The following is a 111,928-nucleotide window of genomic DNA, read 5'->3' on the forward strand; positions in this document are numbered from 1 at the left end:
TACGGGCCCGGGTGCAGCCCCGCCGCACCAAGGAGCGGCGGATGCGGGAGGCGCTGCGGATGCGGACCTTCCGGATCTGATTCCACCCCGGGGCGGTGCCGAACCGGATCTGACAGGGTCCTTCACCACGATCTGACGACTTCCCGGCCGGATCGTCCGCTGTCCACCGGCCATTCCGACACGACCTGCGAAGACGCGGTGCCGAACACCCCCCGCAGCGGCGAGCTTTCTGTCACGATGCCGGTGGGACGGCCCGCAGGGGGGCCGCCTCTGGCGCGGGGGCGGCCAGCCGCGTTCGCCCGAGATCGCCGACTGCCGAGACCAAGCTTGGGAGAGTCCCCGGTGTACTTCGCTGCTGTGCTTGCTCGCACCGACGACGGGTGGGAAGCGAGCGAGACCGAACTCGACGACGTGGAGACCGTATCCGACCTGGCCGATCTGGCCCGGGAGCACGCCCAGGACGACGGCACCGTGCTGGTGCTGATCGAGCAGGAGGACAGCTGGTTCGGCGTGGTCCGGGTGGACGGTGAGGACGACCCGCGGATCTTCGTCTCCGACGCCGCGGCCGCCGCGCGCAGCTCCTACGGCTCGATGCTGGCCGACGAGCTACTGGGCCGGGACGACGAGGACTTCGACGACCTGGACGATCTGGAGGCCGAGCTCGAGGGGAGCGAGGACGAGGACGCCGAGGAGGAGGACGCGGAGGACGCCCGCGCCGCGCAGGGCGACGCGGTCGGCCCGCTGGGCGACGCCGACCTGCTGGCCGACCTCGGGGTCGACTCCGGCGAGCTGCGCGCCCTGGACGGCGACGCGATCGGCGGCATCGCCGACGCGCTGGGCTGCACCGAGGTGCTGGAGGCCGTGCGCTGACCCGGGCCCGGTGGCGGACCACCGGAGCGCCGCAGGCCCGTCGTCGCGGGCCTGCGGCCCGGTGACCGACACTGGTGCCATGCAGATCGCTCCTCTCCCGGCTCCCGTGCGCCCCGACCCGGTCCGTGACCGCTGGCACGAGCTGATGCGCCTCGCCATCGACGAGGCCGCACTGGCCACCGCCACCGGTGACGTCCCGGTCGGGGCGCTGGTGCTCGGGCCCGACGGCACGGTCGTCGGCCGCGGCCACAACGAGCGCGAGGCCCTCGGCGACCCGACGGCGCACGCCGAGGTGGTGGCCATCCGGCAGGCAGCCGAACACTTGAACGCGGCCGCGCGAAGCGCGTCGGGCGAGGGTGGCGGCGGGCGGCGGGCGGGAGAATGGCGGCTCAGCGGCTGCACGCTGGTGGTCACCCTGGAGCCCTGCACCATGTGCGCCGGCGCGATCGTGCTCTCCCGGCTGGACCGGGTGGTCTACGGCGCCTTCGACGACAAGGCGGGCGCGGCGGGCTCGCTCTTCGACGTGGTCCGCGACCGCCGCCTCAACCACCGCCCCGAGGTGGTCTCCGGCGTCCTGGCCGAGGACTGCTCCGCCCAGCTGCTGGCCTTCTTCGACACCCAGCGCTGAACCCGCGCCGGACCCGGCGCCGCCTACGCCCGGGGAACGGATTTCGTGCCAGCCCGACCCGTCCGGTAGAGTCTCCCTCGGTAGCGTGTCCGAGCGGCCAAAGGAGCACGCCTCGAAAGCGTGTGTGGGGGCAACTTCACCGTGGGTTCGAATCCCACCGCTACCGCCACTTCGGAAGGGCCCCGACCATCAGGTCGGGGCCCTTCCGCGTTGCCCGGGGGCGGTACCGGAGCGCGCTGGTGGGGGCCGTGGGCCCGCGAACTGACACTCTCCGGGCGCTGGGCACCCCGGGGTCGTCGGGGGTTCAGCGGGGGTGCCTATGCTGACCCGGCACGGTCGGCATCGGGTTGGCCTGCCAGGTGGGCTCGGGTGAGACCGCCTGCTAGGAAGAGGGAGGGCCCAGCGCCATGGAGAACCAGATCATCCACAAGGCCGCGTTCCTGCTGCACGAGTGCCACGAGCCGGAGGCCACCGTGGTGGAGCGGCTGAAGGACTACTTCCCCCAGCTGTCGCTGACCGAGCGCGAGCGCTACGTCTCGGAGGCCTGGGACCAGGTGCACACCAAGAACGGCGCCGTCTGACCGCGCGAGCCCGATCGCATGAGCACGCCCCGGAGAAGAGAAGGGGCTCCGCACTCGGGCCACTGACCACCAATGCCCAGTGAGTGCGGAGCCACTGCTCGGAGGGGGGAGCAGCCTCGGGGGGACAGACTGCTCCCCCGGGCGGAACTCCCACAACCGGTGCCGCGTCGGGGGGAAGCCGCGGCGCCCGGTCCCACAGCGGGGAGTTCCGGTTCCATGTACCGGGGATTCCTGCCAGATCCTCGCTACGTGTTCCATCCTGCCGCCGGGGCGAGCCGGGAGCACCCGGACAAAGACCCCACTCGCCGGGACCTTCGTCCTGCCGGGTGAACGCGTCTCTCACCCCTTCGGCCATCCGGTGGATAAGCTGCCAGGCAGTGGACGGCCCCTACGGACCGTCAGTCGCCAGGGGATGGCAGGGAGGCGGGCCGGAGCGATGGCACAGGCGCGGAAGATCGGCATGTACCTCCTGCTCATCTTCGTCATCTACACGATCATCACGTCTCCCGCCAGGGCGGCCGAACTGGTCCAGTCGGGGTTCGTGGGCATCTCGGACGCCGCCAAGGCGGTGGGCACCTTCATGACGGGCCTGGTCAAATGACCGGCCTGGTCAGATGACCTGCTTGGTCACATAGCGGACCGGGTGTCCCGCCGGGCGGGGCCGCCGGTTACGGTGGGCCGGTCCACGCGACCCTCAATCCGCTAGGAGCGGCATCGTGATCCGGCACCTGGTCCTGTTCAAGCTCAACGACGGCGTCGCCAAGGACGACGAGCGCGCCGTCGCCGGCGCCAAGGCCTTCGACGAGCTCGGCCCGCAGATCCCCGAGCTGCGCGAGTGGGAGTGCGGCTGGAACACCAGCGAGCGCGACATCGCGTACGACTACGCGGTCAACAGCCTGGTCGAGGACGGCGCGGCGCTGCAGGCCTACATCAACCACCCGGCCCACCAGGCCGCCGCCGGGCAGTGGCGCGAGTTCGCCACCTGGGTGATCGCCGACATCGAGGTCTGACCCCCGCCGGCCCACCGGGCCGTACACGCACGAACCGGCCGAGCCCCCGGGATCCCCGTGATCCCGGGGGCTCCGTCGTGCCCCGGCCCGACCCCCGGCCGGGTGCGGCCGAATGCCTGTCAAGCCACCAACACACCTATTTGTGGTGCTTGCCCGTACCTGGCACGACTTGTGATGCTATGACCGATTTCTGCCGACTTCGGGAGGGGTGGAGTGCTCGTGCGGACACCAGGGACGCAGGGGGCCCAGGAGGGCACGCCGGTCGACGTGCGCACCCTGACCCGGGTGCTCTTCGAACGGCTGGCGGAGCTGCCGCCCGGTGCCCCGGAGCGGGACCGGGTGCGGGCCGCGCTGATCGAGGTGAACATCCCCCTGGTCCGGTACGCCGCGACGCGCTTCCGCAGCCGGAACGAGCCGATGGAGGACATCGTCCAGGTCGGCACCATCGGGCTGATCAACGCGATCGACCGGTTCGACCCCGGGCGCGGGGTGCAGTTCCCGACCTACGCGCTGCCGACCATCCTCGGCGAGATCAAGCGGTACTTCCGGGACAACGTCCGCACCATGCACGTGCCCCGCCGGCTCCAGGAGCTCTGGGTACAGGTCAGCGGCGCGATGGAGGAGCTGACGGTGACCCACGGGCGGACCCCGAAGGTGCCCGAGATCGCCGCCAGCCTGCGCATCCCGGAGGAGGACGTGCGGGCCTGCCTGGACGCCGGGCGGGCCTACAGCGCGGCCTCCCTGGAGGCCGCCCAGGAGCACGAGGGCGGCCTGGCCCTGCTCGACCGGCTCGGCTACGAGGACTCGGCGCTGGCCGACGTGGAGCACCGCGACATGGTGCGCCACCTGCTGGTCCAGCTGCCCGAGCGGGAGCGGCAGATCATCATGCTGCGCTTCTTCGCCAATCTGACGCAGTCCCAGATCAGTACCGAGCTCGGCATGTCCCAGATGCACGTCTCGCGACTACTGTCGAGAATCCTGACCAGGCTCCGGACCGGGAATTCCTGGGAGGAGTGAGCAGAACAGGACGTGTCCGGGGATTGCTGGGCGTCATCACGGTGTGACAAGTTGCGACGTTCGGGTTTGCCGGGGCACGTGATCCGGTATTGAGCTGGAGAAGTCACCCGGCCGGCGTCCGGCCGGGAACTGCCGCTGGGTAGTGGACGTTCAACTGTCAGTCACGAGGGGGTGGGGTACATGTCCGCGGAGCTGATCCCGGTGCAGGTCGGTGAGCTGAGCCCGGCGCAGGTGGCCGAGCTGATCCCGGCGCAGGCCGGTGAGCTGCCGGAGATCGACCGCACGCTGGACACCCGCACCCTCTCCCGCTCGCTCTTCCAGCGCCTGGCCGGCCTGGAGCCGGAGAGCGCCGAGCACACCTACGTGCGCGACACCCTGATCGAGCTCAACCTGCCGCTGGTCCGGTACGCCTCCGCCCGCTTCCGCAGCCGGAACGAGCCGATGGAGGACATCGTCCAGGTCGGCACGATCGGCCTGATCAAGGCGATCGACCGGTTCGACCCGGAGCGCGGGGTGGAGTTCCCCACCTTCGCGATGCCCACCGTGGTCGGCGAGATCAAGCGCTTCTTCCGCGACACCAGCTGGTCGGTCCGGGTGCCGCGCCGGCTCCAGGAGCTGCGGCTGGCCCTCACCAAGGCGGGCGACGAGCTCTCCCAGCGGCTCGACCGCTCCCCCACCGTGGCCGAGCTGGCCGGCTTCCTCGGCGTCTCCGAGGAGGACGTGGTCGAGGGCCTCGCGGTGGGCAACGCCTACACCGCCAGCTCCCTCGACTCCAGCCCCGGCGAGGAGGACGGCGACGGCCCGCTGGCCGACCGCCTCGGGTACGACGACCTCGCCCTGGAGGGCGTGGAGTACCGCGAGTCGCTCAAGCCCCTGCTCGCCAAGCTGCCCCCGCGCGAGCGCCGCATCATCATGCTGCGCTTCTTCGGCAACCTGACGCAGTCGCAGATCGGCGAGGAGATCGGCATCTCCCAGATGCACGTCTCCCGCCTGCTGACCAAGACCCTGACCCAGCTGCGGGCGGGCCTGGTCAACGAGTAGTCGTCAGGGTCTCTCTTACGGGTCACGTCGGATCAGCGGGCGTCGTTGGAGGGCCCCTCCTGCCCGTTGGCGGGCAAGGAGGGCGCGTGCCTCGGCGGCGACCACCCGGCGCGACCCGTAAGAGAGACCCTACTCCAGCAGGTTGGCCCGCAGGCCCTCGAGGACGGTGTCGTCGAGGCCCAGGCCGTCCTGCCAGAACTTCTCGAACGTGCCCCAGCCGCGCTCGACCTCCTCGAAGGCGGCCTCCAGGTACCGGCGCTCGGCGTGGAAGATGGGCAGCATCAGCGAGGGGTCCTTCATCAGGCCCTGGCTGCCGAAGGACTCCACGATGGCGGCGATGATCTTGCCGGAGCGCTCGTTGGTGAGCAGGTAGTCCTCGAAGACCGTCTCGCGGTCGACGCCCAGCGCGGTGAGCATGACGGCGGCCGCCCAGCCGGTGCGGTCCTTGCCCGCCGAGCAGTGGAAGAGCGCCGGCGGCCCGTCCGGCATCGCCAGCAGCCGGACCACCTCGGCGAACCGCTGCCGCCCGACCTCGGCCGTGACGAACCACCGGTAGAGGCCCTCCATCATCCCGGCGGCCTTGCCGTCCCCCAGCACCTCGCGCTGCCGCTCGGCGTCCCGCCCGGCCAAGGCGTCCCGCAGGGCCACGTAGATGTCGAAGTCCGTCGCGTAGACCGGCACGTGGTGCAGCGTCATGCCACCGGGCTCGGTGGGCTCCACGGTGACGGTCTCGGCGGAGTCCTCGGCCGCGTCCACGGCGGCCACCGGCAGCCCGGGGATCCGGTCCGGCCCGGCCTCGCGGACCTCCTCGCGGCTGCGCAGGTCGATCACCCGGCGCAGCCCGCTGCCGGCCAGGACGGCCAGGTCCTCCTCGGAGAGGCGGTTGAGCGCGTCGGCGCGCAGCGCCACCCCGTGCCGGACGGTCCGGCCGTCCCGGGTGCGGTAACCACCCAGGTCACGGGCGTTGACCGCGCCCCGGAGGCCGAGGGTGCGGGCGATGGGCGGCTGCTCGGGCACTGCGTCCTCCTGGGGTCCGGGCCCCGGCGTACGGACGTACGAGTGCGCCGGTTCCGGTCAGTCTAGGACCGCCGGGGCCGGAAGGGCCGGGCCCGGGGCCCGGTGGGCCCCGTACCGGTTACTTGACGGCGAGCCAGACCACGCCGGCCAGCACGATCAGCGCGACCACGGCGATGCCGACGATCTTGCCGGTGCGACCGGAGTTGGAGCTACCGTAGGTGGAGACGGAGCCGGGAGCCTGCGGGGCGGGAGTCTCGTCGACGAACGCCCGGAACATCTGGGTGCTGCCGGCGGGGTCGTAGTCGTTGTCAGCCATGGCAGGGACTCTAGCCAATTCGGCCGGTCGGTCGACACCCCGGACCCCCGGGTGGGTGACCCACCGGCGCGGGACTTGAGACATCCGGGGCCCGATTCGCTCCGCGCACGCCCCGTCGACGGGCCGATCGGGTTGACTGCCGGTATGACCGACACCCACAGCGACACCCCTGCCAAGGGCAGCGACAAGGTCAGCCTCGGCGGTTCGGAGCTTCGGGTCTCCCGGCTCTGCCTGGGCGGCAACGTCTTCGGCTGGACGGCCGACGAGGCGCAGTCCTTCGCCGTCCTGGACGCCTTCGCGGCCGGCGGCGGCAACTTCGTCGACACCGCCGACGTCTACTCCGCCTGGGTCCCCGGCCACCGGGGCGGCGAGTCCGAGACCGTGTTGGGCCGCTGGATCCACAGCCGGGGCAACCGGGACGAGATCGTGATCGGTACCAAGGTCGGCGGCCACCCCGCGATGCCCGGCATCTCGGCCGCCAACATCCAGGCCGCCACCGAGGGCTGCCTGCGGCGGCTCGGGGTCGACCGGATCGACCTCCTCTACACCCACTGGGACTTCCCCGAGACCCCGGTCGAGGAGTTCGTCCCCGCCCTGGACGCCCTGGTCCGGGCCGGCAAGGTGCGGGCCGTGGCCGCCTCCAACATCAGCGCGGCCCGGCTCACCGCCTCCCTCGACTTCTCGGCCCGCGAGGGCCTGGCCGCCTACGTGGCCGTGCAGCCGCACTACAACCTGGTCTCCCGCCGCTCCTACGAGGGCCCGCTGGCCGCCGTGGTCGCCGCCCGCGGCCTCTCCTGCCTCCCCTACTACGCCCTCGCCTCCGGCTTCCTCACCGGCAAGTACCGCCCCGGCGGCGGCCGGGCCGACAGCGGCCGGGGCCACGGCGCAGCCGACTTCCTGAACGACCCGAAGGCCCTCCGCATCCTCGCCGCCCTCGACAAGGTCGCCGACATCCACGACTCCGCCCCCGCGACGGTCGCCCTGGCCTGGCTCAACGCCCAGCCGACCGTCGCCGCCCCGATCGCCTCCGCGCGGCGGGTGGAGCAGCTGCCGGCCCTGCTCGACGGAGCGCGGCTGCGCCTGACGGCGGAAGATCTGGAACTCCTCGATTCAGCCAGCCACTGACCCTCCAGGGGCGCGGGGAACTGCGCGAGGCCGGAAGAGGCGGAGCCGTCATCCACAGCGAAGAGCCGGTTGCACCGTCAACGGACAGTGCAACCGGCTCGCTGTGTAAGACAACCTCAGAGTGCCTGGTGGGCCGCGCCGTTCCCCGCGCCCCCGGGGGTTACGGCCGTCCGAAGAAGTCCGGGGAGTAGCTCGACGAGAGGGTGGAGACCCGGACGTTCCTGCCCGGGCGTGGGGCCTCGACGTAGCGGTTGCCGCCGAGGTAGATCGCCACGTGGTGGATGCCGGAGGAGCGGCCGTTGCTCGACCAGAAGAGCAGGTCACCCGAGCGGAGGTCGTCCGCCGAGATCGGGGTGGTGGCCGCGTACTGGTCGTCGGCGACCCGCGGCAGGCTGACCCCGGCGCGGCGGAAGGCCTGCTGGACCAGCCCCGAGCAGTCGTAGCCGGAGGGGCCGTTGCCGCCCCAGACGTACGGCTTGCCGAGCTGGGCCAGGGCGAAGTCGACCGCGGAGCCGTGGTCGCCGTCGTCCGTGGTGGCGGGCGGCGGCTGCGGGACGGAGCGGTCGCGCTCGCCGGACTGGCCGGTGCGGTCGAGGTAGATGTCGCGGTGGCTGGTGTAGCGCCACTGCCCGGCGGAGTTGCGGAACCAGTAGACCGAGCCGTCCCAGCCCTGCCGGATCCCGCTGGAGGCCGCAGGGGTGCTCCCGCCGCCTCCGGAACCGCCGGAGCTGCCGGAACCGCCGGCGCCGGCGCCGGTGCGGTCGAGGTAGACGCTCTGGTGACTGGTGTAGCGCCACTCGCCGGCGGTGTTCTTGAACCAGTACCGGGTGCCGTCCCAGCCCTGTCCGCTCGGGGCGGGCATCGCGTTGGCGGTGGTGGCCTCGGCGGTGAGGCCGATGACCCCGGCGCCCGCCAGCACGGTGGTGGCGATGCAGGTCCTGCGGACGGCTCGGTGTATTCGCCCCTCGGCGGCCGACGGGCGCGGGGCCCGGGCGGGGGTGGTGCAGGCGGTGCAGACGCAGGGCCCGCCGGGGGCCTCGGTGAAGCCGAGCAGGCCCTGGTCGGTGGTGGTGTTCACGTGGGCGTCCTTCCTCAACGTCCGGCCCTGGCGGCCGAAGTGCCCCCCGCCCGGTGGGTGGGGGAGGGTACGGGGGCGGCGCTGACCCCGGCGGCGGTCACGCCGGCCGGGGTGACGAAGGCGACCAGGAGCTGTTCCATCAGCGCGCTGCGGGCGGCCTCGTCCAGTTCGTGCGCGGTGGCCCGCTCCAGCCGCCGGACGGCGAGCGCGGCGGCCTCCACGGCGTCGTCCACCAGGACGGTCCGCAGGCCCGCGTCCAGCTCGGCCAGCCGGCGCCGCCGCATGCTCTCGGCCACCTCGGGCGCGTAGTCCAGCGCGAGCGGTTGCACCGAGTAGACCTCCAGCCCGGCGGGCGCGGTCTCGGCGGCCAGCGCCCGGGTCAGCTCGTCGGCGAACCAGTGGCCGTCCCGCAGCGCCGGGCCCGGGGCCGCGTTGCTGTCGCAGGGCAGCGTGCTGGCGGTGCGGGTGAGCACCGCGTGGGTCTGCTCACGCAGGTAGTCCTCGTGCGCGGCCAGGCCCAGCACCGCGCGGGCGGTGTCCCGCACCCGCCAGACGATCAGCAGCCGGACCACGATCGGGGTGCCGGTGCGGTCGGTCACGGTGACGGGCTCGCTGCGCCAGTGCCGCAGCCGGACGTCCACCCGCCGACGGCGGGTCGCCGGGTTGACCCAGACCAGGCCGTGCCGGCGGACGGTGCCCCGGTAGCGGCCCCACCGGGTGAGCACCCGGGTCTCGCCGTCCGCGTTCACCAGCAGCCCGGCCAGCACGTAGACCGCGACCAGCGCGGCGCCGGCTGCGGCGGCCACCGCCTGCGGGGTCACCTCGGGACGGCCGGTCTCCTTCGCGCCGGCGGTGCGCACGTCCGGCAGGTCGGCCAGGTGCGGGAGCACTCCGGTGCGGGCCAGCACCACGGCGATCGCGGCCAGCGCGCAGACCAGCAGCACCAGCGCGAGCCAGCCCGGTACGGCGCGGGCGGCGTGCTCGCGCAGCGCGGCATCCGTCCGGGGCGGCCGGCGGGCGGCCTGCGAGCGCTCGACGAGCGGCTGCGGCGGCCGGCCTGCCTCGGCCACCTTGGGTGTGGGGGCGGTGGGTAGCTCGACCTCGAGCTCGGCCTCCAGCTCGTCCTCCGCCGGGACGGCGGTGGTCTTGATCAGCGGCTTGGCCACGGCCTCGGCCAGGGCCCGGCTGAGCTGCGTCGAGCCGTTCGGGCTGTTCGGGCCGGCACTCGGGTTCGGTAGCTGACCGGGGGGCCAGGATTCGGGTCGCGGGTCGCGGGTGACGTCCATGCACGGTCCTCGGGGTTGGTGTTTCGCGCAACGGGCGGCCCGGATCTGACGGGCAGTGCCAGAGCCAGGCTAGGCTGATAAGTCATCAAATGCGACATTTGCGGATATGGCGTGTCGTCATTTGCCCAGGCCCGGGCGGGTTGCGACGCGGACGGGGTGGATTCGGATGACTGCGGCTCAGGGGCGGCGACGGCGGCCGGAGCCACGCCCCAACACCCGTCGGGTGGCCAGCGTGACGGCCGCCAGCAACAGGAACACCCCGAGCGCGCCGGCTCGCCAGCCGGTCACGGAGGAGTGGTGCGCCGCCACCTCCGCCGTGTCCTCGGGCGGTGCGGCGAGACCGTGCTCCGCCACCTCACCCGCCTCGGCCGCCTCGGCCGGCGGCTGTCCGTCCTGGCCCCCCTCTTCCGCGGCGGGGTTACGGCGCGGCCCGTGCGAGGACGGCCCGTCGGCCGGGACCGCCCCGGCCGAAGCGGCCACGGTGACCGCCGGGGAACCCGACGGGGATGCGGCCACGGTGACGGACGGGGAGACCGACGGCGCGACGGACGGGGGCCGCGATGCGGACGGGGATGGCGAAGCGGCGGACGCGGACGGAGCCGGCGACAGGGACGGGCTGGGGGCTGCGGGCGGGGTGGGTACGGCGATGGAGGGCGCCGGGACCCCGGCGGCCGGGGACGAGGGCTGGGCGGACGGGCTCGGCGTGGTCGGGACCGTCGGGACCGGGGTCGGCGTCGGGACCGGGGTCGGCGTCGGGGCGGCCGGGACCGAGGGCTGGGCGGGGGTTGTCGGCTGGGCAGGCGGTTGGCCCGGCACCGCGGGCACGACGACGGGGAGCACCACGGGCAGTCCCGGCAGCGGTGTGGCGGGGGTGGCCGCACCCGGGGTGGGCGGCGGCGGCACGCTCGTGGTCGAACTCGGCGACGGCACCGCACTCGCACTCGGGCTCACGCTCGGGCTCGGGCTCGGGCTCGGGGACGGGGTGGCGGGCCGGTCCGGCAGTTGGACCGGGGGCACCACGATCGGGAGCGTTACGGGCAGTCCCGGCAGCGGGGTGGCAGTGGTGGCCGCACCCGGGGTGGGCGGCGGCGGCACGCTGGTGGTCGAACTCGGCGACGGCACCGCACTCGCACTCACACTCGGGCTCGCACTCGGGCTCACGCTGGGCGACGGGTTCGGGCTCGGGCTCGTCGTCGCGTTCCCCGGGCTCGGAGTCGTACCCACGGACGGGCTGGCGCTGGAGGACGGCGACACACTTCCACTCGGCGACGGCGACGGCGACGCACTCGCGCTCGGCGACGGAGTCGCGGACGGACTCGCGGACGGACTCGCGGACGGACTCGCGGACGGAGTCGGGGTGGTTGCCGTACCGGCCTTCGGGGCGTGGACGGTGACCGGGTCGGCCTGGGTGGAGTTGCCGGCCGGGTCGGTGGCGGTGAGCAGGAGTTGGGTGTCGCCCTCGGGGAGGTCCTGGGTGGGGGCGCAGGACCAGGTGCCGTCGGCGGCGGTGGTGGCGGTGCAGAGCACGGCCGCGCGGGTGGCGACGGTGACGGTGCTGCCGGGCTCGGCGGTGCCGGTGAAGCGGGGGCGGGCCGTGGTGAGAGTGGTGGGGGTGGCCAGGGCCGGGCGGTCGGGGGCGGTGGTGTCGACGGTCAGCGGGACGGGCTTGCCGGCGGTGCGGTTGCCCGCCGCGTCCACGGCGGTGGCGACCAGCAGGTGGCGGCCGTCGGCGAGGTTCTCCACCGGGAGGCAGTGCCAGCTGCGGTCCGCGGCCACGGCGGTGCTGCAGAGTTCGCCGCCGACCCGGGAGGCGCCCGGGGTGGAGTCGGTGACCGAGACGGTGGTGCCGGGGTCGGCGGTGCCGGTGAGCAGCAGGCCGGGGTCGTTGGTGAAGGCGGGCAGGGTGAGCACCGGCGCGGCGGGCGGATCGGTCTTGACGGTGATCCGGATCGGCTCGCCGCGCAGCACCACGCCGCCCCGGGTGGTCTCCACCGGCGCCAGGGTGTGCGGGCCGGGGGTGAGGGCCTGGTCGGGGCGGCAGCTCCAGGTGCCGTCCGGGCCGACCTTGGTGCGGCAGAGCGAGGTGTCGCTCTCGAGGATCTCCACGGTGGCGCCCGCCACCGCGCCCTCGCCCCGGAGTTCGGGCCGGGCGTCGCCGACCACCGCGCCGCTGACCGGCCCGGTGAGCTCGGGCTTGGCCGCGCCGACGCCGAGCTGCACCCGCTGGTCGAGCACCTCGCCGGAGTCGGCGTAGCCGGAGGGGTTGACCAGTTGGGAGGCGTCCCGGCCGAGCCGGAGCCGGGCCCAGGTCTCCCCCGCCGCCGCGTTGTCGGGGACGGTCCACTCCAGGACGGCGCTGGACGCCCCGGCCGGGACCTCGGCCTGCACCCGCTCGGTGGCGTCGAACTTGCCGTTGTGGTCGAAGTCGATCCAGCCGGCCAGCGTGGCGGGCCCGCTGCCGGGGCTGACCGGCACGCTCAGGTCGTAGTACCGCCCGATCGCCGCCTCGCCGGGGAACTTCACGGTGGGGTCGGCCCCCTGGTACTCCCCGCGCCCGGGCTGGAGCGCGGGCGGCGCCGGGTTGGCCCACGGGTTGGGGTGGAAGGAGCGGTGGTCCACCTCGACGGCCGGGCGGCCGAGCGCCTCGATCGCGTCCGGCTCGTGGAAGCCGGGCACGGCCGGCGGCACCAGCCCGCGCTCGCTGTGGCCCTGGGCGGTGGCCAGCTTGCCGGCGCCCGCGCCGGCCGCGTCCTGGCCGAGGAATAGGTCGGAGAGCAGGTGCGAGGCGTTGCCGTAGCCCTGGGGCGCGGTGCCGAGGCCCTCGTCCAGGGTCACCGTGTACGCCTGCCGCAGCGGTGCGGGGGCGGTGGTCGAGCCGGCCCGGGCCACCGAGCGCTGTTCGACCCGGAGCGTCACGGAGCTTACGGTGCCCGCGAGTTCGAGGCTGCCCAGGCCGTCGGTGGTGTCATCGGCGGGGGTCAGCGCGTTGCCGCTGAGCTGCCAGCCGGTCCAGTCGGTCCGCCCGACCAGGGTGGGCGCGCTGGGCGAGCCGCCCGTGACGGTGAGTCGGGCGGCGGTGGCCGTGGACCCGTCCCGGCCGGTGGCCAGCGCGGCCAGCCCGCTCACGTGCAGCCGGGGGTTGCGCACCGCCCGGGAGAAGCTGACCTGGAGGGTGCCCAGGGTCTGCCAGGCCCCGTCCACCGAGGGGCGGTCCGCCGCCACGGTGAAGGTCTCCGCCGGGTCGCCGCTCTTCAGCCCGTCGGCGTACGCGGCACCGGCGGCAGCCGCCGCGGTGGCGGTCGGGGTGGCGAGCCGGCCGGGGGCGGCGGCGGCGCTGACCCCGGGCTGCGGGGTGAAGTCGAGCGAGACGGTGAGGCCGGAGGGGAGCACGGCGCGGTGGTCGCCGGTCCAGGTGTCCGGGGTCTGCTGGGCGTCCACCAGGGCGGGGTACCAGCCCAGCAGCAAGGCGACGGCGGCGGTCAGTGCGACGCCCCGGGCGATCCGGCGGCCCGCGGGGGCGCCGGGCGGGGTGGTCGGGGGCCCGGGCCGGACGGTGGGCGTGGCCGGGGGGAACTGTCGGGGCATCCGGCTCTCCTTCTCACTCGTCCGGCCCGAGGCGGCACCGGTCGCCAACTGCCCGGGAACTGCGGCGGGCTGATGGCTCATTTGCGCTGTTGCAGCCATAACATCCGACAAAAGGGAATCACGATGTCGAGCCAGTCATACCGCGACACCTGGGGTGGCGAACGCGTATCACCCGATTGGCCGCCAAAGGGACCGACTGCATCGGAACTACCCAGCAACGACGCCTTTCAGCCATCCGCGACCGGCCGCAACAGGGCGCCACCCAAACGTGCTTGAGCATTCATCAGGGCGCTCTGTTCGAATTGCCCACCCGCTCAGTAGAGTCAGCCCCTGTGACGATTAACCCGGTTCTCATCAAGAGCAGCTATGGCGTGGTCGAGCCGCACGGCACCGAGGTGACGGCCTGGTTCTACCGCCATCTGTTCGAGCACAACCCGGGCGTGCGGAGCCTGTTCGCCGCGCACCTGGACGAGCAGCAGGACCGGCTCTGGGCCGCCATCGGCGCCCTCGTCACCCATCTGGAGGACCCCGACGCCCTGCTGCCGCTGCTCCGCGGACTCGGCGAGCGGCACGCCGCATACGGCGCGCTCCCGGCGCACCTCCCCGCCGTCGGTGCGAGCCTGCTCGCGACCCTGGCCCACTTCGCCGGCCCGGCCTGGACGCCGGAGACCGAGCGGGCCTGGACGGCCGTCTACGGCGTGGCCGCCGAGACCATTGGCGCCGCGATGACCCCGGCCCCGAGCCCCGACGCGGCCGCACCCACCGACCCGGCCGACCCGACCGCACCCACCGACCCGGCCGAGCCGACCGCGACCGGCCGGGGCAACGCTGCCTCGCGGGGCGGCGACCGAGGCGGAGCCAGCGGCTGAGGACGACCCGGTGTCCTTCGACCCAGCGGTCATCCGCGCCAGCTTCGCCATCGTCGAGCTGCGCGCCGACCACGCGGCCAAGTACTTCTACACCCACCTCTTCGCGCACAACCCCGAGCTGCGGCAGCTCTTCCCCGCCGACCTCGCCGAGCAGCGCGACCGGCTGTTCGCCTCGCTCACCGAGCTGGTGCTGCGCACCGACGACCTCGACGGGCTGACCGGCTACCTGCGCGCGCTCGGCCGCGACCACCGCAAGTTCCAGGCCCAGCCCGAGCACTACCCCGCGATCGGAGCCAGCCTGATCGCCGCACTGCGGCAGTTCTCCGGCCACTCCTGGACGCCCGAGATCGAGAAGGCCTGGACGGAGGCGTACACCGTCATCTCCCAGGTGATGATCGAGGGCGCCACCGAGCCGGCCGCCGCCCCCGCCTGGTGGGAGGCCGAGGTGGTGCACCGGCGCCGGGCCGCCCCGGACGTGGTGGTGCTCACCCTCGCGCCCGACCACCCGTACCCGCACCGGGCCGGCCAGTACCTCTCGCTCTGCTCGCCCCGCCGGCCGCAGGTCTGGCGCCCGTACTCGATCGCCAACAGCCCCCGGCTGGACGGCACCCTGGAGCTGCACGTCCGCCGGGTGACCGGCGGGCTGCTCTCCACCGCGCTGGTCAACGACGTGGCCCCGGGCGAGCGGCTGCGGCTCGGCCCCGCCGTCGGCCACGCCCAGCTGGTGCCGTACTCCACCCGCCCGTTGCTCGCCGTGGCCGGCGGCACCGGCTGGGCGCAGATCAAGGCCCTGGTCGAGGAGAGCGCCCGGACGGGCTGCCGGCCCACCACCCTCTTCCTGGCCGCCCGGAGCGAACGCGACCTCTACGACCTGGCGGAGGTCGAACGGCTGGCCGGCTGCCACCGGCTGCTGGAGGTGGTGCTCGCCGCCCCCGCCGAGGGCACCGACCGGGCCACCGCCGCCCAGCTGCTCCGGATCGGCCTGGCCCGGCGCGGCAGCTGGGCCGGCCACGACATCCACCTGAGCGGCCCGCCCGACCTCGCCCCGGCCCTGACCGACCTGCTGCTCGCCCTGGGCGCCGAGCCCGAACTGATCCGGCACGACCCGGTGCCGGTCACCCTCAACCGGGCCCGGCCGACCAGCTGCTCCGAGTGGTTCCTCGACAAGCGGGACATCGCCTGGATCAACCGGACGGACCACGGCCAGTACTGAGACCGGGCACGCGAAAGGCCCCGGGCGACTGCCCGGGGCCTTTCAGCTGGTGCGCTCAGCAGGATTCGAACCTGCAACCTCTTGATCCGTAGTCAAGTGCTCTATCCGTTGAGCTATGAACGCGGGTCGTACTGGTACTGCACGCTGGTACTACGCGCAGCCGGCCCGGAGACCGGCAGTGCGCTCAGCAGGATTCGAACCTGCAACCTCTTGATCCGTAGTCAAGTGCTCTATCCGTTGAGCTATGAGCGCTCGCCCTGCGGGCCAGAGCCAGCGGGGCGGTGCAGGGACAACATTACATGACCTGCGACGCGGGGTGAAATCCATTGCCCCGGGCATGCGGAAGGGCCCCGTCGACCACTGTCGACGGGGCCCTTCCAGGGGCGGAGGCTGAGGGATTTGAACCCTCGATGGGCTTTAAGACCCAAACCGCATTAGCAGTGCGGCGCCATAGACCGGACTAGGCGAAGCCTCCCCGCACGGACCGCCCCGGCGAACCGGTGCACCCTGTGCGCATGTGATGATGCCACAGCCCAGGGCCTTCGCACCAACCACCGACAACGTTACTAGGCGGGTCATCCGCAGCGCAAAGAAGAATGGGATACTCCAGTCTCCCGAGGAGAGCACGGCCACCCGTCCCTACGCCGTGCCAGCCAGCCGTAAGGAGACCTGTCGACGTGAGCAGCAGGCCGATCCGAGGTGCTGCCCGCCTCGCCGCGATACTCGACGCCCTGCCCGACGCGCTGCTGCTGGTCAACAGCAACGGCACGGTGGTCGACGCGAACCAGGCCGCCGTCCAGGCGATGCAGGCTCCGGGGACCTCGCTGGTCGGCCGGGGTGTGCTGGACCTGCTGCCCGAGTTCGACCCGAGCCGGATCCCCGGCTCGATGCGGCCCGCCCCCCGCGAGCCGGAGGGCCCGGACCACCCGGTCCGGATGACCGCCCGCCGCACCGACGGCTCCTCCTTTCCGGTCGAGGTCTCCGGCAACGACTTCACCGACGACGGCGCCGCCGCCTTCGGCGACCGCCGCTACGGCTTCGACCCGGGCGGCTCCACCGGCTCCGACCTGCTCCTGCTGCTGGTCCGCGACCTCACCGGCCGGCTCGGCGTCGAGGCGGAGCTGCGCCGCCAGCACAAGCAGACCGAGATGATCCTGCGGGCCGCTGCCGAGGGCGTGCTCGGCGTGGACCTGGACGGCCGGGTGGTGCTGGTCAACCCCGCCGCCGCGCACATCCTCGACTACCGGGCCAGCGAGCTCGGCGGGCGCGAGCTGCACCCGCTGGTGCAGCACTCGCACCCGGACGGCAGCCCCGCCGCCGTGGAGACCTCCGCGCTGATGGACACCCTGCACTCGGGCCGCAAGCACCGGGTGCGCGGCGCGGTGCTCTGGCGCAAGGACGGCCACCCGGTGACGGTGGACCTCACCACCGCGCCGGTCCGGGACGGCGAGCAGCTGGTCGGCGCCGTGATGACCTTCACCGACCGCACCCGCGAGCTGGCCCTGATCGCCCGCAACGAGCACCTCACCGCCGTGCTGGAGAGCGAGCTCGGCGGCGCCCTGACCGCCCTGCACCGCCGGATCGACGCCCTCGCGGGCGACCCGGCCGGCCAGCTCTGGCCCGAGGCCAACTGGACGCTGCGGCGGCTCGCCGACGAGTGCCGCCGGTTCTCCACCCTGATAGAGGGCGTGCTCGACCACCAGCGCTCCGAGGACGCCCTGGAGACCGGCCGCAAGCCGGCCCGGCGCAGCCCGGTCGGCCTGGACAAGATCGTGCAGACCGCCGTCGAGCAGGCCGGCGAGCTGGTCGGGGCCGGCCGGGTCCGGTACTCGGTGCACGCCGCCGCCCTGGAGGTCACCGCCGACCGCGACCGGCTGTCCCAGGCGCTGGCCCACCTGGTGGCCGACGTCAGCGGCGTCGCCCTCTCGCTGGACGGCCCGGCCGCGCCGGTGGGCGAGCAGCTCGGCGTGCCCGCCCTGCCGCCGGTCGGCGGGGACGCCCCGATGGTGGTGCTCGCCGCCGCGCAGCGCGGCGAGGCCGCCCGGATCGAGATCCGCGGCCCCGGTCGGGTGAGCAGCCCCGTGCACCTGCCGATCGCCCGCGCCATCGTGGAGCGGCACGGCGGGGTGCTCCAGCGGCACGAACTGCCCCGGCAGGCCGGCACCACGTACGTGGTGGAGCTCCCGCTCGACCCGGCCGCCGTGGCCAAGGCCGCGGCGGAGGGGCAGCGCACCGTGCCCAAGGAGACCGACACCGCGATGCTCCCGGACCTCCCCGAGGTCCCGCCCCGCCCCGAGCAGTCGCCCGTGGCCGGCCCCGACGCCCCCGACGAGGACACCCCGCCCGCCGACCCCGACCCCGGCTCCGGTGGCGGTGGTGGCGGCGGCAACGGTGGCGGCGGCTCCGGCCCGGGCCGCCCCGACCGGGGCGGACCGGACGCGGGTGCGGCCGACACCCGGCGCCCCACCGGCCCGATCGCCCTCGGCAGCGGCGCCCCGGCCCGCCCCGAGGGCCCGGCCGCCCCCCGCGAGGGCGCCGCCTACGCCAACGGCGACGGCTCCTGGGCCGAGACCGGCACCCCGCCCCACGGCACCCCGGCCGGCCCCGGAGCGGCCGCCCGGGACCCCTGGGCCGCCAATGGCGCCCACGGCGCCACCGGTGACAGCACCCCCGCCCACGGGGTCCCCGCCGGAGTGGCCGCCGGTGCCCCCGGCGCCGAGCTGCGGGCCGGGGAGGGCGAGGCACGGGCCGGGCGGCGCCGCCGGGTGGCCGAACCGGTGGCGGCCCTGTCGCTGCCGGGGGTGCCCGATCCCGGGACGCCGATCTACCCCGGCCTGGAGCACGCGCTGCCCGCCACCCCGCCCGAACCGGTGGCCGCACCCGCCGTACCGCCCACCGGCCGCCGCCGCCGGCTGGCCCTCCCCGCCGAGGCCTCCACGGGCGCCCAGGCTGCCCCGGACTCCCCCGAGCAGCCGGACTTCCCCAAGCAGCCGGACTCCCCCGCCGATCAGCCCCAGCCCGTGGGCAGCGGCCTCGCCGAGCTGGCCCCGGCCCGCCCGCGCGGCGGCTTCGCCGGGGCGTTCCCGCACGCCTTCCCGGAGGCCCAGGGCGCCAACCAGACCCCGGCCCTCCCGGTCCCTTCAGCCCCCGCCGGTCCAGCCCCCGCCGGTCCGGCCCCCGGCGCCAGCAGCGACCCGGCCACCGCGCCCGAGCCGGCCCGCCCGGCCGCCCGGCCGCTGCCCCCCGCGCACCCGCCGACCCTCCCGGCCGCCGGTGCCGCCCCGCAGTCGCCGGTCGACCGGCCCGAGGCGTTCCCCGGTCAGCCGTACCCGCCGCAGCCCACCACCCAGCCGTTCGCCGGTGACCCGCAGGCCGCCGCCGCCCGCCCCGGGGCCCTCCCGGTGCCCGCCGGCCAGCCCGGTCCGGCTGCCGCCGGCGTGCGGACGCCGCCGCGGCCGATGGCCGAGCTGGCGCGGTCGAGCGCGGAGGTGCCGGAGAACGAGGCGACCATGGTGGTGCCCGCCGTGGACGGCGAGGCGCGGCGGCTGCTGGTCTGGCCGGAGCCGGATCCGTCCACCAAGCTCGCGCTGCAGGCCCGGGGGTACCGGCCGGTCATCGTCCGCTCCCGCGAGGAGGTGGACGCGCAGGTCGCGGCCTACCCGGCGGCGCTCTTCGTCGACCCGCTGACCGGGCCGATCACCCGCACCGCGCTCCAGTCGCTGCGCACGGCCGCGCTCAACAGCCGGGTGCCGGTGCTGGTCACGGCCGGGCTCGGGCAGGCCAACCGGGACGCCGCGTACGGCGCCGACCCCGCCGTGCTGCTGCGGGCACTCGCGCCGCGCGACAGCGAGCAGCACGCCCCCCGGGTGCTGCTGGTGGAGGCCGACCCGGACATCGCGGCGGCGCTGATCTCCAGCCTGGAGCGGCGCGGCATGCACGTGGAGCACGCGACCAGCGAGAACGACGCCGTCTCCCGGGCCAGCAGCGTGCAGCCGAACCTGGTGGTGATGGACCTGATGCAGATCCGCCGCCGCCGGCTCGGGCTGCTCGACTGGCTGCGCACCAACGACCGGCTGCACCGCACCCCGCTGGTCGTCTACACCTCGGTGGACCTCGACCCGGCGGAGCTGCCCCGGCTGCGCACCGGCGAGACGGTGCTCTTCCTCGCCGAGCGCTCGACCACCGAGGACGTGCAGGGCCGGATCGTCGACCTGCTCGGCCGGATCGGCGCCCTGGGCGAGGTCTCGGCCGCCGGTCTGTAACCGCTGCGGGGCGGTAGCTGCGCCGCCGCTCTGTAGCCGCACCCCCGCCGGGCCGCGCAGGGCGGCCCGGCGGCGAGCGGGCCTCAGCCCTTGCCCAGCAGGGTGACGTCCAGGGCGGATTCGGCGTAGCGGGCCCGGATCACCTTCTTGTCGAACTTGCCCACCGAGGTCTTCGGGACGGCCTCCACGATCGACCAGCGCTCGGGCAGCTGCCAGGAGGCGACCCGCTCGGCCAGGAAGGCCCGCAGGCCGACCAGGTCGACGGTGGCGCCGGGGCGCAGCACCACGGTGGCCAGCGGGCGCTCGCCCCACTTCTCGTCCGGGACGGCGACCACGGCGGCCTCGGCCACCTCGGGGTGGGCCATCAGGTGGTTCTCCAGCTCCACCGAGGAGATCCACTCGCCGCCGGACTTGATCACGTCCTTGGCCCGGTCGGTGAGGGTCAGGTAGCCGTCGGCGGTGATGGTGCCCACGTCTCCGGTGCGCAGCCAGCCGTCCGGGCTGAACTTGTCCTCGGGCCGCTCGGGCTCGGCGCCCGCGCCGGCGAAGTAGGCGCCGGCGATCCACGGGCCGCGCACCTCCAGCTCGCCGGCGCTCTCGCCGTCGTGCGGCATCCGCTCGCCGCCGGGGCCGATCAGCCGGGCCTCGACCGAGGCGGGGAAGATGCCCTGGGTGACCCGGTACGGCCACTCCTCCTCCGGCGTCAGGCCGACCGGCGGCAGGGCGAAGGTGCCGAGCGGGGAGGTCTCGGTCATGCCCCAGGCGTGCACCACGTTGAGGCCGTGCCGCTCCTCGAAGGCCTTCATCAGCGCGGGCGGGCAGGCCGAGCCGCCGATCACGACCATCCGCAGCGAGGAGACGTCGTGGCCGCCGGCGTCCAGCTCGTCGAGCAGGCCGTTCCAGATGGTCGGCACGGCGGCGCTCAGCGTGGGGCGGACGCGGTCGATCATCGCGGCCAGCGGCGCGGGCTGGAGGAAGCGGTCGGGCATCAGCAGGTCGGCGCCGACCATGAAGGAGGCGTGCGGCAATCCCCAGGCGTTCACGTGGAACATCGGCACCACCGGCAGCGCGGTGTCCCGGCCGGAGAGCGCGAAACTGTCGGCCGAGGTGAGCTGCATGGCGTGCAGGTAGATCGAGCGGTGGCTGTAGACCACGCCCTTGGGGTCGCCGGTGGTGCCGGAGGTGTAGCAGATCGCGGCGGCCTCGCGCTCGTCGAGGTCGGTGCGCCACGGGTACTCGGTGGGCCGGTCGGCGATCAGCTCCTCGTACCCGTGCACCCCGCCGGCGAAGCCGGCGAGCAGCGCCGGGTCGTACGGGCCGTTCACCACGACGTGGCGCAGCGTCGGGGCGAGCTCCGGCAACACCCCGGCGAGCAGCGGCAGCACGCTGCCGTCCACGATGATCACCTGGTCGGCGGCGTGGTTGACGATGTAGGCCAGCTGGTGGGCGGGCAGCCGCAGGTTGAGGGTGTGCAGCACCGAGCCCATCGAGGGGATGGCGAGGTACGCCTCGAGGTGCTCGGCGTTGTTCCACATCAACGTCGCTATGACACTCCCGTCCGGCACGCCGAGCTCGTCCCGGAGGGCGTGGGCGAGCTGGGCGGCGCGGGCGCCGACCTCGGCGTAGCTGCGGACCTGCGGGCCGGTCCCGTCCCAGGTGGTGACCGTGGACCGGCCGTGGATGGTGCTGCCGTGCTGCAGAATCCGGGCGACGGTGAGCGGGACGTCCTGCATCGTGCTGAACACGGGTCCTCCTTGACCGGGCGGGCTGGGGCAGCCCGACTACTGGCCGGTAGCCTCGGCTGCTCAGCCCGATTCTGTCGGCCCGGGCGCCCGCTGTCAGCCACCTCGGCCGGAGTGAGACCTTGCCGACCCGACCGGACACCGGATCGGTTCAGGTCGCCACCAGACCGTCGAGCTGGTTGCGGTCGATCGCCAGGGTGGCTCCACCGTACGTCTCCTGCACGTCGCCGCGGTGCTGGTGGATCCGCTGGTGGTAGACCCACTGGTCGGCCCCGAGCGCGCCGTTGCCGTCGGTGGCGGCCCGGTCGTCCCAGCGGGCGTACCAGACCACGTCCGGCATCGGGGAGTTGCCCGCGCGGGCGGCGGCGGCCAGGTCGCGGACGCCGGAGTCGGCGCTGGAGTAGAAGCCGGAGTGGTAGCCGGCCGCGTGCAGGGCCTGGGTCCAGCCGAGGGTGAAGTCGACCACGGCCTTGGCGCAGGCCGCGTCCCCGCGCGGGTAGCTCTCGATGTCCAGGTAGACCGGGCTGCCCTGGCCCAGGCCCAGGGCGCGCACCGCCCGGGCCGCCTCGGCGGCCTCGGCCCGGCCCTGGTCCACGGCGGTGGCCGGGTCGATCCGGTGCGGCTTCTGCTTGGCGGTGCTGCACGGGGCCTGCAGGCCGACGTGGGTGGGCACCAGCAGCCAGCCCATCGCCCGCACCTGGCGGACCCAGTCGGCGGTGAGCCGGTGCTGGTCGCACGCTCGCTGGCCGCCGCTCACGTAGACGCCCACGGCCCGGTACGGGGAGGCCTCCCGCCAGGCCCGCATGGTGGCCAGCTCGGGGGCGTTGCAGGCGTCGAAGCCGGCGCCGGTGAAGACCTTGACGGGCAGCGCCTCGCGCTTCTTGCGCGGGTCGGAGAGCACGGTGGGCGGCGGGACGGGGGCGGCCCGGGCCGCCCCGGCGAGCTCGACCCGGCGACCCGGCTCGGCCGGTCCGGGGTCGAGCGGCGCCATCGGGGCGAGGGCGAGCAGCAGGACGAGGGTGGCCGTCGCCAGGGACGCCGGGGCCAAGTAGCGCATCCTTCGGTGGTAACCAGGGCCTCGGCGCGGCGCGCACCAGGCGCGCCGTCGGTGCGGGCACGATTCACCCGCCCGGCGGCGGGATCCGACGCACCGTCGCACCGACCGCACCGGCCACACCGGCCGACTTCGGCGGCCCGCCCGGGCGGCCCTGGTCACCCGGGGCCACCGCCCGTTCCATCCGGTCCTGGAACGTTCTGTCCACATCGTGGTAACGGGTTTGCCAGGGCTGCGGTCCTTACTGCACACTCGGTGGATGCCTACCACCAGCGAGCCCACCGTCGGCGTTCCCGCCGACGCCCTGGCCATGCCGCCCGCCCCCAAGGGCGAGCCCGCCGGCGAGCGCGGCAGCTGGCGACGACGTGGTGCGGGGACGGAACCGGGCGCAGCACCGCCGGGGCAGCCGACACTGCTCCGGAAGAACCCGCTGCGGCGCCTGGGAGTCATCCCGGCGCCGCTTCTCTGTGTCGGGGCGATGTTCACCGTGCAGCTGGGCATCGCGCTCTCCCGGCCGCTGTTCGGGCCGCTCGGGGTGGGCGGGGCGACCTTCCTGCGGATCACGGTGGCCGCCGCGATCCTGCTGGCCGTGACCCGGCCCCGACTGCGCGGGCGCAGCCCGCGCCAGCTGGCGGCGGCGGCGCTGCTCGGGCTGACCTCGGGCGGGATGACCCTGCTCTTCGCCGGGGCGGTGGACCGGCTGCCGATGGGCACCGCCGCCACCATCGAGTTCCTCGGCCCGCTGAGCGTGGCGCTGGCCTTCTCCCGACGGCTGAGCCACCTGCTCTGGGCGCTGCTCGCGGCCGGCGGGGTGGCCCTGCTCACCCTGCTGGGAGAAGGGGGTCACGCGGGCGGCGGGCTCGACCCGGTCGGGCTGCTCTGCGCCTTCGGGGCGGCCGCCTGCTACGCCGGGTACATCCTCTTCACCGACAAGGTGGGGGCGGTCTTCGAGGGCTTCGAGGGCCTGGCCGTCTCCTTCGGGGTGGCCGCCGTGGCGCTGGCCCCGTTCGGCCTCGGGCCGGCCTGGCACGGCCTGGCCGCCTCGCCGCACCCCTGGCTGCTGCTGCTCGCGGTGGCCGGGGTGGCGCTGCTGCTGCCGGTGATCCCGTACGCGCTGGAGATGACGGCGGTGCGGCGGCTGGGCCAGCGGGTGTTCAGCGTGCTGGTCAGCCTGGAGCCGGCGGTGAGCGCGCTGGTCGGCCTGGTGGTGCTCGGGCAGCTGCTCGGCGGGCCGCAGCTGGCCGGGATCGCCTGCGTGGTGGCCGCCAGCGTGGGCGCGACCCTCACCGGCCGACGGTAGGGCTCGTCTCACGGCGCACCCGGACGCGCGGGAAGGGGCGGTGCCTGACGGCACCGCCCCTTCCCGTAGCCGTACCCGGAGCAGGTGACCCTTCCCGCCCCCGGGGCTCCCGGCTGCTCCCCCGCGCCACGAGGGGATACCCATGGGTGGTCCGGGTGCTCAGCTCACCCGGACCGGCCCTCGTGGCGCACCGGCGACGCCCCCGCCGCCGGTGGGGAGACCGGGCCCCGCGCCGGGCCCGTCAGTGGAAGACGGGCGCGAAGACGAAGTGGAAGTCGCGGTTGGACTGGTCGTTGAAGACGAAGCCGGTGTTGTGGTCGACCTGGAAGTTGTTGTTCTGGTTGGACGCACCGGAGCCGGTGGCGGTCTGCTGGGTGGTGTTGTAGTTGCCGCTCACCGAGCCGAAGATGTTCCCACTGTCGTGGTTGGAGACCACGCTGCTGTTGGAACCGTTGCCGGCGAGAGCGCCGTTGTCGGCCGAGGCGGCGCCTGCCCCGGCGAGCAGCAGACCGGCGGCGAGCGGGGCGGCGACCAGCAGGCCGGCCAGACGAAGGGTGCGAGTGCGAGCCATGAGTACCTCCAGGCGGCTGACGGACCATCGGATCCGTCGGCCGGTTGTTACGTAACTGCGGTGCATTGAGCGGGAGTTCACGGCCAGATGAACCCCGTGGCTGCGACGCCGAGAGCAAGACTTCCGCAGGGCCGGGCCGGTCGCCAGCAGTTGATCTCCTTTTCGCCCGTTCGCGTGACTTTGCGAGACGGTGCGCATACTCCGCAGATCCCGGGTTCGTGGGCAGACACACCGGCGGCCACCTGCGGGTTCCGCCGAACGGCGGGCCCGCGGCGGCCGCCGGGGAGGGCGCGCGCACTCGAACGGCGCGCCCGGGGAGCTCACGGAGTGTCAGAGGGTCTTGCCCGGGTTGAGGATGCCGAGCGGGTCGAAGGCGGCCTTCACCCGGCGCTGGAGCGCCAGCCCGGCCGGGCCCAACTCCCGGGCCAGCCAGTCCCGTTTGAGCAGGCCGACGCCGTGCTCGCCGGTGATGGTGCCGCCCAGCTCCAGCCCGAGCGCCATGATCTCCTCGAAGGAGGTCTTGGCCCGCTCGGTCTCGGCCGGATCGGCCGCGTCGAAGACCACCACCGGGTGGGTGTTGCCGTCCCCCGCGTGGCTGACCACCCCGATGGTGAGCGCGTGGCGCTCGGCGATCTCCGCCACCCCGGCCAGCATCTCGGCCAGCCGGGAGCGCGGCACCGCCACGTCGTCGATCATCGTGGTGCCCAGGGCATCCAGCGCTGGCAGCGCCAACCGCCTTGCCTGGAGCAGCAGTTCCGACTCGGCCTGGTCTTCGGCCGGCACCACCTCGGTGGCTCCGGCGGCCCGGCAGAGCTCGGCCACGGCGGTCAGGCCCACCGTCGGGTCGGCCTCGTCGAAGGCGACCAGCAGCAGTGCCTGGGTGGACTCCGGCAGGCCCATCCGGGCCATCGCGTTGACCGCCCGGACGGTGGTGGCGTCCATCAGCTCCATCAGCGAGGGGGTGAGCCCGGCGGCCGAGACGGCGCAGATCGCCGCGCAGGCCGCCGCCGCGCTCGGGAACTCCGCCGCCAGCGCCAACTGCGGCGCGGGGGCCGGGCGCAGGCCGAGCACCGCCTCCACCACCACGCCCAGGGTGCCCTCCGAGCCGACCAGCAGCCGGGTCAGGTCGTACCCGGCCACCCCCTTCGCGGTGCGCCGCCCGGTGCTGATCAACTCACCGTCAGCCAGTACCACTTGGAGCCCGAGCACGTACTCGCTGGTGGTGCCGTACTTGACGCAGCAGAGCCCGCCCGCGCCGGTGCCGATGTTGCCGCCGATCGTGCAGGACTCCCAGCTGGACGGATCGGGCGGGTAGGCCATCCCGTGCTCGGCCACCGCCCGGGACAACTCGGCGTTCAGCACGCCGGGTTGGACCACAGCCAGCCGGTTCACCGGGTCGATCTCCAGGATCCGGTCGAGCTTGAGCAGCGAGAGCAGGATGCAGCCGTCCACCGCGTTGGCCGCCCCGGAGAGCCCGGTGCGGGCGCCCTGCGGCACCACCGGGCTCCTCAGCTCGGTGGCGGTGCGCAGCACGTGCCGCACCTGCTCGACCGTCTCGGGCAGCACGAGCACGGCGGGCTCCCCGGCCTCGCAGAAGCCCGCCATGTCGTGCCGGTAACTGGCCAGTACGTCCGGGTCGTTGACGACGGCGGAGGCGGGGAGGGCCTGCCGCAGCCGGTCGATGAGATCGGTCACGGGCCCATTCTGCACCCGCACCCGGGCACCGGACGGTCGGCTCAGAGCTTCTCGCGCCCGTGCGGGGTGAGCAGCTCGGCCGGGTCGGGGCCGCGGGCGATGATCCGGCCGGGGTTCACCATCTCGTGGGTGTAGTAGTAGTGCCGCTTGATGTGCTCGAAGTCCACCGTCTCGGTGAAGCCGGGGGTCTGGTAGAGGTCGCGGGTGTAGCCCCAGAGCGCGGGGTAGTCGCTGATCCGGCGGATGTTGCACTTGAAGTGGCCGTGGTAGACCGGGTCGAAGCGGATCAGGGTCGGCCAGAGCCGCAGGTCGGCCTCGGTGATCTGCTCGCCGACCAGGTAGCGGCTGGTGCTCAGCCGCTCCTCCAGCGCGTCGAGGCGGGTGAACAGGGCGTCCACCGCGCGGTCGTAGGTGGCCTGGCTCTTGGCGAAGCCCGCCCGGTAGACGCCCACGTTGACGTCCTGGTAGATCTCCTGGGCCACCGCGTCGATGTCGGCCCGCAGCGCCTCGGGGTAGATGTCCGGGGCGTCCGGGCGGGCCAGTTGGCGCCACTCGGAGTTCAGGTCCCGGGTGAGCTGCTCGAAGTCGTTGCTGACCAGGTGGCCGGAGGCCACGTCGACCAGGGCGGGCACCGAGATGCCGCCGGTGTAGTCGGGGCGGGCCGCCCAGTAGACCTCGCGCAGCGCGTGCACGCCGAGCACCGGGTCCTTACCGCCCGGGCCGCCGTGCTCCTCGCTGAACACCCACTGGTAGTCGCCGTCCAGGAACTCCTGGACGGGGTCGACGATGGCCAGCGGGATGGCCTCCTGGAGGCCGAGCAGGCTGCGGGTGAGGATCACCCGGTGCGCCCAGGGGCAGGCCCAGCTGGCGATCAGCCGGTACCGGCCGGCCTCCACCCGCCGGCCGGAGGAGCCGTCGGCGGTGATCCGGTCGGTGAAGGCCTGCGGCGCCCGCTCGTGCTCGGCGGTCTTGGAGGCGGCGGCGGACACCGTCTCGCCGGGCTTGGTCTGGTCCTCGCTCATGGCCCTCTTCCCTGCCGTTCTTCGCTGCCGTCGGAGATGCTCAGCGCTGCGGGGCGCGCAGTGCGGCGAGCTGCTGTTCGAAGGGGATCAACTCCTCGACCGGGGCCGATCGTTCCGGCCGGCTGCCGAGCAGCTCGGCCAGCTCCCCGGCGGCCCGGGTGATCCGGCTCGCCAGGCCGCCGTTGCCGCCGCCGGCGCCCCAGTCCTCGGAGGCGGCGAAGACGGCGGTGGGCACCACCCGGGCGCGCAGGTAGGCGAAGAGCGGGCGCAGCGCGTACTCCAGGGCCAGCGAGTGCCGGGCCGAGCCGCCGGTGGCGCCCATCAGCACCGGCTTGTCGGTCAGCACGCCCACGTCCAGCACGTCGAAGAAGGACTTGAACAGGCCGCTGTAGGAGGCCGAGAAGACGGGGGTGACGGCGATCAGTGCGTCGGCCGCCGTCACCGCCTCGATCTCGGCCCGGAGCTTGGGGCTCGGATAGCCGGTGAGCAGGTTGTTGGTGATGTCGCCGGCGACGTCACGCAGCTCCACGGTGTGGATCTCGCTGGGGAGCAGGCGGTCGGTCTCGGCGGCCAACTGGTCCGCCAGCAGTCGGGTGGACGAGGGCTGGCTGAGCCCCGCACTGATCACGACGAGCTTGGGCATCTCCGGGCCTCCTGGACGTGGGGTGGGGTCAGTGGGCGGCCGCGGCCGCCGGGTGCACCGGTCCGGCCGGCACGTTGTCGGCGCGGCGAGCCGCGAACTCCTTGCGCAGCACCGGCAGGACCTCCTCACCGAGGATGTCCAGCTGCTCCAGCACGGTCTTGACCGGAAGGCCGCCGCTGTCCATCAGGAAGAGCTGGCGCTGGTAGTCGCCGAAGGTCTCGCGGAAGCTCAGCGTCTTCTCGATGATCTCCTGCGGGCTGCCCACCGAGATCGGCGTCTGCTCCATGGTCTCCTCCAGCGACGGGCCGCCGCGGTAGACCGGGGAGTTGTCGAAGTAGGGGCGGAACTCGCGGATGGCGTCCTGGGACCTGGGGCGCATGAAGATCTGGCCGCCGAGCCCGACCACGGCCTGCTCGGGGGTGCCGTGGCCGTAGTGCGCGTACCGGGTGCGGTAGAGCTCGATGAGCTTCTGGAAGTGCTCCTTCGGCCAGAAGATGTGGTTGGCGAAGAAGCCGTCGCCGTAGTACGCGGCCTGCTCGGCGATCTCGGGGCTGCGGATCGAGCCGTGCCAGACGAACGGCGGCACGCCGTCCAGCGGGCGGGGCACGGCGGTGAAGCCCTGCAGCGGGGTGCGGAAGCGGCCCTGCCAGTTGACGTTGGTCTCGCGCCAGAGCTGGTGCAGCAGCGCGTAGTTCTCGATCGCCAGCGGGATGCCCTGGCGGATGTCCTGGCCGAACCAGGGGTACACCGGGCCGGTGTTGCCGCGGCCCAGCATCAGGTCGACGCGGCCGTCGGCCAGCTGCTGCAGGGTGGCGAAGTCCTCGGCGATCTTCACCGGGTCGTTGGTGGTGATCAGCGTGGTCGAGGTGGAGAGGATGATCCGCTCCGTCTGCGCGGCGATGTAGCCGAGCAGCGTGGTCGGCGAGGACGGCACGAACGGCGGGTTGTGGTGCTCGCCGGTGGCGAAGACGTCGAGGCCGATCTCCTCCGCCTTGAGGGCGATCGCCACGGTGCCCTTGATCCGCTCGCGCTCGGTCTGCGGGCGCCCGGTCAGCGGGTCCGCGGTGAGGTCGCCGACGGTGAAGATCCCGAACTGCATCTGCCTACTCATCTCCGTTTGCTGGGAGCGGCCGCCCCCACACCCGCGGTGTGGGGGCGGCCGCCATGCCGGTCCTGCGGGTCAGGCCATGGCCGGGGAGTCGGAGGTCTGCTCCGACTTGGCGAAGACCTTGGCGCCGTGCAGCCACTCGACCTTGTCGTGGAGCTGCTCGGCGGTGAAGCCGGCCAGCATCTCGTTGCGGGCCTTGGCGGCGTCGCCGACGGGGTGGTACAGCTGCTTGCCCATCTCGCGGGCGACCAGCTGGATCGCGCCGGTGCGCTCGCGGCGCTCGGCGTTGAAGGTCTGGAAGCGCTCGGCGAAGTCCAGCTCGCACTGGCCGATCAGCTGGCCGAGCACCACCGCGTCCTCGATCGCCTGGCAGGCGCCCTGGGCGGCGTACTGGAGCATCGGGTGGGCGGCGTCGCCGACCAGCACGACCCGGCCGTCCGTCCAGGTGTCGATCGGGTCGCGGTCGCAGAGCACCCAGGCCTTCCAGTCCTCGCCGAGCTCCAGCAGCTGGCGCGGGATCTCGCCCAGCATCGGGAACTCCTCGAGCACGAAGTCCTTCTCCACGGACTTGCCGATGACGGCCTCGGTGGCGCCGTCGTCGCGGGTGGCGGCCAGGTTGAAGTACTTGCCGCTGCCGATCGGGTAGTGGACGAAGTGCCACTTCGGGCCGGCCCAGAGGGTCACGGTGTTCCAGCGCAGCTCCTCGGGCACCTTCTCCATCGGGATCACCGAACGGTAGATGGTGTGGCCGGAGACCTGCGGGAAGCCGTCGCCCACCAGCTGCTTGCGGACGAAGGAGTTGATGCCGTCGGCACCGATCAGCGCGGAGCCCTCGACCTCCTCACCGGAGGCGAGCACCGCGGTGACGCCGGTGGCGTCCTGGCGGTAGCTGAGCAGCTGGCAGCCGGTGCGCAGCTCGATCGCGTCCGACTCGCGGCAGGCGTCGAGCAGCGGGGCGTAGACGTCGATCCGGTGCACCACGGCGTACGGGTTGCCGAAGCGCTCGCGGTAGGCGCCGGTGAGCGGCATGGAGGCCACGTGCTCGGAGGTGGTGCCGTCCATGAAGCGCAGCTCGTCGATGTGGACGGCCCGCTCGCGGACCTCCTCGCCGACCCCGAGCTGGTCGAGCGCGTTGAACGCGTTCGGGCCGAGCTGGATGCCGGCGCCGAGCTCGGTGAAGGAGTCGCGGGCCTCCAGCACGACGACCTCGTGGCCCTGGCGGGAGACGCTGAGCGCCGTCGCGAGCCCACCGATACCGCCACCGGCAATGAGTATCTTGGCCATTGTTGGCTCTACTTCCTCGTGTTGTAAGGGTGTTGGCAGAGAGCGGGAGTCAGTGAGCCTGTTCGCCGAAGAGGCGGCGCAGCTCCTCGTGGAAGCCGGGGAAGGTCTTCCCCACGCACTTCGGGTCGTCCAGGGTGATGCCGGGCACCTTGAGCCCGAGCACCGAGAAGGCCATGGCGATCCGGTGGTCACGGTGGCAGGCGATGACCGCCCCCGTGGGGGTGCCGGGGTGGACGGTGATCCGGTCCGGCCCCTCCTCGACCCGGATGCCGAGCGCCCGGAGGTTCCCGGCGACGGCGGCGATCCGGTCGGATTCCTTGAGCCGGGCGTGGCCCACGCCCGTGATGGTGATCGGCCCGTCGGCCAGCGGCGCGATCGCGGCCATCGTCATGAAGGTGTCGGAGATGTCGCCCATGTCGACCTCGAAGCCGCCGCGCAGTGCGCCGGTGCCGGTCACCGTGGTGGCGTCCGGGCCGATCTCGACCTTGGCGCCGGCCAGTTCGAGCACCTTGACGAAGCCGAGGTCGCCCTGCAGGCTGTCGGCGCCCAGGTGCGGCACGGTGACGGCGGTGCCGGTGATCGCGGCGGCGGCGAAGACGTAGCTCGCGGTGGAGGCGTCGGGCTCGATCCGGAGCCGGGTGCCGGTGTAGCCGCCGGTGGACACCCGCAGGGTGCCGTCCTGACCCTCCGTCACCTCGGCGCCGAAGCGGCGCATCAGGGCGATGGTCATGTCGATGTAGGGGCGGCTGACCAGGTTGGCGGCCGAGACGGTGAGCGGCTCGCGCATCAGCGGGGCGGAGAGCAGCAGACCGGTCAGGTACTGGCTGCTGGTGCCGGAGTCGAGGGCGAGCTCGCCGCCGCGCAGGCCCTCGGCCCTGACGGTGAGCGGCAGCCCGCCGCCGGCGCCGGGCTCGACCTCGGCGCCGAGTGCGGCGAGCGCCTGGGTCAGCGGCCGCAGCGGGCGCACGGTGAGCTGCTCGGTGCCCTCGAAGCGGAACTCGCCGCGCCCGGTAGCCGCGTAGACCGGCAGGAAGCGGGCGGCGGTGCCGGCGTCGGCACACCAGATCCGGGCGGAGGCGCCACCAGGGGCGGCAGGTGGTCCGCCCAGGCCGTGCACCTCCCAGGCTTCGGAACCGAACTCCTCGGGGTCACCGGGGAGTTGGTCGACCGGGATGCCCAGGTCGGTGAGGGCGGTGCGGAAGGCGACGGTGTCCTCGCTCTCCAGCGGGGCGTCGAGCCGGGTGGTGCCGGCGGCCGCGGCCGCGAGCAGCAGGACCCGGTTGGTGATGCTCTTCGAGCCGGGGATGCGGGCCGAAGCCGCTCGGGGCTCGGTCATGACGGTGCCTCTGTTCGGGTTGCCGGGCGGGCCGGGGGCGCGGAGCGCGGGGCGTGGACAGGGCGGTGCGGGGAGCGTGCGGAGCTCATCGAGCCCGGGGTGCCTGGCACTCCGGGGCGCGAGGTGCCGTGCGGCGGCGGCCGTACGGCACCTCGCGCCCCGGGGCGGAGCCGCGTGTCAGACAGGGTGACCACTACTCAGGTGGAGCTCAGGCGGTGGCGCCGCCGTCGAGCACCAGGTCGTGGCCGACCACGAAGCTCGACTCCTCGCTGGCGAGCCAGAGCACGGTGTCGGCGATCTCCTCGGTCTTGGCGACCCGGCCGATCGGCGTCTCGGCCTTGACCCGGGCGTCCCGCTCCTCGGTGGTCTCACCGGGGCGCAGCGACTGGTCGGTGTCCACCGAGCCGGGGCTGATCGCGTTGATCCGGATGCCCTCGCGGATGTACTCGCGGGCGGCGGTGCGGGTCAGCGTGGAGAGCGCGGCCTTGGAGGCGGCGAAGGCGCCGAAGCCGGGGACGCGGCCGTGGATGCCGATGTTGGCGGCGGTGTTGATGATGACGCCGCCCCCGTTCTCCTTCATCGCGGCGATCTCGTGCTTCATCAGCAGCCAGACGCCGGTCAGGTTGGTGGAGAGCACATCGCCCCAGACGGCCTCGCAGATCTCGGCCAGCGGGGTGGGCTCGCCGGTGATGCCGGCGTTGTTGAAGGCGACGTCGATCCGGCCGTGGCGCTCGACCGTGGTCTTGATCAGGCGGATCACGTCCATGCCGTGGGTGACGTCGGCGGGCACCGCGTCGGCGACCCCGCCCTCCTTCTCGATCAATGCGACGGTGTCCCGCAGGTCACTGGGCTCGCGGCCGGCCACCATCACGATTGCGCCCTCGCGGGCGAAGGCGAGTGCCGTGGCCCGGCCGATCCCGGAGCCACCTCCGGTCACCAGGGCGACCTTGCCGTCGAAGCGTGCGGTCATCAGGTTCCTCCTGTGGTGGGGGATGTGCTCTGCGGACTCAGGCAGCCGCGATGAGAGAGTCGATGTCGCCCGTCGCGGCCCGGATCTCCTCGACCACGGACCGGAGCGTGTCGGTGAAGTAGGCGTCCGTCGCCTCCAGGAACCTGCTCTCCCGGAGCGCGCGCTCGGTCGCCTCGGGGGCGAGGCTCACGGCGATCGTCATGGCGAGCCCGCCGTCCGCGTCCCGGTCGATCTGGTTCATGATGAACTCCAGCTCCGGGTCGCCGGGTTGGCGGTAGACGATGCTGAGCTCCCGAGGGCTGACCTCGATCCGCTGGAAGATCGTCCGGCCGTCCTTGACGATCTCCCGGGTGAATCCGCCGGGGAAGCGGTCGAGCACCCGGCATCGCGTGATGGCGGGTACGTAGGCCACCGGGTTCTCCGCCTTGTGGAGGAGCTGCGCCCACAGCTGGTGGGCGTCGATCTGCGTCGCACCGGAGCTACCGTCGGAATTGACCGGAATGCTCCAGGACATGGTGACCCCGGACATTGCCTCTCCCTGATATCGGCCGATCCACTCTCTCTCGTTAAAGACTCTGAGCCAGCCCTCACAGAGGGTCAACGCCCGATTTCCGACTTCGTCAGCTGACGACTACAACGTCAAGTGGCAAACAACTCCTGGTCACAGCGCTGGGGATTCCGGAATCTGCCCGGAATCCCCAGCTCTGGTGGTGCGTTCTCCGGTCAGGCGCTTGATGCGCCCTTGACAGTCGCCCGGATCAGGCGCTTTCGAAACCGCGCTTCAGCGCGGCCGCGATCTGCACCGAGCGGCGCGCCTGGAAGCCGACGGCGGCCAGGTTCTCCTCGGTCGGGCCACCGTGGCCGTGGTCGGAGACGGAGCTGGTGCCGTACGGGTTGCCGTTGGTCTTGCCGAACTGCACCTCGTCCGCGTAGCCGGGGGCGACGATGATCGAACCCCAGTGGTAGAAGGTGTTGTTCAGCGCCAGCAGGGTGCTCTCCTGGCCACCGTGCTGGGTCGAGGTCGAGGTGAAGGAGGACACGACCTTGTTCTCCAGCTTGTGCTGGAACCAGAGGCCACCGGCGGTGTCGATGAACTGCTTGAGCTGGGCGGCCGGCAGGCCGAAGCGGGTCGGCGTGCCGAAGAGGATCACGTCGGCCCAGTCGAGGTCGTCCAGCACGGCCTCCTGGATGTGCGAGGTGGCCGCGACGTGGTCGGCCCACTCCTTCTTGCCTGCGATGACCGCGGCCGGGGCGAGCTCCGCGACCTTGCGCAGGCGGACCTCGGCGCCGGCCTTCTCGGCCGCCTGGGCGGCCGCGTCGGCCAGCTGGTAGACGTTCCCGGTGGACGAGTAGTAGATGACGGCGACGTTCGTCACTGTGCGCAACTCCTGTTCGAACGAGATCAGTTGTGCGGTGGGTGCTGGTGCACCCACCATCGTGAGTCTCATCGGGGAGCTGTCGACCCGGCAAACCGCGGTCGGGCACTTCATCACATCGGGCCGTACCCGGACCGGACGTACACCCTTCGGCGGTGGTCAGGAGATCTGCATGGTGCCCATCATGCCCATGGCACCGTGGTCGAACAGGTGGCAGTGGTAGAGGTAGACGCCCCGGTAGCTGTCGAAGGTGAGCTGGATCTTCACCGTCTCGCCGGCCAGCAGCGCCACGGTGTCCTTCAGCCCGCTCTCGCTGGGGTCCGGAGCCTTGCCGTTCCGCTCCAGGATGCGGAACTGGACCAGGTGGACGTGGAAGTTGTGCGGGGCCCGGACGTTGGCGTTGGTGATCGTCCAGACCTCGGTGGTGCCCCAGGTGATCTGGGTGTCTATTCGGTTCGGGTCATAGGTGAGGTCGTTGATGTAGGCCATCGGGTTGGCCCGGCCGTCCTCGTCCATCCGCAGCACGAAGGTGCGGTTGACGGTGGCGATCGGGGGCGTGGGCAGGGTGCGCAGGGTGTCCGGCACGTAGGAGAGGTCCAGCGCGTCGCGGACCACGTCGAAGCGCATCACCTTGCCGATCAGGTCGGCCGGGCCGGGGCCGGTGTTGTTCAGCAGCACCAGCTGGGTGCCGACGGGGTAGCGGGAGAAGTCGATGACGATGTCGGCCCGCTCGCCGGGCGAGAGCTTGAGCTGGTTGGTGGTGCAGGGCGTCGCCAGCAGGCCGCCGTCGGAGCCGATCTGGGTGAAGCTGCCGCCGTCGGAGAGGGCCAGCACGAAGAACCGCAGGTTGCTCGAGTTGAGGATCCGGAAGCGGTACTGCCGGGCGGCCACCTGGAAGTACGGCCAGGGGCGGCCGTTGACCAGGATGGTGGTCCGGTTGGTGAAGTCGCCCATCGTGTAGACGAGCTTGCCGGTGGAGTCGATGTTGACGTCGCGCAGCAGCAGCGGCACGTCGTACTGGCCGCTGGGCAGCGGCTGGCAGCGGTCGTTGTCGTCCGACAGCTGGTACATGCCGGACAGGCCCCGGTAGACGTGCTCCGACTCCAGGTGGTGCGCGTGGTCGTGGAACCAGAGCGGCGCGCCCAGCTGGTTGTTCGGGTAGGTGTAGGTCTTGCTGCCGCCCGGCGGGATGGTGACCATCGGGTTGCCGTCGCTGTCCACCGGCACCTCGGCGCCGTGCAGGTGCACGGAGGTCGGCAGGTCCAGCGCGTTGGTCTGGTTGATCACCACGCGGCGGCCCGAGCGGGCCTTGATGGTGGGGCCGGGGTACTGGCCGTTGTAGGTCTCCACCTCGGTCTGCAGGCCCGGGATGATCTCCTTGACGGCCTTCTGCATCGTCACCGAGTAGTAGTCGGTGGTCGAGGAGGTGCTGGTCGGCTGGAGCACCTGCGGCACGGTCAGCGGCACCGCGAACATCGGGGTGACGGCGGGCCCCACCACGCCCGTGACGTCGGCCTCGGCCGTCGGGCCGAGCAGCGGCGCGGCCAGGCCGACCCCGCCGATCAGGCCGGTGGTCACGGCGCCGGCCTTCAGGGCGCCTCTTCGGGACAGCTTGCGGTTCAACATCTGGTATTCCCCGTTCCGTTTCCACACTGGGCGGCCCCCAGTGGGTGGGCCTTGCACGGGGAACAATGCAGAGCCTTCACAGAATCGATCAAACGTACGCGGGAGTCCCTGTCAGCTCGTTCCGACTTCGTCACTTTCGGGATTGACAGGGGCATTCAACTTTGCTACAGAAATAAACAAGTTGGCGGCCCGGGAGTACACCCCCGGGCCGCCCGATTCCGATGACGAAGTAGCGGTGATTGCGGGTCAGCTCCCCGGCCGAGCTGACTCTGTGCCACCGCCTTGCACGCCCTGTGGTGGACAAGTTGCCTAAGCTGGCAAATCCCCGGGGAAATCCGGAGAGCACAGGAAGTGGGCGACTCCGAGGATTCCGGCGTCGGCCTCCAACCGCGGAAGGAGCACCACCCAATGCGAGTAGACACGAGGGCAGGCGTGGACCGCCCCAGGCCGCGTCGCCAGCACGCGCACCGCGCGGCGGTGCTCGGCTACCCGGTCGACCAGTCGCTCTACCCGGTGATGCACCGCGCGGCCTACACCGCGATGGGCCTCGAGTGGACGTACACCGCGGTCGAGTGCGAGGAGCCGGGCCTGGAGCAGCTCATCGGCTCACTGGACGGCTCCTGGGCGGGCCTCTCGCTCGGCATGCCGCTCAAGCGGGCCGCGCTGCCGCTGATCGACGAGGTCAGCGACCTGGCCATGGACGTCGGGGGCGTCAACACCGTCGTCTTCCGGGACGGCCGGTCCTACGGCGAGAACACGGACGTGCACGGCTTCCTCGCCGCACTGCACGAGGCCGACGTGCACGCGCTCGGCTCGGCCGTGATCCTCGGTGGCGGCACCGCCGCCTGTTCGGCGCTGGCCGCCGTCCGCGAACTCGGGGTCAAGGAGCCGGCGGTGGTGGTCCGCGAGCCCAGCCGGGCGGCCGAGGCGCACGCCGCGGCGGGCCGGCTGGGGATGGCGGTGGACGTCTACTCCTTCGGCCAGCTGGACAGCCTGCTGCACGGCGCGGGTCTGGTCATCTCCACCCTGCCCGCCGGCGCGGCCGACTCCTACGCGGCGGCCATCGTGCACTCCCGCGCGGCCATCTTCGACGTGGTCTACTCGGCCTTCCCCACCCGGCTGGCCAAGGCGGCCGGCTTCGCGGGCAGCACGGTGGTCGACGGACTCACCCTGCTCACCTACCAGGCGGCCCGCCAGGTGCAGTTGATGACCGGCCGGGAGGACGTGCCGGTGCGGGCGATGCGCGAGGCCGCCCAGGCCGAGCTGGCCCGACGGGCGGGCTGAACCCGCTCTCCCGCTCTCCTCACGCACCGGACGTCCTCTCCCGTTCGCTCTGCCATCCCCGCTCCCCCGCACCCTCGCCGACCGATCGTCAGGCCGACAGCTCCTGCGACTTGTCGAAGCCCTGGCGGCGGGCCGAGGAGAGCACCGAGATGGCGTGCGCCACCGAGCAGAGCGTGGCGTGCCGGTGCCAGCCGGCGTAGGACCGACCCTCGAAATCGCGCATCCCGACCCGGGTGGAGACCTCCGAGAAGTCCTTGGAGACCCGGCGGGTCAGCCGGCCCAGCCGCAGCAGGGCGACCGGCGGCACCTCGATCAGGTTCGACAGCCAGAGCTCGGCGGGCTTGCCCTTCGGGCCCGACCAGCCACCGACGAGCGTCAGTGCGCGCTCCGGCGGCAGCGCCGCTCCCGGACGGCGGACCGCCGGCAGCGTCACCCGGGTCCCGCTCACCAGGATCGACCGGGTGATCGAGTAGTCCGGGTCGACCCAGCCCACCGGGCGGGAGAACCGCTTGGCCCACTCGACCAACTGCTGTGCCTGGAAGAGGCGTTCGCCCCGCCCGGGCAGGCTGAGGTCGTAGCCCACCAGCCGGGTCGAACCGCTCACCCGCATCACGAACGGCACCCCGCGCCGGGTGAACTCCTCCACCAGCACGGCGGAGTCGAGCTCGCGCGCGTCCAGCACCGCCGGGCGGCGGCGCAACCCCCATTCGGGACGCGAGAGTTCGGCGACGGTGTTCACGGCGCACAGCTCGGGAGAGGCGGCCGAGACGTCATCGGGGATCTTGGCCCGCTTGCGGCGCTCGGTGTCCTCCAGCCACTCGGGCGGCAGGATCAGGTCCCAGTTGACCGGGGCGCTGGTCTCCTCGTTCGCGAGCCAGACTCCGTACGCCTGCTGGCTGTTGACGACCCGTCCGAGCTCGGTGCGGAAGGACTCCTCGACGCCGACCGAGTGCTCCCCCGCCTTCGGGATGGCCATCGAGTTCAGCACCCAGGCCTGCGGCAGCATCACCCGGTCCAAGTGGCGGGCCAGGGCCTGCCGGACGGGCTTCCACCCCCAGGAGGAGTCGCTGATGAAGTGGTGCAGGCTCTGTTCCGCCGCACCGTGGCCGGCCACCGAGGCCAGCGCGCGCATGGACTTGCGACCGGGCACCGAGAGCAGCCCGGCGATGTACCACTGACCACGGGCGCGCTGGTCACGGCGCTTGAGCGAGGCGAGCATGCGGCGGGAGAACTCGGTGACGAAGTCGTCCGCAACGTCGCCCCACACGTGCTCAGGAACGTCTTTCTCTATGGCACCTTCCATGGCCCCCGACTCCTCTTCTGCGCTCGCGGACATGGGGCCTCCGGGCGCAAGCGGGCACTCGGAGATCAGACGCGAGATGCTGATACCCAGCACCTTACAGAACCGACCAGTTGGTTTGCTAGCTCTTTCGCGATCCGACCGGCGTGGGATGCCCGGCCTGTAGCGAGTATAGATACCGCGCGGTTGGTTTGTTAAGCTGTCGGTACACCCAACCAGCGCCAGCCCTCCGGCCGCGCTCCACAGGAGGGAGAGAGATGTCCCGCCAGGAACGTGCGTCCCGCACGAGGCAGCTCATCATCGAGTCCGCGGCGGGAGCTTTCGACCAGGAGGGCTTCGCGCTCACCGGGTTGAGTGAGATAGCCCAGCTCTGCGGGGTCTCCAAGGGCGCGCTGTACTTCCACTTCGGCTCCAAGGAGCAGCTGGCCGAGGCCGTGATGGCCGAATCCCGCGAGACGCTCCGCGAGACCGTCCGGGAGGCCCGCCGGCTGGGCGGTTCCGGGCTCCAGTACCTGATCGACCTCTGCCACGGCCTGGCCCGGCGGCTCGACCAGGACGTGGTCTTCCGGGCCGGCCTGCGGCTGACCGAGGAGCCGGGCCTGGAGAAGAAGGGCTGCCCCAGCCCGTACCCGGCCTGGGAGCGGCTGATCGGCCGCCAACTGGCCCGCGCGGTACGGGACGAGGACATCCACCCCGAGGTGCTGCTGGCCGAGGTCACCTCCCTGCTGGCCGCCACCGCCGCGGGCATCGAGACCCTCTCCCGCCGCGACAAGGGCTGGCTCGGCCCGCACGTGACGGCCGGCCTCTGGAACGCCGTGCTGCCCGCCCTCACCCCGGTCGAGCGGCTCGGCCGGATCCGCACCGCCCCCGAGGGCAGTGGCGCGGCCCTGACCACCCCCGGCCCGCACCACTGGGACGACCTGCCCGAGGCCGCCGCCCTGGTGGCCCGCGCCCAGGGCGCCTGAGGCCCCCGCCGGCCCTGCGGGCCGGGGCACCCGCGCACGTCGAAGACCCGCCCACCGGGAGCACCCCGGCCGGGCGGGTCTTCGACGTGCGCGCTCATCCGGTCGGCACCGCTTCCACCGGGCCGCCCGGGTGGGGCCGGGCCGCCGCGTAGGGCTGGGCCGCATACCAGGGGGCGTGTTCGGCGAAGCGGGCCGCGAAGCCGGGGCCCGGGGAGCAGCCGGTGGCCGCCCAGAGGGCGTCCGAGCGGTACCAGTGGTCGCGGCCGAGCAGCGAGAGCGGGCGGGCCCAGCTGCCGCCGCCCAGGGCCGCCACCGCCTCGTCCAGGGTGCCGCTGCCGGTGGGCAGCGGCAGGCCCAGGCAGGCCGCGGTGCGGGTGAACAGCTCCCGGGCCGACACCGGCTCGGGGTGGCTCGCGTGGTAGATCCGACCGCCCGGTACGGAATCCCAGGGCAGCAGGGCGAGGGCCGCCAGCGGGCGGGCCAGGTCCTCCACCGCCGTCAGCGAGATCCGGGCCCGGCCCTCCTCGATCCAGTGCGGCAGCCGCCGCAGCAGCTCGGCCACGGCGGGCAGCACCCAGGCGTCCCCGACTCCGTGGACCAGGTGCGGCCGCACCACGGTGCCGCCGGCCGCCAGCACCAGCCGCTCGGCCAGCATCCGGCTCCGGCTGGTCGGCGAGACCGGCCCGACGATCGCCTGACTCTCCGTCAGGTCGCGGTGCTCGCCGTCCTGGTAGACCGCCGTGGTGCTCAGCAGGACCACCCGCCGCACCCCCGCCCGGGCCGCCTCGGCCAGCAGTGCGGCGGTGCCGTCCACGTTGACCCGGTGGCACTGCTCGGCACTCCCGCCGACCTGGGAGGCCAGGTGCAGCACGGTGGTGACGCCCTCGCAGGCCCCCCGCAGCGAGGCCGGGTCGAGCAGGTCGCCCGGCCACAACTCCGTCGGCACGGCCGAGAGTTGAAGTTCATCGGACAAATTCTGCGTTCGCCCTCGCGTCAGCACCCGGAGGGAGTACTCTGGGTGAGCACTCATTGACGGACGGTCGATGAGGCGGCGCAGGGTCTCACCCCCGATGAAGCCGGTGCCGCCCGTCACCAAGATGCGCGAGTCCATGCGATGAAGCCCCCGTGGTCACTGTGTCGGTCGAAGCGGCGGCCGGCCCGGGAGACACCGGGCCCCTGCGCTCAGGCGCAGGCGTCGGCGGGCAGCGGCCGGAGCTGCAGGATGCCCTTGGCCACCGGCTGCCCGGCCTGCTCCAGCACCACGCCGACGGTGCGGTCCTGCCCCTCGCCCACCGGGCCGAGCCCGGCCCGCACGTACACCGGCAGGTGCAGCTCGGCGTAGCGGGTGAAGAGGCAGTCCAGGCCGAAGGGCGCGAGCGCCTGGCCCTCGGAGACGGCCGCGGCGGCCTGCCGCATCGCCTCCACCAGCACCATCCCGGGCACGTGGTCCACCGCGTGGTCGAAGAGCACCGGGTGCCGGCGGTCGGCCTGCACCAGCCAGCGGTCGGGCGTCTCGGTGGGCACGATCACGGTGTTGGAGATCGCGTCGTCACCGCTGACCGCCTGCTGCGGGAAGCGAAATGACGGTGCGTCAGCCAGGAAGGGCGCCCGGATCCGGTTGTAGGTGGCGGGTGCCATGCAGTCGAACTTGGCACTGCCGCCGCCGAGTCGCTCGACACCCCGGTAGATGTCCACGTGGTAGCTCATGCCGGCCAGCGCACCGCGGCGGAAGCGCGGGTCGCAGGTGACCTCGACCGTGAGGTCGGCCGGGCACCAGTTGACCACCATCTGCTCGGGTTCGGCCTGGTAGGAGAGGTCCCACATGACGAACGGGTGGTCCAGTGGCACGTTGTAGCCCACGTGCGCGACCAACAGGCCGGCCTGACGCACCGTCTCGGCGAGCAGCAGCGGGTCGTAGACCCAGGCCACCGGGCGGTAGAAGCTGTGCGTGCGCGGCCACTGGGCCCCGAGCAGGAACTGGTCCGGGGCGGTCCGCCGCCAGCCGGTCAGCAGCACCTCCGAGACGGAGGCCCGGTGCACGTACCGTCGCGGCACGGTCTGCTGGTGGAGCTCCAGGTCGCCGCCGCCCAGCCGCTCAGCGGTCAGCAGCCCTATCGAATCTGACAGTACAGACGTCATTTCGGTCCCCCTGGACGAGTAAGAAAACGAGCCCTGGCCGGTGCTGGATCACGTGTGACACCCATGGTGGGTCTGTCTTCGGTACCGCCGGGAGCGGGCCCGGCGCGGATAGGACGCGGGACACGCCGTGGCGCTGCTTCGTGTGCCCGAGCCCGCTGGTCCGATTCGGTTGTGAAACTATTGACCGCACTCAAGTAGGCCGCTCCCCCGCGAGGTGCCACCTCGGCACCGGGCACTGGCGCAGGACGCGTCAAGGCCCAGGCCCCTGCTTGACGGGGTAGGACTTCAAACACTGCTGGTCGGGACCTGGTCCCTTACAGCTAGCGTAGAGTACCATCCGGTCGGTTTGTAGCGGGGGAGCGTTAATTAATCGGGAGAACTATGGCTCAGCAGGCGCGAGCGGTGAAGACCCGGCGCGAGATCATCAAGGCCGCGGCCGAGGTGTTCGAACGCCGGGGCTACGCAGCCGCCACCATGGCCGAGATCATCGCGGCGGCTGGCGTCACGAAGGGTGCGGTCTACTTCCACTTCGCCTCGAAGGAGGAGTTGGCCCAGGCCGTGATCGACGTCCAGTCCGACTGGTTCGATCTGGACGCCGACCCGGCACCCGGTTTCCAGGCCGTCATCGACGCGACGATGATCTACGCCAGCGCGTTGATCAACGACGTGATCGTCCGGGCCACCAACCGCTTGGTGATCGAGCACGGCACGTTCGACATGCCCAACACCGAGCCCTACCTGGCTGACATCCTGACCATCCGTGACCTGGTGGTCCGGGCCGAGGAAGCCGGGGACATGCTGCCCCGGCTCGATCCGTTCGCCGTCGCCCAGACCATCACCGGCGCGTTCACCGGCATCCAGCTGAGCTCGCAGGTGCTGTCCCGGCGTACCGACCTGTTCGACCGGCTGGTGAACATGTGGCGGGTGATGCTGCCCGGCCTGGTCCAGCCGGAGCGGCTGCTCACCCTCGATCCCACCGGTTCACCCCACTTGCGACCGACCGCCGACGCCTGAACTCGGCACACACTGCTCGACCCACCCGGCCGGCCGCCACCGCCGGGCAAAAGTGTGTCAGCTCGCGCCGCCGCCGCGGCGCGATGCGCCCGCCGAGCCCCGGGGACCCGCCCGCAGCGCGGGGCTCAGGCCGCGAAGAGCTGGGCGACCCGGGCGGCCACCACCCGGGACGGGCCGTCCCCGCAGACGGTGTGGGTGGCCAGTCGGCGGTAGATCGGGGTGCGGACGGTCAGCAGGGTGCGCAGCCGGGCCTGCGGGTCGTCGACCAGCAGCGGGCGGCTCGCCGCCGTACCGATCCGCCGGGTCAGCTGACCCACCGAGACCGCCAGGTGCACCACGGTGTGCCCGCGCAGCAGCAGCTGGGTCGACTCCTCCAGCACCGCGCCACCGCCCAGGGCCAGCACCCCGCCGTGCTCGATCAGCGCCCGGTGCACCGCCTCCCGCTCGCGCACCCGGAAGTGCGCCTCGCCCTCCTCCTCCACGAGCTCGCGGATCCGCCGCCCGGCGGCGGCCTCAAGGTCCCGGTCCGTGTCGCGGAAGCCCACCCCCAGCCGACGGGCGAGCAGCCTGGCCACCGTGGTCTTGCCCGAGCCGGGCGGCCCGATCAGCACGGCCAACGGCTTGGTCGGAGCGGTGGGTCCGGTCATGGCGGCGTCTCCGTCCGAAGGAACCGTCAGTTGCCCAACTGGTAGGCCAGGCCGAGGCGGGAGAGGCCGGGCAGGCCGTGCGGGCCCTCCACGGTGGCCTCCACGTCGAAGGCCTCGCGGCTGTTCGGCGGGTAGCCGATCAGCTCGGCGGCGCGGGTCGGGATGGGCTGCTTGGCGGCCTCGGCCGACTCCCAGAACAGGGCCGCGCCCCAGCGGTTGGCCGCCGGGTCGGCCAGCCAGGTCTTGAAGACCAGGCCGGGCTGGGTCTCGAAGCGGTCCACCGCCTCCTCGCGCAGGAAGACCCGGAGCTCCTCGATGGTGCGGGGGGAGGCGTCGAGCTCCCACCAGACGACTACGGCGTGCATGCGGACGACTCCTCGGCGTCGGGGCGGCCGGCCGGTCGGATGACCGGCCGGGTGGTCGTTCGGGCCGAATCGGGTGCCCGAAGGGGCAGAGCCGGTGGCCCACAAGGGGGTGCCGGCCGCCCCCGGGGGGAGGGGGGCGGCCGGCTTTCGGGGGGGCGGGAAGGAAGGTTTTCGGGTCAGCCGAGCAGCGAGGTGAGCGCTCCGCTGATGATGCCGAGCCCGTCCTGGCTCAGCACCGACTCGGGGTGGAACTGCACCGAGCGGTAGTGCGGACCGCGCAGCGCGTGCACCTGGCCGGTCTGCGGGTCGCGGCTGACCCGGATGGTCGCGCCGAGCGCCTCGACCTCGATGACGTCCCGCTCGCTGTAGCCGGCGAAGGTGTTGTAGAAACCGACCAGCTCGGTGCGGCCGAACAGGTCGATCTTCTTCTGGGTGCCCTGGTTCGGGCGCTCGCGGCGCACCAGGCCCAGGCCCAGCGTGTGGCAGAGCACCTGGTGGCTGAGGCAGACCGAGAGGAAGGGCTGCCCGCTGCCGAGCAGCTGCCGGGTGGCGGCCCGCATGTGGGCGATCTTCGGGTGGCCGACCTCCTGCGGGTCGCCCGGGCCGGGGCCCAGGATGACCAGGTCGTAGCCCTCGAAGCTGTACTCCTCGTCGAACCGACGGACGGTCACCTCCAGCCCGAAGGAACGGAGTTGGTGGTCCCACATCGCGGTGAAGGTGTCCTCGGCGTCCACCACCAGCACCCGCTTGCCGGCCAGCTCGGCCACCGGGCGGTGCCGCTGCTCCGGGGTCTCCAGCCAGAACGGCGCCAGCGAGACGTTGCGCTGGGCCAGCGCGGCCAGCACGTCCGGGTGCCGGGCGAAGCTGGCGCGCTCGCCACCGGTGGCCGCGGCGGCCTGCGGGGTGCCGTGCAGCGCGGCGAGCGCGCCGGCCACCTTGACCTGGGTCTCGGCCACCTCGGAGGCCGGGTCGGAGTCGCGCACCAGGGTGGCGCCGACGCCGATCCGCACGGTGCCCTTGTCGTCCAGCTCCGCGGTGCGGATCAGGATCGAGGAGTCCATCGTCCGGCCGCCCTCGGCGTCCCGGCCGATCAGCGCGACGATGCCGCTGTAGTAGCCGCGGCCGTTCGGCTCGTACCGGCTGATCACCTTGGCCGCGCTCTCCAGCGGGGAGCCGGTGACGGTCGGGGCGAACATCGTCTCGCGCAGGATGTCGCGGACGTCGCGGTCGGTGCGGCCCTCGATGAAGTACTCGGTGTGCGCGAGGCGGGCCATCTCCATCAGGTGCGGCCCGGTGACCCGGCCGCCGGTCTCGCTGATCCGGGCCATCATCTTGAGCTCTTCGTCGACCACCATGTAGAGCTCGTCGGCCTCCTTGGGGTCGGCCAGGAAGGAGAGCACCCCGTTCAGGGTCGGGCCGGTCTCCGGGTAGCGGTAGGTGCCGGAGATCGGGTTCATCACCGCGGTGCCGTCGGCCAGGCTGATGTGCCGCTCGGGGGTGGCGCCGACGAAGGTGCGGGTGCCGGTGTGGATGACGAAGGTCCAGTAGACGCCGGACTCGCGCTCGGTCAGCCGGCGGAAGAAGGTCAGGGCGGCGGCCGGGGTGTAGTCCTCGATCTCCACCATGAACTCGCGCCGGATGACGAAGTTCGCGCCCTCGCCCTGGCCGATCTCCTCGGTGATGATCTCGCGGACCACCTTGGCGTACGCCTCGTCGTCCAGGTCGAACCGGCCCTCGCCGACCTTCAGTTGCTCGTTCGGCAGGGCCGCGAGCAGCTCCTGCAGGTCCATCGAGCCCTGCTCGGTGACGGAGAGGGTGATCAGCGGGGCGCCGTCGTCGGCGGCCGCGAAGCCGCGCTCGGCGATCTGGCGGTACGGCACCAGGGCGAGCACCTCGTGCTCGGCCCGGCCGGTGCCCGGCACCCGGGTGCCCTCGGTGCGCAGCGGGATGTCGGCCAGCGCCTCGACCTCGGCGGTCTCCCCCAGCAGCACGTCGACCCGGTCGGCCGCGCCGGTCTCCGGGCGGTAGAGCAGGGCGAACGCGGGCGGCTGGGCACCCAGGATCCGCTCGAGCAGCGCCTCGGCCGGCTGGGTCTGCGGGTACGTCATGGTGCTTCCCTCCGTTGTGATGCGGTCCGTCGGTGCGATGGCCCGGGCCCCGTGCCCCCGGGCGTGCTGATGGATCGTCAGCCCAGCTCGTCGAGCACGGTCTTGGTGGTGACCGTCATCGCGCAGCGCTCCGCCGCGTACTTCAGGGCCGAGCGGTGGTAGTCCAGCGAGAAGTCGGCGACCGCGTCCGCGACCAGGAAGGGCTGGATGTCGTAGGTGAAGGCGTCGCAGGTGGTCATCAGGACGCCCACGTGCGCGTACACGCCGCAGACGATCAGCTGGTCGCGGCCCTGCTCCCGCATGAACTCCAGGAGCTCGGTGCGGTGGAAGGCGCTGTAGCGCCACTTGGTGAGCACCAGGTCGCCCTCGCGCGGCTCCAGCGGGGAGACGACCTGCTTGTGCTCCGGGGAGGGCTTCATGCCCGGGCCCCAGAAGTCCTTGAGCAGGCCGCGCTCCACCTCGGTCATGCCGCCCGGCTGGGCGGTGTAGGTGACCGGCACGCCGAGGGCGGCGGCCTTCTCCCGGATCAGGGTGGTGTTGCGGACCAGGTCGGTGACCGGCGACTCGCCCGCCGCGAAGGGCTGGAGGAAGTACTTCTGCATGTCGTGGATGAGCAGCACCGCGCGCTTCGGGTCCACCGTCCACTTGGCGGTGTTCTCGGGCAGGTCGCCCTCGGCGGGCATCGGGTAGGGCTGGATGGCCGGGATTCCCATGACGGTGTCCTTCCGGAACGGTGGATGAGGGGGGTGGTGCGGTGGCCGGGCGCCGCCGGGCCGGGAGGGTGGCCCGGCCCGGTGGCGGCCGGTCAGTGACCGAGGGCGGCGCCGCCGTCGACGGTCAGGTCGTGCATGGTGATGTGCGCCGCCTGGTCGGAGAGCAGGAAGAGCACGGCGTCGGCGATGTGGGTGGGCTGGGCCAGCCGGCCGAGCGGGATGCCGACCCGGTAGGCCGAGGCGACGCCCTCGATGGACGCCTGCGTCGCGGCGCTGGTGTCCTCCCACATGGCGGTCAGCATGGGGGTGTCGGTGGAGCCGGGGGCCACCACGTTGCACCGGATGCCGAACTTGGAGACCTCCAGGCCCAGGCACTTGGTGAACATGGTCGCCGCGGCCTTGGAGGCCGAGTAGGCGGACATCTCCAGCCGGGCGGTGGCCGCCGCGTTGGAGGCGATGGTGACGATCGCGCCCTTGCGGCCGCCGTCCACCATCCGGTTGACCACCGCGCGGGAGACGAAGAAGACCCCGGTGGTGTTGACCGCGAAGGTGGTGGACCAGTCCTGGTCGGTGAGCTCCTTGGCCTGGCCGAGGCGCAGCACCCCGGCACCGTTGACCAGGAAGTCGATCGGGCCGAGGTGCTGCTCCACCTCGTCGATCACGCTCTCCACCTGGGAGCTGTCCGTCACGTCGATCGGGAAGGGCTCGGCCCGCCCGCCCTCGTTCCGGATCTCCTTGGCGATCTCGTCGAGCCGGTCGAGGTTGCGGTCCACCAGCGCCACCGCGACGCCCCGCGCCGCGAGGGCGCGGACGACGGCTTCGCCGATGCCGCCGGCGGCGCCGGTGACGACCGCGACCTTGTTTTCCATGCCATAGACAGTCATAGCGACCCCAAAAATCGAGGATGATCGACCAGAGTCGGCCGGATGTGGTGATGCGCCTTGTGCTCGGGTCGGACGGTTTCGCCGATCGGGCCTTTCGCGTTCAGCCCGTCCGTCGGTTTTCCCCGTCCCGAATCCCGACCATCCGGTCTCTTTCCCGGTCTCCCGGGCGAATTCCCACTGCGGATTTCGGCCCGGCGACTCGGTCGATCGGGCTGCGCTACGCTGACCGGCGATTCGTGCCCGGTCGGTCTCAGCCGCGCCAGGCAGCGGCGATCTCGAGCGCCTGCGACGGGTTGAGCCGGGGGTCGCAGAGGCTCGTGTACTTGTGCGGCACGTTCGCCAGGAAGCTCTCGTCGTGGACGCACTCGGTGACGTCGTCCGGCGTGGTCTCCAGGTGGAGCCCGCCGACCACGGCACCCGCCGAGGTGATGGCCTTCTGGAACTCCTCGACCTCGTGGCGGACGGTCTCCACCAGTCGGGTCTTGAGCCCCTCGGGGCCGCTGATGGTGTTGCCGTGCATCGGGTCGGTCAGCCAGACCACCGGGTGGCCGGCCGCCTTGACCGCCGCCGCCATCGCGGGCAGCTTGGCCGCGACCTTGTCGGCGCCCATCCGGGCGATCAGGGTGAGCCGCCCGGGCTCCCGCTGCGGGTCGAGCCGCTCGCAGAGCTCCAGCAGCTCGTCCAGGCCCATGCTCGGGCCGACCTTGGAGGCGACCGGGTTGGAGACCGAGGCCAGCAGGGCGACGTGGGCGCCGTCCAGCTGACGGGTGCGGTCACCGATCCACGGCAGGTGGGTGGAGGCCAGGTAGCGGCGGCCATCGTCGTCGTAGCGCAGCAGCGGGACCTCGTAGTCCAGCAGCAGCGCCTCGTGGCTGACCCAGACCGGGGCGCCGACCGCGCCCAGGCCCTCGACCGCCCGCTCGCGCAGGGTGGTCATGGCGCCAGCGGCGGCCTCGTACCCGGCGAGCAGCCGGCGCGGGTCGGGGCGGCGGTGCGCCGCGTCCGGCTCCGGGCTGTTGACCATGTGGCCGCGGTAGACCGGCAGCTCGACCCCGCCGACCAGCTCGGTCGGCTTGGAGCGGGGCTTGCCGAACTGGCCGGCCATCCGGCCGATCCGGAGCACCGGGCGGGGGTTGTGCAGGGCCATCACGCCGGCCAGGGCGTCGAGCAGCGCGACCTTGCGGGTCACGTAGCCCGGCTCGCACTCGACCGGGTCCTCCGCGCAGTCACCGGCCTGGACGACCTGCAACCGCCCCTCGGCCACCTCGGCCAGCAGCGAACGCAGCTGGGCGACCTCGGAGGAGCTGACCAGCCCCGGACGGTCGGCGAGTTCGGTGCGGATCTCGTCGAGGAGCTCCGCGTCACTGGGCTCCCATTCCGGCTGCTGGTGGGCGGGGAGCGACTTCCAGAAGTCGATCCCACCCTCCGGCAGCGCCGAATCGGCGGCTGCCGGCCGCGGCGCAATCGCGTCGCTGATCATCCAGAACCTCCATGGTTACGAATTCTGCACTTGCCTTGCGCTTGCCTTGATTGCACCGGAGAGCCCGGTATTCATGGTCACCGGGGCTCCCTTTCACCGAGTCTGAATAGCCCTCAGAAGGGGGTCAACGGCGTCAAAAAAACTTCGTCAGGTGCCCTGAACTCCGTCAGCTGGGCCATAATTCCAGATCCCCGCACAACCCCCGGGGAATTCCACCGGGAAATCGGCTTCATATGGCAGGACGGGTATTTATCGGAAATTCCGCGGACAGTTCCGTCAGAGTGCCCGCACCTGACCGGCCGACCGGGGCGACTGCGCCAGGTCGCCCGTCCCCGGGGAAGTCGCCGACCCAGTCCGTCAGATCGCCGGCGGACCCGGGAACGGCGAAGGGCCCGACCACCTCGGGGGGACGAGGGTGGTCGGGCCCTTGACCTGCCGCCACTAAGGGGAGTCGCCGTGCCGGGGGGAGGTCACGGGCGGGGCGGCCGACAGATGGCTCATCGGATGGTGCGTCAGTTGTCAGTCGGTACAGTCGAGTTGACGGCGCCTCGCCTGGGCGAGGCTGGCCCGGGCGTGCGCCGCGACCAACTCGGGGGTGAAGCCGTACTGCTCGTAGAGCGCGTGGTACGGGGACGAGACCCCGCACCGGCCCAGCCCGACGGCGCCGGACTGCTCGCTCGCCATCGCGTACCGGCCCAGCGCGGCGGCGGCCCCGACCGAGACCTTGGCGAGCGCGGCCGGCGGCAGCACCGCCGCCCGGTAGGCCGCGTCCTGCCCCTCGAACCAGGCGGCGCAGGGCATCGAGACCACCCGGGTCGGGATGCCCTCGCGCTCCAGGATCTCCTGCACCCGCAGGGCCGTCGGCTCCTCGCCGCCGGTCGCGATCAGGACCACCTCGGGCACCCCGCCGACGGCCTCCGCCAGCACGTACCCGCCCCGGGTCGCGCCGTCCGCCGCGGCGGCGGCCAGGCAGCGCTCCAGGTCACTCCACTCGGAGGGTGCTGCTACGTTCGTCGCGCTCATCGGAAGGCTCAGGGCTCCTCTCCAAGACGCTGTACGGCGTGGCTGGACGGCGGGCGGGGACGCCCGCTGAGCATCTCCGACTGTCCTGCACCCGGCCGACGCCCCGCAACGCCCCACCCGCGACTCCGTCAGCTGCCCCGGGCCCGCGCCCGGCCGCTCTCGCGGTACGCGCCATGCTGAATCCGGTTGCCGTAGCGCCGCTGAAGCTCCGACAATCCTGCGGTGAGCGACGACTCGAACTCCCCCGCCGGCCCGCCTGACTCCCCTGCCCCCGAAGGCTTCCGGCTCAAGCCCACACTGCTCGGCGAGCGGGTCCGGCTGCGCCCCTTCGTCCCCGCGGACGTGGCCGCGCTGGCCCCCGCCTTCCAGGACCGCGAGTTGCTCCGGCTGACCGGCAGCACGCACGGCCCGGACGACCCGCTGCCGCTCCAGGACCCGGGCCAGGCCGAGGAGTTCCGCGTCTGGCGGAACGCCCAGCCGGACCGTCTCGACCTCGCGGTGGTCGAGCTGGCCACCGACCGGTGCGTCGGCGAGGTGGTGCTCAACCAGTGGAACGAGGGCAACCGGAGCTGCAACTTCCGCTGCCTGCTCACCGCCGAGGGCCGCGACCGGGGTCTGGGCACCGAGGCGATCCGGCTGCTGCTCGACCACGCCTTCACCCGAGTCGGCCTGCACCGCGTCTCGCTGACCGTGCTGGAGTTCAACCCCCGGGCCCGGCGGGTCTACGAGAAGGTCGGCTTCGTGGCGGAGGGCGTGCTGCGGGACGACCTCTGGTACGACGGCGCCTGGTACGACTCCACCGTGATGTCCGTGCTGGCCCACGAATGGCCCCCGGCCGGTTAAACCGTTGGGCCGGGCGGCGGACGGGCGGTTATCGTCCACGGATGACTGACCGGACCTTCCGCGTGACCGTGCGCGGCTCCTTCGACGGCCTCACCCCCGAGCAGCGCGCCGAGCTGCTGGCCGAGGCCGCCGAGCACGACGTGCTGCACGCCGCCTTCACCCCCGAGGGCCACCTCAGCTACGACCTGGCCGCCCGGCCGTTCTTCACCTTCCGCTTCCTGGAGCACGGCGAGGCCGAGGAGGACATCGTGGCCGCCACCATGCGCGCCCAGACCGCCGCCGAGCTCTGGCTCACCGACCGGGGCTACGGCTACAAGCAGCTCAAGTGCCAGGCCGAGGACCTCTCCCTGGCCGCCCTCGGCAAGCGCCAACGCCAGGCCCGCGCCGCCGCCGAGGGCTGACCGCCCCCGAACGGCGACGACCCCTGACCGGATGCCCCGGTCAGGGGTCGTTCTCTGCGGAGAGCGTGGGATTTGAACCCACGGTGCGGGGTCACCGCACGACAGTTTTCAAGACTGTTCCCTTAGGCCGCTCGGGCAGCTCTCCTGGCGGAGGTCAGCCTAACGGGTCCGGCGGGGTTCGGTGCACTCGGTTACGGGCCGAGCGTCAGCCTCGGGATGTCACTCGGGATGTCAGTTGTCGCCCTTGCGCTCGCCGAGGGTGATGGTGGTCTTGGCCTGCTTGCCGTCGCGGGTGTACTCCACGTCGACCTTGTCGCCCGGCTTGTACGTCCAGATCTCGCTCACCAGGGTCGGGCCGCTGTCGATCGGGTGGTCGCCGAGCTTGGTGATGATGTCGCCCGGCTTGAGGCCGGCCTGGTCGGCCGGGCCGCCCGGGGTGACGGCCGGGGTGCCCTGGACCGGGCCGGTCTGGATCTGGGCGCCGTCGCCCTTGTAGTCGTCGTTGCGCAGCACGCCGAAGATCGCGTAGACCGGAGTGCCGGTCTTGATCAGGTCCTGGGCGACCCGCTTGGCCTGGTTGATCGGGATCGCGAAGCCGAGGCCGATCGAGCCTGCCCGGCCGCCCGCACCACCGGTGTTGGACTGGATCGCCGAGTTGATGCCGATCACCGCACCGGCCGAATTCAGCAGCGGGCCACCGGAGTTGCCCGGGTTGATCGAGGCGTCGGTCTGCAGCGCGTTCATGTACGAGTTCTGCGCGCCGTTGTCGTCGCCGGAGGCCACCGGGCGGTCCTTGGCGCTGACGATGCCGGTGGTGACGGTGCCTTCGAGGCCGTACGGCGCACCGATCGCGATGGTCGGGTCGCCGACCGCGACCCGGTCCGAGTCGCCCAGCGGCAGCGGCACCAGCCGGTCCTTGGGCGGGTTGTCCAGCTTGATCACCGCGACGTCGTAGCCCTGGGCCCGGCCGACCACGGAGGCCGAGAAGGAGGAGCCGTCGGAGAACTTGACGGTCAGCTTGCCGCCGTTCGCCGCCGGGGCCACCACGTGGTTGTTGGTCAGGATGTGGCCCTCGGTGTCGAAGACGAACCCGGTGCCGGTGCCCGACTCCTGGGAGCCCGAGGCCTTGATGGTGACGGTGCTCGGCAGCGCCTTGGCGGCGATGCCCGCGACCGAGTCCGGCGCGCGGTCGGAGATCTTCTGCGAGTCGCCCACGCTGATCGTGGTGCTGGTGCGGCTCGACCCGGAGTTGCCCGAGCCCCCGTTGTCGCTCACCCCGACGCCGATCGCGCCACCGGCGATGCCGGCCACCAGGGCCACCGCCGCGACCAGCGCGATCAGCCCGCCGCGCTTCTTCTTCGGCGCGGCCACCGGCGCACCGGGGTAGTCGGCCCCGGGCAGCGGGCCGGCCGCCGGACCGCCCCAGCCGCCCAGCGGCTGGCCGGCCCCGAACGGGTGGTGCGGCTGCTCGGGCACGCCCGGCGCCGCGTACGGCTGCTGCTCGGCTGCGCCCGGCGCCGCGTAGGACTGCTCGGCGTGCGCGGCCGGCGCCGCGTACGGGTTGGCGGGCGCGGCGGCGGCCGGAGCGGGCGCGGCGGGCTCCGCGTACGGGTTCGCCGGAGCGGGCGCGGCGGCGGGCTGCGGCGCCGCGGCCGGGGCGGGCCCGGCGGACGGCGGGCCCGAGGGCGGCGGGGCGTCCAGGTAGGACGGCGCGGCCGGGGCGGCCGGCTTGTCGAAGGAGAGCGTCGGCGCGGACTCCGCCGGCGCCGGCACCGCGTCAGCGGTCGGCTCCACTGCCCCCTCACCGGCGGAGGAACGCTCCTCCGGCCCGGTGGAACTCGGCTGCTCGGTGCTCACGGACGACCTCCATAGCTGACAGGACCTTGGCCCATAGTTTTTCTCATCCCCGATTCGGTTGTCGTAAGAAGCCCCCTGAAGAAGTCATAAGAATCCTTACGGGTCACCGACAGACCACCCCCGGAGCAGGTCCGGAGCGCCCCCTGGCCTTGGCCTTCGCCGCCCCGGCCGCTACCCTGGCGCTCCAAACTGACACGCGGGAGCTTGGACCGACCAGGCTGAGAGTGCGCTGTTCGACCGTACCCGTCCGAGGGGCGTCGAGGGAGCGCTGACCGCTCGAACCTGTCCGGGTAATGCCGGCGTAGGGAGACAAGGCCATGACGGCTGCCCCGCCCCTCGATGCCCCCGCCCCCGTCACGAAGCACGCGGAGGCCCCCCTCACCCTCGACACCGCCCCGCCGCGCACCCTCGGCTTCGGCGGCCAGTTCGCCCTCTGGGGCAACCTCGGGGTCAGCCTGATCGGCTTCACCAGCGCCGCCACCGTGCTCGGCGAGAGCGGCTCCGAGCTCTCCTTCACCGCCGCCGTGACGGCCATCCTGGTCGGCACCGCGATCGGCACCGCGATGCTCGGGGTGGCCGCCGTGATCGGCGCCCGCACCGGCGCCCCGGCGATGGCGGTGCTGCGCGGCCTGTTCGGCACCAGGCTCAGCTACCTGCCGACCGTGCTCAACATCGCCCAGTGCATCGGCTGGGGCGTCTACGAGCTCATGGTCATCGCGATGGGAGCGCAGACCGTGGCCGGCACCCAGGGCTGGCGCTGGCTCTTCGTGCTGCTCGCCGGGGTGCTCACCACCACGCTGACCATCTGGCCGCTCGGCTCGATCGCGGTGCTGCGCAAGTACGTGGCCTTCGCGGTCGGTGTGGCGATGGTCTGGTTCACCGTCCAGCTGGGCCGGCAGGGCTTCCCCGACCCGGGTGCGGGCAACTGGAAGGGCTTCCTGCACGCGACGGACGCGATCATCGCCGTCTCGGTCTCCTTCGTGCCGCTGGCCGCCGACTACACCCGGCACTCCCGCACCGCCGCCGCCTCCTTCTGGGGCACCTTCTCCGGGTACTCCCTGGCCCAGGTCTGGTGCTACGTGCTCGGCCTGATCGCGCTGCTCCAGTCGCACGGCGACTCCTCGAAGATCTTCGACTCCTTCACCGGGGTGGCGGCCGGCTGGGCCTTCCTGCTCGTCCTGGTGCTGCGCGAGTCCGACCAGTCCTTCGCGAACGTGTACTCGACCGCGATGTCGATCCACAACCTGCTGCCGAAGGTGGACCGCCGGCTGCTCACCGGCGGCGTGGGCGTGCTGGTCACCGCGCTGGCCCTGCAGATCCAGGAGTTCACCGACTCCTACTACGCCTTCCTCGGCCTGATCGGCTCGGTCTTCGTGCCGCTGCTCGCCGTGCTCGCTGTCGACTACTTCCTCGGCGCCGGCCGCCGCGGCTGGAACCTCGACCAGGACGCCCCGGCCCGCTGGTCGATGCTGCTGCCCTGGGCGTTCGGCTTCGCCACCTACCAGTACCTGGCCCCCACCGCGATCGCCGGCTGGTGGACGGACTTCTGGACCTCGGCCCAGCAGACCCTGCACTTCACCCCGCAGGAGTGGAGCTCGGCCTCGCTCTTCGGCTTCCTCGTCCCGGCCCTGGCCACCTGGCTGCTCACGCTGCTCCGCCCGAGCGGTGCTACCGAGCGGTAACCACACCCTCCCCGTACGTTGGCCCGGCGTTCACCGTCGGGCTCGTATGGTGGCGGGGTGGACACCCGTGACCTCCCCGCCATGCCGCCCGTGCTGCCCGAGCGCTCGACCGTCAAGGTCGTCGCACACCGCGGCTCCTCCGCCGCCGAGCCCGAGCACACCCTCGCGGCCTACGCGCGGGCGATCGAGGAGGGCGCGGACGCGCTGGAGTGCGACGTCCGGCTGACCGCCGACGAGCAGCTGGTCTGCGTGCACGACCGGACGGTGGCCCGCACCTCGAACGGCACCGGCGTGGTCTCCACCATGACGCTGGCCCAGCTGGAGCAGCTGGACTTCGGCTCCTGGAAGACCGGCTCCGGCCCGCAGCCGGTGCTCACCCTGGCCCAGCTGCTCGACCTCACGGTCAAGGCCGGCCGCCGGGTCGAGCTGGCCATCGAGACCAAGCACCCGATCCGCAGCTCGGGCCGGCTGGAGGCCGCACTGCTGCGGATGCTCGGCGAGTACGACCTGCTCCCCGCCTCCCCCGAGACCTCCCAGGTCCGGATCATGAGCTTCTCCGAGCTGGCCGTCCGCCGGGTCCGCCAGGCCGCCCCGGCCGTCCCCACGGTCTACCTGCTCGAGCGCCGCCTCCCGCTGCTAGGGCGCCTGCGCCGCCTCCCCGGCGGCGCCCCGATCGCCGGCCCCGGCATCGACCTGGTCCGCGCCGATCCCTCCCTGGTCACCAACCTGCGTGCCGCCGGCCACCGCGTCCACGTCTGGACCGTCGACGAGCCCGCCGACGTCGAGCTCTGCCTCGAACTCGGCGTCGAGGCCATCATCACCAACCGCCCCCGCCAGGTCCTCGACCAGCTGGGCCGCTAGCGCGCGGCTTGTGCGCCCCGCCCGGGGCTGCGCAATTGGCGTACGCGGGCGTGGTAGAGGGGGCGCGCACCACCGGAGCGTGGCGAATTACGTCACCTTTCACAACCGTACGTGAGCAAGGAATCACCATTTGCGCACCGTGAGTTGCGGCGCCCGTAATTGTCGCGTAGCGATCGCCCGGCACTCGTTTCCGACGCATTCTCCAGGGGCATCCATCCCTCGGTAATCGCTGAAGGAGGTCCGGGGGTGGCACTGATGGTGGCGCACGAGGTGCCGGCTACATCGACGCTGGCCGTGCCGCACGGGCCCGCCAGCGTCGGGGTCGCCAGGCGGCGGCTGCGCCGTGATCTGGGTGACCGCGCGATACCCGACACGGTCATTGACGACGCCGTACTGATCCTTTCCGAGCTGCTGAGCAATTCCTGTCGCTACGCGCGTCCGCTCGGGCGCCTCTGCGATCTCGATCTGGACGCTCCCGGCGCAGTTCTGGTGGGGGCGCACTCGCCCACCAGAAGGCCCGCGCCGTGCGCGGACGGGGAGTGGGAATCCGGTGGAGTGCTGGTGAGTTGGCAGATGCACCGGGACGGCTCGCTGACCCTGGAGGTCACCGACGGCGGCTCGGCCACCCGGCCGGTGCCCGCCCGGCCCTCGCTCACCTCGCGCGGCGGCCGCGGCCTGAGCATCGTCGGGCGGCTGGCCAGTGACTGGGGCGTCCGGGACGCGCCGGGGCAGGTCACCGTCTGGGCGGCGCTGGCCACCACCGGGGCCCACGAGGGCACCGAGGCGCGCAGCGCCTGACGGCCCGCACACCAGCCCGGTCGGCGGCCCGCGGTGACGCGCCCCGACGGCTCGCACACCCGCTCGGAGGCCGGACGGAGCCCGGAAACCTCTATAGGCTGCCCGGAGCAAGTGTCCTCGTCCCCGGGAGAGCCGCACCATGGCCAAGAAGGCCGCGAAGAAGTCGCCGCAGCGCCAGTCCACCCCCGTGACCTCGGGTGAGATCCCCGTCGTCGGCGCGCGGGAGGACTGCCCCTGCGGCTCGGGCCGCCGGTACAAGGCGTGCCACGGCCGGGAGGCCGCCCACGCGGTGCAGGAGCTGGTGCACCGCCCGTTCGAGGGCCTGCCGGGCGAGGCCGACTGGGTCGCGCTGCGCGAGCTGGTGCCCGCCGCGACCGTCCCGCTGACGCTGGCCGCCGGGGTGGCGGAGGGCGCCGTCGGCGAGGTGCCCTCGGTGACGCTGGCCACCGTGCTGCCGCTGGCCTGGCCGGCGCTGCGCCGCCAGGACGGCTCGATCCTGCTCGGCCTGCAGACCCAGTCCTCCTCCGGCGACCTGAGCCGCGACCTGGGCGACGCGCTGGAGCTGGCCCTGGCCACCGAGCCGGGTACCCCCGTGGCCGCCCGCCGGACCGCCCCGGGCGGCCGCCGCCTGCAGGAACTCCTGGACCTGACGGCCGAGTTCACCCCCGCCGTGCACACCGGCTTCGAGTTCTGGCTGGAGGACGCGGAGAGCGCCACCGGCGAGGTGGCCGCCTCCCTGGAGCGGGCCAACGCCTCGGCCATCCCGACCGAGAAGATCTCCAGCGTGCCGCACGCCTACTGGTGCAAGGCCGCCGACAAGAACCACCTGCGCTGGGTCATGACGGTGCCCGAGGAGCAGCTGCTCGACGCGCTGGCCCGGCTCACCGCCGCCGACCGCTCCTCGCTCGGTGCGGACACCCGCCTGGTCGGCTCCTTCCGCGCGCACGGCCTGACCGTGCCGGTCTGGGACCTGCCCTCGGAGATGACCGCCGACGAGTGCGAGAAGCCTGCCGCGGAGTTCGCCGAGCGCCTGGCCGAGACCCTCGCGGGCCTGGCCGACAGCCCGCTCACGGCCGAGGAGCGCCGGGCCCGGGCCAACCTGGTGAACCGTCAGGTCACCCTGAACTGAGCCCCGTTCGCCGGAAATGTGACTCCGGTCACATTTCCGGCCGATGGTGAAAAGGGCCAGGTCGCGAGCCCGATGGACAAATTGGCTCGGACGCGGATCTTTGTTACCATTTAAACGATCCGGTCGCTGGTGCATCCCCCGTCGCCAGCGGCCGGATCTTTTCATGTCCGGCCAAGGCCGGACATTGTCGCTTCCGGAATTCCTTGCTCCGCCGGCCGCCCGCCGGCGCGTTCAGAACGCCAGCCGACTGCCGCCCGAGGTGGCCGTACTGGCCGCGATCAACGCCCCCAGCAACGTGGCGACCTGGGGCAGCCAGGGCCGCTCCTCCACCGGCGGCCGCAGCCAGCGCACCGGCCCGGCCCCCGTCCGCGAGGGCGGCAGCACCAGGAAGCCGTCCGGCCCGTGGTAGCGCAGCGAGCCCGGCACCCAGGCCTGCTCGGCCAGCAGTTCGCCCAACTCCTCCAGCGTGTACGGCGCGACCAGCAGCACGTACCGGGTGGGGGTGGCCAGCACCGGCCCGATCGGCACCCCGTGCAGCCGGAACCACTCCAGCGCCCGCACCCCCGCCTCGGCCGGCAGGCTCACCCCGCAGACCGTCCGCCCAGTGGCCACCAGCACCGAGGACTCCGGGCTGCGCTCGCCCCACCACCAGGCCACCATCCGGGGGTCGGTGCTGGCCGCGAGCAGCGGCGGATCGTGCGGGTGGGCGCCCGGCGAGGGGCAGCAGGGGTCGCCGCAGGAGCAGCAGCCGAGCAGCCCGGGCACCCCGTACGCGCCGGGCACCACCGGCCAGCCGCGGGCCGCCGAGGCCAGTGCGGTGGCGAGCAATGCGGCCCGGGCCCGGCGCCGCGCGCCGGGCAGCCGGAGCCCGCCCCAGCGCGGACGGGCGCGGCGGAAGGTGCTCGGCCAACTCAACCGGGGGAGGCGCTGGTGCGGCATGAGCGCTCGTTCCTTTCCGCGACCACGGGGCTCGGACCGTCAGACCGGGGGGCGGCCACGGGCGGGGCCCGGCGAGGTCGGCCCCTGGGAACGAGAATCCACCATGCGACCGGACGGACGCGGCTCGCGGCCGGTTGGTTCCACCGTACGAGTGAGTGGCACGTGCCCGCCGCGGACGCCGGGCCGCTCAGGCATACGATCCGGGCCGTTGACCGCCTGGACATGCCCCGATCGGCCTGTGTACAAGTGGTGGATTGATGCCGAAGTAGAGACATGGACGTCTATTTCGGGCGGTCTTCGGGTCCTGCGTGACACGTACCAGTGTGTGGGGAGTTGGGACATGACCGACGCCAAGCCGCTCGACCTGCCGAGGAGCGGCGACCTGCCGAGGGCGCTGGTACCGGCCGCCACCCGCGGCGCGGAGCGCCTGCAGGACCGTTTGGCCGGACACCCGTCCGAATACCCGGCGGCCGAGCAGCCGACCGGCGAACAGCCGGGCACTGCGGACGAGCCGACGGCCGACTACGCGGCCCTGCACGAGCACACCGGCCGGCTCGCCACCGCCCGGGGCCTGGCCGACACCCTGGACGCCGTGCTCGCCTCCGGCGCGGAGCTGCTCGGCGCCCGGCGCGGCCTGATCACCACCACGGCGCGCGGCGCCGCCCGCGCCGTCGGGCTCGGGCTGGACCGCGCCGGGCTCGGCGCGCTGGAGACCGTGCCGGCCGAACACGGCCCGTTCGCAGGGCTGTTGAGCGAGAGCGGGGAGCCCGGACGGCTGCTGATCGCCGACCTCGCGGCCGATCCGGCCGCCGACCCCGCCGTCACCCCCCGGCTGCGCGAGGTGGCCGCCCAGCTCGGCCTCGGCGCCTGCTACGCCCTCCCGCTGGCCACCCCGGCGGACGGCCCGCTGGCCGCCGCCGTCTGGTTCTACGACCAGGCCACCGAGCCCGAGCCCGGCCGCCGCCGGCTGCTCCAGCTCTACTGCGACCTGGCCGCCCCGCTGCTCGCCACCCAGCTGGCCGCCGACCGCGCCCGGCAGTCCACCGAGGCGCTCCGGCGCGGCCTGCTGCCGGACCGGCTGCCCGCCGTGCCCGGCCTGCGGCTGGCCGCCCGCTGCGTGCCCGCCGGTCTCGACCACGCGATCGGCAGCGACTGGTACGACGCGATCGCCCTGCCCGACGGCTCGGTGGGCCTCACCGTGGGCAGCGTGCTAGGCGACGGCCCGGGCGCCGGGCCGGATTCGGCCCCCGGCGCGGCCACCGCGATGGGAAGGCTGCGCTCGGCGCTGCGCGCGTACGCCGTGCTGGAGGGCGAGGACCCGGTCTCGGTGCTCGGCGACCTCGAGCTGCTGCTCAAGACCACCGAGCCGACCCGCTCGGCCACCGCCGTCTACGCCTGGGTCGAGCCCGACGAGCACCGGATCACCCTGGCCGGGGCCGGCCACTGCCCGCCGGTGCTGGTCACCCGCTACGGCGCCAACTTCGTGGAGACCTCGCTCTCCGCCCCGCTCGGCATGCTCAGCTGCTGGGAGGCGCCCCGGGTGGAGCTCGGCGCCGAGCGCGGCGACCTGCTGCTGCTCTACACCGAGGGCCTGGCCCGCCGCTTCGGCGCCACCCTGCACGCCGGGCAGACCGCCCTGCGGCGGGCCGCCGCCGACGCCCCGCGCGACGTGCGGCACGACCCGGAGCTGTTCTGCGACCACCTGCTGAGCGTCTGCGGCGAGCCCGAGGGCGCGGCCACCGACGACCTGGTGGTGCTCGCCGCCCGCTTCGAGTGACCGTTGTGGGTACGGCCCTCGGACCGGCCCGGTCAGCCGTTCGGACCGGGTCCGTACCATGGGCAGCACGGCCGCCCCCTCACCCCACCGGGGTGGCCCACCACTCGCAAGGAGGCGACGTAGTGACCGAGGACCGTACCCCGGCGGCAGGCGACAACCCCGAAGGCGCCGTGGACAGCGACGCGGACGAGCCGATCAAGGGCCGCAAGAACGGCCTCTACGACGGCGTGTCCGACGAGCTCGCGGCTTCGATGAAGTCCGGCTGGGGCGACACCGAGCTGCGCGACCTCCGGCCGATCGAGCAGGCCGCCCACACCGCGGCCCGCCGCGCCGCGCTCTCCGCCGCCTTCCCCGGCGAGCGCCTGGTGGTGCCCGCCGGCAACCTGCGGACCCGCTCCAACGACACCGAGTACTCCTTCCGCGCCGCCAGCGAGTACGTGCACCTCACCGGCAACCAGACCGAGGACGCCCTCCTGGTCGCCGAGCCGGCCGGGCAGGGCCACGAGTTCACCCTCTACCTGCTGCCGCGCTCCGACCGCGAGAACGGCGAGTTCTGGCTGGACGGCCAGGGCGAGCTCTGGGTGGGCCGCCGGCACAGCCTGGCCGAGTCGGCCGCGCTCTACGGCCTGCCGACCCGGGACGTGCGCAAGGCCGCCGAGGAGCTGGCCGCCGCCTCGGACGTGCCGACCCGGATCGTCCGGGGCTACGACGCGGGCCTGGAGTCCGCCCTCGCCGAGCAGCTGGACGAGGACCGCGACCAGGAGCTCAAGGTCTTCCTGAGCGGCCTGCGGCTGGTCAAGGACGAGTGGGAGATCGGGCAGCTGCGCGCCGCCTGCGAGGCCACCGTCAAGGGCTTCACCGACGTGGTCCGCGAGCTGAGCCAGGCCGTGGCCACCTCCGAGCGCTGGATCGAGGGCACCTTCTGGCGCCGCGCCCGCGTCGAGGGCAACGACATCGGCTACGGCTCGATCTGCGCGGCCGGCGCCCACGCCACCACCCTGCACTGGGTCCGCAACGACGGCGAGGTCCGCCCCGGCGAGCTCCTCCTCCTCGACGCGGGCGTGGAGACCCACACCCTCTACACCGCCGACGTGACCCGCACCCTCCCGATCGACGGCACCTTCAACCCGCTCCAGCGCAAGATCTACCAGGCCGTCTACGACGCCCAGGAGGCCGGCATCGCCGCCGTCCGCCCCGGCGGCCGCTTCCGCGACTTCCACGACGCCGCCCAGCGCGTGCTCGCCGAGCGTCTCCTGGAGTGGGGCCTGCTCGACTCCGCCGCCTACGACGTGGACAAGGTCCTCGAGCTCGGCCTCCAGCGCCGCTGGACCCTCCACGGCACCGGCCACATGCTCGGCCTGGACGTCCACGACTGCGCCCACTCCCGCCGCGAGCAGCACGTGGACGCCCTCCTCGTCCCGGGCATGTGCCTCACCGTCGAGCCCGGCCTCTACTTCCAGCAGGACGACCTGACCGTCCCCGAGGAGTACCGCGGCATCGGCATCCGCATCGAGGACGACATCCTCGTCACCCCCGAGGGCAACGAGAACCTCTCCGCCGGCCTCCCCCGCACGGTCGAGGCCATCGAAGCCTGGATGGCCGACCTGGCGGGCTGATGCCCCGTCCACGCATAAACCCGTACCCCGGCCTCCGCTTAGGCCGGGGTACGGGCGTTTCAGGAGCGGGTCAGTTCCCCGCAGTGGCACCCTTGCTCGGGCTGGGGCTCGTGGTGGTGGTGGCCTGCGGCGGCAGGGTGACATCGGCCGTACCGAGGCCCACCTGGACGAGGGTGGTGGTGGAGACGAGCGGACCGACGTACGCACCGACCGTGAGCTTCAGCGCGGTGCGCTGGTCACCGGGGGCCAGTGTGAAGCGGTACTGGACGGTGGTGGTCTTGCCGGGGGCGAGTGAGTAGAAAGTCCCCGCCGCCGCCGGATCATCGGTCAGGGACCGCACCGTCTTGTCCGTGGCCCAGCCATTGCCACTGGTGGTCGCGACTTCGAGAGCGCCGGGAACCGCGTTCCCGTCGGCACTCGTCGCGCTCACCTCCAGACCCGGACTGTAGGTGTACTGCCCACCGGTGTTCGTCAGGGTAGTGGTGAAGGTGACGGCTCGCGCACCTCCGGCGGCCGGAGTGACCGCCACCGAGCCGATCTCGACCTTCAGGTCGCCCTGGCTCGGCTGCCTGGCGACGTCCGCGTCGAAGCCGGTGAAGTCCAGGCTGTCGACGATCGACTGCAGATCCTGCTGGTAGTCGGCCTTGAGCCCGCGTGCCATCACGAACACCCGGTAGCCGTCCAACCCCCAGATCTGCGCGGTGTAACGGGTGTTCGAGTTGCAGGCGACCTGCCAGACGGTCTTGGCCGACTCCTTGCCGCCCACCGTGCCGGTGGTCCGCACGGCCGAGCCGATCTGCTTGTAGCCGGTCAGTACGGTCTGGTCCAGCGGGTGCGCCGGGTGATCCCAGTCGTAGCACTCGGGCTGGTGCGACCAACCGCCGTCCGAGGTCATCACCGCCCGGGTCGGAAAGGCTGCCTGGGCGTCGGTCTGCTCGCCCCCCTGGTACGTCTGGATCACCACGCCGGACGGGTTGCACTCGTCACCGGCCGTCCGGCCGGGAGCGAGCAGGCAGTACGCGGACGGATCCGACCCGGCAGCAGTCGTCCAGCCCAGCGGCACGGTGAACTTGAGGCCCCGGAAGGAACCCGGGGCACCACTCGGGCTCTCGCTCGTGGTCTCCGCCGTGCTCGGCGGGGCCGCGACCGCCGTGGCGGAAGGAGCAGCGGTGGTGGTCACCGGCGACGGGGAGAGAGTGGCCGCTGGGGGCGGGCTGTCGTGGCGGTCGGCGACTGTGTGCGGGTCGAAGGCCACCAAGCCGATGGTGACCGCAGCCGCCAGCGCGAAAAGGGTGACCACGGCCGTGGGGACGACCCGCAGGCGGCGCAGCCGGCGGGTCGGCGGGGCTGCCGGGCGCAGATCGTGGGCGGTGATCCCGGCGGCCCGGGCAGCCAACGCCTCGCGCAGGAGACGTTCGGTGGGGGTCTCCTGCAATCGGTGCTGATCGCTGTCGCTCATCGGGCCTTCTCCAACTGCTTCTCCAGGGCGTCCAGCGCCCGGCTCGCGGTGGACTTCACAGCGCCCCGGGAGAGCCCCAGGGTCTCGGCTATCTGGGCCTCCGACAGGTCGGACCAGTAGCGCAGCACCAGCACCTCGCGCTGGCGCGCCGTCAGCTCCTGGAGCGCGACCAGCACCCGGCGGTGCTCGTCGTTCAGCACGGCGTGGTCCTCGGCCGACGGGGCGTCGGCCTCGTGCGGCGGCACGTACTCACGGGCCGTCTTGCGGCGCCGCAGCATCGAACGGGCTCCGTTGACCACCGAGGTGCGCAGGTAGCCGAGGGCGTTGTCGAGGTTGTCGAGGGTCTCGCCGTGACGCTGGTAGAGGGCCGTGAAGGCCTCCTGCACCACGTCCTCGGCAAGGTCCTGGTGGTCGACCAGCAGGACGGCCATCCGCACCAGCGAGAGCCGGTGGGAGTGGTAGAGCTGGGTGAGCGTCGGCCGGTCCTCGTCGGCCGGGCGGCCGCCGCGCAGCAGCCGGAAGCCGCTGCGGCCACCGCTCTGCTCGGCCAGGCCGAGAGGCTCTGCGGCGTCCAGCGCGCCGAAGAGGAGACGGACGAACCCCCGCGTGCCGCGACGCCCCGGCTTGGGGAGAAACGACGGCACGATCGCCATGGACATACGTGTTCTGCTTTCCGAAAGACAACCTTCCCGGATCGGTTCCGGGGCAGGTCAGCGGCAGTGTCGATGGAAACGGTACGAAGCGCGGTCACCCAAGGCGACAGGGGGGCTGCCGCCCGGCCCGGCGGCTCAGTGGCCGGTCGGGGCGGAGCTGGGCGCGGGGGACACCGAAGCCGTCGGGACCGCCAGGGGAGGGGTGAGCGTCACCGGCTTGCTGGGGTGCCCGTCCGCTCCCGCCCCGAGGGTGTAGACGACACCAGACTTCCAGCCCTCGACCAGACCGACCCGCAGGGTGTAGGTCGCGGTGCCGCCGGCCGGGAGGACCGAACCGAGGACAGACAGGTCCGGGGAGGTCTGCCCGTAGCAGTCCTCCTTGATCGGCAGCGGACGCCAGGTGCCGCCGACCAGCGCCTCGACGGTCAGGTTGTCCCGGCCGAACGGCTTTCCGTCAGCCTTGCCGGGCACGGCCACCGACATGGTGGGCAGCACCAGGTTGGCGTCGCTGTCGGTCGGCGCGGTGACCTGGAACCGGAACTGACCCGGCGTCCGGCCGATCACCAGCTCGGTGGGATCTCCGAGCACCCGGACGGTCGGGCTGTGGTGGTCGGTCACCGCGATGTGGGTCTGCTGGGCAGCCAGCCGCTTGAAGGCGTCGGGGTGGTCCGAAGCGTAGGCGTCCGCCTCAAGCACGAGGTCACCCGTCCGGTTGCCGGCGTTCACGTGCATCCGGTACTCGATGGTGCGACTGGCACCCGGCGCCAGGGCGAAAGCCACGGAGGCACCCGTGGTCGCGTAGTCCATCCCACCGCCCTGGGAGAGGGCCGGGAGCGTCGTCCACCGGTCGCCGTCACGCCGCTGGAGCGTCCCGGTCACCATCGAGAGGACGTAGTTGCACGGTGCCCCGTCATAGGGCAGCGCGGAGACCACCGGGGAGATCCCCGGGTACGCGTGGTCCGTCCCATTGGTCCAGGTCACCGCGAAGCTGACGGCGGCGCCGCCCGCCTCGACTTGCTGCGGTGCGGAAATGCCGCTGAAGGCGATGTCGAGATTGCCGGACCGGGGGGCGATCGGCTGAGCAGGGGCGCTCGTCGGGGCGGTCGGCACCGTGGAAGCGGGGGCGGGGTCGAGCGTGGGCGTGGCGGAGGCGGACACGTCGGCAGGCTGGGCCACCGACCGGCGCGGCGAGGGCACGGTGGCGGGCACGACGGGCGACGGTTGACCGACGGAAGCGGCGGCCGAACTGGCCACCGGGGCCGGCTGGTAGGCCACGGCGGCGTTCCCCTGAGCCGCGAGGGCGGCAGCGGTACCCACCACTGCCGCCGTCAACGGGACGGCGATGGTGAGCACCCTGCGGCGACGGGACCAGGCACCGCCCTTGCCGCTCTTGGCAACAGAGCGGGCAGAACGGTTCATTTCGGGCGTACGCATGGCAGGAAATCCCCGAGGGCGTGGCTGGTGAGCCGGTGGAATGTGCGCCGACTCCCTGCGGCTCACACCCTGATAGACGTCCATCCCCCCGGGGGGTTGCAGGTGGATCGGAAAGTTTTTTCTCAGCAGACCAGGCCCAGGTCGGCGGGGGTGGCGGTGGCCGGGTCGACGGGGCGGCGGCCCTCGGTGGGCCAGCCCTCGCGGATCCAGTACTCGAGGCCGCCGATCATCTCCTTGACCTCGCGGCCGAGGGCGGCGAGCTTCATCGCGCCCTTGGTGGAGCCGTTGCAGGCGGGGCCCCAGCAGTAGACCAGGAGCAGGCCCGGCGGGAGTTCGGCGACCCGCTCGGGGGTGATCTCGGCCAGCGGCAGGCTGATCGCGCCCGGCAGGTGGGTCTTGCGGTGGGCACCCTCGGCCCGGACGTCGAGGATGGTGAAGTCCTGCCGGCCGTCCCGCAGCGCGTACCAGACGTCGGCCGGGTCGGCCTGGCAGGCGAGCCGCTCGGCGAAGAAGGCGAAGGCGCGCTCGGGGGTGGCCGCCGGGATGTCGGTGACGGGGGAGGTGACGGTGGTGGTCATCGGGCGTCTCCTGACGGTCCGTTGCGGGTGTCCCGCCGATCGCTTGCGCTCGGCGGCTTCGCATCGATCCTCGTTTCCGGACACCACCTCCCGACAGTGGCGGGAACGACTACACTCGCCAAGATCCCGCCAACAGGGATGCCCAGCACGGATGCCAGGAGCACCACGATGGCCAGCACCACCACCCGGCCCGGCCCCGTCCCGGTGACCATCGGCCCGCCGCCCGAGCCGGTGCACACCATCGCGGTGTACGCCTTCGACGGCATGGCGCCGTTCGAACTCGGCGTCGTGGTCGAGGTGTTCGCGCTGGCCCGACCGGAGCTGACCGGCCTGCTCGCGGCACCCTGGTACGGGCTGAAGGTCTGCGCCGACCGACCGGGCACCCGGCTGCGGGCCGTCGGCGGCTTCTCCCTGACGGCCCACCACGGGCTGGAGGAGCTGGCCGACGCGGACACCGTGATCGTGGTCGGGGTGCCCAACGCGTTCAGCGGGGAGGTCTCCCCCGGCCTGGTGCACGCGCTGCGCACCGCGCACGAGCGCGGGGCCCGGATCGTCTCGATCTGCTCGGGCGCCTTCGCGCTCGCCGCCGCCGGGCTGCTGGACGGCCGCGAGGCCACCACCCACTGGCGCTACGCCGAGCTGCTCCAGCAGCGCCACCCGGCGGTGCGGGTCAACCCGGACGTGCTGTACGTGGACAACGGGGACGTGCTGACCAGCGCGGGCAGCGCCGCCGGGATCGACCTCTGCCTGCACCTGGTGCGCAGCGACCACGGCGCCAAGGTGGCCAACACGGTGGCCCGCCGGTTCGTGGTCCCGCCCCACCGGGCGGGCGGCCAGGCCCAGTTCATCGAGGCTGCCGTCACGCCCGTCGAGGAGGAGGACGACGGCATCGCCCGCAGCATGCAGTGGGCCCTCGGCCACCTCGCCGAGCCGCTCACCGTGACCGTGCTGGCCCGGGCGGCCCGGATGTCCGACCGCTCCTACCTGCGCCACTTCACCGCCCGCAACGGCACCAGCCCGATGCGCTGGGTGATCACCCAGCGCATCGCGGCCAGCCTGCCACTGCTCGAATCCCCCGAGGGCACCATCGAGGAGATCGCCACCGCCGTCGGCTTCGAGAGCGCCGCGACCTACCGGCACCACTTCGGCCGGGCGATGCGCACCTCCCCGACCGCCTACCGCCGCACCTTCGCCGCCTGAACCACCCACACCATTCTGGTCCAGCCCCACGTCAGGGGCCCGTACGAGTCTCCTAGCGAACCCACCCCACCGGGCCGTCCACTTGGTCATACGAGCCGATTGACCGCCCGGTGGCCGTTGGCCAGCATGACCGCATGACCACCCCACCCCTCGCCAACCGCCTCGCCGCCGAGTGCGTCGGCACCGCCGCGCTCACCGCCGTCCTGATCGGCTCCGGCATCCAGGCCACCGGCCTCAGCCCGGACGGCGGGGTGCAGTTCCTCGGCAACGTGGGGGCCTCGGTGCTGGCCCTCGGGGTGCTGATCGTGCTGCTCGGCCCGGTCTCCGGCGCCCACTTCAACCCGCTGGTCTCCGCCGCCGCCTGGTGGGCCGAGCGCCGCACCGGCACCGGCCTGACCCCGCGTGACCTCGGCGCCTACGCCCTCGCCCAGCTGGCCGGCGCGGTCGGCGGCGCCGCGCTGGCCAACCTGATGTTCGGCCACCCCGCCGTCGAGCTTTCCCTGCACCACCGCTCCGGCCCCCGGCTCTGGCTGGCCGAGTCGGTGGCCACCGGCGTCCTGCTGCTCCTCGTGCTCGGCCTGGCCCGCACCGGCCGGGCCAGGTACGCCCCAGTCGCCGTCTCCGCCTGGATCGCCGCGGCCTGCTGGGGCACCTCCTCCGGCAGCTTCGCCAACCCGGCCCTCACCCTGGGCCGCGCCCTCAGCGACAGCTACACCGGCATCGCCCCGGGCTCCGTCCCCGCCTTCGTGCTCGCCCAGACCCTCGGCGCCGGCGCCGCCCTGGCCCTGCTCCCCCTCCTCTTCGGCCCCGACCACGCCAAGGCCCCCGCCGACGCCCGCGAGCTCACCCCGAACCCCTGACCCTCCACCGACCCCCGGAAGCCCGTCCCACCGGATTTCCGCCCCGGGCAACCCGATCGGCAGGATCGGTGGTCTGACCGGGTGAAAGGGGGTGCCGATGGGCATCGACGACGAGGCGGAGTTCAGCAGCTTCGTGCAGGGCCGATGGAACGGGCTGGTCCGCACCGCGTACCTGCTCACCGGGGACCGCCACCACGCCGAGGACCTCGCGCAGACCGCACTCACCAAGGTGTACGCCTCCTGGCGGCGGATCCGCCGGAGCGACAACCCGGACGCCTACCTGCGCCGGGTGCTGGTCACCTGCAACATCGACCGCTTCCGCAAGCGCCGCCCGCTGGAGCACCCGACCGACGACCTGCCCGAGCCCTACGGCCCGCGCCCGCCGGCCGCCGACGCCCAGGCCGACCAGCGCCGGGTGCTGATGGCCGCGCTCGCGAGCCTGCCCGCCCGCCAGCGGGCCGTGGTGGTGCTCCGCTACTGGGAGGACCTCTCCGCCGAGCAGACCGCGGCCGCCCTCGGCTGCTCGGTCGGCACCGTGAAGAGCCAGGCCGCCAAGGGCCTGGCCAAGCTCCGGGAGTTCCCCGGCCTGACCGACCTCACCGGCCCGACGGCCGCCGCCCCCACCAGCCGACCGGAGGTGCTCCATGACCGGGCCTGACCACCACACCACTCCCGAGGCGCCGGCCCTGCGGCAGGCCCTCGCCGAGGGCGCCGAGAGCCTCGCGCCCTCCGCCGCCCCGTACGCCGCGATCGTGCACGGCGGCCGCCGCCTGCGCCGCCGCCGCACCACCACCCGCGCCGCGCTGGCCCTCACCGCCGTGCTGGTGCCCGCGCTCGGCCTCACCCTGCTGCCCGACCACCGCACGGCCCCGGCCGCCGGCCCGGCCTCCGGCAGCTCGGCCACCCCCGGCTCCCCCGACCGCCGGGTGGACGCCGCCGCCCCGGGCGTGAAGTTCGAAGCCCCGCACGACCCGAACGTGCCCAACGACGTCCGGATGACCAAGCTCCAGGGCAAGGTCTCCGGAGTCACCGGCGAGGTGCTGGTCTGGCTCCCGCCGCAGTACGACGACCCGGCCTACCGGGACAAGACCTTCCCGGTCGTCGAGCTGCTCCCCGGCCGCCCGGCCGCCCCCGACACCTGGTTCTCCACCCTCGGCGCCTCCACCCAGCTCGCCCCCTTCGCCGCCGACGGCTCCGCGCTGCCCTTCGTCCTGGTCGCCCCCCAGACCAGCCACCTGGCCGGCGAGAGCGACAACGGCTGCGCCGACCTCCCCGGCGGCCCCAAGGCCGAGAGCTGGCTCACCCGGGACGTGCCGCAGTTCCTGCTCGACCACTTCCGGGTCCGGACAGAGGCCCGCCACTGGGCCCTGGCCGGCTACGCGGGCGGCGGCCACTGCGCCGCCCGCCTCGCCCTCGAACACCCCGACCGCTACGGCGCCGCCGCCAGCCTCTCCGGCTACAACGACCCTGCCGAGCAGCCCAGTTCACCCGTCGGCCAGGACCCCACCCGCCGCACCCAGGCCGACCTCCTCACCCTGATCCACCGCACCCCCACCCTCCCCCTCTACACCGCCGGCGCCCCCGGCGACGGCCTCGAAGACGCCCAGGCCCTCGCCGCCGCCTCCCCCACCACCGTCACCGTCCAACCCCTGACCACGGCCCACGACCCCCAAGCCTGGACCCAGACCCTCCCGAACCTCTTCAAGTGGCTTACCAGCTTGGGGCGGTAGGTCGTCCTTTCAGGGGCGCGGGGAACTGCGCGAGAACCCCCCACTCCGCTGCATCGGAACGCAGAAGGCCCACTTGCACCGTCAACGGACAGCGCAAGTGGGCCCAAGTGCAAATCAGACAGCGGCACTCTCAGCAAAGAACCCGTCCACCACGGCCTGAGTGCTCGGCAGCTCCGCCACCGACTCCCCCAGGATCCGGCCCGCCAACTCGACGGCCACCCGCGCGACATCCTCGCGCAGCTCGGCCTCGGCGATCACCCGGTCAGCCTCCAACTGCACCTTCGCCGCAGCCACCACCCGGTCCCGCTGCGCGATGCCCTCGGCCCGCACCTCGGCCAGGTAGGCGGCCCCCTGCTCCGCCGCGGTCTGCCGGATCTGCGCGGCCTCCTGCCGGGCGGCGGCGATCTCGGCGCGGTACTCCTCGTACACCCGCTGCGCCTCGGCCAGTTGCGCCTCGGCCCGGGCCTGCCCGCCCTCGATGGCGTCCTCGCGCTGGGCCAGCACGCGTTCGATCCGGGGCAGCAGCAGCTTGCCGAGTATCCCGAAGATGAGGAAGAAGCAGATCAGACCGAGTACGAGTTCCGAACGATCAGGCGTCAAAGGTCCCATGGCGACAATCCTACGTAACGACCGCCACCCGCCCAATGGTTGACCCTCACTCATCCGGTATTCGGACGCCCGTCACCCCAGCACCGGCAGGTGCACCGCCGGGAAGTCCACCTCCGTCCGCGCCACCGAGTTGAAGTAGTTGGTGAAGACGTTCAGCGCGACGGCGCCGATGATCTCCCCGATCTCCCCGTCGCCGTACCCGGCCGCCCGGACGGCCGCCAACTCCTCGTCGGAGACGGACCCCTTGGTGCGGATGACCGCCCTGGCGAAGCGCAGCGCCGCCGCGTCCCGCGGGTCGGTCGCCTCGGCGTGCGCGCCGCCCGCCAGGTCCACGGCCCCGACCCCGGCCCGGGCACCGAGCACGTGGTGGGCGGCGTAGCAGTACTCGCAGGCGTTCTCGGCCGCCGCGAGCAGGGCGATCTGCTCGCGCAGCGCGGCAGAGAGCCGGCCCTTGGCGAGGGCACCACTGAACGAGAGGTAGCCGTCGAGCACGGCGGGCGAAACGGCCATCGCCCGCATCATGTTGGGCGTCCCGCCGAGCGCCCGGTCGACCTTGTCGAGCAGGTCCTTGGCGGCGGGGGTGGCAGTGTCGGGGTGCACGGTGGACAGACGGGACACGGAAGGCTCCTCGGTCACTTGTTTGGCACTGCCAACTTCTTGTTGGCAGTGCCAAATATAGTTGGCGCTACCTAGAATGCAAGGGGTCACGACAGGCAGGGAGGTCCGAGGGTGGACGCAGCACAGGACGGACTCCCGGGCCTCTCCCCGGAAGAGCAGCTGCTGATCGGCCTGACCAGGCTCGGCCAGGCGGTGCGGCTGAGCGCCTGGCACAACGCCGGCCCGGTCAAACTGACGCCGCTGCAGGCCGACATCCTGCTCTTCCTGGCCGGCGACCGACGGCCCCGGCGGCAGGGCGAGATCGTCACCGCCCTGGCCTCCACCGCCCCCACCGTGAGCGACGCCGTCCGCACCCTGACCACCAAGCAGCTGGTCGAGCGCCACCGCGACCCGGTCGACTCCCGGGCCGTCACGCTCACCCTCTCCCCCGCCGGCCTGGCCGAGGCCGACCGCCTGGCCGTCGTGCCGGAGCCGCTCCGCGAGGCGCTGTCAGCGCTGCCCGAGCAGGACGTGGCGGCCATGCTGCGCGGCACCACCACGATGATCCGGGTGCTCCAGCAGCACCGCGCCATCCCGGTCTCCCGCACCTGCGTGACCTGCCGGTTCTACCGCCCGGACGCCCACCCGGAGGACCCGGCGCACCCGCACCACTGCGCCTTCGTGGACGCCCCCTTCGGCGACCACGCCCTCCGCCTCGACTGCCCGGACCACCAGCCCGCCGCTCAGCCCGCCGAACCCGGCCCCGCCGCCGAACCGGGCTCCGCCGCCTGACCTGCCTCCGACGCCCCCGCCAGCGAATCGATCAGCGCCAGCACGTCCTCCACCGACCCGGCCGGATCCGGCAAGGGGTAGAGCACGCCCCGCACCACCCGCTCCCCGTCCACCACCAGGGTCAGCCGCTTCAGCCGGTCCACCCCGGCGGCCCGGAAGGTCGGCAGCCTTAGCCCGACGGCGAGTTGGAGCTCGGCGTCGGAGAGCAGCGGGAACTGGATCCCCTCGTGCGCGGCGAACTCCGCGAGCTGGTCCGGCCGTCCGGTGCTGACGCCGCGCACGGCCACGCCCCGGGCGGCGAACTCGGCCAACCGGTCGCGATAGGTGCAGGATTCGAGCGTGCAGCCCCGGGCGCCGGGGATCTCGCCCCAACCGGGCGGGTACGCCTGGGCGGTGGGCAGGAACGCGCCGGGGTAACAGTAGAGCGCCGTCCACCGGTGGCCCTCGGCCACCGGGTCGAGCGCCCCGGCCGGCCCGGCCGCCGTCGCGGCGGGCAGCAGCGCCTCGGGCACCCGGGAGCCGACCAGGCCGTGCACCCGACGGGTCTCGGCCGAATCGGCCTCGCTGGTCGCGGAGAGCGAGCCGTCGCCCAGCACGTACCGCGAGCCCCAGTCCTGGAGCGCCGCGAGCACCGGCAGCAGGCCGCGCCCGGCCTCGGTCAGCCGGTACTCGTAGCGCGGCGGGCGCTGGTGGTAGAGGTGCTTCGCCAGCACGCCGTCCTCGACCAGGGCCTGCAGCCGCACGGTCAGCACCTTGCGGCTGATGCCGAGGCGCTCCTGCAGCGCGTCGAACTGGTGCACCCCGCCCGCCACGTCACGGACCAGCAGCAGCGTCCAGGCGTCGCCGACCACTCCCAGGGCCTGGGCGATCGAGCAGTCCGTCTGCCCCGTCAGATCCGTGTAGCGCATACCCCCATCCTGCCCCAGGTCGAGCCGTCCGCTAGAGTCAGTTCCCTAAGGGAACTGACTCGGGGGTGGCCATGACCGACGCGATCGACCGACCTGCCGCGAGACCCGGCGGGCGGGCCCGCCGTGACGAGAACGGCGGGAGCAGCACCGCACGGAGCGAGGGCAGCCGCGCGTTCTGGCGCTACTTCACCGCCTCGACCGTCAGCAACACCGGCACCGCCGTCACCGGGGTCGCCCTCCCGCTGATCGCCGTCACCACGCTGCACGCCGGCAGCTTCGAGATCAGCCTGCTGACCGCCGCCGGCAGCATCGCCTGGCTGCTGATCAGCCTCCCGGCCGGCGTGCTGGTGCAGCGGGTGCCGCTGCGCGGAGTGCAGGTCTCGATGGACCTCGCCCGGGCCGCGGCGATCGCCTCGGTGCCGGCGGCGGCCGCCCTCGGCCTGCTCTCGCTGGCCCAACTCGTGGTCGTCACCCTGGTGGTGGGCTTCGCCACGGTCGTCTTCGACGTGGCGAACTCCTCCTTCCTGCCCTCGATCGTGCCCACCGAGGAGCTGACCGCGCGCAACAGCACCACCTCGGCCGCCTTCTCCGCCACCCAGCTCGGCGGCCCCTCGCTCGGCGGGCTGCTGGTGCAGCTGCTCGGCGGCGCGGCGAGCCTGCTGGTGGACACCGCCAGCTATCTCTGTTCGGCCGCGCTGCTCCGCTCGCTGCCCTCGACCCCGCCCGCCGCCGCGCCGGGGGCGGCCCGGGTGCCCTTCCTGGAGCAGATCAAGGAGGGGCTGCGGTTCGTGCTGCACCACCCGGTGATCCGGATCTGCGTCGCGCTGGCCACCCTGGTCAACTTCGGCTGCGGGGCGCTGATGGCGCTGATGCCGGTCTTCCTGGTGCGCACCCTGGGCGCCCCGGCCGGGGTGGTCGGCCTGCTGATGGCCACCGACGGCCTCGGCTCCCTGCTGCTGGCCGCCCGCACCCCGGCGCTCGGCCGCCGGTACGGCAGCGCCCGGGCCCTGCTGCTGGCCAGCCTGGTCGGCACCGCCACCGCCTTCCTGATGCCGCTGGCCGGCCACGGCTGGGGCCTGGTGCTGTTCGCGCTCGGCAACGCGGGCTTCTCCGCCGGGGTGGTGGTGCTCAGCATCCTCACCCGCACCCACCGCCAGACCGTGGCCCCGCCGGAGCTGCTGCCGCGGGTGATGGCCTCGGTCCGGTTCATCTCCTGGGGCGCCGTACCACTGGGCGCGCTCACCGCCGGGGCCGTGGCCACCGCCACCGACCCCCGCACCGCCCTGCTGCTCACCTGCCTGGGTCTGCTCTCGGTGCCCGCCGTGCTGCTGGCCGGCCCGCTGCGCCGGCTGCGCGAGCTGACCGACTCCACCACCGGCAACCCCGCCCCCGAGACCGCCCCCGCTCTCGCTCCCGCTCCCGAGACCGCCTGACCAGGTCGGCGTAGCCGCTGCGCCGACCGACTGACCCGGGGAGCCCGACGCCGGCGGGCCCACCGGGGCGGGCCGGTGCCCCGACCACCATGTGATGGCCGGGGCATCGGCCCGGTATGGCCCCCACCCGCAGGATCACCGGGGAAACCGACCGCCGGTGCCCCGGCACCGGCCGATCCTCCGGGAGACCTCTTGAACCACGTGGTCCTCTTCCAACGCGCGGCCGTGGCAGGCATCACGGCCCTGGCGCTGGCCGGCGTGCTCGCCGCGCCCGCCCTCGCCGCTCCGCGCCCCGAGCCCGTCCCGTTCTCCGCCTACACCGGCGTCGAGCGGATCCCCGAGACCACCGACCCGGCCGCCGCCCAGGCCGCCGCCGACCACTGGACGCCCGAGGCGATGCGCGCGGCCGTCCAGGCCGACGGCCCCGCCGCGTCCGTCCAGGCCGCCGCGCCGACCGGCCTCGGCCCCTCGGCGATCCCGCCGGTCTGGCGCACCCAGCCGAAGCCCGCCACCTCGGGCCGCCCGGCCGCCGGCGCCCCGGCCGGCCCGACCACCACCCGCTCGGCCGGGCCCGCCCCGGTCGCCGCCACCACCCACCTGCAGGCCCAGGTCGCCACCACCCCGACCACCGGCCTGCCCACCGTCGGCGCGCTCTTCTTCGACGTGGGCCCGGTGCACGAGCGCTGCACCGGCACGGTGATCAACACCGGCAGCCGCAACGTGATCGCCACCGCCGGCCACTGCCTCTGGAACCGCCTCACCAGCTGGCTGCCCGCCACCGTGATGCCGACCCCCGTCTTCGTGCCCGGCTACCACGACGGCCAGTCCCCGTACGGCAAGTGGACGGTCAAGACCCGCTACTACGCGAGCGCCTGGCGCAACAACCTCAACCCGGACTACGACTTCGGGTTCATCGTGCTGAACGACCTGAACGGCAAGCGGGTCCAGGACGTGGTCGGCGGCAACGCCTGGCGCACCGACGCCGGCAGCAGCAACAGCGTCGAGATCACCGGCTACCCGGACAACCGCGACCAGCCGCTGCAGTGCTTCACCAGCACCCAGAAGTACGGGAGTTACGCCTCCCAGCTGGTCTTCCCCTGCGACAACTTCCACACCGGTGTCTCCGGTTCGCTGCTGATGCAGGGCTTCAACTCCCCGGCGGCCGGCCTCGGCACCGCGATCGCCTCGCTCGGCGGCTACCAGGAGGGCGGCAATACCGACAACACCTCCTACGCCGTGCTCTGGAACGGCAGCACCGCCACCCTGATCAACTCGGCGGTCAACGGGCAGTAACCACACCGCAGTCGGCCCGTCAGGGGCACCGATCGGCCCCGGTCCGCAGGCTCCCCTCCCGCCTGCCGGCCGGGGCCGATCGGCACCCCTGATGGGGCGCATCGGAGTTCCCCGCCCGCCCGGCATTGCCGGGCGGGCGGGCCCTCCTGGACGATGGGCGATCATCGGACCCAGTGGATCGGAGTCGCCATGGCGCCACTCGACGGCCTCGGCGCCTCCCGGCCCACCCAGGCGACCCCCCTGATCACTCAGGCTGCCTCCCGGCCCGCCCAGGCGATCCCCCGGCTCACCCGGGCGGCCCCCCGCGCCGACCAGGGCTCCCCTCGCATCGCCCTGGTCGGCGCCACCGGCGCGGTGGGCACAGCGGTGCTCGACCTGATCGCCGACCACGCCCTCCCGCACCGCGGCCTGCGCCTGCTCGCCTCCGCCCGCTCCGCCGGGCGGCCGGTCACCGTCCGGGGCGAGGACCAACTCCTGCTCGATACAGCCGAGTTCGACTTCACCACGGTCGACCTCGCACTGTTCTGCACCCCCGAGTCGGTCAGCGCCCGCTGGGTGCCGACGGCCCGCGCCGCCGGCGTCCGAGCGGTGGACGCCAGCGCCGCGTACCGGCTGGACCCGAGCACCCCCCTGCTCGGATCCGGCTCCCCCAGCACCGGCCCCACCCCCGTCGGCCTGGCTGCCACCCCCGGTGGCCTGACCGCCCTGCTGGCGCCGGTACTGGGCCCGGTCGCCCGCCGCTGGGGCCTGCGCCGAGCCGTGGTGAGCGGCTACCAATCGGCCTCGGCGCTGGGCCTGGCGGCCCCGGCGGAGCTCCAGGAGAGCACCCGAGCGGCCCTCGGTGACCCCGAGGCGGGCTCTCCCGGCGCCGAGCACCCCGGCATCCGGCCCTTCGCACTGCTCCCGGAGGAGGATGCCGACGGTCAACCCGGCCAACAGGAAGCGGCGTTGGCCGCCGAGTGCCGCCGGCTGCTCGGCCTGCCGGCCCTCGACCTGGTGGCCGACTGCATCCGGGTGCCGGTGCTCCACGGCCAGGCCGCCGCGCTCTGGCTGGACTGCGCCGAGCCGGTCGACCGAGCCGAACTCCTCGCCCTGCTCGGCGAGTTGCCCGGTGCGGCCGTCCACCACGGCACCGCCCCCGACCCGACCGCCGACGCCCCGCACGACTTGGTGCAGGTGAGCCGGGTCCGCGCGCCCGGCGACGGCACGGCCCTGCTCTGGCTGACCGGCGACCAGCTGCGGCTCACCGCACTGAACCTGCTCCGCACCGCCGGGCTGCTCCCCGCAGCCCCGCCCGCCCAGCGGCTCAGACGGCCAGATCCAGCTCGTCCTGGTCCATGAAGCGCACCGTCCAATCGATGAACGTCTGCATCTCCCGGGTGAGTTGCTTGCCCTTGCGCCAGGCGATCTGGGTGAAGACCTCGAACGGCGGGGTCCAGTCCAGCACCGAGAGCGTACGGGCGGCGACCTCGTCGGCGACCGCCATCGCGGGCAGCACGCTGACCCCGAGGCCGGCCGAGACGCCACGCTTGATCGACTCGATGTTGCCGAACTCCAGCATCGGCACGGGCGCCCGCTCGGGGCCGTTGAGCTCGGCCTCGAACAGCTCCCGGTAGGCGCAGCCCGCCTCCGGGGCGAGGATGCGCGTACCGCGCAGGTCATCGGTGGCCAGGCCCTTCGCCCCGACCAGCGCGTGCTCGGGGGCGGCCACCGCGACCAGCCGCTCCGGCCCGAGCACCTCGGTCTCGACCCCCTGGTGCCTGGTCTCGGCCTCCATCAGGAAGCCCATGTCGAACGCGCCCTGCCGCAGCGCCTCGCAGGTCTCCAGGCAGGAGCTGGGCCGCAGCGCGAGCTGCAGCCTCGGGTAACGGTGGTGGAAGAACTCCAGCACCGGCGGCATCCGGTACGAGGTGAGGCTCTCCATGGTGCCGATGGTCAGCACCCCGGAGGGCTCCGCCCACCCGACCGTGTTCGCCCGGGCCTCGTCCACCAGACCGAGGATCCGGTCGGCGTACGGGAGCAGGCGCTCGCCCTCGGGGGTGAGCCGGATCTTGCCGGGCAGCCGCTCGAAGAGCTCGACGCCGAGCGAGAGTTCCAGGCCCTTGATCTGGGCCGTCACGCTGGACTGCGCGTACTTCAGCTCCGCCGCGGCGCGGGTGAAGCTGAGCACCGTCGCGGCCCGGTGGAAGGTGGTGAGCTGCTTGATCTCCATGACCGGCCCGTCACTGCCAGCCCATGTCGGCCACCACCGGGGCGGAGGCCACCCCGCTGGTGGTCGCGGCGTCGGCGACGGCCACCGGGTGGCCGGAACCGGCCGGGGCGGCGGCGGTCGCAGCGGCACCGATCGGCAGCAGAAGAGCCCCGGTAACGCCGGCGACAACGGCAGATTTCTTGACGATCTCGACAATTCGGGCACGCAGCATGATGGTCTTCCTCGCTTTCCGGGTGGGCGGTCGCCCCCGCCGAGAACAAGGATCATCGCAGGTCAGCACGGTGTGAAGAGAGAACGGATGGCCCAAATGGGCCCTGGCCCAAATGGGCCAGTAAGTGCGCTCAGTCCGACTCCCGGATAATGGTTCGAGAACGACGGACGGGGAAGCATGCTCGAGCTACTGGGACTGGACGCCACCACCGAGGTGGTCTACCGGGCGCTGCTGAGCCACCCGCGCAGCGAGGCCGCGGCGCTGGCCGAGCAGCTGGCCCTCAGCCCGGAGACCGTCCGCAAGGCCTGGCGCACCCTGGCCGACCTCGCCCTGGTGCGGTACGAGCCCGACTCCTCCGAGCCACCCCGGCTGGTCGGCCCGGACATCGCCCTGGAGCACCTGCTGGCCCGCCGCGAGGCCGAGCTCGCCGAGCGCCAGGAGCGGCTGGCGGCCACCCGGGCCGCCGCCGCGGTGCTGCTCGCCGAGCACGCCGAGCAGCAGCCGGCCGCCGGACCGGTGACGGTGGAGCACCTGGCCGATCTGGGCCAGATCCGCGACCGGCTGAAGGCGCTCACCGACAACGTCGTCACCGAGGTGATGGCCTTCGCCCCCGGCGGGGCGCAGACCGCGGCCAACATGGCCGCCGCCCGCCCGCTCAACGAGCAGCTGCTCGGCCGGGGCGTGCAGATGCGGACGGTCTACCTGGACAGCCTCCGCAACGACTCGGCGACGGTGGCGCACGCCAAGTGGCTCACCGAGCAGGGCGGCCAGGTGCGCACGGCAGCGGTGCTGCCGCTGCGGATGACGGTGATCGACCGGGCCACGGCGGTGATCCCGGCCGATCCGGAGGACACCAGCACGGGTGCCGTGGTGATCTCCGGCCAGCCCGTCCTGGTGGCGCTCTGCGCGCTGTTCGAGACCGTCTGGGAGGAGGCCCAGCCGCTGGGCGCCGTGGGCCGCCCCGAGCGGCCCGAGCTGGACCGCCAGGAGAGCGCCGCCCTGCGGCTGCTCGCCGAGGGCCACACCGACGAGACGATCGCCAAGCGGATGGGCGTCTCGCACCGGACGGCCCGCCGGATCGCCACCGCCCTGATGGAGAAGCTCGACGCCCGGAGCCGCTTCGAGGCGGGGGTCCACGCGGCACAGCGCGGCTGGCTGCCCAAGACCGACTGACACGCTAGCCCCTCCCCCTCCACGCCGACCGGGCCCCACCGTTCCCCCCGGCACCCCCACCAGCCTGCGGCCTGCCGGGCCGGCCCACAACCACCCCCTCAGCCCCACCGAACCCCCCGATCGGCCGGGCCGATCCGCCGCCGGAGGCGGTGTTAGGGTCGCCGCCATGCTCCGACTGATCGTGCCCACCACCCGGTTGCACACCTCCTGGCTCGACGCCCGGGCCGAGTTCGCCGGGGCCCACCAGGACGGTGCGGGTCTCACCCCCGAGGACGAGGTGGACACTCCGGAGGGCTTCGCCACCTGGGTCGACCGCCTGCTCCGCCGGGGCGACACCACGCTCCCGCCCGAGGAGGGACGGGTCCACGCGACCCACCGGTGGATCGTCGAGGGCGAGACCTACCTGGGCGCGATCGACCTGCGCCACACCCTGAACGACTTCCTGCTCGAGGCCGGCGGCCACATCGGCTACAGCATCCGCCCCACGGCCCGCCGCCGCGGCCTGGCCACCTGGGCCCTGGCCCAGGCCCTCCCGCTCGCCCGCGAGCTCGGCATCGACCGCGTCCTGCTCACCTGCGACCCGGACAACGCCCCCTCGGCCCGCACCATCCGCGCCAACGGCGGCGTCCTGGAGGACGTCCGCGAGACCTCGATCGGCACCAAGTCCCGCTACTGGATCACCCTCTAGCCCGACCGGCGGCCGCTGGGCCGATCTGCCGCCGGGAACGACGGAACCCCAGGCCGACGGCCTGGGGTTCCGGTGTGCAGAGAGCGGGCGACGAGAATCGAACTCGCGCTAGAAGCTTGGGAAGCTCCTGTTCTACCATTAAACTACGCCCGCATGACGAGCCGTCAGTGACGCTCGATCTTCGCCCACTCTACCCCATCCCGCCGGGTGCTCGTGCCCATCTGGCGGGGTGCCGGGGCCGGCTCGGTCGCAAGCTCGCCGGGGTCGGCGAGCCGACCGGGAGGGGGCCCGGTGGATCCCCTAATGTGTCGCTGTTCCTGGCGGAGTGGGAAGGGGATCAATGGAGCAGCGGACGGTCGTTCGGTGTGCCGATGGGCACCTGTTCAGCACCACCAAGTTCCCGATGCAGAACCTCGGCGCGGCCCGGCTGGGCCCCGGCCGGCTGATCCGGTGCCCGCAGTGCGGGCGGCTGCGCAGCTCGGTCCGGGCCGACGTGAGCGAGCTCTCCGGGGCTCAGCTGGCCCGGGCGCTGCGGCTGGAGGCGGCCGAGTTCCTGGCCTGACGGCCGGCGATCGGCAACGGCCGTGGGTTGGACGGATTCGTGCAGCCCACGGTCATGCACGTAACCTCGAAGCGTGCTGCTCTCTGACAAGGACATCCGTACCGAGATCGACAAGGGACGGGTCAAGATCGACCCGTTCGACCCGGCCATGGTCCAGCCGTCGAGCATCGACGTCCGGCTCGACCGTTTCTTCCGGGTGTTCGAAAACCACCGGTACCCTTACATCGACCCTTCCCAGGAGCAGCCGGACCTCACCCGGCTGGTCGAGCCGGAGGGCGACGAGGCCTTCATCCTGCACCCGGGTGAGTTCGTGCTGGCCTCGACCTACGAGACCGTGACGCTGCCGGAGGACATCGCCTCCCGGCTGGAGGGCAAGTCGAGCCTGGGCCGGCTCGGCCTGCTGACGCACTCGACCGCCGGCTTCATCGACCCGGGGTTCAGCGGCCACGTCACCCTGGAGCTCTCCAACGTGGCGACCCTGCCGATCAAGCTCTTCCCGGGCATGAAGATCGGCCAGCTCTGCCTCTTCCGGCTCTCCTCGCCGTCCGAGCACCCGTACGGCTCCGAGCGGTACGGCTCCCGCTACCAGGGCCAGCGCGGCCCGACGGCCTCCCGCTCGTACCTCAACTTCCACCGCTCCGAGGTCTGAGCCTCCCCGAGCGTGCCGAAGGGCGGCGGGCCGATTCCGGCCCGCCGCCCTTCGGCATGAGCAGGGTGCTCAGGCCCGCTTCGGCCGGGTCACCGCGACCAGCTCGCTGCCGTCCTCGGAGAGCCGCAGCTCGGTGCGGAGCTCGGCCAGCTCGCCCAGGTGGTGCAGGTGGGTGCCGCCGCAGAAGATCTGCGCCGAGCCGTCCGGCAGCTCGCAGTGCCACTGGCGGCGGGCGGTCAGCTCGGGGCCGGGCACCTCGATCCGCACCGGGGCGTCGGCGGCCACCCAGGCGGCCAGCCGGGCGTTGACGTCCTCGGTGAGCGCCGGGAGCGCCTCGGCCAGGGCGGGGAAGCCCTCGCCGGCGTCCACGGTGAAGCCCTTCTTCTTCAGCGACTTGCCGATCCGGTAGGTGTCGGTGGAGGCCTCGGTGTCCATCACCGAGGTGTCCATCGCCAGGCTGTCGAAATCCGGGTGCCCGAAGGCGTCCGAGCGGCCCGGGTCCTTGCGCCAGCGCGGGGCGAGCGCGGCGTTCAGGGCCAGCGCCAGCAGGTGGCAGCCGCTGTGCGAGGCGGAGAGCAGGCCGCGCCGCTCGGCGTCCACCGCGAGCGTGGCCGTGGCGCCGACCACGGCGCCCGGGTCGGCGGCCAGCACGTGCAGCACCAGCCAGGACCACTCCTCGTCCCCGCGCCGCACCGGGATGTCGGCGCCGACCAGCGGCTCGCCGCCCTCGGGGCCCACCGCGCCGGTCAGACAGTCCACCACCGGGTGGGCGACCCCGCCCACGGTCAGCGTGCCGAGGTCGGCCGGCTGGTCGGGCCAGGTGTGGTCGAGCGGGTGGAAGGGGGTGGCCTCGGTGACCACGGCGTACCGGCCGTCGGCCAGCGGGTGGACGGCCAGCACCGGCGACTCGCCGGTCACCGCCCCGGCGGGGAAGCTGACGTGGGTGGTGGGGAGGGTGGTCATCCGGGCTGCTCCGAAACCGAGTGCGTACCTGTCGGCACCAACCCTACGGAACCCGGGCCGGGGCTCAGCCCAGCGTGGGCAGCTTGATCAACACGAGCAGCGCGAGCAGTTGGACGGCGGCCGCACCGGCGGCCTTTCCCCAGGGCAGGTCGTGGATCCGGCGCACCATCGTGGTGAGCAGCACCGCGCAGAAGATCCAGGTGGCCCAGCCCACGGCCTGCACCACCACGTTCCCGGCGGGCAGGAAGAGCGCGAGCAGCAGCCGGGGCGCGTCCGTGGTCCAGCCGATCAGCACGGCCAGCCCGATGGTCGAGCGCCAGGGGCCGTCCCCGCCGAACTGCCGGGCCAGGCCGTAGGTGACGGCCCCGAGCATCCCGCCGGCCAGGGTGAAGATCACCGCGCCGGAGAGGATCGAGACCAGCGCGGTGGAGAAGGTCGAGTTCTCGACCTCGCTCTGGGTGATGCCGATGCCCAGCACGGCGAGCGCGCCGTAGAGCAGCGAGACGGTCAGCGCGGGCAGCCACACCTGGTGCTCGCGCATCCGGTCGAAGGTCTTCGCGGGCTCCCGGTAGATCCCGGTGATCAGCGCCTTCCACGGCAGCCGCGGCCCGCCGACCCGCGGCGCGGCCTGCCCACCGGCCCGGTACACCCCGACGTTGTACGGCTCCTCGGCCCGCCCGGGCTCCTGGTAGCCCTCGTACGGCGCGCCGTGCGTCTCGTACCCGCCGTACTCCCCCGCCGGGAACGCCCTGGTGTGCCCCGGCTGCTCGGCAGCCGGGTGGTACCCGTCGTTCGGCGCGGTGAAGTACTCGGGCTCACCGCTCTCGTATCCCTGTCCACCCACACCCTGAAGGTACCCGCTGCCCGGGTCGGGCAGCGGGTGCGCAGCGGCTTGCAGCAGGGTCGTGACAGAGAGCGGGCCGCGGAGCGGCGGGCGCCTGGTCAGCGCTGGGCGGCGACCGTACGGCCGTGCACCACGGCCGCGGCCGTCTCGCCGGCCGGGCAGCCGCCGGGGCCCGCGGTGGTGCGGACGGCGCCGACCGGCAGCAGGGTGCCGCAGGCGATCCGGATGCCGGGCGGCAGCTCGTTGTCGGTCTCGACGATCGCGCCGTCGCCGATCACCGCGCCGTCCAGCGAGGTGCGGGCACCGATCACGGCGTACGCGCCGACGATCGAGTCCTTGACCACGGTGTCCGGGCCGATCACGGCGCCGGGCAGGATCACGCTGGCCTCGACGATCGCCCCGGCCTCGACCACGGCGCCCTCGGAGATCACGGTGCCGGAGCTGAGCACGGCCGCCGGGTCCACCTCGGCACCGGGCAGCAGCAGCGCCTCACCGGTCGGGCCGGGCACGGCCGGCGAGTCCACCTTGCCGAGCACCAGGTCGGCGGAGCCGCGGACGAAGGCGCCGGGGGTGCCCAGGTCCAGCCAGTACGAGGTGTCCACCACGCCGCGCAACAGCGCGCCGGTGGCGAGCAGCTCGGGGAAGGTCTCGCGCTCGACCGAGACCACCCGGCCGGCCGGGATGCGGTCGATCACCGAGCGGGTGAAGACGTAGCAGCCGGCGTTGATCTGGTCGGTGATGATCTGCTCGGGCGTCTCGGGCTTCTCCAGGAACTCCAGCACCCGGCCGGCCTCGTCGGTCGGCACCAGGCCGAAGGCGCGCGGGTCCTCGACCCGGGTCAGGTGCAGGGTCACGTCGGCCCCGGCGGCCACGTGGCTGTCCCGCAGGGCGGCGATGTCCAGGCCGGAGAGGATGTCGCCGTTGAAGACCAGCACCGGCTCGTCCGGGCCGCAGGTGAGGCCCTCGGCGGCGTTGCGGATCGCCCCGCCGGTGCCCAGCGGCTCGCGCTCGGTGAGGTAGATCAGCTCGATCCCGTACGGGCTGCCGTCCTTGAAGTGGTCCTCGAAGACCTCGGCGAGGTAGGAGGTGGCCAGCACCACCCGGGTGACCCCGGCCGCCGCGGCACGGGCCAGCTGGTGCGCGATGAACGGCACGCCCGCCACCGGCAGCATGGGCTTGGGCGTGTGGGTGGTCAGCGGACGCAGCCGTGTGCCTTGGCCACCGACCAGCATGATCGCCTGGGTCATGGTCTGGGCTTCTCCCCTTGCTCCGGAACCGCCCGCGTGCCGCGGGCGACGACCCGCACAGCCGCGAGTCTGGGCCTACTGTATTTCCTCCCGGAGCACACCCGTTCCAGACCCGGCATTCCGGACGGTTCGTCAGCGTTCCGGCATGCTGCTCCGAACACGACGGAACCCCGCCGACCAGCGGAAACCGGTCGGCGGGGCCCCTGTTGAGCCGTCCTCGGATCAGGCGTCCACGGCCTCCGGCTCGGCGGCCGGCTGGGCCTTGACCGAGTCGAGCAGCAGCTGGGCCACGTCGACCACCTTCAGGTGCTCCTTGGCCGCGCCCTCGTTCTTCTTGCCGTTGACGGAGTCGGAGAGCATCACCAGGCAGAACGGGCAGGCGGTGGAGACGATGTCCGGGTTGAGGGACAGCGCCTCGTCCACGCGCTCGGTGTTGATGCGCTTGCCGATCCGCTCCTCCATCCACATCCGGGCGCCGCCGGCGCCGCAGCAGAAGCCGCGCTCCTTGTGGCGGTGCATCTCCTGCTGGCGCAGGCCCGGCACCTTGTCCATGATCTCGCGCGGCGGGCTGTACACCTTGTTGTGGCGGCCCAGGTAGCACGGGTCGTGGTAGGTGATCAGACCCTCGACCGGGTTGACCGGCAGCAGCTTGCCCTCGTCGATCAGGTGCTGGAGCAGCTGGGTGTGGTGGATGACCTCGAAGTGCCCGCCGAGCTGCGGGTACTCGTTGGCGATGGTGTTGAAGCAGTGCGGGCAGGTGGCGACGATCCGCTTGACCGGCGCGTCCTCCAGGGCGGCGTTCAGCGTCTCGACGTTCTGCGCGCCGAGCATCTGGAACAGGAACTCGTTGCCCAGGCGGCGCGGGGAGTCACCGGTGCAGGTCTCCTCCTTGCCGAGGATGGCGAACTTGACGCCCGCCGTGTGCAGCAGCTCCGCGAAGGCCTTGGTGGTCTTCTTGGCCCGGTCCTCCAGGGCGCCGGCGCAGCCGACCCAGTAGAGGTACTCCACCTCGGCCGGGTCGATGTCCTCACCGATCACCGGCACCTCGATGCCGGTCTCCTTCTTGAGCTCCTTGACCCAGTCGAGGCGGGCCTTGGTGGCCATGCCCCACGGGTTGCCCTTGTTCTCCAGGTTCTTGAGCATCGTCCCGGCCTCGGTCGGGAAGGAGCTCTCGATCATCACCTGGTAGCGGCGCATGTCGACGATGTGGTCGATGTGCTCGATGTCCACCGGGCACTGCTCCACGCAAGCGCCGCAGGTGGTGCAGGACCACAGCACGTCGGGGTCGATGACGCCGTTCTCCTCGGCGGTGCCGATCAGCGGGCGCTCGGCCTCGGCCAGCGCAGCCGCAGGGACGTCCTTGAGCTGCTCGGCGGTGGCCTGCTCCTCGCCCTCCATGGACTTGCCGCCGCCGGCCAGCAGGTACGGCGCCTTGGCGTAGGCGTGGTCCCGCAGGCTCATGATCAGCAGCTTGGGCGAGAGCGGCTTGCCGGTGTTCCAGGCGGGGCACTGCGACTGGCAGCGGCCGCACTCGGTGCAGGTGGAGAAGTCGAGGATGCCCTTCCAGGAGAAGTGCTCGACCTGGGAGACGCCGAAGACGGCGTCGTCCGCCGGGTCCTCGAAGTCGATCGGCTCACCGGCGCTGGTCATCGGCTGCAGCGCGCCGAGCGCGACCGCGCCGTCGGCCTCACGCTTGAACCAGATGTTCGGGAAGCCCAGGAAGCGGTGCCAGGCCACGCCCATGTCGGTGTTCAGCGAGACCGTGATCATCCAGATGAAGGAGACCGAGATCTTGATGGTCGCGACCACCCAGAGCAGGTTGTGCAGGGCGCCGATGCTCATGCCGGAGAACAGCTTCACCAGCGGGTACGAGACCAGGTACGAGGCCTCGTAGTGGTCGACCCCCAGCTGGGCGCCCTCGATGCCGCGCAGGGTCAGGATCGCCGCGCCGATGATCAGGATGACCGCTTCGATGAAGTACGCGAAGCCCATGTTGGAGCCGGCGAAGCGGGACTTGCGGCCCGACTTGTTCGGCAGGCTCAGCTGGCGGATCACGATCAGCACCGCGATACCGAGGAAGGTGACGAAGCCGAGCACCTCCTGGAACACCAGGTACGGCACCCAGTCACCGACGATCGGCACCTCGAAGTCCGCGTCGAAGAGCTGGCCGAACGCGCCGACCAGGGTGAGGATCAGGGCGTAGAAGCCGACGGCGACGGCCCAGTGGGCGACGCCGACGATGCCCCACTTGTTCATCCGGGTGTGCCCGAGGAACTCCCGGATCAGGGTCACCGTGCGGGCCACCGGATCGTTGATCCGCGCGCCCTTCGGCACGGGCTGGCCCAGCCGGATGAACTTGTAGATCGACGCGATCGCACGAGCGAACAGCGCCACGCCGACCACGGTCGTGCTCAGTGAGATGAGGATCGCTGCTAGCTGCATCGGCTCTCCGCTTCCAGGGGGCTCGCGTCGGTGCTCTGTCGATAGGGGTCAGTCGAGTGTACTCATCGGTAACTTACTGCCCCGGCCGGGGCGGACACTACCGCTCGCCCATACTCCGCCAGAAGATGCGCAGGGTATGGCGGCAGTCACTAAGACCACCCGGGCTCCGCCTCCACACTCACCCACTCGGCTCAAGTCACACATAAGCGCGCAGTAAAGTTGCGCCCCCTCGACTCATAGCTGTTGACGACACACGGACCGTCGTGCATGCTTGAGCCTGTAAAGCTCAACTCTTCTGTGGAGGTATTCACGATGGCACGCGCGGTCGGCATCGACCTCGGTACGACGAACTCGGTCGTCAGCGTTCTTGAGGGTGGCGAGCCCACCGTCATCACGAACGCAGAGGGTGCGCGGACCACGCCGTCCGTCGTCGCTTTCGCGAAGAACGGCGAGGTCCTGGTCGGCGAGGTCGCCAAGCGCCAGGCGGTCACGAACGTGGACCGCACCATCCGCTCGGTCAAGCGCCACATGGGCACCGGGTGGAAGATCAACCTGGACGGCAAGGACTTCAACCCCCAGCAGATCAGCGCCTTCATCCTGCAGAAGCTGAAGCGGGATGCCGAGGCGTACCTGGGCGAGACGGTCACCGACGCCGTCATCACCGTCCCGGCCTACTTCTCCGACTCCGAGCGCCAGGCCACCAAGGAGGCCGGTGAGATCGCGGGCCTCAACGTGCTGCGCATCGTCAACGAGCCGACCGCCGCCGCCCTGGCCTACGGCCTGGACAAGGACGACCAGACCATCCTGGTCTTCGACCTCGGTGGTGGCACCTTCGACGTCTCCCTCCTGGAGATCGGCGACGGCGTCGTCGAGGTCAAGGCGACCAACGGTGACAACCACCTCGGTGGTGACGACTGGGACCAGAAGATCGTCGACCACCTGGTCAAGGTCTTCCAGGCCGGCCACGGCGTCGACCTCTCCAAGGACAAGATGGCGCTCCAGCGCCTGCGCGAGGCGGCCGAGAAGGCCAAGATCGAGCTGTCCTCCTCCTCGGAGACCTCGATCAACCTGCCCTACATCACGGCCTCGGCCGAGGGCCCGCTGCACCTGGACGAGAAGCTCACCCGGGCCCAGTTCCAGCAGCTCACCTCCGACCTGCTCGAGCGCTGCAAGGTCCCGTTCAACAACGTGATCAAGGACGCCGGCATCTCCCTCTCGGAGATCGACCACGTCGTCCTGGTCGGTGGCTCCACCCGCATGCCCGCCGTGGCCGAGCTCGTCAAGGAGCTCACCGGCGGCAAGGACGCCAACAAGGGCGTCAACCCGGACGAGGTCGTCGCCATCGGCGCCGCCCTGCAGGCCGGTGTGCTCAAGGGTGAGGTCAAGGACGTCCTGCTGCTCGACGTCACCCCGCTGTCCCTCGGCATCGAGACCAAGGGCGGCATCATGACGAAGCTCATCGAGCGCAACACCACGATCCCGACCAAGCGCTCCGAGATCTTCACCACCGCCGAGGACAACCAGCCCTCCGTGCAGATCCAGGTCTACCAGGGCGAGCGCGAGATCGCGGCGTACAACAAGAAGCTCGGCATGTTCGAGCTGACCGGCCTGCCGCCGGCCCCCCGCGGCCTGCCCCAGATCGAGGTCACCTTCGACATCGACGCCAACGGCATCATGCACGTCGGCGCGAAGGACCTCGGCACCGGCAAGGAGCAGCGGATGACCGTCACCGGTGGCTCCGCGCTGCCGAAGGACGACATCGAGCGCATGATGCGCGAGGCCGAGCAGTACGCGGAGGAGGACCACAAGCGCCGCGAGGCCGTGGAGACCCGCAACCAGGGCGAGCAGCTCGTCTACTCGACCGAGAAGTTCATCGCGGACAACGCCGACAAGCTCCCGGCCGACGTCAAGACCGAGGTCGAGACGTCGATCACCGAGCTCAAGGAGGCCCTGAAGGGCGAGGACATCGCGGCCATCCGCGAGGCGACCGAGAAGGTCTCCACCACCGCCCAGAAGCTCGGCGCGGCCCTCTACGCCAACGCCGACGCGGCCGCCCCCGCCGGTGACTCCGCCGAGGCCAAGGCCGAGGACGACGTGGTCGACGCCGAGATCGTCGACGACGAGAAGCCGAAGGGTGACAAGGCATGACGGAGAAGCCGCAGGGCGACAAGCCCGGCGACGACTCCGCCGAGGAGGCCGTCCTGAAGGCCGCCGAGGAGGCGGTCTCGGGCGGCGCCGCGGAGGAGCTCGCCGCAGCGCAGCGCGAGGTCACCGAGCGCACGGCCGACCTGCAGCGGCTCCAGGCCGAGTACCAGAACTACCGCAAGCGGGTCGAGCGCGACCGGCTGACGGTGCGCGAGATCGCGGTCTCCAACATCCTGGAGGCCCTGATCCCGGTGCTGGACGACATCGGCCGGGCCCGTGAGCACGGCGAGGTCACCGGTGGCTTCAAGTCCGTCTCCGACAACCTGGAGACGGTGGTCGCCAAGCTGGGCCTGCAGCAGTTCGGCAAGGAGGGCGAGCCCTTCGACCCGACGCTGCACGAGGCGCTGATGCACAGCTACTCCTCGGACGTCACCGAGGACACCTGTGTCCAGATCCTCCAGCCGGGCTACCGGATCGGCGAGCGGGTCATCCGCCCGGCGATGGTGGCCGTGGCCGAGCCCCAGCCGGGCGCCGCGTCCTCGGACGCGGAGAAGCCCGCCAAGCCCTCGGGCGACAAGGCTGACGGCTCCGCCGAAAGCTGACAGTCTGTGCGCTGCGGAGTCGTACGTCGTCAGGTACGACGGACGGCTCCGCAGCGGCATATCGAAATGCACTTCGGGAGGTTGTGGCAGGCATGAGTGCCAAGGACTACGTGGAGAAGGACTACTACAAGGTCCTGGGTGTGCCGAAGGACGCCACCACCGCCGAGATCAAGAAGACGTACCGGAAGCTGGCCCGCGAGTTCCACCCGGACGCCAACAAGGGTGACGCCAAGGCGGAGGACCGCTTCAAGGACATCTCCGAGGCGTACGACGTGCTCTCGGACGACAAGCGCCGCAAGGAGTACGACGAGGCCCGCAGCCTGTTCGGCTCCGGGGGCTTCCGCTCCGGCGGGCCCGGCGGCGGCGCCTCCTTCGACTTCGGCGACCTCTTCTCCGGCTCCGCCCAGGGCGGCAGCGGCGGTATCGGCGACGTGTTCGGCGGCCTGTTCAACCGCGGCGGCCGACAGGCCCAGCCGCGCCGGGGCGCGGACGTGGAGACCGAGGTCACCCTCTCCTTCGAGGAGGCCGTGGACGGCGCCACCGTGCCGCTGCGGATGACCAGCCAGGCCCCCTGCAAGGTCTGCGCCGGCACCGGCGCCAAGGCCGGCACCACCCCCCGGGTCTGCCCCACCTGCGTGGGCGCGGGCACCGTGAGCCGGGGCCAGGGCGCCTTCGCGCTCTCCGAGCCCTGCCGCGACTGCAAGGGCCGCGGCATGCTGGTCGACGACCCGTGCACCGAGTGCCACGGCAGCGGCCGGGCCTCCTCGGCCCGCACCATGCAGGTCCGCATCCCGGCCGGCGTCCAGGCCGACCAGCGCATCCGGCTCAAGGGCAAGGGCGCCCAGGGCGAGCGCGGCGGGCAGCCGGGCGACCTCTACGTCACCGTGCACGTCGACCCCCACCCGGTCTTCGGCCGCAAGGGCGACAACCTGACGGTCACCGTGCCGGTGTCCTTCCCCGAAGCCGCTCTGGGCGGCACCATCGAGGTGCCCACCCTGGCCGGCCCGTCGGTCAAGCTCCGCCTCCCGGCGGGCAGCGCCAACGGACTCACCCTCCGCGCCCGGGGCAAGGGCGCCACCCGCAAGGACGGCACCCGCGGCGACCTGCTGGTCACCGTGGAGGTCGCGGTCCCGAAGAGCGTCGAGGGCGACGCCCTGACGGCCCTGGAGCAGTATCGCGAGGCCACCGCCTCGGACGACCCACGAGCCGACCTCTTCCGGGCGGCGGAGGGAGCGTGACCAGATGATGCGTGATCCCATGAACAGCCAGGAACCGATCGGTCCGGGCCCCGGCCTCGGCGAGGGCCTGCCCGGCGGCACCCGCCGCGCCTCGGCGCCCCGGGTCACCTACCAGCTCACCGAAGAGACGCCCGTCTACGTCATCTCGGTGGCCGCCGAGCTCTCCGGCCTGCACCCCCAGACCCTCCGCCAGTACGACCGCCTCGGCCTGGTCTGCCCCGACCGCACGGCCGGCCGCGGCCGCCGCTACTCGGCCCGCGACATCCAGCAGCTGCGGGAGGTCCAGCGCCTCTCCCAGGACGAGGGCATCAACCTGGCCGGCATCAAGCGCATCATCGAGCTCGAGAACCAGGTGGCCGCCCTCCAGTCCCGGATCACCGAACTGGCCGCCACCCTCGACGCCACCGCCAGCTCCCTCCAGCAGCGCGAGGCCGCCGTCCACGCCTCCTACCGCCGCGACCTCGTCCCCTACCAGTCCGTCCAGCAGTCCAGCGCCCTGGTCGTCTGGCGGCCGAAGCGCTGAGCGGTGCGTCGCCCATGCCGCCGATACCCTTCGAACAGGGGGTGTCGGCGGCTCGGCTTTGGGTGAGAGAGTGCGACCCAGTCGTGATGACTGCGGCAAATTCAATACTCACGGTCGCCCATCGGCAGTGCCCCCATATGATCCCCGTTGGGCGCACAACACCCGTCCATCCGATCAGCCGACGGCAAGGAGCCCAGATGACTGAGACGGACGAGCCCGGGCTCACCACCGGCGGTTTGGGAGTTCTCTCCACCGAGGCCAGGGAGCTCTACCGATCGGTCATGAGAGCCCACGGTCGGCTCCGTCCGGCGGACACCGACGAGGCCGTGCGCGGCTGCCTGCACGAGCTGACGGATATCGGCCTGCTCGTGCCGGACACCGACAATCCCGACGTGCTGGTCGCCATAGATCCGGAGCAGCTGTCCGTCCGTCTCAGCACCACCTGGCAGCGCAAGGCGCTGGACCTGCTCAACCGGGCCGTGTCGCTGCCCGCCGAGCTCCAGGAGCTCGCCGAGTCCTTCCGGGTGCCGGAGCAGACCGGGGGCACGATCGAGTATGTCCGAGGCAAAGTGCTGATCAACCAGCGTCTCGGCCAGCTGGTCAGCAGTTGCATGGAGGAAATGCTGGCCGCCCAACCCGGCGGGCCGCGTCCCCCTGAGGCACTGGCCGGCGTGATCGACCGGGATCTCGAAATGCTGCGCCGCGGCGCCGACATCCGGACGATCTACCACCCGAGCACCCGGTACCACCCGCCGACCCGGGACTACGTTGCCGCGATAGCCGAACACGGCGGTCAAGTACGGACACTCGACGAGCCCTACACGCGACTTATCGTGATCGACCGTCGAACTGCCGTGATTCCGGTGGCCGAGGATCTAAACTTGGCCGCGTTCATTCACGATCAGGCCGTCATAAGCTACCTTGTGGAAGAGGTATTCGAGCGGAACTGGAGTCGGGGGTTGGACTTTGACGGAACACGGACAGTTCCGCCACAAGTCGTTTCCCGCCTGCGTCAGACGATCATCGATCTCCTGCTGAAGGGGATCAACCACCGCGTTATCGCCCGACGCCTGGGCATCAGTGAGCGCACCTTGGCCCGCCATATCGCTGAGATGCGCGAGGAGTACCACGTGGAGTCGCTCTTCCAGCTGGGCTACGTCCTGGCCAGGACCAACCCCGAAGTCGTCGAGTCGACCGAAGCCTTCGGGTGACATCGTTCGCCCGGACGCCCCGTTCGCCCGGGTGGGAGCAGCAGGAACAGGCGGCTCAGGTCCAGGCCGAGTCCAGCGGGGACACCGTGGGCAGGGCCTTCGCCATCGACTGATCGGCCGAGACGACCGTCGTGGCTCGCGTCCAGGCGCTGTCTGCAGCGTGTGCCAGATTGCTGCTGGTCAACATCGCTGCACCCAGGGCAAGTGGCACGGCGACGAAGCGAACAAAACGGCGCATGCGAGACATTGCGACCAAATCCTTCCTCGGGGTTATGCCTCACCAAAAAATGAAGCCTCGAACATTAGCTCAGATCATGCCTCACAGACAGGGTCACTGTCACTGCGTCCGCTTTCTGCAAGGTGCGTCATCTCGCTGCCAGGCAGCCAGATGCCACCATGTGTCAGTGGACGTACCGGCTCCGGCCGTTGGACGATCAGCAGGTCTCACCGGGAACAACCCGCCGTCTCCCCGGTGCTGATGCGGTCCCCCGTCAGTCAGCGACAGCTCGCCCGAGGAACACCACCGAACCGGCACAGCACGGTGCCGGCCGAGCGGATCTCCCGGCCCGCTCCACCGGCAGCGGCTGTCCGCTCCCCCGTCCTTCCTCCCCCGGAGTCGACATGAGTGAGCCCTACCTGCGCGATCGTGCTGCCCAGACCCCCGAGGGTCGGCGCGCTCGGGTGTTCCTGGCCGCACCGCTCATGCGGCTGACCGGCCCGGCCGACAGCGTGGTGACGCTGGCCAGCCGGACTCGGCTGACCACGCTGCGGTCCACGCTGCTGCGCAGCGGTGCCGCCGTGTACAGCGCGCACCACAGCGATGCCTGGACGGTGGCCGGGCGGGCGCCCGAGCCGCGGGTGCCCTCGGACTTCCGGGCGCTGCAGAGTGCCGACCTGGTCTTCGCGTACGTCGGCGCCCCGCTCTCGGCCGGCGTGAGCCTGGAGCTCGGCTGGGCCTCGGCGCTGCGCAAGCCGATCGTGCTGCTGGTGGACGAGGCGATCACGCACAACCCGCTGATCGCCACCATCGAGCAGGTCGCCCCAGTGCTGCCGCTGGTCTTCGACGACACCTGGTCGCAGGAGGCCCTGCACCACACCGTCGAGACCGCCCTCGACTGGGCCGGCATGGCGCTCTCCCTCCGCGAAGGCTTCTGGACCGCCCCCGGCGAGCAGTTCCCGCTGCCGCGCCAGGAGGCCGGCTCCTCCTTCGGCTACTGGGCCCCCGGCGTCGCCACCGGCTGACCCAGCCGCTCCACACTTCCGTTCGCCCCGTACCCCCGGCGGGGCGAACGGTTCCCCGGGGGTCAGCGCGGCTCTCCGCCGCGCTGACCCCTCATCAGCCATCCAAGCTGATAGAGCGTATCGGCGTCGTAAAGCTCCCTCAGCCGGGCGATGTGCCCCGCCACCGTCCGCTCGCTGAGCCCCAGCCGGTTCGCCACCGCCCGCTGCGTCAGCCCCTGCGCCAACAGCCGCCCGACCTGCTCGTGCACCGGTGTCCCGTCCCCCGGTTCGGCCAGCGTCTCCCACCACACCGGCTCCGCCCGCGCCCAGTCCCGCTCGAAGACCCCCACCAGGAAGTCCACCACCGCCGGGTCCTCGACGAAGGCCGCGCTGCTGTTGTCCGCCGCCGCCGGAATCACCGCCACCCGCCGGTCGAAGATCAGCACCCGGGTGAACGGCTCGCTGAGCACTCGGATCCGGTACCCCCACTCGCTCACCGTGGCCGCGTACTCCACCGTGGCCGGATCCGCCTTCACCTCCGCCCGGTAGATCGTGCGCGCGACCCCGCCGCGATCGAGGAACCCGCGGATCCGGTCCCGCATCTCCGCGAGGTGGGCGGCGGGCCTGGTCTGCTCCGCCTGTGCGGACATCGCCTCGTACCGGAGCTCGGTCTCCAACTGGGTGAGCCGGTGCCGGATCTCCTCCGGGTCCTCGATGTGGGAGACCGCGCCGATGTGGCCCGTCCGCCGCTCCGCCAGGTCGTAGTGGTGCACCAACTCCGCCAGCAGCGCCGGTGTCTCCTCCGCCCGGGCTAGCAGCCGCATCCCGGCCGACCGCAGCTCGGTGCCGATCTTCTCTCCGATCGCACGCGGGTTCACCGCCGACAGCGACTCGTCCGGCCGGTAGTGGACCAGCAGTCCGATCTCCATCAGGCGCAGCGCTGCAGGCATGTCCTCGGCCGTCACGTCCCGCAGCAGCACCCGCCCGCCCTTCTCCAGCACCGCCAGGTAGAGCGCCCGCTCGGCCTCGTCGGGCAGCAGCCCGTCCACGTCACTCACCGCGCATCAACCAGCCCAACTGGAACAGCGTCTGTGCATCGTGCAGCTCCCGCAGCCGGGCGATGTGCCCAGCCACCGTCCGCTCGCTGAGGCCGAGTCGGCTCGCCACCGCCCGCTGCGTCAGCCCCTGTGCCAGCAGCCGCCCGACGTGCTCGTGAGCCGGGGTGACCGCGGGGTCGTCCACGCCGTGTGGGCGACCGGGCTCGGCCCGCTCCCAGTCGCGCTGGAAGACCGAGACCAGGAAGGTGACCACCACAGGGTCCTCGATGAAGGCCGCACTGCTGTTCTCGGGGGCTGCCGGAACGACCGCGACCCGACGATCGAAGATCATCAGCCGTGAGAAGGGCTCGCGGAGGACGCGGAGCTTCATGCCCCAACCGGTCACGGTGGCGACGTACTCGGCCGTGGCGGGGTCGACCCTGGCTTCTCGCCCGTAGAGCACGTGCATGGCGCAGCCGCGCTCCAGAACGTCGCGGGCACGGTCGGCTGCCGCGTCCATGTGCTGCGGCGGTCGGTGCCCCGGTTGAGCGGCGAGGATCTCCTCCCGGCACTCGGCCTCGATCTGGATGATCCGGTGCCGGATCTCCTCGAAGTCGCTGATGTGCCGGACCTCGCCGAGGTGGTCGGTGGGGCGTGGCGCACGGTCGTAGGCCTCGGCGAACTCCGTCAACAGGGTGGGCACTTCCTCGGCCCGGGTGAACAGCCTGGTCCCGGTGGAGCGGAGTTCGGCGGCGATCCGCTCGCCGACCGCCCGGGGGTTCACCGCCGAGAGGGAGGCGTCGGCGAGGTTGTGGACGAGTAGTCCCAGTTCGATCAGTCGCAACACGACGGCCGCGTCCGCACCGGCCACCGCGTGGAACGGCACCCGGCCACCCTCGTTCAGGATGTCTGCGTAGACCGCGAGTTCGGCCTCGGTGGTCGCCACCGCGAGCAGGTCCGCCTCACTCACCGCGCATCGCCCACCCCAGTTGGAACAGCGTCTGCGCCCCGTGCCGGTCGCGCAGCCGGGCGATGTGGGCCGCCACCGTCCGCTCGCTCAGGCCGAGGCGGGTGGCGACGGCGCGTTGGGTGAGGCCTTGGGCGAGGAGGCGGCCGATCTGGGTGTGGGTGCGCTGCTGGGGGTCGGGGAGCTCGCCCCAGCGGACGGCTTCGGCGCGGGCCCAGGTCCGTTCGAAGGCGCGGACCAGGAAGGCCAGGGTGGCCGGCTCCGCCACGAAGGCGGCCCGGGAGTGATCTTCGGCAGCCGAGATCACGGCGATCGAGCGGTCGATGACGATCATCCGCTCCAGCGGTTCGTCCAGTACCCGGATGCCGGCGCCGTGCGCCGAGACGGCGGCCGCGTAGGAGACGGTCTCCGGCTGGTCGAGCACCACTGGTTGGTAGAGAGTGCGCAGACTCCCGCCACGCCGCACGAAGGCGAGGTCCTGCTGGAGGGCCAGTTCGATCGTCCCGACCAGACGGGGCCCCGGCTGGACGGTGATCAGCTCCGACTTGCTCTCGGAGACCAGTTGGGCGATCCGCTGCCGGATCTCCTCCCGCCCCTCCACGTAACTCGTCTGCTGCCCCGGTTCGAGCACCCACGGCTTGGCCTCGTACGCGCGGGTGAGCGCACCCAACTCGGTAGGCAGCTCGTCGGAACGGAGCAACAACCGGGTGGCTTCCCGGCGCAGGTCGGCGCTGAGCCGCACGCCCACCTCACGAGGGCTGACCGCCACGTACGAGCGGTCCAGCGGATTGGAGATCAGCAGCCCCACCGCGAGCAACTGGTCGATCGACTCCCGGTCGGCCTCCGCCGTCTCGTCCCGGGCGATTCGGCCCCCCTCCGCCAGCACGGCGAGGTAGAACGCGCGGGCCGCTTCGTCGGGGACGCTCGGGGCCGGGCGGAGTTGACGGTCCGCTTCCACTGCTTCGAGCACCCCCTTTCGGTTTCCCGTACGACTCCCGAGCATGATCTCAAGGATTCGCCGCCCGGGATGTCGCGCCGGCCCCCGGCCTGCGACGGATCCCCCGGGACCCGGCCTCGCGGGGAGCGGGTCGGGGCCCGGGGAACCGTCGGTGCTACGCCGGGCGGGTGGTCCTCGGGGAGGTGGAGCAGCGGCACCTCACCGACTCCGGAACGGGGGCCGTCACCACACATGGCGTCCTGTCCGGGGGCTCCCCTCCCCCGTGGTGGTCGGTGCCGACGCACCGACCTCCCCCACAGCGAGGAGCCGACCACCCGCCGCCGGGCTGTGCTGCCCGGGCGACTCGGCGTGATCCCACCTTCACAGCGCGGCGCGGTGCGAAACAAGGGTCGCCCAGGTGCAGGTTCCCGCAGTTGCACGAACATGCAGCGCATTTCCCCCCACCCCGGCGCGATCACGGCTCCGAGCTGGCAGTTCGCCGACTGGAGGGTCGGTTTCCGGGTTTCCGGAATGCGGAATCCGGCAGGGAAAGCACGGGGGCGGAATTCCGTTTCCCGCCCGAGGAGGGCTCAGCGCAGCAGTCGCCCGTCGGCCACCGCCGCCACCGTGCGGACGGAGGCGACGCCCCAGGCGAGGACCAGGAGCACCCAGAGCCCCACCGCCAGACCGCCGATCGGGCCGAAGCCGGTGTGGCGGGCCAGGCCGGCCGCGCCGGTCACCATGGTGCCCACCGGGAAGGTGAAGGCCCACCAGGTCATCGCGAAGGGCATCTCGGCGCGCCAGGCCCGCAGGTTGGCGACGGCGGCCACCGCCAGCCAGAGCAGGGCGAAGCCCATCACCACGACGCCGTACAGGACGGCGAGGTGCAGCACGGTGGTGGCCAGGTCGGGGGCGGCCAGCTTGGCGGCGTCGGCGAGCTGGTTGACGGCGGTGGTGGACTGGCCCAGCGGGCCGAGCACCAGGAAGAGCGAAGGGGTCAGCACCAGGCTGGGCAGCTTGCTGTGCACCAGGCCGGTGAAGACGATCGGCAGCATCACCAGGGTGCCGATCAGGCCGGCGCCGAGCAGGGCGAGGCAGGCGTAGAACATCCCGGCCCGGGCGGCGCCCTCCGGGAGGTGGGGCACCAGGGCGGGGCCGAGGGCGCCGGCCACCACCGGGGCGACGGCGGGCAGGGCCCAGGTGGGGTTGGCCTCCAGGGCGGAGAGCCGGTGCCGGGTGAGCATCAGGAAGGGGATGCCGGCGGCCACCACCACGGCGTAGACGGTGCCGACGGTCCAGAGCACGGCGTCGATCGCGACGGCGGCCGAGCTGCCGATCAACGGGGCACCGACGGCCAGCGTGCCGTAGCCCACAGCCAGCAGGGCCATCGGCGGACAGCCGTAGAACACGGCGGTGGCGGGGTTGTCGAGCAGCATGGCGCGGGCCGACTCGCGGTGTCGGAGGAAGTGCACGGCCCGGCCGGCCACCAGGGTGAGCAGCATGGCCAGCGAGAGCGCCCACACCAGCTGGGCGAAGCCGATCAGCCCCGGCAGGTGCAGCGGCAGCGCGGCCGCGCCGTTGGCGGTGATCGCGGTGCCCATCACGGCGGCGTACCAGTTGGGGCCGAGCTGCCCGAGGTCGAGCCGGAAGCCGGTGAGGGTGGCGCCGGGGGTGCCGGCGGTGGTGCTGGGTGCGGTGACGGTGGCCATGTCTCCACCCTGCGCCGCGCGCACCGCGCCCGGTAGCGCGCTCGGAGCTATGGAGACATAGCCTGACCCTATGACCGGCGCCACCCCCACAAGCCCACCCGATGCCTCCGGCGGAGCCGGCAGCCCGCACGGCACCTCACCCGGCAACCTGCCTGGCAACCCACCTGGTAACTCACGCAGCAACCTGCCCGGCAACCCACCTGGCGGCGGCGCTGCGGGCCCACCCCCGGGCCGGCGGGCCCGCAGCAGTGCCACCCCGCTCCGGTTCGAGAGCCCGCACCGGCCCCCGCCGGCCCTCTCCGCCCGGGTGCCGGAGCTCGGTGCGCTGGAGCTGCTGCTCGCGGTGGCGCGGCTGGGCAGCGTCGGCCGGGCGGCGGCCGAGCTCGGGGTGAGCCAGCCGGCCGCGAGCGCGCGGATCAAGGGGATGGAACGGCAGATCGGGGTGCCGCTGCTGGAGCGCTCGCCGCGCGGCTCGCAGCCCACCCAGGCCGGGCGGCTGGTGGTCGAGTGGGCCCGGAACGTGGTGGAGGCGGCCCGTTCGCTGGACGCCGGGATCGACGCGCTGCGCGAGCACCGGGACACCCGGCTGCGGGTGGTGGCCAGCCTGACGGTGGCCGAGTACCTGATGCCCGGCTGGCTGCTGGCCCTGCACGAGGCCAGCCCGGAGACGGCGGTGACGCTGCGCACGGCCAACTCCGCCGACGTCGCGGCGCACGTACTGGCCGGCGACGCCGACCTCGGCTTCGTCGAGGGCCCGGGCACCCCGCCCGGCCTCTCCGGCGCGGTGGTCGCGGCCGACCGGCTGGTGGTCGTGGTCGGCCCGGGCCACCCGTGGGCCCGGCGGCGGACTCCGCTCACCGGCCGCCAGCTGGCCGAGACCCCGATGGTGGTGCGCGAGCCGGGCTCGGGCACCCGCGAGGTGCTGGACCGGGCGCTCGCCCCGTACGGCGGCACCGCCACACCCCGGCTGGAGCTGGCCTCCTCCACGGCGCTCAAGGCCGCCGCGATGACCGGCGCCGGGCCGGTCTGCCTGAGCGAGCTGGCGGTGATGGAGGAGCTGGCCACCCGGCGGCTGGTCGAGGTCCCGGTGGAGGGCATCGATCTGCACCGCCCGCTGCGCGCCGTCTGGCCGGCCGGCCAGCGCCCGGCGGGCCCGGCCCGCGAGCTGCTCGGCCTGACCCGCCGGCTCACCCGTCGGGGGTGAGCAACCACGGCTGACCCCACCGGCCACCCCCGCGAAAACCTTCTTCGTAAAGTTGAGCCATGTTCACTCAACTTCCTGCATACTGGTAGAAGCAACAGTCAGCGAGAGCCGAGGAGGCCGCACACCCGTGGACGCCAGCAAGTTCACCAGCAAGACGCAGGACGCCCTGTCCGCCGCGATCCGGCAGGCGAGCGCCGCAGGAAACCCGGACGTCAAGCCGGTGCACATCCTGCTGGCGCTGCTCGAGCAGCCCGAGGGGATCACCCGCCCGCTGCTGGAGGCGGCCGGCGCCGATCCGGCCGCCGTCACCGCCGCCGCCCGGCACCAGCTCAAGGCCCTGCCGGCCGCCCAGGGCTCCACCGTGGCGGCGCCGCAGCTGGCCCGCGACACCCTGGCCGTGCTCGCCGAGGCGGGCAAGGAGGCGGAGAAGCTGGACGACCAGTACCTCTCCACCGAGCACCTGCTGGTCGGCCTGGCCGCCGAGGGCGGCGCGGTGGCCGAGCTGCTGGGCCGGCACGGCGCCACGCCGAAGGCCCTGCTCGCCGCCTTCACCGAGGTGCGCGGCAGCGCCCGGGTCACCTCCCCCGACCCGGAGGGCACCTACAAGGCGCTGGAGAAGTACGGCACCGACCTCACCCAGGCCGCCCGCGAGGGCAAGCTCGACCCGGTGATCGGCCGTGACCAGGAGATCCGCCGGGTGGTCCAGGTGCTCTCCCGCCGCACCAAGAACAACCCGGTGCTGATCGGCGACCCCGGCGTCGGCAAGACGGCCGTGGTCGAGGGCCTGGCCCAGCGGATCGTCGCGGGCGACGTGCCGACCTCGCTGCGCGGCAAGCGGCTGGTCTCGCTCGACCTGGGCGCGATGGTCGCCGGGGCGAAGTACCGGGGCGAGTTCGAGGAGCGCCTCAAGGCGGTGCTCAACGACATCAAGTCCAGCGACGGCCAGGTGATCACCTTCATCGACGAGCTGCACACCATGGTCGGCGCGGGCGCCGGCGGCGACTCCGCGATGGACGCGGGCAACATGCTCAAGCCGATGCTGGCCCGCGGCGAGCTGCGGATGGTCGGCGCCACCACGCTGGACGAGTACCGCGAGCGGATCGAGAAGGACCCGGCCCTGGAGCGCCGCTTCCAGCAGGTGCTGGTCGGCGAGCCCAGCGTCGAGGACACCATCGCCATCCTGCGCGGCCTCAAGGGCCGGTACGAGGCGCACCACCACGTGCAGATCTCGGACGCGGCCCTGGTCGCCGCCGCGACCCTCTCCGACCGGTACATCACCTCCCGCTTCCTGCCCGACAAGGCGATCGACCTGATCGACGAGGCGGCCTCCCGGCTCCGGATGGAGATCGACTCCTCCCCGGTCGAGATCGACCAACTCCAGCGCGCCGTCGACCGGTTGCGGATGGAGGAGCTGGCCCTGGAGAAGGAGTCCGACCCGGCCTCGGTCGAGCGGCTGGCCCGGCTGCGCCGGGACCTGGCCGACAAGCAGGAGACCCTCAACGGGCTCAACGCCCGCTGGGAGCAGGAGAAGAAGAGCCTCAACAGGGTCGGCGAGCTCAAGGAGCGCCTGGACGAGCTGCAGAGCGCGCTCGAACGCGCCCAGCGCGACGGCGACTTCGAGCGCGCCTCCAAGCTGATGTACGCCGAGATCCCGGCCGCCGAGCGGGAGTTGGCCGAGGCGCAGCAGCGCGCCGCAGACGAGGACGCCACCGAGTCGATGGTCAAGGAGGAGGTCGGCCCGGACGACGTGGCCGACGTGGTGAGCGCCTGGTCGGGCATCCCGGCCGGCCGCCTACTGGAGGGCGAGAGCGCCAAACTCCTGCGCATGGAGGAGGAGTTGGGCCGCCGCCTGATCGGCCAGAGCGAGGCCGTGCAGGCCGTCTCGGACGCGGTGCGGCGCACCCGCTCGGGCATCGCCGACCCGGACCGGCCGACCGGCTCCTTCCTCTTCCTCGGCCCGACCGGTGTCGGCAAGACCGAACTCGCCAAGGCCCTGGCCGACTTCCTCTTCGACGACGAGCGGGCCATGGTCCGGATCGACATGAGCGAGTACGGCGAGAAGCACTCCGTCGCCCGCCTGGTCGGCGCCCCGCCCGGGTACGTCGGCTACGAGGAGGGCGGCCAGCTCACCGAGGCCGTCCGGCGCCGCCCGTACAGCGTGGTGCTGCTCGACGAGGTGGAGAAGGCCCACCCCGAGGTGTTCGACGTGCTGCTCCAGGTGCTGGACGACGGCCGGCTCACCGACGGCCAGGGCCGCACGGTGGACTTCCGGAACGCGATCCTGATCCTCACCTCCAACCTGGGCAGCCACTACCTGGTCGACCCGGCGATCGAGCAGGGCCGCAAGCGGGACTTGGTGCTGGAGACCGTCCGCACCGCGTTCAAGCCCGAGTTCCTCAACCGGCTGGACGACATCGTGGTCTTCGACCCGCTGGGCACCGAGGAGCTCAGCCGGATCGTCGACCTGCAGGTCGCCCGGCTGGCCGACCGGCTGCGGGAGCGCCGGCTGACCCTGGAGGTCACCCCGGCCGCCCGGGACTGGCTGGCGCTGACCGGCTACGACCCGGCCTACGGCGCCCGGCCGCTGCGGCGGCTGGTGCAGTCGGCGATCGGCGACCAGCTGGCCAAGGCGATCCTCTCCGGCGCCGTCCGGGACGGGGACACCGTGGTGGTCGAGCAGGACCAGGCGGAGGACCGGCTGACCGTCCGGTCCACGCCCTCCTCCGAGCCGTCCGAGGCCTGAGCGGCACCGCGGCGACACCCCATGGGGGCTCCCGGTGGGCGGCGGCTTCCGGATCTTCCGGGCAGCCGCCGGGGAGCCCCTGTGTCCGGGGCGCTCGATGAGGCAGGATGGAGACGTGGAAGGGCGGCCCCTGAGTCCCAGCCACCCTTGTTGTGCACTGAGAACCAGAAGGACCTCCCATGAGCATCGACCCGTCGTCCATCCCCTCCTTCGGTCTGCCGCAGCCCCCGCAGGGCGGCCAGCCCGGTGGTGGCCCGGCCGGCCCGCCGCCGGTCGTCCGTCCGGACCAGGCACTGGTGGCCCAGCTGCTCAACCAGATGCAGCTCAAGCACCTGGTCGACGAGGAGGGCGACCTCACCGCCCCCTGGGACGGCTTCCGGGTCTACTACATGTTCCGCGGCGAGCAGAAGGAGCTCTTCGCGGTCCGCGCGTTCTACGACCGCTCGTACCCGCTCGAGGACAAGCACGAGATCCTCGACCTGATCGACGAGTGGAACCGCGAGACCCTCTGGCCCAAGGTCTACACCCACACCCACGAGGACGGCGTGGTCCGCCTGATCGGCGAGGCCCAGATGATCGTGGGCACCGGCGTCTCGCTGGACTACTTCGTCACCACCGTCGCCAACTGGACCCAGGCGGCCGTCGGCTTCGAGCAGTGGATCGTCGAGCGCCTCGGCCTCCAGAAGGACATCGAGGGCGAGGAGGGCGGCCCCGCCGAGGGCGAGGCCCCCGAGGAGGGCTGAACCCTCCCCCAGGTGTGACGAGAGCCCGCCCTGCCGGTCGGCAGGGCGGGCTCTCGTGCGTCCGAGCGGGGCCACCGCGGGCCCCTCGGGCCTACTTCGGCGGGACGGTGTTCACGTAGTTGGTCCCGGAGGCGTAGAGGCCGTCCACGTCCTTCTGCACGTCCGCCGCGGAGAGCGCCTGGCCGGAGCGGTAGTACACCCAGTTGACCTTCATGTCCCAGGTGCGCGGCCCGGTGAACGGCAGGTCGATGACCCAGGCGCTGAAGTGCACGCCCATCCGCTCCCGGGGGTAGTACTCGCCGTCGTGGCTGAACAGCTCGCGGCCGTCGATCGAGTACGTGACCTTGTCGTTCAGCGCGGTGATCAGCATGGTGTGCCAGCCGCCCAGGTGCTCCTTGGTGGCGTGGGTGGTGCGGTCGCCCTGCTTCGCACTGCGCCAGCTGGTGGTGTCCAGGTCGGGCGAGGAGGAGCCCCAGCCGCCGTTGGGCATGTACTCGTAGTCGAGCTCGCTGTAGTTCGACGAGTGGTTGTCCGGCGAGATCGCGTAGAACGACTCGTTGAGGTGGTCGCCGGTCTTGCCGCTGGTGGGCTTGTCCGCGAGGTAGACCCGGGCCGCCAGGGTGCCGGTGAAGACGTCCGGGCTGCCCTGGATCTCGGACTGCTGGGTGCCCTGCTTGGTGCCGTCGGTGGTCATCCGCAGCTGCATCGTCTGCCCGCCCTGGGCGCCCTGCTCGGCGGGGAAGGTGACGCCCGCCGTCGTCCAGGTGTCCTTGATGCCGGGGCCGCCGCCGTCGGTGCGGACCGTCCAGCCGTGCGCGGCGAGCGCCGGGTCGTCGGCGCCGCTGTAGTGGAAGTTGTCGAACAGCACGCCGGCGGGCGGCGCCGCAGCCGCCGCACCCGTGCCCGCGCCCGCGCCCGGGCCGGCGGACCCGGCCGGCTCGTGGCCCCAGACCAGCTTGCCCTTGAGGTAGGCCGTCACCAGCTTGGCGGCCTCCGGCTTGGTGGCCTTGGCGTCGTAGGAGTGGTCGGCGGCCTGGTTCAGCGCCTGGTGGTCGAGCCGGTAGAGCTGGAGGCCGAACTCCTGGGTGGAGGCGCCCGGGGCCAGCGTGCCGGCGCCGCCGGTGAAGGTCAGCTGGAGGTAGTGGGTGGCGCCCTGGACGGGGGCGGGCAGGGCGGTGATCTGCTCCACCAGGTTGGAGCAACCAGCGTGCGCCTGAACGCAGTTGGTGCCGTAGGCGGCTCCGGCCGCGGCGCTGAAGTAGTACCGCACGGTGACGTCGCTCAGCGGCACCGGCTGCTTGGAGGTGTTGAAGACCTCCAGCCAGGCCCGGGCCACCCCGCCGGTGGCGGGCGCGTCGGTGCGGTAGTTCACCGCGATCGGGTCGCTCTCCGCCGCACCGGCGCCGCCGCCGCCCCCCCGACCGCACCGGTGGCCGCGGAGGAATGCCACCGGGTGTAGAAGCCCGCGCCCGTGCCCGCGAGAACGGACAGCACCAAGAACAGTTTGAACACGAGCGAAGTACTGCGGCGGGGTTGTTGACGAGGGCGGCTCACTGTCTCTCCTACGGGAAAACGCACTGGCACGCGGCGGCTGCGGTTTCACGACTATCCACCACTCCGGGGCCCGGATTACCAGCTCCTGTCCGAATTGCTGCGTTTTGCCAAACCACAGTCCACGCACTGTTCACGATTCGGGTCACCCTCGTTCAACTCCGGGATCACAGCCCGCCGGAGGTCCACCTGATCCTGTGGAGGCCATCGCAGATGAATCACGGGGAGAGAGACCTTGGCAGGCACCACTGCGCGCCGCGAGCGGGCCCGGGCCACGCGCAGCGACGCGTCCCAGGCGGCGCGCAGCCGGCACCGGAGAGGCCGTACCGCCCTGGTCGAGCCGGGGAGCACCGCGCACTACGACACGGTGATCCTGGTCCCGGCGCGGAACGAGGAGGCCGGGGTGCTCACCTCGCTGAACTCGCTGGCCGCCCAGAGCCGCCGCCCCGACCTGATCATCGTGGTGGTCAACAACTCCACCGACCGCACCGAGCAGTTCGCCCAGCAGTTCGCCGATGACCCGCGGACGCCGGCCACCGTGGTGCTCAACCTCCCGGAGAACCCGCACAAGAAGGCCGGGGCGCTCAACCACGGCCTCGACTGGCTCCGCCAGGCCGTCGGCGGCCGGCTCACCGGCGCCGTCCGGCACGTCCTGGTGATGGACGCCGACACCGAGCTGCACCCCAAGTTCATCGAGCGGGCGCGCAACGTGATCTCCTCCGGCCCCGAGATCGGCGGCGTCAGCGCCGCCTGCCTGGGCCGGACCGACCTCTGGCGCAGCCCCTGGCAGCGCTACCTGCTCGGCATGCAGATCATCGAGTACGGCCGCGCCGCCAACTCCCGCTACCGCCGCGACGTGCACACCATGTCCGGCGCCGGCTCGTTCTACCGGGCCGAGGCCCTGCAGAGCCTGATCGACTGGCGCGGCGAGGTCTTCTGGGAGGACCACCGCAACCTGGTCGAGGACTACGAGACCACCCTGGCGCTCAAGGAGTCTGGCTGGAAGGTCACCGCCAACCAGCTCTGCATCGCCTACACCGACCTGATGCCGACCCTGCGCGAGCTCATCCAGCAGCGCGAGCGCTGGAGCCGCGGCACCGTCGACACCCTGCGCAACCGGGGCTGGACGAAGTTCACCTGGCACTCGATCACCACCCTGATCCTCGGCCTGCTCGGCGGCATCTACGTACTGACCTGGGGCACCGGCCAACTCTGGCTGCTCGCCCGGCACGGCGTCTCCCACCAGCCGCTCTTCTGGGCCCTGGTCGGATTCTGGATCGTCTATCCGGCACTTCGGGTACGGAACCTCGGCTGGAAGGCGATGCTGGTCGAAGCCTCGCTCATTCCGGAATTGGTCTACACCGTGGTCCGGACCTATTGGCTGCTGTCCTCCATCGTGAAGTCCTACGTGACTCGCGTCTCCGCCTGGAAATGAGCAGGAAGCTCAAATGAATTCCCTCAAGGGCCTGGGGATCTGCATCGTCCTCGCGAGCCTCGCCTTCGCGCTGACCCAGATCTCCGACGTCGACCGCGTGCTCCTCGGCGTGAGCATCGCCATCATCGCCGTCTCCCTGATCACCTACGTCGCCTCGATCCGCCGCAAGCGCCGCGACCGCCGCATCGCCGGCGGCTGACCGGCCCGCCCCGACCGGGCGGTTCACACTTGTCGCGACCCGGCCCGCCCCAGATGATGGGCACGATCGCTGAGCACAGCGCCGTTGCCGTGCCGAGCCGTGAGGAGCCGTTGATGGGTGCGAGGCCGCTGCTGAACCGCCGACTGGCGGGGATGGGTACGACGATCTTCGCGGAGATGTCCGCACTGGCCGTCGCCACCGGGTCGATCAACCTGGGGCAGGGCTTCCCGGACACCGACGGGCCGGAGGAGGTCCGGGAGGCGGCCGTCCGGGCACTGCGCGAGGGCAAGGGCAACCAGTACCCGCCGGGGCCCGGCATCCCCGAGCTGCGCCAGGCCATCGCCGAACACCAGCAGCGCTTCTACGGGTTGAGCTACGACCCGGACACCGAGGTGCTGGTCACGGCCGGTGCCACCGAGGCGATCGCCGCCACCCTGCTCGCCCTGCTCGAACCCGGCGACGAGGTCATCGCCTTCGAGCCGTTCTACGACTCCTACGCGGCCTGCATCGCGATGGCCGGGGCCGAGCGCGTGCCGCTCACCCTCCGCGCCCCCGACTTCCGCCCCGACCTGGACGAGCTGCGCTCCCTGATCACCCCGCGCACCCGCCTGCTCCTGCTCAACACCCCGCACAACCCCACCGGCACCGTCCTGAGCCCCGACGAACTGCGCGTGATCGCCGAACTCGCCGTCGAGCACGACCTGTTGGTCGTCACCGACGAGGTCTACGAACACCTGGTCTTCGCCGGCACCCACCACCCGCTCGCCGCCCTCCCCGGCATGCGCGAGCGCACCGTTTCGATCTCCTCGGCCGGCAAGACCTTCTCCTTCACCGGCTGGAAGGTCGGCTGGGTCACCGCCCGCCCCGAGCTGGTCGCCGCCGTCCGCACCGCCAAGCAGTACCTCACCTTCGTCAGCGCCGGCCCCTTCCAGTACGCCGTCGCCGAGGCCCTGCGCCTGCCCGACTCCTACTTCGACACCTTCCGCGCCGACCTCACCCGCAAGCGCGACCTGCTCTCCGCGGGCCTGACCGCCGCCGGCTTCCACGTCTTCGAGCCCCAGGGCACCTACTTCATCACCACCGACATCACCCCCCTCGGCGAGCAGGACGGCATCGACTTCTGCCGCGCCCTCCCCACCCGCTGCGGCGTGGTCGCCATCCCCAACGCCGTCTTCTACGACAACACCGAAGCCGGCCGCAGCCACGTGCGATTCACCTTCTGCAAGCAGGATTCCGTGTTGCAGGAGGCCGTCGAACGACTCGCGAAGCTGCGGAGCAGCTGAGGCCGGCCGGCAGCAAGGGATCGGGCCCCGGGGCAGATGTCGGACCTCAGGCGCCGGGGACCCATCCGAGCGTCAGGTCGGCGAGGTTCACCGCGCGAACCCACCAGGCCCGCCGGCCGCCGGACCAGCGCACTTCCCGCTTCCGCGCGGGCCTCGCCCACCCGGACAAGCGGCGCGCCGGCGCGGCGGCGCATCCCCGTCCGTGCCGGGGCAACGTCGTCACTGCGGCGCCAGGGGCATCGCCTCGAAGCCGTCGAAGAGGTAGGCGTAGACCTGGGCGAGGTAGCCGGCTAGTTCCCGCTCGTCGGCGAACCGCACGTGGGTGAGGGCGGCCCACCGGTCGACGGCGGGCGGGCGCCGGGCCAGGTGCAGCAGCCCGGCCCGGACGGTCTCACGGTAGTCGGGCCAGGCCGAGTCGAAGGTGCCGCGCAGCAGACCCAGGTCGTCCACCGCCTCGACGCCGAGCAACCCCGCGCAGAAGTGCACGAACCGCCGATCCACGCCCGGCACGTCCAGGCCGAGGTCGGCGAGCGGGACGGTGGTGGCGTCGACGACCCCGCCGGGGTACGGGTAGAGCGTGGTGTTCAGGAGGTCGTCCTCCTCCGCTGGGCCAGCCGCACCCACACCCTCCGCCGGACGGTAGACGCCGTACAACAGGCCGAGGGTGAGGAAATCCCCACGCACGTAGTTGATTTCACCATCGGATCCGTACGGCTCCGCCGGGTCGATGGCGATCGCGGTGGCCTTGCCCAGGCAATTCAGGAACGGACCGTAGACCGCCTCGAACGGCAGGATCGGGGCGAGATCGTGGTCCTTGAGCGCGGCCGCGCGGAGGGCGTCCTCGGCCTGGACGAGGGCCTCTTCGGAATCGAAGCGCGTCGCCCACGGGCCGGTGCGCGGCGGAAGTTCGTCTCTGGTGGGCATGCGGCTCCCTCAGGGGGCGATCGGCGCCTCGGCCCGGCCCCCATAGAAGTGGTCGTGCAGTTCCTGGAGGTACGCATAGAGCTCGTCCTCGGACCGGAAGGAGTACCGGGTGAGGCTCCACCATTCCTTGACGGAGGCGGGCCGTCGTTCGAGCAGGTAGTCGAGGCTGACGCGCAGGCGCGCGGCGTGATCGTCCTCCGCCCGTGCCTCCGCCCGGTACACCCCGATGTCGTCGATCAGCTCGGGGTGGAAGGCGTTCTTGTAGAACTCCCGGAGCCTCGGATCGTCGTGCCAGCCCGGAATGTCCCACGCCGTCCAGCCCATCGGAAATCACCGCCATCGGGTCGATCGTCACCATCAGCCGAGTCGCGCCATCATATCCCTTGATGTCGCGACCTGTTGTGCTTGAAAACTGGCTCCGGGAACATCGTGTGGAGCTTGAACCCGCCGTTTCCGTCCGGCTCGTAGACCGCCTTCACGGTGGCGTTCTTGAAGTTGACCTCCTTGTAATTCACCGCACCGTTGTGGTCGAACGGCTGGTCCGGATCGATGTAATAGCCACGGAACTTCCCGGTGTGCCCGCCCGGTCCCCAGGCATCGCTCGGGGCGAACTCCACCACTTGACGGCCCGGCCAGCTCGGGTCCAGTCGGGAGCGTGCGTACTCGTCGGCATAGACGTACGACTCGTTGTCCTTGAACGCCGTGGAGTAGGACTCGCACCGGTGCCGGTTCGGCGGGCCCTTCTCGGCGTCGTAGTAGAGGTCCGGCGGGGTCGGCCGTCCCGGGGTGCCGGGCGGCCCGTGCAGCGGGTCGACCTTGTCGGTGGACCGCACGTAGCCGGTGTTCGGGTCCTTGGCGACCGTGCGGTTGTGCTGCGGCCCCTCCATCACCGGCGTGCCCAGGCGGTCCTTGAGCTGCTGGTCCGTCACGTCGAGGTGACGGCCCACGCCGTGGCCCTGGGAGCGCAGCTCCTCCACCCGCTCGTCGATCCGACGGTGGTAGAGCTGCCGCAGGGCCTTCCGGCCCGGCACGGACTGGCCTGGTTCGAGGTTCTTGACGCCCTCCTTCGCCAGGGAGGTGGCATTGTTCTGGAGACTGCGGTGGACGGCGCCCTCGGCTTCGTCCAGGTTCTTCTTGGTGATCTCGAGGCCGTGCCCGATCGACCGATGGCCACCGGCCATCGCCTTCGACATGTCACTGATCATCGAGTCGAGCACCGGCCGGACGGCCTTGTCGACGATCTGCCCCAGCTTGCCCCTCCCCAGCACCTTGCCCCGGGTTGCCGTGTCCAGGTCCCGCGAGTGCCGCTCGACGGTGGCCGCGTGCTCGTGCGCCCGGCCGGCCGCCTGGCTCAGTGCGGACCGGTTGGCCCGGAATCCCTTGCTCATCGCCCACCCCCGTCACCCAGCGCCGCCTCGACCCCGTGGAACACCAGGCCGGAGACCGCGTTGCCGATGGCCTGCTGAAAGGGCTCGACCGCAGTGGAGACGAGCCGGCCGATGATCTCGCTCTCGATCTGCTGGAGCACGGCGTTCACGATCCGCTTGCCGACCTCCACGATCGCGGCCTCGGCCGCGGCGGCCGCCCCGAAGGTCACCGCGGCTGCCGCAGCCGCGGCGGCCAGCTCGGCCGCCATCGCGACCAGCTGGCCGATCACCACGCCCTTGGCCACGATCACCGCGTCCGCGGCCACCTCCAGAGCGGCTGCCAGCACACCGCAGCCGTCGATCAGCACGGTCATGTGGCCGGTGGAGGCCTGGCCCCAGCGTTCGAGCAGGGCCTCGTAGGAGGCACCGTCGTACGCCTCGCCGGAGTTGCGGAGCAGTGAGTCCGTCCCTTCGTGGGCCTCCGTCAGCCCCTTCGCGAATTGGCGGACGTGCCCGGCCCATTCGCGCATCTCGTCCTCGTCCACATCAGGCCAATTCAGGCCCATCAAATTCATGATCCAGACGAATTCCGAGGGCAACTCGATCGACACCCGTCCCCCTCCAGGCGTTGGCCGCAGCGCGGTGCTCGGAAAACCGCGCATGACATCCAGTCACATTTCGTGCTCGGTGTCCATAGCCGGACCGCCGTGCACCGGAATTCCCGGGGCGCGGCGGTCAGGGGCAGGTGTGGTGTCGCGACCTCTCAGGAGGCCATCGCCTTCGGCCGCTCCGGCTCGGTGGGCTGGGTGAGCGGGGTCGCGGTCGGGGTGGCCGGGCGGCGGGTGAGGAAGGTGAAGAGGAGGGCGCCGAGGAGGGCGGCGATGGTGACGAACCAGCCGAGGCCGGCCAGGTTGCCCTGGGGGAGGCGGCTGGCGATGAAGATGCCGAGGGAGGCGCCGGAGAGTTGGAGGGCGCCCATCAGGCCGGAGGCGGAGCCGGCCACGGTGCGGAAGTTGGTGACGCCGGCGCTCATCGAGAGGGGGAGGAGGAAGCCGTTGCCGAGGGTCATCACCGGCATGAAGAGCAGGATCAGCAGGCCCCAGGGGCGGCCCGCGCCGGAGAGGCCCAGGGCGAGCACGAGCAGGGCGCCGGTGAGGAAGAAGGCGTGGCCCCGCAGCAGCAGCCGGTTCACCGGCTGGGTGCGGATCAGCTTGCGCGACCAGAGGTTGCCGAGCACGTAGGCCACCGAGACGGTGATGTAGCAGTAGCTGGTCGCGGCGGTGGACAGGCCCATCCGCTGGAAGAGCAGCGGCGAGACCGCCAGGTAGCCGAAGTAACCGCCGTACGCCACCACCAGGTTGCCGGTGTAGGCCCAGAACAGGGGGGTGCGGAGCAGCTGCGGGTAGACCTTGATGGTGGCGGCCAGCCGCCGGGCCCGGCGCTCGCGCGGGAGGGTCTCGGGGATGGCGGCGAGCACGGTGACCAGGGTGGCCAGGCCGATGACCGCGGTGACCACGAACGGCGCCCGCCAGCTGACGTACTGGGTGAGGTAGCCACCGAGCAGCGGGGCCACCGAGGGCGAGATGCCGACGATCGGCATGATCGTGGTGAAGACCTGGGCGGCGGCCTTCTCCTCGTAGAGGTCGCTGATCACGGCCCGCCCGACCACCACGCCGGCCCCGGCGCCGAGCGCCTGGAGCAGGCGCCCCACGGTGAACACCGCGATGTCGGTGGAGGACGCGCAGAGCAGCGAGGCGACGGTGAACAGCCCGAGCCCGACCACGATCACCGGCTTGCGGCCGTACGCGTCGGAGAGCGGGCCGTAGACCGCCTGCGAGAAGGCGATGCCGATCATGAAGACGCTGAAGGTCCACTGCACCGAGGAGAGCGAGGCGCCGAGCGCGTGCGCGGCGATCGGGATGCCCGGCAGGTTGACGTCCGAGGCGAACAGGCCGGCCGCGCTGAGCGAGACCAGCACGCAGAGCAGCAGCGCGTACGGAGTCCGCGGGCCTGCGCCGACTACCTGGCTAGACATCGGAGTTCTCCTTTCCGAGCCCCAGCAGCTGGGCCGGGGTGTCGCGGGTGATCTCGCGGACGCGCTGCGGGTCCAGACCGAAGCGGGCGAACCAACTCGCGCTCAGCGCGAGCCAGTCGGCCACGTCCGGCTGGGATGGCTGGCCGAGGTCCGAGCTGTAGACGGTGCGCGGCAGCAGGGTGAGCACCTGCCGGAAGTCCTCCTCGCTCTGGTAGCCGAGCAGGTAGGTGAGCGCCGTCTGCTCGGTGTAGACCATGGGGGCCAGGGCGAGTTCGGCCAGGTCGCGGTAGCGCAGCCCGGTCATCGGGCTGGCCGGCTGGTTGAGCATCAACGCCGGGAGCTCCAGCTCCACCGCGGCGTCCACCAGGCGCCGCACCTCGTCTCCGCTGGCGTGACCGGTGGAGACGACCAAGTCCAAGTCCTTTGCCATGCGCAGGATTTCGAGGACCACCGGACGCAGCCGGCCGTCCTCCTCGGAGACGGTGAGCGGCGGCATCGGGTGCGCGGCCAGGTGCGGGTGGCCCGGGTCGCGGGCCAGCCGGCTGGTGTGCGGCCGGCCGGTGACGGTCGGCAGGTGGACGATCAAGCGGGCCCCGCCGCCGTCCCCGTGCCGGTAGTAACTGCCCAGCACCACCTGCGGGTCGAGCCCGCCGGCCGGGCTGTTGAGGACGGTGGAGCCGGAGACCGGCTGCCCCTGCTCCCGGGCCTCCCGGGCCTGGGCAGCGGTGCAGCCGAGGTGGTTCTTGAGCACCACCCAGCCACCGTGCTCCGCGTACCGGCGCCCGGCCGCCACGGCGCTGTGGCGGCGGCGGTACGCGTCCGGGTCGGCGTGGTAGTGCACGTCCACGAAGGCGGCGTCCGCGAGCC

At 72.5% G+C, this 111,928-nt stretch carries 102 protein-coding genes, 6 tRNA genes, 1 pseudogene and 1 riboswitch (2 of these 110 cut by a window edge); of the genes and pseudogenes, 49 read left to right on the forward strand and 60 right to left on the reverse strand.

What is annotated here, in order from left to right; translation table 11 throughout:
* From CFP65_RS18055 to CFP65_RS18085, 9 genes are all read left to right on the forward strand, one after another.
* A protein-coding gene (locus CFP65_RS18055; protein ID WP_104817072.1) for a hypothetical protein crosses the window boundary here: on the forward strand, nt 1–80 show its 3' end. Its footprint begins 145 nt before the window's first position; only the last 80 of its 225 coding nucleotides appear in the window; its start codon lies beyond the left edge, outside the window; it ends in the stop codon at nt 78–80.
* Nucleotides 81–342: 262 nt separating this feature from the next.
* Nucleotides 343–870, forward strand: coding sequence for a hypothetical protein (locus CFP65_RS18060; RefSeq protein WP_104817073.1), 528 nt, complete (start codon nt 343–345; stop codon nt 868–870).
* Between the two features lie 79 nt (nt 871–949).
* Entirely contained in the window at nt 950–1,498 is a 549-nt protein-coding gene (locus CFP65_RS18065) for a nucleoside deaminase (RefSeq protein WP_104820964.1), read from the forward strand.
* A gap of 79 nt (nt 1,499–1,577) precedes the next feature.
* Nucleotides 1,578–1,667 (forward strand) — tRNA-Ser (locus tag CFP65_RS18070).
* Between the two features lie 238 nt (nt 1,668–1,905).
* Nucleotides 1,906–2,079: a hypothetical protein gene (locus tag CFP65_RS39775; RefSeq protein WP_168219610.1), complete on the forward strand. Its 174-nt coding sequence runs from the start codon at nt 1,906–1,908 to the stop codon at nt 2,077–2,079.
* 436 nt (nt 2,080–2,515) lie between these two features.
* Nucleotides 2,516–2,680: a hypothetical protein gene (locus CFP65_RS39780; RefSeq protein ID WP_168219611.1), complete on the forward strand. Its 165-nt coding sequence runs from the start codon at nt 2,516–2,518 to the stop codon at nt 2,678–2,680.
* A 115-nt stretch (nt 2,681–2,795) separates the two neighbouring features.
* The gene (locus tag CFP65_RS18075; protein ID WP_104817074.1) at nt 2,796–3,089 is read left to right on the forward strand and encodes a Dabb family protein; all 294 of its coding nucleotides are present in this window, start codon (nt 2,796–2,798) and stop codon (nt 3,087–3,089) included.
* 219 nt (nt 3,090–3,308) lie between these two features.
* On the forward strand, nt 3,309–4,106 hold the full coding sequence (locus CFP65_RS18080; RefSeq protein ID WP_254552443.1) for an RNA polymerase sigma factor SigF: 798 nt from the start codon (nt 3,309–3,311) through the stop codon (nt 4,104–4,106).
* Nucleotides 4,107–4,286: 180 nt separating this feature from the next.
* The gene (locus tag CFP65_RS18085; protein WP_254552444.1) at nt 4,287–5,147 is read left to right on the forward strand and encodes an RNA polymerase sigma factor SigF; all 861 of its coding nucleotides are present in this window, start codon (nt 4,287–4,289) and stop codon (nt 5,145–5,147) included.
* A gap of 129 nt (nt 5,148–5,276) precedes the next feature.
* Here the strand turns inward: CFP65_RS18085 and CFP65_RS18090 are convergent, their stop codons facing one another.
* Complete coding sequence (locus CFP65_RS18090; protein ID WP_104817076.1) at nt 5,277–6,164, reverse strand: tyrosine-protein phosphatase; 888 nt, start codon at nt 6,162–6,164, stop codon at nt 5,277–5,279.
* Nucleotides 6,165–6,282: 118 nt separating this feature from the next.
* Nucleotides 6,283–6,480, reverse strand: coding sequence for a hypothetical protein (locus CFP65_RS18095; protein WP_104817077.1), 198 nt, complete (start codon nt 6,478–6,480; stop codon nt 6,283–6,285).
* 144 nt (nt 6,481–6,624) lie between these two features.
* On the opposite strand from CFP65_RS18095, the gene CFP65_RS18100 reads away from it, so the two are divergent.
* Nucleotides 6,625–7,605 carry an aldo/keto reductase gene (locus tag CFP65_RS18100; RefSeq protein WP_104817078.1) on the forward strand — a complete coding sequence of 327 codons (981 nt, stop codon included), beginning with the start codon at nt 6,625–6,627 and terminating at the stop codon, nt 7,603–7,605.
* 160 nt (nt 7,606–7,765) lie between these two features.
* Here CFP65_RS18100 and CFP65_RS18105 read toward each other — a convergent pair whose 3' ends face one another.
* From CFP65_RS18105 to CFP65_RS18115, 3 genes are all read right to left on the reverse strand, one after another.
* Entirely contained in the window at nt 7,766–8,683 is a 918-nt protein-coding gene (locus CFP65_RS18105) for a C40 family peptidase (RefSeq protein WP_104817079.1), read from the reverse strand.
* A gap of 14 nt (nt 8,684–8,697) precedes the next feature.
* Nucleotides 8,698–9,969: an SPFH domain-containing protein gene (locus tag CFP65_RS18110; RefSeq protein WP_104817080.1), complete on the reverse strand. Its 1,272-nt coding sequence runs from the start codon at nt 9,967–9,969 to the stop codon at nt 8,698–8,700.
* 177 nt (nt 9,970–10,146) lie between these two features.
* Nucleotides 10,147–13,554 (reverse strand): Ig-like domain-containing protein, encoded by a 3,408-nt coding sequence (locus CFP65_RS18115; protein WP_104817081.1) that lies wholly within the window; start codon nt 13,552–13,554, stop codon nt 10,147–10,149.
* Between the two features lie 332 nt (nt 13,555–13,886).
* On the opposite strand from CFP65_RS18115, the gene CFP65_RS18120 reads away from it, so the two are divergent.
* Nucleotides 13,887–14,423, forward strand: coding sequence for a globin family protein (locus CFP65_RS18120; protein WP_158702229.1), 537 nt, complete (start codon nt 13,887–13,889; stop codon nt 14,421–14,423).
* 10 nt (nt 14,424–14,433) lie between these two features.
* Nucleotides 14,434–15,636, forward strand: coding sequence for a globin domain-containing protein (locus tag CFP65_RS42140; RefSeq protein WP_104817083.1), 1,203 nt, complete (start codon nt 14,434–14,436; stop codon nt 15,634–15,636).
* Between the two features lie 47 nt (nt 15,637–15,683).
* Here the strand turns inward: CFP65_RS42140 and CFP65_RS18130 are convergent.
* The 3 genes from CFP65_RS18130 to CFP65_RS18140 all read right to left on the reverse strand — a co-directional run bounded on the left by CFP65_RS18130 (nt 15,684) and on the right by CFP65_RS18140 (nt 16,111).
* Nucleotides 15,684–15,759, reverse strand: a tRNA-Arg gene (locus CFP65_RS18130).
* Nucleotides 15,760–15,815: 56 nt separating this feature from the next.
* Nucleotides 15,816–15,888 (reverse strand) — tRNA-Arg (locus CFP65_RS18135).
* A 132-nt stretch (nt 15,889–16,020) separates the two neighbouring features.
* A tRNA-Ser gene (locus CFP65_RS18140) sits at nt 16,021–16,111 on the reverse strand.
* Between the two features lie 202 nt (nt 16,112–16,313).
* On the opposite strand from CFP65_RS18140, the gene CFP65_RS18145 reads away from it, so the two are divergent.
* Nucleotides 16,314–19,898, forward strand: coding sequence for a PAS domain-containing protein (locus CFP65_RS18145; protein WP_104817084.1), 3,585 nt, complete (start codon nt 16,314–16,316; stop codon nt 19,896–19,898).
* Nucleotides 19,899–19,981: 83 nt separating this feature from the next.
* On the opposite strand, the gene CFP65_RS18150 is transcribed toward CFP65_RS18145, so the two are convergent.
* Nucleotides 19,982–21,643 (reverse strand): long-chain fatty acid--CoA ligase, encoded by a 1,662-nt coding sequence (locus CFP65_RS18150; RefSeq protein WP_104817085.1) that lies wholly within the window; start codon nt 21,641–21,643, stop codon nt 19,982–19,984.
* Nucleotides 21,644–21,791: 148 nt separating this feature from the next.
* Nucleotides 21,792–22,697, reverse strand: coding sequence for a DUF1906 domain-containing protein (locus tag CFP65_RS39015; RefSeq protein ID WP_158702230.1), 906 nt, complete (start codon nt 22,695–22,697; stop codon nt 21,792–21,794).
* A gap of 256 nt (nt 22,698–22,953) precedes the next feature.
* On the opposite strand from CFP65_RS39015, the gene CFP65_RS18160 reads away from it, so the two are divergent.
* A complete protein-coding gene (locus tag CFP65_RS18160) occupies nt 22,954–23,994 on the forward strand; it encodes a DMT family transporter (RefSeq protein ID WP_254552445.1) in 1,041 nt (346 codons plus the stop codon).
* Between the two features lie 241 nt (nt 23,995–24,235).
* Here CFP65_RS18160 and CFP65_RS18165 read toward each other — a convergent pair whose 3' ends face one another.
* From CFP65_RS18165 to CFP65_RS18215, 11 genes are all read right to left on the reverse strand, one after another.
* Entirely contained in the window at nt 24,236–24,565 is a 330-nt protein-coding gene (locus tag CFP65_RS18165) for a hypothetical protein (protein ID WP_104817087.1), read from the reverse strand.
* A gap of 330 nt (nt 24,566–24,895) precedes the next feature.
* On the reverse strand, nt 24,896–26,260 hold the full coding sequence (locus CFP65_RS18170; RefSeq protein ID WP_104817088.1) for an FAD-binding oxidoreductase: 1,365 nt from the start codon (nt 26,258–26,260) through the stop codon (nt 24,896–24,898).
* Nucleotides 26,261–26,301: 41 nt separating this feature from the next.
* The gene (locus tag CFP65_RS18175) at nt 26,302–27,282 is read right to left on the reverse strand and encodes a glutathione S-transferase family protein (protein WP_104817089.1); all 981 of its coding nucleotides are present in this window, start codon (nt 27,280–27,282) and stop codon (nt 26,302–26,304) included.
* 40 nt (nt 27,283–27,322) lie between these two features.
* Entirely contained in the window at nt 27,323–27,925 is a 603-nt protein-coding gene (locus CFP65_RS18180; protein ID WP_104817090.1) for an FMN reductase, read from the reverse strand.
* 28 nt (nt 27,926–27,953) lie between these two features.
* Nucleotides 27,954–29,024: a CE1758 family FMN-dependent luciferase-like monooxygenase gene (locus CFP65_RS18185; RefSeq protein ID WP_104817091.1), complete on the reverse strand. Its 1,071-nt coding sequence runs from the start codon at nt 29,022–29,024 to the stop codon at nt 27,954–27,956.
* 81 nt (nt 29,025–29,105) lie between these two features.
* A complete protein-coding gene (locus tag CFP65_RS18190) occupies nt 29,106–30,317 on the reverse strand; it encodes a 3-hydroxybenzoate 6-monooxygenase (protein WP_104817092.1) in 1,212 nt (403 codons plus the stop codon).
* A gap of 49 nt (nt 30,318–30,366) precedes the next feature.
* Nucleotides 30,367–31,653 carry a 3-phosphoshikimate 1-carboxyvinyltransferase gene (aroA, locus tag CFP65_RS18195; RefSeq protein WP_104817093.1) on the reverse strand — a complete coding sequence of 429 codons (1,287 nt, stop codon included), beginning with the start codon at nt 31,651–31,653 and terminating at the stop codon, nt 30,367–30,369.
* Nucleotides 31,654–31,861: 208 nt separating this feature from the next.
* Nucleotides 31,862–32,623, reverse strand: coding sequence for an SDR family NAD(P)-dependent oxidoreductase (locus CFP65_RS18200; protein WP_104817094.1), 762 nt, complete (start codon nt 32,621–32,623; stop codon nt 31,862–31,864).
* A gap of 37 nt (nt 32,624–32,660) precedes the next feature.
* On the reverse strand, nt 32,661–33,152 hold the full coding sequence (locus CFP65_RS18205) for an AtaL-like protein (RefSeq protein ID WP_104817095.1): 492 nt from the start codon (nt 33,150–33,152) through the stop codon (nt 32,661–32,663).
* 229 nt (nt 33,153–33,381) lie between these two features.
* Complete coding sequence (wrbA, locus tag CFP65_RS18210; RefSeq protein WP_104817096.1) at nt 33,382–33,999, reverse strand: NAD(P)H:quinone oxidoreductase; 618 nt, start codon at nt 33,997–33,999, stop codon at nt 33,382–33,384.
* A 159-nt stretch (nt 34,000–34,158) separates the two neighbouring features.
* Entirely contained in the window at nt 34,159–35,625 is a 1,467-nt protein-coding gene (locus tag CFP65_RS18215; RefSeq protein WP_104817097.1) for a multicopper oxidase family protein, read from the reverse strand.
* A 408-nt stretch (nt 35,626–36,033) separates the two neighbouring features.
* Between CFP65_RS18215 and CFP65_RS18220 the strand changes: the two genes are divergently transcribed.
* The gene (locus tag CFP65_RS18220) at nt 36,034–36,909 is read left to right on the forward strand and encodes a shikimate dehydrogenase (protein WP_104817098.1); all 876 of its coding nucleotides are present in this window, start codon (nt 36,034–36,036) and stop codon (nt 36,907–36,909) included.
* A gap of 88 nt (nt 36,910–36,997) precedes the next feature.
* Here CFP65_RS18220 and CFP65_RS18225 read toward each other — a convergent pair whose 3' ends face one another.
* The gene (locus CFP65_RS18225; protein WP_104817099.1) at nt 36,998–38,212 is read right to left on the reverse strand and encodes a transposase; all 1,215 of its coding nucleotides are present in this window, start codon (nt 38,210–38,212) and stop codon (nt 36,998–37,000) included.
* A 254-nt stretch (nt 38,213–38,466) separates the two neighbouring features.
* Between CFP65_RS18225 and CFP65_RS18230 the strand changes: the two genes are divergently transcribed.
* A complete protein-coding gene (locus tag CFP65_RS18230; protein WP_104817100.1) occupies nt 38,467–39,174 on the forward strand; it encodes a ScbR family autoregulator-binding transcription factor in 708 nt (235 codons plus the stop codon).
* A gap of 94 nt (nt 39,175–39,268) precedes the next feature.
* On the opposite strand, the gene CFP65_RS18235 is transcribed toward CFP65_RS18230, so the two are convergent.
* Nucleotides 39,269–40,285 (reverse strand): NAD(P)-dependent oxidoreductase, encoded by a 1,017-nt coding sequence (locus tag CFP65_RS18235; RefSeq protein WP_104817101.1) that lies wholly within the window; start codon nt 40,283–40,285, stop codon nt 39,269–39,271.
* 71 nt (nt 40,286–40,356) lie between these two features.
* Nucleotides 40,357–41,313, reverse strand: a complete 957-nt coding sequence (locus CFP65_RS18240) for a ScbA/BarX family gamma-butyrolactone biosynthesis protein (protein WP_104817102.1) — start codon at nt 41,311–41,313, stop codon at nt 40,357–40,359.
* 381 nt (nt 41,314–41,694) lie between these two features.
* Here CFP65_RS18240 and CFP65_RS18245 point away from each other — a divergent pair, with 381 nt between their 5' ends.
* On the forward strand, nt 41,695–42,327 hold the full coding sequence (locus CFP65_RS18245) for a ScbR family autoregulator-binding transcription factor (RefSeq protein WP_104817103.1): 633 nt from the start codon (nt 41,695–41,697) through the stop codon (nt 42,325–42,327).
* 125 nt (nt 42,328–42,452) lie between these two features.
* Here the strand turns inward: CFP65_RS18245 and CFP65_RS18250 are convergent, their stop codons facing one another.
* From CFP65_RS18250 to CFP65_RS18280, 7 genes are all read right to left on the reverse strand, one after another.
* Entirely contained in the window at nt 42,453–42,974 is a 522-nt protein-coding gene (locus CFP65_RS18250; RefSeq protein ID WP_104817104.1) for a shikimate kinase, read from the reverse strand.
* Between the two features lie 26 nt (nt 42,975–43,000).
* Nucleotides 43,001–43,339: a hypothetical protein gene (locus tag CFP65_RS18255; protein WP_104817105.1), complete on the reverse strand. Its 339-nt coding sequence runs from the start codon at nt 43,337–43,339 to the stop codon at nt 43,001–43,003.
* A gap of 176 nt (nt 43,340–43,515) precedes the next feature.
* Complete coding sequence (locus CFP65_RS18260) at nt 43,516–45,447, reverse strand: anthranilate synthase family protein (RefSeq protein ID WP_104817106.1); 1,932 nt, start codon at nt 45,445–45,447, stop codon at nt 43,516–43,518.
* 77 nt (nt 45,448–45,524) lie between these two features.
* Nucleotides 45,525–46,160, reverse strand: coding sequence for an isochorismatase family protein (locus CFP65_RS18265; RefSeq protein ID WP_104817107.1), 636 nt, complete (start codon nt 46,158–46,160; stop codon nt 45,525–45,527).
* 92 nt (nt 46,161–46,252) lie between these two features.
* Entirely contained in the window at nt 46,253–47,029 is a 777-nt protein-coding gene (locus CFP65_RS18270; RefSeq protein WP_104817108.1) for a 2,3-dihydro-2,3-dihydroxybenzoate dehydrogenase, read from the reverse strand.
* Between the two features lie 265 nt (nt 47,030–47,294).
* On the reverse strand, nt 47,295–48,524 hold the full coding sequence (locus CFP65_RS18275; protein ID WP_104817109.1) for a 3-deoxy-7-phosphoheptulonate synthase: 1,230 nt from the start codon (nt 48,522–48,524) through the stop codon (nt 47,295–47,297).
* A 519-nt stretch (nt 48,525–49,043) separates the two neighbouring features.
* Complete coding sequence (locus CFP65_RS18280) at nt 49,044–49,547, reverse strand: transketolase C-terminal domain-containing protein (protein ID WP_104817110.1); 504 nt, start codon at nt 49,545–49,547, stop codon at nt 49,044–49,046.
* Between the two features lie 222 nt (nt 49,548–49,769).
* Here CFP65_RS18280 and CFP65_RS18285 point away from each other — a divergent pair, with 222 nt between their 5' ends.
* Nucleotides 49,770–50,390, forward strand: coding sequence for a GNAT family N-acetyltransferase (locus tag CFP65_RS18285; protein ID WP_104817111.1), 621 nt, complete (start codon nt 49,770–49,772; stop codon nt 50,388–50,390).
* Between the two features lie 41 nt (nt 50,391–50,431).
* The gene (locus tag CFP65_RS18290) at nt 50,432–50,791 is read left to right on the forward strand and encodes a DUF6204 family protein (RefSeq protein ID WP_104817112.1); all 360 of its coding nucleotides are present in this window, start codon (nt 50,432–50,434) and stop codon (nt 50,789–50,791) included.
* 57 nt (nt 50,792–50,848) lie between these two features.
* Here CFP65_RS18290 and CFP65_RS18295 read toward each other — a convergent pair.
* Nucleotides 50,849–50,936: transfer RNA gene (locus CFP65_RS18295), tRNA-Ser, on the reverse strand.
* A gap of 86 nt (nt 50,937–51,022) precedes the next feature.
* Nucleotides 51,023–52,648 (reverse strand): S1C family serine protease, encoded by a 1,626-nt coding sequence (locus CFP65_RS18300; protein ID WP_104817113.1) that lies wholly within the window; start codon nt 52,646–52,648, stop codon nt 51,023–51,025.
* 186 nt (nt 52,649–52,834) lie between these two features.
* Nucleotides 52,835–52,971: riboswitch (TPP riboswitch) on the forward strand.
* On the opposite strand from CFP65_RS18300, the gene CFP65_RS18305 reads away from it, so the two are divergent.
* The 4 genes from CFP65_RS18305 (at nt 52,966) to CFP65_RS18320 (ending at nt 57,118) form a co-directional block, all read left to right on the forward strand.
* Nucleotides 52,966–54,330, forward strand: coding sequence for a cytosine permease (locus CFP65_RS18305; RefSeq protein WP_104820966.1), 1,365 nt, complete (start codon nt 52,966–52,968; stop codon nt 54,328–54,330). Its footprint overlaps the riboswitch before it by 6 nt.
* An 81-nt stretch (nt 54,331–54,411) precedes the next feature.
* Nucleotides 54,412–55,191, forward strand: a complete 780-nt coding sequence (locus tag CFP65_RS18310) for a glycerophosphodiester phosphodiesterase (protein ID WP_104820967.1) — start codon at nt 54,412–54,414, stop codon at nt 55,189–55,191.
* Between the two features lie 255 nt (nt 55,192–55,446).
* Nucleotides 55,447–55,989, forward strand: a complete 543-nt coding sequence (locus CFP65_RS18315) for an ATP-binding protein (protein WP_104820968.1) — start codon at nt 55,447–55,449, stop codon at nt 55,987–55,989.
* A 139-nt stretch (nt 55,990–56,128) separates the two neighbouring features.
* The gene (locus CFP65_RS18320) at nt 56,129–57,118 is read left to right on the forward strand and encodes a DUF5926 family protein (protein WP_104817114.1); all 990 of its coding nucleotides are present in this window, start codon (nt 56,129–56,131) and stop codon (nt 57,116–57,118) included.
* A 231-nt stretch (nt 57,119–57,349) separates the two neighbouring features.
* Here CFP65_RS18320 and CFP65_RS18325 read toward each other — a convergent pair whose 3' ends face one another.
* Complete coding sequence (locus tag CFP65_RS18325; RefSeq protein WP_104817115.1) at nt 57,350–58,057, reverse strand: bifunctional DNA primase/polymerase; 708 nt, start codon at nt 58,055–58,057, stop codon at nt 57,350–57,352.
* A 340-nt stretch (nt 58,058–58,397) separates the two neighbouring features.
* Here CFP65_RS18325 and CFP65_RS18330 point away from each other — a divergent pair, with 340 nt between their 5' ends.
* Nucleotides 58,398–59,834 (forward strand): PP2C family protein-serine/threonine phosphatase, encoded by a 1,437-nt coding sequence (locus tag CFP65_RS18330; RefSeq protein ID WP_104817116.1) that lies wholly within the window; start codon nt 58,398–58,400, stop codon nt 59,832–59,834.
* Between the two features lie 122 nt (nt 59,835–59,956).
* Nucleotides 59,957–61,450 (forward strand): aminopeptidase P family protein, encoded by a 1,494-nt coding sequence (locus tag CFP65_RS18335; RefSeq protein ID WP_104817117.1) that lies wholly within the window; start codon nt 59,957–59,959, stop codon nt 61,448–61,450.
* 70 nt (nt 61,451–61,520) lie between these two features.
* Here CFP65_RS18335 and CFP65_RS18340 read toward each other — a convergent pair whose 3' ends face one another.
* The 4 genes from CFP65_RS18340 to CFP65_RS18355 all read right to left on the reverse strand — a co-directional run bounded on the left by CFP65_RS18340 (nt 61,521) and on the right by CFP65_RS18355 (nt 65,574).
* Nucleotides 61,521–62,909 carry a hypothetical protein gene (locus tag CFP65_RS18340; RefSeq protein WP_104817118.1) on the reverse strand — a complete coding sequence of 463 codons (1,389 nt, stop codon included), beginning with the start codon at nt 62,907–62,909 and terminating at the stop codon, nt 61,521–61,523.
* Complete coding sequence (locus CFP65_RS18345) at nt 62,906–63,568, reverse strand: RNA polymerase sigma factor (protein ID WP_104817119.1); 663 nt, start codon at nt 63,566–63,568, stop codon at nt 62,906–62,908. Before CFP65_RS18345 ends, CFP65_RS18340 begins: the two co-directional genes overlap by 4 nt.
* 129 nt (nt 63,569–63,697) lie before the next feature.
* Nucleotides 63,698–64,996 (reverse strand): hypothetical protein, encoded by a 1,299-nt coding sequence (locus CFP65_RS18350; RefSeq protein ID WP_158702231.1) that lies wholly within the window; start codon nt 64,994–64,996, stop codon nt 63,698–63,700.
* A gap of 122 nt (nt 64,997–65,118) precedes the next feature.
* Entirely contained in the window at nt 65,119–65,574 is a 456-nt protein-coding gene (locus tag CFP65_RS18355) for a rhodanese-like domain-containing protein (RefSeq protein WP_104817121.1), read from the reverse strand.
* Nucleotides 65,575–65,742: 168 nt separating this feature from the next.
* Here CFP65_RS18355 and CFP65_RS18360 point away from each other — a divergent pair, with 168 nt between their 5' ends.
* The 4 genes from CFP65_RS18360 (at nt 65,743) to CFP65_RS41830 (ending at nt 69,364) form a co-directional block, all read left to right on the forward strand.
* The gene (locus tag CFP65_RS18360; protein ID WP_104817122.1) at nt 65,743–66,774 is read left to right on the forward strand and encodes a DJ-1/PfpI family protein; all 1,032 of its coding nucleotides are present in this window, start codon (nt 65,743–65,745) and stop codon (nt 66,772–66,774) included.
* A 134-nt stretch (nt 66,775–66,908) separates the two neighbouring features.
* Nucleotides 66,909–67,634, forward strand: coding sequence for an aquaporin (locus tag CFP65_RS18365; RefSeq protein WP_104817123.1), 726 nt, complete (start codon nt 66,909–66,911; stop codon nt 67,632–67,634).
* Nucleotides 67,635–67,731: 97 nt separating this feature from the next.
* Nucleotides 67,732–68,292, forward strand: coding sequence for a SigE family RNA polymerase sigma factor (locus tag CFP65_RS18370; protein ID WP_104817124.1), 561 nt, complete (start codon nt 67,732–67,734; stop codon nt 68,290–68,292).
* A complete protein-coding gene (locus tag CFP65_RS41830) occupies nt 68,279–69,364 on the forward strand; it encodes an esterase family protein (RefSeq protein WP_104817125.1) in 1,086 nt (361 codons plus the stop codon). The genes CFP65_RS18370 and CFP65_RS41830 overlap by 14 nt, the downstream gene beginning before the upstream one ends.
* Before the next feature lie 114 nt (nt 69,365–69,478).
* On the opposite strand, the gene atpF is transcribed toward CFP65_RS41830, so the two are convergent.
* Nucleotides 69,479–69,973 carry a F0F1 ATP synthase subunit B gene (atpF, locus tag CFP65_RS18380; RefSeq protein ID WP_104817126.1) on the reverse strand — a complete coding sequence of 165 codons (495 nt, stop codon included), beginning with the start codon at nt 69,971–69,973 and terminating at the stop codon, nt 69,479–69,481.
* A 72-nt stretch (nt 69,974–70,045) separates the two neighbouring features.
* The gene (locus tag CFP65_RS18385) at nt 70,046–70,591 is read right to left on the reverse strand and encodes a carboxymuconolactone decarboxylase family protein (protein ID WP_104817127.1); all 546 of its coding nucleotides are present in this window, start codon (nt 70,589–70,591) and stop codon (nt 70,046–70,048) included.
* A gap of 111 nt (nt 70,592–70,702) precedes the next feature.
* Here CFP65_RS18385 and CFP65_RS18390 point away from each other — a divergent pair, with 111 nt between their 5' ends.
* On the forward strand, nt 70,703–71,362 hold the full coding sequence (locus CFP65_RS18390; RefSeq protein WP_104817128.1) for a MarR family winged helix-turn-helix transcriptional regulator: 660 nt from the start codon (nt 70,703–70,705) through the stop codon (nt 71,360–71,362).
* On the opposite strand, the gene CFP65_RS18395 is transcribed toward CFP65_RS18390, so the two are convergent.
* On the reverse strand, nt 71,314–72,270 hold the full coding sequence (locus CFP65_RS18395) for a winged helix-turn-helix transcriptional regulator (RefSeq protein WP_104817129.1): 957 nt from the start codon (nt 72,268–72,270) through the stop codon (nt 71,314–71,316). The genes CFP65_RS18390 and CFP65_RS18395 overlap by 49 nt on opposite strands.
* A gap of 71 nt (nt 72,271–72,341) precedes the next feature.
* On the opposite strand from CFP65_RS18395, the gene CFP65_RS18400 reads away from it, so the two are divergent.
* The 3 genes from CFP65_RS18400 (at nt 72,342) to CFP65_RS18410 (ending at nt 76,337) form a co-directional block, all read left to right on the forward strand.
* A complete protein-coding gene (locus CFP65_RS18400) occupies nt 72,342–73,703 on the forward strand; it encodes an MFS transporter (RefSeq protein WP_104820969.1) in 1,362 nt (453 codons plus the stop codon).
* 192 nt (nt 73,704–73,895) lie between these two features.
* Nucleotides 73,896–74,996: a serine protease gene (locus tag CFP65_RS18405; RefSeq protein ID WP_104817130.1), complete on the forward strand. Its 1,101-nt coding sequence runs from the start codon at nt 73,896–73,898 to the stop codon at nt 74,994–74,996.
* A 189-nt stretch (nt 74,997–75,185) separates the two neighbouring features.
* Nucleotides 75,186–76,337: an Asd/ArgC dimerization domain-containing protein gene (locus CFP65_RS18410; protein ID WP_158702232.1), complete on the forward strand. Its 1,152-nt coding sequence runs from the start codon at nt 75,186–75,188 to the stop codon at nt 76,335–76,337.
* Here the strand turns inward: CFP65_RS18410 and CFP65_RS18415 are convergent.
* Nucleotides 76,303–77,208, reverse strand: coding sequence for a LysR family transcriptional regulator (locus CFP65_RS18415; protein ID WP_104817132.1), 906 nt, complete (start codon nt 77,206–77,208; stop codon nt 76,303–76,305). The two genes, CFP65_RS18410 and CFP65_RS18415, sit on opposite strands and share 35 nt — an antisense overlap.
* Nucleotides 77,209–77,218: 10 nt before the next feature.
* Entirely contained in the window at nt 77,219–77,419 is a 201-nt protein-coding gene (locus CFP65_RS18420; RefSeq protein WP_104817133.1) for a hypothetical protein, read from the reverse strand.
* A 177-nt stretch (nt 77,420–77,596) separates the two neighbouring features.
* Here CFP65_RS18420 and CFP65_RS18425 point away from each other — a divergent pair, with 177 nt between their 5' ends.
* Nucleotides 77,597–78,592 carry a helix-turn-helix transcriptional regulator gene (locus CFP65_RS18425; RefSeq protein ID WP_104817134.1) on the forward strand — a complete coding sequence of 332 codons (996 nt, stop codon included), beginning with the start codon at nt 77,597–77,599 and terminating at the stop codon, nt 78,590–78,592.
* A gap of 166 nt (nt 78,593–78,758) precedes the next feature.
* The gene (locus tag CFP65_RS18430) at nt 78,759–79,280 is read left to right on the forward strand and encodes a GNAT family N-acetyltransferase (protein ID WP_104817135.1); all 522 of its coding nucleotides are present in this window, start codon (nt 78,759–78,761) and stop codon (nt 79,278–79,280) included.
* Between the two features lie 82 nt (nt 79,281–79,362).
* Here CFP65_RS18430 and CFP65_RS18435 read toward each other — a convergent pair.
* Nucleotides 79,363–79,433 (reverse strand) — tRNA-Gly (locus CFP65_RS18435).
* 250 nt (nt 79,434–79,683) lie between these two features.
* Here CFP65_RS18435 and CFP65_RS18440 point away from each other — a divergent pair.
* Together CFP65_RS18440 and dcd are read left to right on the forward strand one after the other, a co-directional pair.
* Nucleotides 79,684–79,842, forward strand: a complete 159-nt coding sequence (locus CFP65_RS18440) for a hypothetical protein (RefSeq protein WP_371682432.1) — start codon at nt 79,684–79,686, stop codon at nt 79,840–79,842.
* Between the two features lie 73 nt (nt 79,843–79,915).
* Nucleotides 79,916–80,491, forward strand: coding sequence for a dCTP deaminase (dcd, locus tag CFP65_RS18445; RefSeq protein WP_104817137.1), 576 nt, complete (start codon nt 79,916–79,918; stop codon nt 80,489–80,491).
* Nucleotides 80,492–80,560: 69 nt separating this feature from the next.
* On the opposite strand, the gene CFP65_RS18450 is transcribed toward dcd, so the two are convergent.
* The 4 genes and pseudogenes from CFP65_RS18450 to CFP65_RS18465 form a co-directional block, all read right to left on the reverse strand.
* A complete protein-coding gene (locus CFP65_RS18450; protein WP_104817138.1) occupies nt 80,561–81,454 on the reverse strand; it encodes a metal-dependent hydrolase in 894 nt (297 codons plus the stop codon).
* Between the two features lie 64 nt (nt 81,455–81,518).
* A complete protein-coding gene (locus CFP65_RS18455; protein WP_254552446.1) occupies nt 81,519–82,298 on the reverse strand; it encodes a Yip1 family protein in 780 nt (259 codons plus the stop codon).
* A gap of 182 nt (nt 82,299–82,480) precedes the next feature.
* A pseudogene (locus CFP65_RS18460) lies at nt 82,481–83,545 on the reverse strand (sugar phosphate nucleotidyltransferase); the annotation flags it as partial.
* Between the two features lie 222 nt (nt 83,546–83,767).
* Nucleotides 83,768–85,987 carry a (Fe-S)-binding protein gene (locus CFP65_RS18465; protein WP_104817141.1) on the reverse strand — a complete coding sequence of 740 codons (2,220 nt, stop codon included), beginning with the start codon at nt 85,985–85,987 and terminating at the stop codon, nt 83,768–83,770.
* A gap of 312 nt (nt 85,988–86,299) precedes the next feature.
* Between CFP65_RS18465 and dnaK the strand changes: the two genes are divergently transcribed.
* The 5 genes from dnaK to CFP65_RS18490 all read left to right on the forward strand — a co-directional run bounded on the left by dnaK (nt 86,300) and on the right by CFP65_RS18490 (nt 91,706).
* On the forward strand, nt 86,300–88,135 hold the full coding sequence (dnaK, locus tag CFP65_RS18470; RefSeq protein WP_104817142.1) for a molecular chaperone DnaK: 1,836 nt from the start codon (nt 86,300–86,302) through the stop codon (nt 88,133–88,135).
* Nucleotides 88,132–88,734, forward strand: coding sequence for a nucleotide exchange factor GrpE (gene grpE, locus CFP65_RS18475; protein ID WP_104817143.1), 603 nt, complete (start codon nt 88,132–88,134; stop codon nt 88,732–88,734). Before dnaK ends, grpE begins: the two co-directional genes overlap by 4 nt.
* A gap of 92 nt (nt 88,735–88,826) precedes the next feature.
* Nucleotides 88,827–89,972 carry a molecular chaperone DnaJ gene (gene dnaJ / locus CFP65_RS18480; RefSeq protein WP_104817144.1) on the forward strand — a complete coding sequence of 382 codons (1,146 nt, stop codon included), beginning with the start codon at nt 88,827–88,829 and terminating at the stop codon, nt 89,970–89,972.
* A gap of 19 nt (nt 89,973–89,991) precedes the next feature.
* Complete coding sequence (locus tag CFP65_RS18485; protein ID WP_104817145.1) at nt 89,992–90,495, forward strand: heat shock protein transcriptional repressor HspR; 504 nt, start codon at nt 89,992–89,994, stop codon at nt 90,493–90,495.
* A 197-nt stretch (nt 90,496–90,692) separates the two neighbouring features.
* Nucleotides 90,693–91,706, forward strand: coding sequence for a helix-turn-helix domain-containing protein (locus CFP65_RS18490; RefSeq protein ID WP_104817146.1), 1,014 nt, complete (start codon nt 90,693–90,695; stop codon nt 91,704–91,706).
* A gap of 55 nt (nt 91,707–91,761) precedes the next feature.
* On the opposite strand, the gene CFP65_RS39020 is transcribed toward CFP65_RS18490, so the two are convergent.
* A complete protein-coding gene (locus tag CFP65_RS39020; protein WP_158702233.1) occupies nt 91,762–91,953 on the reverse strand; it encodes a hypothetical protein in 192 nt (63 codons plus the stop codon).
* A gap of 374 nt (nt 91,954–92,327) precedes the next feature.
* Between CFP65_RS39020 and CFP65_RS18495 the strand changes: the two genes are divergently transcribed.
* Nucleotides 92,328–92,948: a hypothetical protein gene (locus CFP65_RS18495; protein ID WP_158702234.1), complete on the forward strand. Its 621-nt coding sequence runs from the start codon at nt 92,328–92,330 to the stop codon at nt 92,946–92,948.
* A 62-nt stretch (nt 92,949–93,010) separates the two neighbouring features.
* Here the strand turns inward: CFP65_RS18495 and CFP65_RS18500 are convergent, their stop codons facing one another.
* The 4 genes from CFP65_RS18500 to CFP65_RS18515 all read right to left on the reverse strand — a co-directional run bounded on the left by CFP65_RS18500 (nt 93,011) and on the right by CFP65_RS18515 (nt 97,577).
* Nucleotides 93,011–93,985, reverse strand: a complete 975-nt coding sequence (locus tag CFP65_RS18500) for a LuxR family transcriptional regulator (protein ID WP_254552447.1) — start codon at nt 93,983–93,985, stop codon at nt 93,011–93,013.
* Nucleotides 93,978–94,934 carry a LuxR family transcriptional regulator gene (locus CFP65_RS18505; RefSeq protein ID WP_254552448.1) on the reverse strand — a complete coding sequence of 319 codons (957 nt, stop codon included), beginning with the start codon at nt 94,932–94,934 and terminating at the stop codon, nt 93,978–93,980. Before CFP65_RS18505 ends, CFP65_RS18500 begins: the two co-directional genes overlap by 8 nt.
* The gene (locus CFP65_RS18510) at nt 94,927–95,889 is read right to left on the reverse strand and encodes a helix-turn-helix domain-containing protein (protein WP_104817149.1); all 963 of its coding nucleotides are present in this window, start codon (nt 95,887–95,889) and stop codon (nt 94,927–94,929) included. Before CFP65_RS18510 ends, CFP65_RS18505 begins: the two co-directional genes overlap by 8 nt.
* Before the next feature lie 569 nt (nt 95,890–96,458).
* Nucleotides 96,459–97,577 carry a TDT family transporter gene (locus CFP65_RS18515; RefSeq protein WP_104817150.1) on the reverse strand — a complete coding sequence of 373 codons (1,119 nt, stop codon included), beginning with the start codon at nt 97,575–97,577 and terminating at the stop codon, nt 96,459–96,461.
* A 70-nt stretch (nt 97,578–97,647) separates the two neighbouring features.
* On the opposite strand from CFP65_RS18515, the gene CFP65_RS18520 reads away from it, so the two are divergent.
* The 3 genes from CFP65_RS18520 (at nt 97,648) to CFP65_RS18530 (ending at nt 102,267) form a co-directional block, all read left to right on the forward strand.
* A complete protein-coding gene (locus tag CFP65_RS18520; protein ID WP_254552449.1) occupies nt 97,648–98,781 on the forward strand; it encodes a LysR family transcriptional regulator in 1,134 nt (377 codons plus the stop codon).
* Nucleotides 98,782–98,908: 127 nt separating this feature from the next.
* Nucleotides 98,909–101,524 (forward strand): ATP-dependent chaperone ClpB, encoded by a 2,616-nt coding sequence (gene clpB, locus CFP65_RS18525; RefSeq protein ID WP_104817152.1) that lies wholly within the window; start codon nt 98,909–98,911, stop codon nt 101,522–101,524.
* A 179-nt stretch (nt 101,525–101,703) separates the two neighbouring features.
* Nucleotides 101,704–102,267 carry a YbjN domain-containing protein gene (locus CFP65_RS18530; protein WP_104817153.1) on the forward strand — a complete coding sequence of 188 codons (564 nt, stop codon included), beginning with the start codon at nt 101,704–101,706 and terminating at the stop codon, nt 102,265–102,267.
* Between the two features lie 91 nt (nt 102,268–102,358).
* Here the strand turns inward: CFP65_RS18530 and CFP65_RS18535 are convergent, their stop codons facing one another.
* Nucleotides 102,359–103,717, reverse strand: coding sequence for a cellulose binding domain-containing protein (locus tag CFP65_RS18535; protein ID WP_158702235.1), 1,359 nt, complete (start codon nt 103,715–103,717; stop codon nt 102,359–102,361).
* A gap of 336 nt (nt 103,718–104,053) precedes the next feature.
* Between CFP65_RS18535 and CFP65_RS18540 the strand changes: the two genes are divergently transcribed.
* From CFP65_RS18540 to CFP65_RS18550, 3 genes are all read left to right on the forward strand, one after another.
* Entirely contained in the window at nt 104,054–105,253 is a 1,200-nt protein-coding gene (locus CFP65_RS18540) for a glycosyltransferase family 2 protein (RefSeq protein WP_158702236.1), read from the forward strand.
* Nucleotides 105,254–105,266: 13 nt separating this feature from the next.
* Nucleotides 105,267–105,452, forward strand: a complete 186-nt coding sequence (locus CFP65_RS18545) for a hypothetical protein (RefSeq protein WP_104817156.1) — start codon at nt 105,267–105,269, stop codon at nt 105,450–105,452.
* Between the two features lie 113 nt (nt 105,453–105,565).
* Nucleotides 105,566–106,735, forward strand: a complete 1,170-nt coding sequence (locus CFP65_RS18550; protein ID WP_104817157.1) for a pyridoxal phosphate-dependent aminotransferase — start codon at nt 105,566–105,568, stop codon at nt 106,733–106,735.
* 219 nt (nt 106,736–106,954) lie between these two features.
* On the opposite strand, the gene CFP65_RS18555 is transcribed toward CFP65_RS18550, so the two are convergent.
* The 6 genes from CFP65_RS18555 to CFP65_RS40005 form a co-directional block, all read right to left on the reverse strand.
* Entirely contained in the window at nt 106,955–107,659 is a 705-nt protein-coding gene (locus tag CFP65_RS18555; protein ID WP_104817158.1) for a hypothetical protein, read from the reverse strand.
* A gap of 9 nt (nt 107,660–107,668) precedes the next feature.
* Nucleotides 107,669–107,983 carry a hypothetical protein gene (locus tag CFP65_RS18560; protein WP_104817159.1) on the reverse strand — a complete coding sequence of 105 codons (315 nt, stop codon included), beginning with the start codon at nt 107,981–107,983 and terminating at the stop codon, nt 107,669–107,671.
* Between the two features lie 50 nt (nt 107,984–108,033).
* Nucleotides 108,034–109,047 (reverse strand): hypothetical protein, encoded by a 1,014-nt coding sequence (locus tag CFP65_RS18565; RefSeq protein ID WP_104817160.1) that lies wholly within the window; start codon nt 109,045–109,047, stop codon nt 108,034–108,036.
* A complete protein-coding gene (locus CFP65_RS39025; protein ID WP_158702237.1) occupies nt 109,044–109,592 on the reverse strand; it encodes a hypothetical protein in 549 nt (182 codons plus the stop codon). Before CFP65_RS39025 ends, CFP65_RS18565 begins: the two co-directional genes overlap by 4 nt.
* Nucleotides 109,593–109,789: 197 nt before the next feature.
* On the reverse strand, nt 109,790–111,061 hold the full coding sequence (locus CFP65_RS18575) for a multidrug effflux MFS transporter (protein ID WP_104817162.1): 1,272 nt from the start codon (nt 111,059–111,061) through the stop codon (nt 109,790–109,792).
* A protein-coding gene (locus tag CFP65_RS40005) for a DUF6282 family protein (RefSeq protein WP_254552450.1) crosses the window boundary here: on the reverse strand, nt 111,054–111,928 show its 3' portion. The gene runs 88 nt beyond the window's last position; the window shows 875 of its 963 coding nt (coding positions 89–963); its start codon lies off the right edge, out of view; its stop codon occupies nt 111,054–111,056. The genes CFP65_RS18575 and CFP65_RS40005 overlap by 8 nt, the downstream gene beginning before the upstream one ends.

The organism is Kitasatospora sp. MMS16-BH015, from assembly GCF_002943525.1.
GTDB lineage: Bacteria > Actinomycetota > Actinomycetes > Streptomycetales > Streptomycetaceae > Kitasatospora.

What these genes read in the sequence shown, in the direction of transcription:
- CFP65_RS18065 (WP_104820964.1), top strand. Translation starts at nt 950, where the DNA reads ATGCAGATCGCTCCTCTCCCGGCTCCCGTGCGCCCCGACCCGGTCCGT.
- CFP65_RS39775 (WP_168219610.1), top strand. Translation starts at nt 1,906, where the DNA reads ATGGAGAACCAGATCATCCACAAGGCCGCGTTCCTGCTGCACGAGTGC.
- CFP65_RS39780 (WP_168219611.1), top strand. Translation starts at nt 2,516, where the DNA reads ATGGCACAGGCGCGGAAGATCGGCATGTACCTCCTGCTCATCTTCGTC.
- CFP65_RS18085 (WP_254552444.1), top strand. Translation starts at nt 4,287, where the DNA reads ATGTCCGCGGAGCTGATCCCGGTGCAGGTCGGTGAGCTGAGCCCGGCG.
- CFP65_RS18095 (WP_104817077.1), bottom strand. Translation starts at nt 6,480, where the DNA reads ATGGCTGACAACGACTACGACCCCGCCGGCAGCACCCAGATGTTCCGG.
- CFP65_RS18100 (WP_104817078.1), top strand. Translation starts at nt 6,625, where the DNA reads ATGACCGACACCCACAGCGACACCCCTGCCAAGGGCAGCGACAAGGTC.
- CFP65_RS18110 (WP_104817080.1), bottom strand. Translation starts at nt 9,969, where the DNA reads ATGGACGTCACCCGCGACCCGCGACCCGAATCCTGGCCCCCCGGTCAG.
- CFP65_RS18115 (WP_104817081.1), bottom strand. Translation starts at nt 13,554, where the DNA reads ATGCCCCGACAGTTCCCCCCGGCCACGCCCACCGTCCGGCCCGGGCCC.
- CFP65_RS39015 (WP_158702230.1), bottom strand. Translation starts at nt 22,697, where the DNA reads ATGCGCTACTTGGCCCCGGCGTCCCTGGCGACGGCCACCCTCGTCCTG.
- CFP65_RS18160 (WP_254552445.1), top strand. Translation starts at nt 22,954, where the DNA reads ATGCCTACCACCAGCGAGCCCACCGTCGGCGTTCCCGCCGACGCCCTG.
- CFP65_RS18165 (WP_104817087.1), bottom strand. Translation starts at nt 24,565, where the DNA reads ATGGCTCGCACTCGCACCCTTCGTCTGGCCGGCCTGCTGGTCGCCGCC.
- CFP65_RS18175 (WP_104817089.1), bottom strand. Translation starts at nt 27,282, where the DNA reads ATGAGCGAGGACCAGACCAAGCCCGGCGAGACGGTGTCCGCCGCCGCC.
- CFP65_RS18180 (WP_104817090.1), bottom strand. Translation starts at nt 27,925, where the DNA reads ATGCCCAAGCTCGTCGTGATCAGTGCGGGGCTCAGCCAGCCCTCGTCC.
- CFP65_RS18185 (WP_104817091.1), bottom strand. Translation starts at nt 29,024, where the DNA reads ATGCAGTTCGGGATCTTCACCGTCGGCGACCTCACCGCGGACCCGCTG.
- CFP65_RS18190 (WP_104817092.1), bottom strand. Translation starts at nt 30,317, where the DNA reads ATGGCCAAGATACTCATTGCCGGTGGCGGTATCGGTGGGCTCGCGACG.
- aroA (WP_104817093.1), bottom strand. Translation starts at nt 31,653, where the DNA reads ATGACCGAGCCCCGAGCGGCTTCGGCCCGCATCCCCGGCTCGAAGAGC.
- CFP65_RS18200 (WP_104817094.1), bottom strand. Translation starts at nt 32,623, where the DNA reads ATGACCGCACGCTTCGACGGCAAGGTCGCCCTGGTGACCGGAGGTGGC.
- CFP65_RS18205 (WP_104817095.1), bottom strand. Translation starts at nt 33,152, where the DNA reads ATGTCCGGGGTCACCATGTCCTGGAGCATTCCGGTCAATTCCGACGGT.
- CFP65_RS18215 (WP_104817097.1), bottom strand. Translation starts at nt 35,625, where the DNA reads ATGTTGAACCGCAAGCTGTCCCGAAGAGGCGCCCTGAAGGCCGGCGCC.
- CFP65_RS18220 (WP_104817098.1), top strand. Translation starts at nt 36,034, where the DNA reads ATGCGAGTAGACACGAGGGCAGGCGTGGACCGCCCCAGGCCGCGTCGC.
- CFP65_RS18225 (WP_104817099.1), bottom strand. Translation starts at nt 38,212, where the DNA reads ATGGAAGGTGCCATAGAGAAAGACGTTCCTGAGCACGTGTGGGGCGAC.
- CFP65_RS18230 (WP_104817100.1), top strand. Translation starts at nt 38,467, where the DNA reads ATGTCCCGCCAGGAACGTGCGTCCCGCACGAGGCAGCTCATCATCGAG.
- CFP65_RS18235 (WP_104817101.1), bottom strand. Translation starts at nt 40,285, where the DNA reads ATGGACTCGCGCATCTTGGTGACGGGCGGCACCGGCTTCATCGGGGGT.
- CFP65_RS18240 (WP_104817102.1), bottom strand. Translation starts at nt 41,313, where the DNA reads ATGACGTCTGTACTGTCAGATTCGATAGGGCTGCTGACCGCTGAGCGG.
- CFP65_RS18245 (WP_104817103.1), top strand. Translation starts at nt 41,695, where the DNA reads ATGGCTCAGCAGGCGCGAGCGGTGAAGACCCGGCGCGAGATCATCAAG.
- CFP65_RS18250 (WP_104817104.1), bottom strand. Translation starts at nt 42,974, where the DNA reads ATGACCGGACCCACCGCTCCGACCAAGCCGTTGGCCGTGCTGATCGGG.
- CFP65_RS18255 (WP_104817105.1), bottom strand. Translation starts at nt 43,339, where the DNA reads ATGCACGCCGTAGTCGTCTGGTGGGAGCTCGACGCCTCCCCCCGCACC.
- CFP65_RS18260 (WP_104817106.1), bottom strand. Translation starts at nt 45,447, where the DNA reads ATGACGTACCCGCAGACCCAGCCGGCCGAGGCGCTGCTCGAGCGGATC.
- CFP65_RS18265 (WP_104817107.1), bottom strand. Translation starts at nt 46,160, where the DNA reads ATGGGAATCCCGGCCATCCAGCCCTACCCGATGCCCGCCGAGGGCGAC.
- CFP65_RS18270 (WP_104817108.1), bottom strand. Translation starts at nt 47,029, where the DNA reads ATGGAAAACAAGGTCGCGGTCGTCACCGGCGCCGCCGGCGGCATCGGC.
- CFP65_RS18275 (WP_104817109.1), bottom strand. Translation starts at nt 48,524, where the DNA reads ATGATCAGCGACGCGATTGCGCCGCGGCCGGCAGCCGCCGATTCGGCG.
- CFP65_RS18280 (WP_104817110.1), bottom strand. Translation starts at nt 49,547, where the DNA reads ATGAGCGCGACGAACGTAGCAGCACCCTCCGAGTGGAGTGACCTGGAG.
- CFP65_RS18290 (WP_104817112.1), top strand. Translation starts at nt 50,432, where the DNA reads ATGACTGACCGGACCTTCCGCGTGACCGTGCGCGGCTCCTTCGACGGC.
- CFP65_RS18305 (WP_104820966.1), top strand. Translation starts at nt 52,966, where the DNA reads ATGACGGCTGCCCCGCCCCTCGATGCCCCCGCCCCCGTCACGAAGCAC.
- CFP65_RS18310 (WP_104820967.1), top strand. Translation starts at nt 54,412, where the DNA reads ATGCCGCCCGTGCTGCCCGAGCGCTCGACCGTCAAGGTCGTCGCACAC.
- CFP65_RS18315 (WP_104820968.1), top strand. Translation starts at nt 55,447, where the DNA reads ATGGTGGCGCACGAGGTGCCGGCTACATCGACGCTGGCCGTGCCGCAC.
- CFP65_RS18320 (WP_104817114.1), top strand. Translation starts at nt 56,129, where the DNA reads ATGGCCAAGAAGGCCGCGAAGAAGTCGCCGCAGCGCCAGTCCACCCCC.
- CFP65_RS18325 (WP_104817115.1), bottom strand. Translation starts at nt 58,057, where the DNA reads ATGCCGCACCAGCGCCTCCCCCGGTTGAGTTGGCCGAGCACCTTCCGC.
- CFP65_RS18330 (WP_104817116.1), top strand. Translation starts at nt 58,398, where the DNA reads ATGACCGACGCCAAGCCGCTCGACCTGCCGAGGAGCGGCGACCTGCCG.
- CFP65_RS18340 (WP_104817118.1), bottom strand. Translation starts at nt 62,909, where the DNA reads ATGAGCGACAGCGATCAGCACCGATTGCAGGAGACCCCCACCGAACGT.
- CFP65_RS18345 (WP_104817119.1), bottom strand. Translation starts at nt 63,568, where the DNA reads ATGTCCATGGCGATCGTGCCGTCGTTTCTCCCCAAGCCGGGGCGTCGC.
- CFP65_RS18350 (WP_158702231.1), bottom strand. Translation starts at nt 64,996, where the DNA reads ATGCGTACGCCCGAAATGAACCGTTCTGCCCGCTCTGTTGCCAAGAGC.
- CFP65_RS18355 (WP_104817121.1), bottom strand. Translation starts at nt 65,574, where the DNA reads ATGACCACCACCGTCACCTCCCCCGTCACCGACATCCCGGCGGCCACC.
- CFP65_RS18360 (WP_104817122.1), top strand. Translation starts at nt 65,743, where the DNA reads ATGGCCAGCACCACCACCCGGCCCGGCCCCGTCCCGGTGACCATCGGC.
- CFP65_RS18365 (WP_104817123.1), top strand. Translation starts at nt 66,909, where the DNA reads ATGACCACCCCACCCCTCGCCAACCGCCTCGCCGCCGAGTGCGTCGGC.
- CFP65_RS18370 (WP_104817124.1), top strand. Translation starts at nt 67,732, where the DNA reads ATGGGCATCGACGACGAGGCGGAGTTCAGCAGCTTCGTGCAGGGCCGA.
- CFP65_RS41830 (WP_104817125.1), top strand. Translation starts at nt 68,279, where the DNA reads ATGACCGGGCCTGACCACCACACCACTCCCGAGGCGCCGGCCCTGCGG.
- atpF (WP_104817126.1), bottom strand. Translation starts at nt 69,973, where the DNA reads ATGGGACCTTTGACGCCTGATCGTTCGGAACTCGTACTCGGTCTGATC.
- CFP65_RS18395 (WP_104817129.1), bottom strand. Translation starts at nt 72,270, where the DNA reads ATGCGCTACACGGATCTGACGGGGCAGACGGACTGCTCGATCGCCCAG.
- CFP65_RS18400 (WP_104820969.1), top strand. Translation starts at nt 72,342, where the DNA reads ATGACCGACGCGATCGACCGACCTGCCGCGAGACCCGGCGGGCGGGCC.
- CFP65_RS18410 (WP_158702232.1), top strand. Translation starts at nt 75,186, where the DNA reads ATGGCGCCACTCGACGGCCTCGGCGCCTCCCGGCCCACCCAGGCGACC.
- CFP65_RS18415 (WP_104817132.1), bottom strand. Translation starts at nt 77,208, where the DNA reads ATGGAGATCAAGCAGCTCACCACCTTCCACCGGGCCGCGACGGTGCTC.
- CFP65_RS18420 (WP_104817133.1), bottom strand. Translation starts at nt 77,419, where the DNA reads ATGCTGCGTGCCCGAATTGTCGAGATCGTCAAGAAATCTGCCGTTGTC.
- CFP65_RS18425 (WP_104817134.1), top strand. Translation starts at nt 77,597, where the DNA reads ATGCTCGAGCTACTGGGACTGGACGCCACCACCGAGGTGGTCTACCGG.
- CFP65_RS18430 (WP_104817135.1), top strand. Translation starts at nt 78,759, where the DNA reads ATGCTCCGACTGATCGTGCCCACCACCCGGTTGCACACCTCCTGGCTC.
- CFP65_RS18440 (WP_371682432.1), top strand. Translation starts at nt 79,684, where the DNA reads ATGCAGAACCTCGGCGCGGCCCGGCTGGGCCCCGGCCGGCTGATCCGG.
- CFP65_RS18450 (WP_104817138.1), bottom strand. Translation starts at nt 81,454, where the DNA reads ATGACCACCCTCCCCACCACCCACGTCAGCTTCCCCGCCGGGGCGGTG.
- CFP65_RS18465 (WP_104817141.1), bottom strand. Translation starts at nt 85,987, where the DNA reads ATGCAGCTAGCAGCGATCCTCATCTCACTGAGCACGACCGTGGTCGGC.
- dnaK (WP_104817142.1), top strand. Translation starts at nt 86,300, where the DNA reads ATGGCACGCGCGGTCGGCATCGACCTCGGTACGACGAACTCGGTCGTC.
- grpE (WP_104817143.1), top strand. Translation starts at nt 88,132, where the DNA reads ATGACGGAGAAGCCGCAGGGCGACAAGCCCGGCGACGACTCCGCCGAG.
- dnaJ (WP_104817144.1), top strand. Translation starts at nt 88,827, where the DNA reads ATGAGTGCCAAGGACTACGTGGAGAAGGACTACTACAAGGTCCTGGGT.
- CFP65_RS18485 (WP_104817145.1), top strand. Translation starts at nt 89,992, where the DNA reads ATGAACAGCCAGGAACCGATCGGTCCGGGCCCCGGCCTCGGCGAGGGC.
- CFP65_RS18490 (WP_104817146.1), top strand. Translation starts at nt 90,693, where the DNA reads ATGACTGAGACGGACGAGCCCGGGCTCACCACCGGCGGTTTGGGAGTT.
- CFP65_RS39020 (WP_158702233.1), bottom strand. Translation starts at nt 91,953, where the DNA reads ATGTCTCGCATGCGCCGTTTTGTTCGCTTCGTCGCCGTGCCACTTGCC.
- CFP65_RS18495 (WP_158702234.1), top strand. Translation starts at nt 92,328, where the DNA reads ATGAGTGAGCCCTACCTGCGCGATCGTGCTGCCCAGACCCCCGAGGGT.
- CFP65_RS18515 (WP_104817150.1), bottom strand. Translation starts at nt 97,577, where the DNA reads ATGGCCACCGTCACCGCACCCAGCACCACCGCCGGCACCCCCGGCGCC.
- CFP65_RS18520 (WP_254552449.1), top strand. Translation starts at nt 97,648, where the DNA reads ATGACCGGCGCCACCCCCACAAGCCCACCCGATGCCTCCGGCGGAGCC.
- CFP65_RS18530 (WP_104817153.1), top strand. Translation starts at nt 101,704, where the DNA reads ATGAGCATCGACCCGTCGTCCATCCCCTCCTTCGGTCTGCCGCAGCCC.
- CFP65_RS18545 (WP_104817156.1), top strand. Translation starts at nt 105,267, where the DNA reads ATGAATTCCCTCAAGGGCCTGGGGATCTGCATCGTCCTCGCGAGCCTC.
- CFP65_RS18550 (WP_104817157.1), top strand. Translation starts at nt 105,566, where the DNA reads ATGGGTGCGAGGCCGCTGCTGAACCGCCGACTGGCGGGGATGGGTACG.
- CFP65_RS18555 (WP_104817158.1), bottom strand. Translation starts at nt 107,659, where the DNA reads ATGCCCACCAGAGACGAACTTCCGCCGCGCACCGGCCCGTGGGCGACG.
- CFP65_RS18560 (WP_104817159.1), bottom strand. Translation starts at nt 107,983, where the DNA reads ATGGGCTGGACGGCGTGGGACATTCCGGGCTGGCACGACGATCCGAGG.
- CFP65_RS18565 (WP_104817160.1), bottom strand. Translation starts at nt 109,047, where the DNA reads ATGAGCAAGGGATTCCGGGCCAACCGGTCCGCACTGAGCCAGGCGGCC.
- CFP65_RS39025 (WP_158702237.1), bottom strand. Translation starts at nt 109,592, where the DNA reads ATGGGCCTGAATTGGCCTGATGTGGACGAGGACGAGATGCGCGAATGG.
- CFP65_RS18575 (WP_104817162.1), bottom strand. Translation starts at nt 111,061, where the DNA reads ATGTCTAGCCAGGTAGTCGGCGCAGGCCCGCGGACTCCGTACGCGCTG.